The following is an 88,381-nucleotide window of genomic DNA, read 5'->3' as shown; positions in this document are numbered from 1 at the left end:
CGGCGGTGGCCAACTCCAACAACGTCAACGAAGGCGCGCTGCTGACCGTGACGGCGGCGGCGGGCGTGCTGGCCAACGACGTGGCTGGCGCCGACGGCTTTGCCGCCGCTGGCGGCGTGGTCGGCGTGCGCGCCGCGGGCGCCGACACCACGACGGCGGTGATCACCGGCGCCGGCACCAACATTGCCGGCCTGCACGGCACGCTGCATCTCAACGCCGACGGCTCCTACACCTACCAGTCGACGGCCCACAGCATCAACGCGAACACGACGGACGTGTTCGTCTACACCATCAAGGATGGCGACGGCGACTTGTCGACGACGACGCTGACCATCAACCTGGCCGACATCAATGACGCACCGGTCGTTGCAAACACCCAGAACTGGATGTCGAGCGACCCGGCGCAGCAGACGCTCAGCACGCCCAGCTACCCGAATGGATATCCGCTGCTGGTCTCGATCCCGACAGACGCGGATGGGGACAACCTCATTGTCACCGCCACCGGAACGATCCCAACAGGCACGTTCTATTTCAACGGCGTGACCTATGTTGCCCTGACAGCCGGCACGGTGCTCTACAATCCGTCCGGCAGCATCAACCTGCTGGACGACTTGGTTTATCGGCCAACCGCATCGCAAACTGACACGGTCAACAACAACCTGTCGCTGGACGTCTATGACGGCCACACCCACGTCGCGCAGACGGTCGGCATCCACGAAGTGCCGCCGAACAGCCTGCCCAGCGACACGTCACAGATCGGCAACGGCAGCAGCCCGCTTACGTCGGGAAATGATCAGGTGACGACGCTTGGTCTGTCGGCCGCGACAGTGAACGCGATCCTGGCAGATCCACATAGTGCGACGGTGGTGGTTTATACCGACTTCCAACAGCAGCCGAATACGATACCTATTCCCGTCGGCGAACGAGACCCCGGAACCTTCAACGACGGCAGCGCCGGCTCTCATCGCGAACAGGAGGTTCAGGTAGAAATCAGAATCGGCACCAATCACTTCGCCGTCGTCGAAGACGATCTGACCGCCGGAACATTCGAGCAGACCTGGTTCTACGATGCGACAACAGGCCAGATGAAGGCTACGGTCGACTACGACCACATCTTCCTTCTGGACGCCGCCGGCAATGCCACCGCTACGACGCTTGCCAGCTACCTGACCGCGCATCCGCCGACAGCCGGTGACACCTGGACCCTGTCCTACTTCGACAATAACGGCGGCAACTGGCAAGCCCGCAACGTCAACTTCTCGTTCTTCTCGCATGATCCTGGCGATCCCGGGATCACGGTGAACGGCGACGCGACGCTGGCCGACCAGATCTATGGAACGTCCGGCATCGATAATCTCAACGGCAATGGCGGGGATGACGTCATCATTGGCCGGGGCGGCAACGACTTCCTCAGCGGCGGAGCCGGTAACGACCTGATCAGCGGTGGCGACGGCAACGACCTTCTCATCGGCGGTCTCGGCCAGGACACCATGACCGGCGGAGCGGGAGCCGATACGTTCAAGCTCGATGGCCTGGACATCAAGGACCTTATCGTCGACTACAGCGGTGTCGGCGGGCATGGCGACAAGATCGATCTGACCGCCCTGTTCGACACGGCACCTGGCGGGGCCAATGTCGGCGACTTCGTCAACTACGATGCGGCGACCGGAACGCTCAGCGTCGATGCAAACGGCACGACCGGCGGCGCCAATTTCGTCGACGTAGCCACGCTGACCAACCATCCTGTGTCCAACACCATCACGCTGCTCTACGACGACGGCATAGCCCAGCACACGACGACGGCAAACGTGGTTTAACGGCATAGCGCGCGGCCACGCGACTATGTTACATATTAGGAATATTGAGGGGAGCTCATCATGAAACGTTCTGCAAGACTGCTGGTTTCCGCTGCGACGCTGTTGCTGGCAGTCGGGTCGACGGGCTATGCCGCCGACATCATCGAAGGTCCGTCGGTCGACTATTGCCGCACCGTGGGGACGTCCAACCTGGTGCTGAACGACAACATCGTCGATCTGAAGGAGCAGGTGGTGAAGCTGATGGACGAATCGGTTGCCGCCGCCAACAGCTCGGAATGGATCAATTCGTCCCGGCCCGTCTTCGTCTGGGCATCGGAGGCCAAGGTCGCCTGCGGCATGGCTTACGGCTACCTGAAGACGAATTACAAAGACGAAGATACCCTCAACAAATGCGAGTGTTTTCACGATCGCATGGTCGAGTACATGCACTGACCGGAAGGGCAAAGGCGCGCCGGCTGGCTGACAATGATGGCCGACGGACCAATCTTGGGCGCGATCGCTGGTGCGATCGCGTTGGTTGGTTTTAGCCAAATTGCCACACAAGCCCACGCCAACTGGTTGGAACGACCGTTGGCCGGGAGATACCAACCGTCTCATCCGACACTGCCCGTTCGCTGTGATGCCGCCACGCAATGGACACGAGAGACGTTCAAGGCGTTTGCCAGCTGTCAGGCATCGATCTACGGCCTGGAGCCGGTGCTGGCGCATGCCGTGATGGAAATCGAGAGCGGATTCGATCCCGACGTGCAGGGCGCCGACGGCGAAGTCGGCCTGATGCAGGTGATGCCGGCAACGGCGCGAATGCTCGGCTTTCGAGGCTCGCTCGATGAACTCGGCCTGCCCGCAACCAACATCGCGCTCGGCGTAAGATATCTTGCGCAGGCGAACAGGATCGCCGCCGGCGACCTGTGCACGACAGTCATGAAGTATCGCGCCGGGCACAATGAAAGCCGGTTCTCGGCACTTTCGGTCCGCTACTGCCGGCGCGCGCGTGCAATCCTGGTGAGGGAAGGTTTTGAGGTGACGGGGCCTTTGCCGGTGGCGACATTCGGCTTCTCCGCATTTTCGGCCGGAGGCGACGACAGCGCCCCTCCCCAGGGAAAAAGGGTTTGCGTGCGCCGGGTGTTCGTTCCCGGGCCGCGATACATGAAATGCGCTGATTATCGAAGTGCGGGGCTAGCGAGCCGGATCAAGGCGCTCAGAGGCCGGCTCTTCGACGGCTAAACCATGACCCAGGAATTACGAGACGGCGATGCAAGTCCGCCGTAGGATGAGTTGACGATCAGACCGGGAAGAGCACCCGGCGGCATATAGGGTGGAGCATTCATGCAAGCTGGCCGACAGGTCCGTTGTCTGCGGACAGGGGCGATCGCATTTGCACTCGCTGTACTAATGTCGGGTTGCCAGTCGAAAGGCAGCGTTTCCGATGCTCTCGACCCGGCTGCGATTGCCGCGCCCGGAGCGCAGGCCGGCGGCGCCGTTGCCGGTCCGGCCCAGGCGACCCAGTCGCTCGGCACGGGGTCAACGAAAATTACGATGCTGCTGCCTTTGTCCGCTGCCGGAACCGAGGGGGAAAACGGCAGGAAGATGCTCGATGGCGCCAAGCTAGCGATGGCGGATCTTGGCAATGCACTGCTCACGGTCACGGTCGAGGACACCAAAGGTGACAGCGCGCACGCCAGCGATTTGGCCGTGAAGGCGATCACGACGGGGTCGAAAGTCGTTATCGGCCCTGCCGAACTGCCGGCGGCCCAGCACATCGCCAAACTGTCGGGGTCGACGCGGCCACCGGTCCTGGCGCTCGCCGACAATTTCGCCGGTGGTCCGGGCGTCTATGCCGTGTGTCTCAGCGAGGCCGACAGCGCGGCCGCGGGGGCCGCAGGCATCGCGGCGAAAGGCTTGAAGAAGTTTGTGCTGCTCGTCGAAGCCGGCGCAAATGCCAGCGCCGTTGAAAAGCGCGTCGCCAACAGCCTCAGCATCTATGGCGCGACGCTGGCGGTCACACTGCCGTATTCGGCAGGCGACGGCGGCACCAAGGCGGTCGCCGACTTGGGCTCGCTCGTGGACACGCCCGACGCGGTCATCGTTGCCAGCGGCGACGACAGCCCGTCGCAGATCCTTGCCGCGTTGAAATCGAAAGGCATTCCGGGGAAGGCAATCGCAGTCGTCGGAACCAACCGCTGGCTGGAATATCCGATGGAACCGCTGTTCGAGGGTGCCTATATCGCCACGCTCGATCCGAGCGAAACCGGGCCGATCGCAGACCGTTTCAAGACGACCTACAATTACCCTGCCGACACCAATGTCGCCTACGCCTATGATATGGTTGCCTTGACCGCGGGAATTGCCAGCGCAGTCGGGCCTGGTGGCTTCAGCAAGCAGGTTCTCGAAAATCCGAGCGGGTTTCGCGGATCGACAGGCCTGTTTCGGTTTCGGGCGGATGGGTCCAGTGAACGATCGATGCCATTTTATCAGGTTCAAAAGGGTGCGCTCAAACTGGTCGCCAAATCGACGTCCGGTTTCTGACCGGAAAGAAGCCTTTGGGACCATCTCGAGCTGATGGCCAGGCTGGGCCGAAACCACCTGGTAATCGCGCTCGGAAGCCTCCTGCTTATGGGCGGAGCCTTGCTGATCATCCAGGCCAAGGCCTTGTTTTCGGCTGATCAGGCTCTCCCGGCGCTGCCTCGGGCTCTTGACGGCAAGCAGGCAACCCGACCGGTCGCGGCCATTGCCGGTGCTCAACGGCGTGGACCCGCGCGCAAGATTGCTCAAAACTTCATCGCTCCGCCGCAACTCGACCCGTCGGAGATCGAGCGCGTTGAGCCGCGTCCGCCTCTGAGTGACCTTGGCCTGGCTATGCCCCCGGAAACGCCGATGCCGGACGATTGGCGCGAGATCCTGCTTTACCGTCCGATTGCCACGTCGTCCGCGATCTTCCAATCCATGGGTCGGACGGTGGTCATCAGTGGAGTCCAGAGCGTCGATCCGGATAAGACCTGCTCGCTTCACGATGTCGCCTCCTGGCCATGCGGTCAGCGTGCACGCGCAGCTTTCAATTCCTGGCTGCGCGGCCGGGCGCTTAAATGCTTCGTGCCACCGGAAATCGACCGTTTTACCATTGCCGCACCATGCAGGCTGGGCAAGCAGGACGTCGGCGCCTGGCTTGTTTCCAACGGCTGGGCGACGGCCTTGCCGAGCGGCATCTACGGCAAGGCGGAGGCGACGGCCAGGCGCGCGGAGATGGGCATATTCGGCCCGCCTCGATAGTCAGCTCGTCCTTTTGAACCTCCATGCCACCATCACCGGACGGAGCTGGAGCAACACAGCCGGACAAGGGAACCGTGCGACGGTTGTTCAGGTGACACCGATGATCTTGTTAACTGCCAGGGCGCGCAATTTTCCTCTGAGCAGTATCAGCTTGCCTTCTTGCCTTGTGGCCAGTTGGTTAGAGGCAATTCGGGCCAATTCATCAAATTTTATTGTTTCTTCAAGCCAAAATTGTAACTAACCGGCCTTATACCAGCCTATCTGACAGGAGATCGGTTAGTGACAAAAGCGATGGCGAACACCTCCGCCCAGGCATGGAAAGGCGTCGCATGGCTGACCTTTCTCGGAACTGCGGGAATTCTGGGCGTTTCTCTTGTCCTCAACTATCTGCTGTTGTTCGCCGAAGGGCTGACGCCATTTGGCCGCAGCATGATCACGGCAGTTCTGTTGCCTGTCGCCGTTGGCGTCCCGCTTTTTCTATTCATTGGTTTGAAGCAGATTGAGAGCCGTCGTTATCGACAGGAACTCAACAAATCGGCGACCTTTGACAGCCTGACAGGCTGCCTGAACGGGGCGGTCTTCACGTCGATGGTTGAAAGGCGAACAACAAGACCGTCAGCGCCGGGTCCGAGGTCGGGCGCCTTCCTGGTCATCCACCCCGAACATATCAGGTCCATCAATCTGCGCTTTGGTCTCGGCTGGGGAGACGAAGCCTTACGGCTGATAGCCGCGACGATCCAATCATCGGTGCGCAAGGAAGATCTGGTCGGTCGCATCGGAACGTCCATGTTCGGAGTGTTTCTCCCCGGCGCGACGGAAGACGATGCCAAGGAAATCGGCGAGCGTATCCGGACCCGCGTGGCGCAAGTCTATTTCGCGCCAAAAGGAACCGAGGATGCCCTGGCTATCAGCGTCGGCGGCGTGGTGTTTGAAAGCGAGCTGCAGTTCGAAGACATGTTCCGGTCAGCGGAATCGCAGCTATCCGGCGTCGAACACGAAACTGGATTTCAATTGTCGCACCTTCACAACTAACTCCGAGACGATCGCGACGAATCTTCTCAGGTGGCAAAGGGTGCGGCCGGCTCATGTCCGCGCCGCAGCATTCTGTGTAAAAATATTTTGCTGAAAGCCTTGGTTTGCTTGGCTTGCGGCCGAAAATCGAATCCCGCTCTCTCCGCCAGTTCCGCGATCACGCTATATCAACTGGCCCGACCTCTGTTAGCTTGGTCCTGCAGCGGACTTGATTTCCGCTTGGCCGGCGCTTCGGGAAACCCCAATCCCAACCCCGCCCCCTGCGGCGCCGGCTATCTTCCTCCTCCTGCCCGGAGAACGACCTGGCGCGCTCCCTGGCTTGCTGCTCGCCGGCTGCCAAGCGGCCGCCCAGGCTCAGGCACCGTGCGCATCCGTTTGCCTAATCTGACGGCGCTGCGATGATTTTTGCGCCATCCGATGATGCGATTGCCTTCAGATCCGGGAGAAAACGGCCTCAGGCCGGCATTCCCGGACTGGCACGCCCCTTGCTTCGTTGTTGATGTGCAGAGCGTCTAGGGTTCCGGCCGTGTCGACCACGGCGCTGGTCCAAGAGACGCGACCGCCAGGGGTGCATTGAAGCATCCGGCGGAACACGGCGGGCCAAAATCCCGGGAGAACCCTGCACGGGTTTGCTGGCGCGAACCTCTCCCGGATGCGCGCTCCGTGAACCCCCAACAGACGTCCGGGCGCAATCCGGATCGCAAACAGGGGTACGCAATGCTTCGCAAGCTGGCCGCAATCATCCTCGCCGCGACACTCAGCCTTCCCTTCATCTCGGCCGCGCAAGCGGCGCCTAAGAAGGACTTCAAGATCTGCTGGTCGATCTATGTCGGCTGGATGCCCTGGGGTTATCTCTCCGACAGCGGCATCATGAAGAAATGGGCCGACAAATACGGCATCAATGTCGAGATCACCCGCATCAACGACTATGTCGAAAGCATCAATCAGTACACCGCCGGCGGCTTTGACGGCTGCTCGATGACCAATATGGACGCGCTGTCCATTCCGGCCGGTGGTGGTGTCGATACCACCGCACTGATCGTCGGTGACTTCTCCAACGGCAACGACGCCGTCATCCTCAAGGACAAGTCGGCGCTCAAGGACATTGCCGGCCAGAAGGTCAATCTCGTCGAGCTCTCGGTCTCGCACTATCTGCTGGCGCGCGCGCTGGACACGGTCGGGCTGGCCGAGAAGGACATCACCGTGGTCAACACGTCCGACGCCGACATGGTCGCTGCTTATGGCACCGGCGACGTCACCTCCGTCGTCACCTGGAATCCGCTGGTCTCCGAAATTGCCGCCATGCCGGGCGCCCACAAAGTGTTCGATTCGACGCAGATTCCCGGCGAGATCATCGACATGATGGTCGTCAACACCGAAACGCTGAAGGACAATCCGGCTCTCGGCAAGGCGCTGGTCGGCGCCTGGTACGAAGCGATGGCGTTGATGACCTCCGGCACGCCCGAGGGCAAGGCGGCCAAGGAAGAGATGGCCAAGGCATCGGGTACGGATCTTGCCGGCTTCGACGCCCAGCTTGCATCGACGGCGATGTTCTTCGAGCCGGCCAAGGCGGTCGCATTCACCAACGGCACCGAACTGCCGAAGACGATGGATCTGGTCCGCAACTTCCTGTTCAGCCACGGCATTCTCGGCACCAATGCACCGAGCGTCGACGTGATCGGCATGAGCTTCCCCGACGGCTCGACGCTGGGCGACGCCAAGAACCTCAAATTGCGTTTCGATCCGGCCTACATGGCCCTGGCGGCGGCTGGAACGCTGTAGGGCGCGACATGCTGGCCAGAGGCACCGGCACCATGAACACTGTGCCCGAGACGGGGATTGACGTCGCGCCCCCGCCCCGGCGCAGGCCGAGGGTGCGGCTTCGCCTCATCAACGCGACGGTCTCGCGCGGCGGAGCCCTGCTGCTTGGGGCGCTGCCGTTTGCCGCCGTGGCGATCGCCTATCTCCTGGCTTCGGCGCAGAGACTGGCCGTCAATCCCAGCGACAAGCTGTTGCCCTCCCCGGCACAGATGTGGTCGGCCTTTTTCGACCTGGCGACGGTGCCGGACAAGCGTTCCGGCGACCTGATTCTATGGGCCGACACGTTTGCCAGTCTGATCAGGCTGTTCGCAGGCGTCGGTGTCGCCACGCTCGCCGCACTTTGCCTTGGCGTCGCCATCGGCTTTATCCCACGCGTCAGGGCCTTTCTGCTGCCCTTTGTCACCGTCGTCTGCGTCATCCCGCCATTGGCGCTGCTGCCGATCCTGTTCATCGCACTTGGCCTCGGCGAAACCGCCAAGATCACCTTGATCGCCGTCGGCGTCGCACCGGTCATGGTGCGCGACATCGCCAACCGGGTGATGGAATTGCCGCCCGAACTCGTCGCCAAGGCGCAGACGCTCGGCGGCAACAGCTGGACCATGGTGCTCCGGCTGGTGCTGCCGCAAATCATGCCGCGCCTCATCACCTGCGTGCGGCTGGCGCTGGGACCGGCATGGCTGTTCCTGATCGCGGCCGAAGCCATCGCCTCGACCGAGGGACTGGGCTACCGCATCTTCCTCGTTCGCCGCTATCTATCGATGGACGTGATCCTGCCTTACGTCGCCTGGATCACCTTGCTTGCCGTCATCACCGACTGGCTGCTGGTGCGGCTTTCCCACTTCATCTCCCCCTGGGCTCATCCGGTGCAAAACAGATGAGCCGCATCGTCGTCCATGGGCTGGAGAAGAGCTACGGCGATGCCCGCGTGCTGGAGCGCGTCAATGTCACCGCCGAGGCCGGCGAGTTCCTGTCGCTGGTCGGCGCCAGCGGCTGCGGAAAATCGACCTTCCTGCGCATCCTGCTCGGCCAGGAACAACAGAGCGGCGGTGTGGTCGTCGTCGGCGACCGGCCGATCGTGCCGGAACCGACGCCGCAACGCGGCATCGTCTTCCAGCGCTATTCGGTGTTTCCACATCTGACCGCCATGCAGAACCTGCTGCTGGTCGAGGACTTTCGCTCCGGCGGGCCGTTCGGCCGCGTCTTCGGCGCCAGGCGTAGAAGCGCCAGGCAACAGGCCGAAACCATGCTGGAGCGCGTCGGCCTCGCCCATGCGCGCGACCTCTATCCGGCTTCACTCTCTGGCGGCATGCAGCAGCGGCTGGCGATCGCCCAGACCTTGCTTGGCCGACCGCAGATCCTGCTGCTCGACGAGCCGTTCGGCGCGCTCGATCCTGGCATTCGTGTCGAGATGCACGAACTGCTGACCGAGCTGTGGACCGAGCACGGCATGACCGTCGTCATGGTTACCCACGATATCGGCGAGGCCTTCAAGCTCGGCACCCGCGTGCTCGTCTTCGACAAGGTCCGCCACGACCCCCAGTTCCCGTCCGCCTATGGCGCGACGATCACCTACGATCTGAAGCTCGACCGCAAGAACCGGGCTTCCGCACAAGACGTGGCCAAAGTGGCCGCGATGGTCGGGACGACCCGACTGGATAGCGCAATTGCGACGACGGCGTCGTGAAGGAGGTTTTTTGATGCACACAGACATCCCAGAACGCCGGCACCGCCGCGCCGGGCTCACCGATAGCCAGCCACGCCAGCGATTCCACCATCCGAACTTCGAAATCCGCGACATGCAGGGCTGGAAGTCGATCGAGGCGGAAGGCAAGCTGCCCGAGGACGGCTGGCGCAAGGAACAGAAATGGGCGCTGGACATGGGCCTGCCGGGATCGGATTCGATCATCGACAAGTCGATCCCGACATTCGCACGCGGCGAGCTGCCGCATTTCGCCGGCATCAACACCTTCCTCAAGGCGCCCTATGTCGAGAATGTCCGCGATGTCGGCAGATATGACGCCGCCGTCATGGGCATTCCTTTCGACAGCGGCACCACCTACCGGCCCGGAACCCGCTTCGGACCGCAAGGCATGCGCCGCATCTCGGCGCTCTACACGCCGTACAATTACGAGCTCGGTGTCGACCTTCGCGAGCAGATGACCCTGTGCGACGCCGGCGACGTCTTCACCATCCCCGCCAATCTCGAAAAGAGCTTCGACCAGATCACCAAGGGCGTCAGCCATGTCGCCTCGTCCGGCGCGTTGCCGATCATGCTGGGCGGCGACCATTCGATCGGATTTCCGTGCGTGCGCGGCATTGCCGACGTGACCTCCAAACGCATCGGCATCATCCATTTCGACCGCCACATCGACATCCAGGAAAAGGATCTCGACGAGCGCATGCACACCACGCCCTGGTACTGGGCGACCAACCTGCCGAACGTCTCGGCCACCAATCTGGTGCAGCTCGGCATCGGCGGCTGGCAGGTGCCCCGCTACGGCGTGGCCGAGGCGAGGAAGCGCGGCACCAACGTGCTGACGATTTCCGACATCGAACAGATGGGACTAGAGAAGGCGGCGGAGATCGCGCTCGAGCTCGCATGGAAGGACACCGACGCGGTCTACATCTCCTTCGATGTCGACAGCATCGATTGCGGTTTCGTGCCCGGCACGGGCTGGCCGGAGCCAGGCGGCTTCCTGCCGCGCGAAGCGCTGAAGCTGCTCGGGCTCGTTTCGGCGCCCGGCATCTGCGGACTGGAAGTGGTCGAGGTGTCGCCGCCCTACGACACGTCGGACATCACGGCGCTGTTTGGTGTGCGGGTTGTCGTCGAGGCGCTCGGCTCGATGGTCGCTCACGGCAATCTCGGCAAGCACAAATCCATCATCGACAAGCCGACGAGTTTTTGACCATGCACGAGGATCATCATCACCACGGCCACGACCATGGCGACGGCCACCACCATGGGCCGAATGGTCACCACCATCATCCGCACCCTGTCGGCCACAACGGACCGGCCGGCAAGCCGTTGCAATGGCAGACGCCGCATCTGCCGCACGACCACGCGCCCGAACCCGCCGACCCCAGGACGACGGATCTCGACCTCGTCGAGATCGCCTTTCTCGAAGGATTTTCGCGGGCGCCGGATCCGTCCAGTTTCCTGCGCCTCGCCGGAATTCCCTTTGTCGGCGAAACCGCCGACGGCTTGCGGCTGCATCTTCTGCGCGTCGAGACGCAAGACATGGTCGACGTCGGCGCCGTCATGCCACTGATCGGTGGCGCCGGCGTGACCTATCACCCGCTGCCCGCGAAACTGGCGTCACGACGGCGGCGCCTGGCCTTCGTCTATCATGACGGCGCCGGGCAAAGGCCTCTCGATTTTGGCCAGGCCAGGCTTCTTGCCGACCGATCCGGGGCCGCGCAATTCGCCATGCCGGGATCCGGACAATGAGCCCCGGCTTCCAACCGACCAAACCCCTTTCAAACAGGTCCAGAACGATGAAAACAACGCTTTCCAGGCTTGCCCTGACCGTCGCAGCAGTGCTCACGCCATCCCTGGCTTTCGCGCATAGCGGCGGCTTCCATGTCCACGGCTTTGTGAGCGGCTTCGAGCACCCGCTGGCCGGCATCGACCATCTGCTTGCCATGATGGCTGTCGGCATCTTTGCCGCCCGGACCGGCGGCAAGGCCATCATCGTCGTGCCGTCATGTTTTGTCGCGGCGATGATCGCCGGCGCCTTGCTCGGCATCGCCGGGATCGGCTTGCCGTCGCTCGAGTCCGGCATCGCCCTGTCGCTGGTGGTGTTCGGCGCCATGATGGCGCTCGCAAAACCTTTGCCGTTTGTCACTGCAGCGGCGCTGGCCGCCCTCTTCGGGCTTTTCCACGGCAATGCCCACGGCCTCGAAATTCCCGAGACGGCCAGCGGCATCGCCTACGCGATCGGCTTCGTGGTCGCCACTTCGGCCCTGCACGCGACCGGTGCGCTGGCCGCCATGACGCTTCGGCGCTGGCCGGGCGCCATCCGCACGGCGGGCATCGGCACCTCGTTGGTCGGCGTCGCACTGGCGGCACAAATCATCTGAACGGGCAGAGACATCAGCGAGCAAAAGGAGGGGGAAGGCATGATCAAGCGACTGACCGTTTGGCAGCGCATTCGAAACATGCTGTACCAGATCCTGAAGATCCGGGCCGAGCGGCTCTGATCGCATCCGCCAGAGATCAAACCTGCGACCGGGTTCATGCCGGTCGCGGGCATTTCTGTGCACAATGAGGCTCGCCCGACATGAGCATTTTCGACCGATTTTCCTTGGCCGGACGCGTGGCGCTGATCACCGGAGGCGGGCGTGGGCTCGGCTTCGAGATCGCGCGTGCCTTTGCCGAGGCCGGCGCCCATGTGGTTGTCACCGGACGCACCGCTGCAACGCTCGACAGTGCCGTCGCCGCCATTGCCGAGGGCGGCGGCAGTGCACAGGCAGCGACCTTCGACATGGCCGACATACAGGCAGGCCGCGCCGTGATCGCCGATATCCGCAAGACCCACGGCCGGCTCGATATTCTCGTCAACAATGTCGGTGCCCGTGACAGGCGGCCGCTCGCCGCCTTCGGCGACGACGAGATCCTCGACCTGATCCGGACCGATCTCCTGTCAGCGATCTCGCTGTCGCGCGACGCGGCGGAAATCATGAAGGCGCAAGGTCATGGCCGATTGATCGCGGTGACCTCGATCTCCGGCGAGATGGCACGGTCCGGCGATGCCATTTATCCCGCCGCCAAGCAGGGGCTGACCGGCCTGATGCGCAGCATGGCCGTCGAGTATGGCGCGCGCGGGGTGACGAGCAACGCCATCGCGCCGGGAATGTTCGCAACCGAGACCAACGCCGCGCTTGCCGAAAATCCCGACATGCTCGCCTTCGCCCGCCAGCGGGTTCCGCTGCAGCGCTGGGGACAGCCGCAGGAAATCGCCGGCGCCGCCCTCTTCCTTGCCAGCGAAGCGGCTTCCTTCGTCAACGGCCATGTTCTGACCGTGGATGGCGGAATGTCGGTGCAGATGTGACGATCGTCGGGCAGCGAAGACGCCCGATTCCTCCGGCCCTCAGCTCAACCATCCAAACCCGGCCTTCTCCGCGAAATGCTTGCCAAACCCCGCCATGCCGCCCATACAGCGGCTGGGGCAGCTCGGCCGTCCCCAGAGGCTCTCGTTCGCGCTCATTTGCCAAGGATACTGACCGATGTCTGCGACGCCCTGGTCAAAACCGTGACGGATCCCGCCTCAATCTCCCTTGCAAGCCTGGGCTGGACGGATTTTTTCGGCGACCAGCTTGAACCGCATGAGAAAAACCTCGTCCCGACGCGCATCGCCACGGTGCACCGTGACCGGCTGACCGGCCTGTCTCAGACAGGGTCAACGGATCTGACGCTGCCGGCCAATGCCAACACCGGCGACTACGCCGTCGGCGACTGGGTGCTTGTCGAGCCCCAAAACCATCTGCTGCACCGCCGGCTGACCCGCAAGACGGTGCTGGAGCGCCGCACCCAGGGTGGCAGGACCCCGCAGCTGGCGGCGGCCAATGTCGACACGCTGTTCATCGTCACCTCCTGCAATGCCGACTTCAACATCGCCCGGCTCGAGCGCTATCTGGCGCTGGCCAACGAGGCCGGAACGACGCCGGTGATCCTGCTGACCAAGGCCGATACGGCCGAAGACGCCGAGGTGTATCAAAAGCAGGCTACGGCACTTCAGCGCGGACTGGCCGTGGTGATGCTAAACCCTCGTACATCAGATGCCGCAACCGCTCTCGCCGCCTGGTGCGGCGCGGGGCAGACGGTGGCGCTGGTCGGCTCCTCCGGCGTCGGCAAATCGACGCTGGTCAACACGCTGGCCGGATCGGCGCAGCAATTGCCGCAACAGACCGCCGGCATTCGCGAACACGATGCCAAGGGACGCCACACCACCACCGCGCGATCACTGCACGCCATTGCCGGCGGCGGCTGGGTAATCGACGCGCCGGGAATGCGCACGCTGCAGGTCAGCGACGTCGCCTATGGCATCGACACGCTGTTTGCCGAAATCACCGAGCTTGCCCCGCTTTGCAAGTTCCGCGACTGCACCCATGTCCACGAACCGGGCTGCGCGGTGCAGGCTGCGCTGAAGGCTGGAACGCTCGATCCGGAGCGCCTTGCCCGCTGGCGCAAACTGTCCGACGAAAACCAGCACAACACGCCGGTCCAAAGCGGGCCTCGTGGAGCCAAATCTCCCGGCGGTCGTGGAAAGCGGCGCTGACCGGCCGAGGCACGCCCGCTGGCTTCAGAGCTTAGCTGTACCGAATACCCTGTCCCAGAAGGCTGACGTCACGCCGAAATTGACCGTCTCGTCGACATGGTGATGCACGGCATGGCGGCGCTTGAGCGTGTAGAGATAGCTCGGATGGGTGGGGTGCCAGTGATGAATGATGTGGTGGGTGCTGATGTACCAGAGGTACCCCAGCATCAGCCCGCAGCTTACAGCGCTTGCCGTTGCGAAACCTGACACCATCCATACCGGGAAAAACACGATCAGCCCATGCACCCCGAGGCTGAGCCAGGTCGGCGTGCCCACGGAACTGCGCTCCTCGACATGGTGACGATCGTGCAAATCCCTGATGTAGGGAATGTGGTGAAGGACGAACCTGTGCAGGAGATATTCGGTCAGCGTCCACAGACAGAGACAGGCGATGACCGTAGCTATCCAGCCGGGCGCATTGCTTTCGCCGGCCTCACGCAGCCCGGCGACCGCCAGCACGGCGATCACCAGCGGATAGACAACGAAGTCGCTATAGTAGCCGATAAGACCCAGTTGCATTGAGGACGCCCCGGCTAGTCTTTGGCACCGTAGATTCGCGGCTGCATCCAGATTGCCTATTCTCGGGTGGGGAGCAATACAGATACACCTGACATAAGGTCGCAATTGGTCGGCATAAGGAACGCATCCAGGGTTTGGTGACAATCCTCGGGCTGCTGCCCGTTGGAACCAGCTTCGCAAACGAGAGTATCGAAATGGTAAAACGCAGCGCGGGCTTGCTGATCTACCGTCGAGGCGATGGCGACCTTCGGGTGCTGCTGGTTCATCCCGGTGGACCGTTCTGGGCGAAGAAGGACGACGGTGCATGGTCGATACCGAAGGGCCTCGTCGGCGAGAACGAGGACGAGTTGTCGGCCGCGCAACGCGAGACCGCGGAAGAGCTCGGCCTCAAGGTCGATGGCCCCTTCACCCGCCTTGGCGACTACAGGCAACCGGGCGGCAAGATCGTCATCGCCTGGTCGGTCGAGGCGCGTATCGACATCGATGTGGCCACCATCAAGAGCAACAGCTTCACCATGGAATGGCCCCCGCGGTCTGGATCGATGAAGGAATTTCCGGAGGTCGACAGGGCGGGCTGGTTCAGCTTGGCCGAGGCCGCCGTCAAGATTCTTGCGGGGCAGCGCCCGATGCTGACGGATCTCGCGGAGCAGCTGGGCGTCGAGTGACCTTCCCCTTGTGGCCGCCCACCGAGAACCGCGCCGGCGCGATTGACTAGCGTGACCTGTCATTCGATATCTGGAAAAATAGAAACTCCAGGAGGAGGAATGGAGGTTCGGCTCGACAACAAGGTGGTGCTGGTCACCGGCGCCACGCAAGGCATCGGCCGTGCGATAGCGGAAACGCTTGCGCATAGCGGCGCCGGCGGCCTGCTGATTTCTGGCCGCGAACCAACGCGCGGCAACGCGGTGGCGGCTGAGCTTTCACAGATCGGCACGCCAGCTATTTTCGTCGCCGCTGACCTGGCGGACCCTGAGGCACCGGCGCTGCTGGCGGCGGAATGCGTGAGCCGCTTCGGCCGCATCGACGGGCTGGTCAACGCCGCGGGCCTGACCGACCGTGCTTCCTTCGTCGATGCCGGTCTCGACGACTGGGCGTCGCTCTTTGCCGTCAACGCGCGCGCGCCGTTCTTCCTGATGCAGGCGGCCATCGCCGACATGAAGAAGCGCGGTCAGCGCGGCGCCATCGTCAACATCCTGTCGATCAACGCCCATTGCGGCTCGCCCGAGCTTGCCGTCTACTCCGCCACCAAGGGCGCACTGGCGACACTGACCAAGAACGCCGCCAATGCCCATCGCTTCGACCGCATCCGCGTCAACGGCATCAATGTCGGCTGGACCGACACGCCGGCCGAACGCATCATGCAGGCCGAAACGCTGGGCAACGGTCCGGGCTGGATCGACACGGCCAACGCCGCGCAACCTTTCGGCCGGCTGCTGACGCCAAACGACATCGCCAACCTCGCCGTCTTCCTGCTTTCCGACGCAGCCGGGCCGATGACCGGCGCCGTGATCGACCAGGAGCAGTCGGTGATCGGGGCGAATCGGTAAACGCGCCCTCTAGATCGGCCCGGCCCTTACTTCAACGAAATCGCCATGCCGCTGAGATCGGCGTTGACCTGCAGGCCGACCTGCCTGCCCGTGAGTTCGAGCTGGGCGCCCCTGTCATTGGTCATCACGATCACCTGCGCGCCCTTGCCGAGCGCGCCGCCACCGCCCGCCGCCCCGTAAACCCCGGTCGCATCCCGGACCCGGCTGATATGGCGCACGGTGCCCCGGAAATAGGTCTTGGAAACCCCAAAGGCGAAGCCGCCCGAGACGGCGCCGACCGAGATGGGATAGGTACGGCCATGGAAGGTCAGCGTGCCCTCGCCTCCGGAGCCGCCAATGAAGAAGGCCGCCTTGTAGACGGCAAAGCGGATCGTGCCGCTGTCGGCATGCGCAGCACTTGCAGCACTGACAGCACCTGCGGCGATGACGGCAACCGCGAGCGAACGAAAGCTGGACGAAATGGTCATGATGCGAGCTCCACAAGATCGCCGCTTACCCAACAGGCAGGGCTCGTCGGCGTCGAATCAAACTTGAACAATTTAGAGCGGGATTTGGTTCCAGCGGCCTGAAGCTGGTTGAGAGAAGGTCGCCACGAGACCGATGGCAAGCTCTCCCGTCGATTGGCAGCCGGAAGGTGTTGCGGTCCGATCGACGGCCACTGCAGCTACACAGACACGGAAATCCCCAGGCGCTCGAAAAAACCCATCACGGGCTCGGCAAACCTTAGAGCTGTCAAGACGATCAGCGAAATCCAGCAGAAGGTCACCAGTGACGCTGCGGCTATCTGAAGGTGCTGTGTGCCCCTGGGACGAAAGATTGCGCGTCCGGTCCACAGCAACATCCGCCATAAATCGAACAAGCCCGGGATGATCTTGCTCGCGAAGATCATCGAAACCATGAGGCTGAAAATCAGCCCGAAGGGTGTCTTCGTGAAACCAGCAACCTGTCGCCAAAAGATCACGGCCACCATCGTAGCGAGCGTCATCCCCAAAGTCTGGAGGAGGAGAGCCTTGGCAAGGCTCCGAAACCGCTGTGTGCGGTCGTTGTGCCACTTTACTGTTTCAGGAAATCTCTGAAGCACTGCAAAGGCCCCTCAACGCAATGCTCAGACGCCTACCACCTCGCGAGAAGTTGAACCAGCTTGTTTCAGTTTGGCTGGATCCTGCGCCAACCTCGAAGCGTCTATCAGGCGCTTCGGGAGTTCACGGCCCCGTGCAAATCGGCAGCGGCTGCGGCGGCGCTGGCGGATGATCCTTCTTGTATTGGGCGATCATCGGCTCGAGGGTCTTCCGCGGCCAGAATTTCGGTGCGCCGATTTCCTTGAGGCAGGATGCGTTCCAATAGGCGCCTGACTTCGCTGCGGCGATGTCACGCGATTCCGGGTAGATGTAGAGCGTCGTCGGGTTGTTCTTCACCATCGAGATCATCTGCTCGGCATCCGCCGGCGACCAGCTGGTGCAGCCATTGCTGCGACCGCCGGCGTAGTCCACCAGCTTGCCGTAAGGCACGAAACCGTCATGGTCGGCGTAGGAACTGTTGGTTTTCTTGCGCAGGCACATTCCCTTGAGCAGCCGGGCCGCATGGCCGCCGATCACCCGCTGCCTGGCGTTGCCGGCTTCGCCTTCGCCGTCGAACTGGATGAAGGTGCGCAGCAACACCGCGTCCTGTTTCGCGCCGGTGCGGTAATAGCCTTTGAACGAGGTTTTCGCCTCGCTGGTCATATAGGCGCCGCCGGCCGTCAATGACGAGTCCAGCGCATTGCCGAAGTTTTTCGCGCAGCGTTTTCCGTTCGAGAAATCGACGACGCCTTTCAGATTCCGGCCGCCGCCATGGCCCGACGAAATCGCGCGAAACGACTGGCTGGCTTCGCAGATGACGTAATAGCGGCGCCCCAGCACGCTGTTGCCGAGATCGCCTGGGCGCGTCGCGTCCATGGCGAAGTAGCAGGGGTTCCTGACCGCGCCCTGGCTCACCTTTTTCAGGTAAAGCGCGCGTGCCCTGTCCAGCACCACTTGTGCGATCTGGCCTTCGCCTACGCCGACATGCGCCTGCAGCCAGGCGGGAACTGCAGATGGCGCGGCAAAGGATCGGGCCGACAGCGTCAAGGCGATGGCGACAACAGCCAGGCCGAGGATACTGGCGATAGCCAGCGGGACAGATCTCAACCGCACCGGAGCAACCCTCCTGCCCAAACCGTTCTGCGATCCCTTCGGTGTTACCGCGAATCGATCATAAATGCCTTCGCGCCAATCGGCGATGAACATCTTCTTGAGCGCATCACACCGCCAACTGCCCCGCCTCCTCGGCATTGGGGTCGCCAGGTGCCGTTGCCCAGGCGAGTTCGACCAGCGTCACGGTGCGCCGGCCGAGGCCGTCAAGCTGGCAGACGATCAGGCCCTGCTCCTCGATATAGGTCAGCAGGCGCCGGGCGCGGCGCAGCGAGTGGGAGCCATAGGCGCGGGCAATCGCGGCATCGCTCGGGCAGGGCCAGCCCTCCTTCGCCGCACGCGCGATCATCATGAACACGCCTTGCATATCCTCGGGCAGCAGCGAGGCGCGCACCGAGACATCCTGCCAGGCATCGTCGCCGGCCATATCGGAGCCGAGCCCGGCGCGGGCGCGTGTGAGCATGCGGCGGAACTCCGGCAGCGCCGGCACGACCGAGGCGAGGCCTTCGATCCGGCAACGGACCACGAACTCCTGGTAAAGCACGCCGAGCACTCGAAACCCTGCGTCGGGTTCCGCCAGCACGGCGCGCAAAACACGGTCCATCCGCTCACGCCGCTCCGCCAGATCCTCGGCGCTGATCGGCGCCTCCACCACTTCGGGACGGATTTCCCGCGTCGCCGATTTCGCCGCCATCAGCTGATCGAGCAGATCCGGCGACGAACGGCGCTGCGGCCGGACAGTTTCCGGCGGCGGCGCCGCCAGGATGATGGCGCGGGCGTCCTCCAGCGCTGCTTCCGGCATCGCCATCAGCCGCGGGGTGCCATTGCGCGGGTGGGTATCGGTCGGACCGATGCGCAAGCCGAGCGGACGGCGCGACAGCGCCGGGCCGAGCGCCATGAAATGCCCGCGCTCCAAATCGCGAAACGCCTCCGCCTGCCGCCGTTCCATGCCGAGAAGGTCGGCGGCGCGCGCCATGTCGATATCCAGAAAGGTTCGGCCCATGAGGAAGTTGGACGCCTCGGCGGCGACGTTCTTGGCGAGCTTGGCCAAGCGCTGGGTGGCGATGATGCCGGCAAGCCCGCGTTTGCGGCCACGGCACATCAAATTGGTCATGGCGCCGAGCGAGAGTTTGCGCGCCTCGTCCGACACCTCGCCGGCCACCGCCGGCGCAAACAATTGCGCCTCGTCCACCACCACCAGCATCGGGTACCAGTGGTCGCGGGCGACCTCGAAAAGCCCGCCGAGAAAAGCGGCGGCGCGCCGCATCTGGTTCTCGGCGTCGAGCCCTTCAAGGTTGAGCACCGTGGAGACGCGATGCATGCGCGCCCGCTCGCCGGCGCTCTGCAGGCCGCGCTCGGTATGGTCCTCGGCATCGATCACCAAATGGCCGAAACGGTCACCCAGCGAGACGAAGTCGCCCTCGGGGTCGATGATGGTCTGCTGCACCCAGGGCGCGCTCTGCTCCAAGAGCCTGCGCAAAAGATGCGATTTGCCGGAGCCGGAATTGCCCTGCACCAACAGGCGGGTCGCCAGCAGCTCCTCAAGATCCAGGGTCGCCGGGGCGCCTGCGCTCGTCTGTCCCATCTCGATCGCAACGGTCATGGCCGACTCTCCTTGGAGAGAGGGCTTATCAACCTGACCGCGGCCCGTCGAGCGGGCGATCACCGCCCGCCCGGTGTTCCACACCTATGCTGCCAAAGCGCCACACCTCAGCCTGCCTACCCCAAGGGAAGGTGCATCAAGCCGGCTTCACCGGCGGCAAAAGCGGCGCCTTCAGCCCGTCGAAGGGATCGCGCCAGGTGTCGATGTCTTCGAGCCGGCGATACCAGGCGAAGATGGAGGGATAATCACCCAGCGGCAGGCCGGCGACATCGTTGAAGGGCAGAAAGGTCGCCATGCGGAAATCGGCATAGGAGAGCGAAGTGCCGACCAGCCATTGCCGTTGGGAAAGCTCCGCCTCGAGGATTGCTGCCGCCCTGCGGAATTCTTCCATTCCCTCTTCGATCTTGCCCGGATCGATCGGGCCAAGTCCATAGCGCTGCTTGGTGCCGCGCTCGAAATGCACGGTGTCGCAAGCCCTGACGAAGCTCCCCTTGCCCCAGCTCAGCCATCGGATCATGTCGGGTTCGTCGTCGCCGCTGCGCCAGAAATCCGAATGCGCGCCGCGTGAAAGCCGGCAGGCTATGGCGTCGGCCTCCCAGAGGCTGCCCCACGGACCTGCCAGTATGGGCAATGCAAGATTGGGATTGAGCGGCCGAAACCGCTCGGCCTGCCCCGGCGCCATGGGTGCGGCGAACTCAAACTCAACCTTCGCCTTGAGCGTGCGCGCCACCGCGACCGCAAGGCGAGGATTGGGATTGCGGCTGAAGAACAGTTTCATCTCGATGCCGGTGCTGGATGGTATCGGCTCGACCTTATCGTCCCTTCATCGACTGAACAAATTTGGCGGCAGCGTGTCGGCAATCGCTCTGGTCGGACCACCATTCCGCTGGCGCAATCCGCCGTTCGGCGTATCATTCAAATAGGGGAGGGTTCATGGCAGGAGGAGGCCAATGAACGTCGTGCCGAGGGTGGCTGTCGTTGACCTGACAGCCCAACAACTTGTTTCATCTGCGCTTTCAAAATTCCGCGCCGGCGACACCATATCGACCAGGGCAACACTGGACGCCGTCCGCCGCAGTGCTCCGGCTTGCGGCGACAGCGACGACGAATTGGTCGAACTGATCGTCATGACGGCAATTGGTAGGACCATGGGTGTCGTGTTCGACCATCGGTCCCGATAGCTTTATTTGGCCCGACAGCTTTACCTGGAACGAATACCCCGATTGGGCCGTTCGACCTGAGTAGAGTTCAGGAGTTGGCGTAATGCGTGATGAACAGTTCGACATTTCCGTGACGATCGAGGGCGAGCAGGCCGGACTTCCCCTGACAGTGACCGGGACAGTCCAGGCCGCCTCGCTGCTGGTCGACAACTGGCCGGATGACAGCCGCGGGCCAAAATACCGGTCGGCCTTGAAAGCCCAGATGGATGCGATGGAGCAGCGGCGTGCGGTTGGCACGGCGCGACGCGCATTCAGCGCCGCCGCACGCGAGGCCAGCATGTTCGTGCGTGAAGGCCTGCCAAGCGGCTGACCTGCCGGGACCGGTGCGCGTTTAGCTGCCCAGCGGATGCGGCATGTAGCCGACAAAGCCTGCTATCTTCCAGCGATCAGCCACTTTCGTGCAGAAATAGAGCGTCTGCCATTTCAACTTGTCGACTGTGCCGTCGGCTTTGGCGATGGAGCCGTTGAACTTTTTGTGCAGCACCGCACGGTCGCCATCGACATCGATGTCGCGCATGTTGGTGACCCGGAAAATCGCCTCGCGCAGCGGTTCGGCAAACTCTGTCGCCGCCGTCTCCTTGGCCTGGCGCAGCCACTCGTCGCGATAGGCCGTCAGCGTCGGGAACTGCAGCCGCCACGCGTCCGCGTCGCTGAGGAAATGCGCGTGCATGCCAAAGAAGCTGGCGGCAAGGAAATCATCCTCGACCATCGACCAGTCCTGGCTGATGAAAGCATCGATGTCGCGCCGCACCAGCATCTCCCAAAGCGCGTGACGATCGGCATCGCCGGCCGGAAACGGGTTCTTGTCGTAGGTCATTCCTGGTCTCTCCTGTCCGGCAATGCGGCAGCCGCCTCACGGTCCATGCCCCGCGAGTGCGATCGGCCGGCGGCGGGCAAAATGCTGTGCCGCTTGTCGTAAAGCAACACGCATTTCGAAAAATGTTGCTTGCTTGCAAGGGCTCTATGAGGATTGTGTGGAGAGGCGTAGAGGGTCCGGAAGAAACGGGATCGCAGGCGTCCCGACAATTTCTGAACAGGAGGCCACCCCTTTGCCCAAACAGTGTTTTGGAACATCCCATGTCCCGCTCTCCCCGGCCGTCCGTGCCGGCGATTTCGTCTATGTCTCCGGCCAGGTGCCGGTCGGCAGCGATGGCCTGGTGGTCAACGGCGGCATCGTTGAGCAGACCGAACAGGTGCTCTCCAATGTGACGGCCGCACTGGCGCTGGCCGGCTGCACCCTGGACGATGTGGTCAAGACCACGGTCTGGCTTGAGGATGCGCGCGATTTCGGCGCCTTCAACACCGTCTATGCCAGGCATTTTCCCAGGAATCCGCCGGCCCGCACCACCGTCGAATCGCGGCTGATGATCGACATCAAGATCGAGGTCGAGGCCGTCGCCTACAGACCGGTCTGACGGGACGACGCAAGGGAGCTGGCGCCGATGCAATTCGATCTCCTCATAAAAGGCGGCCGGCTCATCGATCCGGCCTCGGGCCTCGACGGACAGCGCGACGTTGCCATCGCCAATGGCCGCATCGCCGCGATCGAAGCCGCCATCGATGCCGAACACGCCACACGAGTCGTCGATGCGAGAGATTGCATCGTCACGCCTGGCCTCATCGACCTGCACAGCCATGTCTATTGGGGCGGCACCTCGCTCGGCGTCGACGCCGACCGCCTCGCCGCCAAGAGCGGCACCACCACCTTCATCGATGCTGGCAGTGCCGGCGCCGGCAATTTCCTCGGCTTTCGTCGCCATGTCATCGAGCGCTCGAAGGTCCGCATCCTCGCCTACGTCAACATCTCCTTTGCCGGCATTTTTGGGTTCTCGCAGACCGTGTCGGTCGGCGAGTGCAGCGACCTCAGGCTCTGCGAGCCGCGCGAGGTGGTCGCGGCGGTGCGCGAGCACGCCGATGTCGTCGTCGGCGTGAAAGTCCGCTCCGGCAAGCATGCCGGCGGCACCAGCGGCATCGCGCCGGTCGACCTCGCGCTGGAGGCCGCCGACAAAGCGGGCATGCCGCTGATGGCGCATATTGACGAGCCGCCGCCCGGCCGCTCGGAAGTGCTGCCGCGCCTGCGCAAGGGCGATATCCTCACCCACTGTTTCCGGCCGTTTCCCAACGCGCCGGTCTTCGCCTCGGGTGCGGTGCGGCCGGACATGCATCTGGCACGCGAACGCGGCGTCATTTTCGACATCGGCCACGGCATGGGCTCGTTCGACTTCGAGGTCGCCAAAGCGATGCTCAAGGAGGGGCTGGCGCCCGACGTGATCTCGAGCGACGTGCACCTCTACTGCGTCGACGGTCCCGCCTTCGACATCCTTGTCTGCATGTCGAAACTGCTGGCGCTCGGCATGCCGCTGGTCGAAGTCCTGCGCGCCGCCACGCAGCGGCCGGCAGAGGCGATCGCAAGACCCGATCTCGGCACGCTGGCGGTTGGTTCGGTCGGCGACGTCGCGGTGTTGCGGCTGGCTTCGGGTCGCTTCACCTTCGTCGATGCGGTGGGTGCCTCACTGGTTGCCGAGCAGCGGCTGATCTCGGAAGGCATCGCCATCGGCGGCACCTGGTGGCCGAACGAGACGCCTGACCATAATGAGACCGAGCGCTTTGAGCCGCATGCGCAGCATACGCATGTCGAGGTTGCGGCCAGGCATTTCGGGCGTGGGTGATCTCCCTCGAGGGGGAGATGTCGCCGAAGGCGACAGAGGGGGTCGCCGCGCGTGCAGCGCCAACCTCCATCTGTTGCAAGAGGCCGAGCCCAGTCGGACCAACCCCCTCTGGCCTACCGGCCATCTCCCCCTCGAGGGGGGAGATCGAGCTTCACCGCCCTGCGTTACTCGGTGCCCCATACACCGGCGTCGCAATGCCCTCCATCCGTGCCTTGATCTGCAGCGCCACATACTTCGAGTAAAACCGCGACAGCGCCAGATTGCCGCCCTGGAACCACAGTGCTTCCTGTGCCGTCGGCTTCCACATGTTGCGCAATTCGCCTTGCCATGGCCCCGGATCGCCCCTCACGCCCGAGCCAATCCCCCAGCACGGACCGACCTTGTCGGCGACCTCGCGCGAGACGATCGCGGCAACCGTCTCGTTCATCGATTGATAGCCGGTGCAGGAGATGATCGCGTCCGCCACCAGCTCGGTGCCATCGTCGAAGAGGATCCCGGTCGGCGTCAGCGACTTGATCGCCACGCCGCTGCGAACACCGATCTCGCCGCCGATGATCAATTCCGAGGCGCCGACATCGATGTAGAAACCCGAGCCGGTGCGGTAGGCCTTCATCAAAAGGCCGGTCTCGTCCTCGCCGAAATCGATGGCGAAGCCCGCGCCGCGGAGCCGGTCATAGAACGTCGCATCGCGCGCCTTGATGATTTCGTACAGCGCCCTCTGGCCTTTCGGCAGCAGCGCAAACGGCGTCGAGGCGACGATCATGTCGGCCTTCTCGGTCGTGATGCCGCGCGCCAGCGCCTTTTCCGAAAATATCTCGAAGCCGACCTCCATCAGCGTGTCCGACTTGACCACCGTCGTCGGCGAGCGCTGGACCATCGTCACCTTGGCGCCGCTCTCCCACAGGTCGACGCTGACATCATGGCCAGAGCTTGCCGCGCCGATGACGGCGACCCGCTTACCACGGAATTTCTCGCCGCTGGAATACTGGCTGGAATGCAGCAACTCGCCCTTGAACTGTTCCGCACCCGGCAGATCGATCTGTCGCGGCGGACCGTAGGCGCCGGTGGCGAAGACGATGTGCTTCGGCTTCAACGTGATGCGCCGGCCGACGCGCTCCACCTCGACGGTCCAGACCTTCTCCGCCTCGTCATATCTGGCGCTGATGCACTTCGTCGCGACCCAGTAGTTGAGCTCCATGACGCGCGTGTACATCTCCAGCCAGTCGCCCATCTTGTCCTTGGGCGTGAACACCGGCCAGTTTTCCGGGAACGGAATGTAGGGCAGATGGTCGTACCAGACCGGATCGTGCAGCACGAGCGAGCGATAGCGGTTGCGCCAGGAATCGCCTGGCCGGGCATTCCTCTCGATGACGATCGTGGGCACGCCCAGTTGCCGCAGCCGCGCCCCCAGCATGATGCCGCCCTGGCCGCCGCCGATGACCAGGCAATAGGGCTGTTCGCTGGCGCCGAGGTCACGCGTCTCGCGCGCCCTCGCCTCCGACCAGGTCTCGCGGTCCGGATCGGCCTTGTGGCGCACACCGAGCGGTCGCGCGGGCCCCTTGCGCTCCTCAAATCCCTTGAGATCGCTCATCGCCGTGAATAGCGTCCGGCAGCGGCCGTCCTGCAAACGCATCAGGCCCTGGCCATGCGCCGATGACGTCTCGAAGGTAAACCAGGCTTCTATCGTGCCTTCGTCCGAAGTGGCCTCGCCGGCGAGTTGCCAGGCGGTCGGTTTGGTCGTCGCCAGCGTCGCCTTGAGCATGTCGCGGATCGCAGCGTGGCCTTCCATGGTCTTTATGTTCCAGGTGAAGGCTAAGAGATCGCGCCAATAGCAGTCCTCGACGAACAGCCCGGTCACCGCCGTGGCGTCGCCCGCTTCGAGCGCCCGCGCAAAGGCGGAGAGCCATGTCGCCGCCTGTTTCGATGGTGCCATGTCGAGCATCTGGTCTTCCCTCATCCTGCACGCCGCACGCGGCAGAAATCCCGACCTCTCGGTCCTTCTCTGCCGTTCGTCGACCCCTACCATAATGGCGATAATCCGCTCGCAACAACCCCGAAGCCTGGCGTGCGGATTGCGATCAAATGTCCGACATATCGCCATCAGGCGGAGCGAGGCCCGGCCCCCCGCGTCGGAAATCTTTATAGGAATTTTATATCTTTCCTCTGCGCCCCGTCTCGAACCTTTATGGAGATCGGGTCCATATTCCATGACGAGCAAAACGCTCCCGGCGCCGTCACTGATCAAGCTACGGCGAGCCTCTTTCATGGAATTTCGGCCCTGCCGATTGCAGAGCCAAGTACAAAGCCGAAGTAAGGAACAGCACAATGGACGTCATTGTCATCGGGATAGGCGTTTTGTTTTTCGCCCTGTCCTTCGCCTACGTCAAAGCCTGCGACAGAATTTGAGCGGGGATCCAAAAATGCTTGTCGATTATATCCTTGGCGGCGGTGTGACCTTGTTCCTCCTCGCCTACCTGACTTACGCCCTCGTTCGTCCAGAACGCTTCTGACAGCACCTGGTACCAGGCACGGAAAGCACCTTCAATGACTCTCAACGGATGGCTCCAGATCCTCGTTTATTGCGGGATCATCATTTTGCTGGTGAAGCCGCTCGGCGGCTACATGCACCGCATCTTCACCGGCGAACGCACATTGCTTTCGCCGCTTTTTGGCCCGCTTGAGCGCGGGCTTTATCGCATTTCGGGAACCAGCGAGCGCGAGGAGCAGCACTGGACCGGCTATGCGGCGGCCCTGCTGTTCTTCAACCTGGCCGGTTTCCTGGTGCTCTATGCCTTGCAGCGGCTGCAGGGCAGCCTGCCCTACAATCCCGCCGGCATGGCCGCCGTCGAGCCTGGGCTCGCCTTCAACACCGCCGCCAGCTTCATGACCAACACCAACTGGCAGAACTACGGCGGCGAAAGCACAATGTCCTATCTCGTGCAGATGGCCGGCTTCACCGTGCAGAACTTCCTGTCGGCGGCAACCGGCATCGCCATCGCCATCGCGCTGATCCGTGGCTTTGCCCGGGCATCGGGCAAATCGATCGGCAATTTCTGGGTCGATATGACCCGCTCCACCCTCTATCTGCTGTTGCCGTTCTGTATCGTCCTGACGCTGGTCTATGTCTGGCTCGGCATGCCGCAGACGCTCGGCGCCTATGTCAACACGACGACGCTCGAGGGCGCCCAGCAGACGATCGCGGTCGGACCGGTCGCCTCGCAAATCGCCATCAAGATGCTCGGCACCAATGGCGGTGGCTTCTTCAACGCCAACGCCGCCCACCCGTTCGAAAATCCCGATGCGATCTCCAACCTGATCCAGATGGTGACGATCTTTGCCATCGGTGCGGCGCTGACCAATGTTTTCGGCCGCATGATCGGCAACCAGCGCCAGGGCTGGGCGATCCTCGCCGCCATGGGCGTCATGTTCATCGCCGGCGTCGCCATCTGCTATTGGGCGGAAGCCGCCGGCAACCCGCTGGTCCATGCGCTTGGCATCGACGGCGGCAACATGGAAGGCAAGGAGAGCCGCTTCGGCATCGCTTTGTCGGCGCTGTTCGCGGTCATCACCACGGCCGCGTCCTGCGGTGCGGTCAACGCCATGCACGGCTCCTTCACCGCGCTGGGCGGCATGATCCCGATCATCAACATGCAGCTCGGCGAAGTCATCGTCGGCGGTGTCGGCGCCGGCCTCTATGGCATCCTGATGTACATCGTCGTCGCCGTCTTCGTCGCCGGACTGATGGTCGGCCGCACGCCCGAATATCTCGGCAAGAAGATCGAGGCCAAGGAGGTCAAGATGGCAATGCTCGCCATCCTCTGCCTGCCGCTGGCGATGCTGATCTTCACGGCCGTCGCCGTGGTGCTGCCGACAGGCGTTGCCTCGATGGGCAATTCCGGCCCGCACGGCTTCTCCGAGGTTCTCTATGCCTACACGTCGGCGGCCGCCAACAATGGCTCGGCCTTTGGCGGCCTGACCGGCAACACGCCCTGGTACAACATGACCATCGGCATCGGCATGCTGATGGGTCGCTTCCTGGTCATCATTCCGGCCCTCGCCATAGCCGGCTCGCTGGTGGCGAAGAAGACGGTTCCGGCCTCCGCCGGCACCTTCCCGACCGACGGTCCGCTGTTCGTCGGGCTGCTGGTCGGCGTCATCCTGATCGTCGGCGGCCTGACCTTCTTCCCGGCTCTGGCCGTCGGACCGATCGTCGAACATCTGGCCGGCATCCATGGGCAGACCTTCTGAGACCGTCATGGGCTGGTTCAACATCATGCGCCGCAAGGCTCGGCCCCGAGCCGACAATGCGGGGGAGGCAACTCCCCCTCCCTTCCCGACCGTGTCCACGTTCCTCGGCCTGGCGGCAGTCATGATCGTGATCTGGCTGCTGGTCTACGGGCCGCCCTTTTCGGCATCCGATCGACCGGTGCCGTCCAACAACAGCGAAGCCGGAGCTTCAAAATGAGTCACTCAAAATCGGCCAGCATCATGGATGCCCGCATCCTGTGGCCCGCCATCGGCGGCGCCTTCAGGAAACTGAACCCGCGCACCTTGAGCAAAAATCCGGTGATGTTCGTCGTCGCCGTCGTCTCGGCGCTCACCACCGTGCTCTTCATCAAGGACCTCGTCACCGGCGGTGGCGATCTCGGCTTCTCGCTGCAGATCATCATCTGGCTGTGGTTCACCGTGCTGTTCGCCAATTTCGCCGAAGCGGTCGCCGAAGGCCGCGGGAAGGCGCAGGCGGATTCTCTGCGCAAGGCGCGCACCGAGACCCAGGCCAAGCTGCTGACCGGCGAGGACCGCACAAAATTCAAGCTGGTGCCCGGCACCAGCCTGAAGGTTGGCGACGCGGTTCTGGTCGAAGCCGGCGACATCATCCCCTCGGACGGTGAAGTGATCGAAGGTGTCGCCTCGGTCAACGAGGCGGCGATAACAGGTGAATCGGCGCCGGTCATCCGCGAATCCGGCGGCGACCGTTCGGCCGTCACCGGCGGCACGCAGGTGCTGTCCGACTGGATTCGCGTGCGCATCACTGCCGCCTCCGGGCATACTTTCCTCGACCGCATGATCTCGCTGGTCGAAGGGGCCTCGCGCCAGAAGACGCCGAACGAAATCGCGCTCAACATCCTGCTCGTCGGCATGACGCTGATCTTCGTGCTGGCCACCGCGACCATCCCGAGCTTCGCCTCCTATTCGGGCGGCTACATCTCGGTGACCGTGCTTGTCGCTTTGTTCGTCACTCTGATCCCGACCACCATCGGCGCGCTGCTGTCGGCCATCGGCATTGCCGGCATGGATCGCCTGGTGCGCTTCAATGTGCTGGCCATGTCCGGCCGCGCCGTCGAGGCCGCCGGCGACGTCGACACGCTGCTGCTCGACAAGACCGGCACCATCACGCTTGGCAATCGCCAGGCGACGGAGTTCCGCCCGGTCAAGGGCGTCACTGAACAGGAACTGGCCGACGCCGCCCAGCTTGCCTCGCTCGCCGACGAGACCCCTGAGGGACGCTCGATCGTCGTGCTGGCCAAGGAAAAATACGCCATCCGCGCCCGCGACATGGCGACATTGCACGCCACCTTCGTGCCCTTCACCGCGCAGACCCGCATGAGCGGCGTCGACGTCGATGGCTCGTCGGTGCGCAAGGGCGCGGTCGACTCGGTGCTCGCTTTTGTCAATCAGTCGACGGTCGCCACCCATGGCACACGTCCCGGCAGCGACACCGTGCGCGACCTGCAGGCCATCGCCGACGAGATCGCCAAGTCCGGTGGCACGCCGCTGGCGGTGGAGCGCGACGGCCGCCTGCTCGGCGTCGTCCACCTCAAGGACATCGTCAAGGGCGGCATTCGCGAACGCTTTGCCGAACTGCGCAAGATGGGCATCCGCACGGTGATGATCACCGGCGACAATCCGATGACGGCGGCGGCGATCGCGGCCGAAGCCGGCGTCGACGATTTCCTCGCCCAGGCGACGCCGGAGGACAAGCTGAAGCTGATCCGCGACGAACAGGCCAAGGGCAAGCTGGTCGCCATGTGCGGTGACGGCACCAACGATGCGCCCGCACTTGCCCAGGCCGATGTCGGCGTCGCCATGAACACCGGCACGGTCGCCGCCCGCGAAGCCGGCAACATGGTCGACCTCGACAGCGACCCGACCAAGCTGATCGAGATCGTCGAGATCGGCAAGGCGCTGCTGATGACGCGTGGTTCGTTGACGACCTTCTCCATCGCCAACGACGTGGCCAAATACTTTGCCATCATCCCCGCCATGTTCGCCGTTTTCTACATCGCGCCGGGGCACACCACCGGCCCGTTGGAAGCTCTCAACATCATGCATCTGGCAACGCCGCAGAGCGCCATTCTCTCGGCCATCATCTTCAACGCGCTGATCATCATCGCGCTGATTCCGCTGTCGCTGAAAGGCGTCAAATACCGCGCCATCGGCGCCGGCGCACTGCTCAGCCGCAACCTGCTCGTCTACGGCCTCGGTGGCATCATCGTTCCGTTCGTCGGCATCAAGGCGATCGACATGGCCATCACCGCGCTTGGCCTCGCATAAGGAATTACATTCATGCTCAAGCAAATTAGACCCGCGATCGTCATGATCGTCTTCTTCACCGTCCTGACCGGCCTGGTCTATCCCCTGGGGATGACCGGCATCGCCCAGGCTCTGTTCCCGCATCAGGCGAATGGCAGCCTGATCGAGAAGGACGGTAAGGTCATCGGCTCCGAACTGATCGGCCAGGGCTTCGCCAGCGACAAGTATTTCCATGGCCGGCCTTCGGCTGCCGGGGACGGCTACAACGCCGCCGCCTCCGGCGGCACCAACCTCGGCCCGACCAACCCCAAACTGATCGACCGCATCAAGGGCGACGCCGAAAAATTGAAGGCGGAAAATCCGAACCAGCCGGTGCCGATGGATCTGGTCACGACCTCTGGCAGCGGGCTGGACCCGCATATCAGTCCGGAAGCGGCCTACTTCCAGGTCGCCCGGGTGGCCAAGGCCAGGGGTGTCGACGAGGCTAAGGTCAAGACGCTGGTCGACAGCAACATCGAGGATCGCGAACTCGGCTTCATGGGCGAGCCGGTGGTGAACGTGTTGGCGCTCAACCTTGCGCTGGACGCCGCGAAAGAGTGAATGGTACCAGCCGGGGATCGACAGCATCCCCGGCGCCATTCATGATCGACAAGAATGCCAATGCCGGAAGATAGACGCAACGAAACCAGACCTTCTCCGGACGCGCTGCTTGATCATGCGGAGCGGGAGGCGCGCGGTCGCCTGAGGATATTTCTGGGCGCGGCACCGGGCGTCGGCAAGACCTACGAAATGTTGATGTCGGGCCGCGCCAGGCTGGCCGACGGCATCGACGTGGTGATCGGCATCGTCGAGACGCACGGCCGCAAGGAAACCCTGGCGCTGGTCGAGGGCTACGAGGTCATCCCGCGCCAGAAAGTCGACTACAAGGGCCGCATCCTCGAAGAGATGGATATCGATGCTATCCTCGCCCGGCGCCCTGCTCTCGTTCTTGTCGACGAGCTCGCCCACACCAATGCGCCGGGCAGCCGCCATCCCAAGCGCTACCTCGACGTCCAGGAAATCCTGACGCACGGCATCGACGTCTACACGACGCTCAACATCCAGCATGTCGAAAGCCTGAACGACGTCGTGGCGCAGATCACCCGCGTCAGGGTCCGCGAGACGGTCCCGGACTCCATCATCGATCAGGCCGACGACGTCGAGATCATCGACCTCACCCCCGACGACCTGATCAAGCGGCTCGAAGAGGGCAAGGTCTATTTCCCCAACACTGCCCAGCGCGCGATCGAGAACTATTTCTCGCCCGGCAATTTGACGGCGCTGAGAGAACTGGCGCTGCGCCGCACCGCCCAGCGCGTCGACGAGCAATTGCTGATCCATATGCAGGCCCATGCTATCCCCGGACCTTGGGCAGCCGGGGAAAGGGTTCTCGTCTGCGTCGACGCGCGTCCAGGCGGGGCCGCCCGCGTCCGCTATGCGCGCAGGCTGGCCGACCGGCTCCGTGCCCCGTGGACGGCGCTCAATGTCGATACGCCTCGCTCGGCCGCCATGTCCGAGGAGGACAAGGACCGATTGGCGACGCATTTGCGCCTTGCCGAGCAGCTCGGCGCCGAGGTGACGACCATTCCGGGTCAGAACGTCGCCCAGGACATCGTTCGCCACGCGACGGCGAACAACTTCACCCATATCGTCATCGGCAGGCCGACGCGATCGCGTTGGCGCGAACTGATCGAGGGCTCGCTCACCTACGATCTCATCCGCAATGCCGGCGACATCAGCGTCCATGTCATTTCGGGAACCGATCGAGGCAACGAGGCCAGCGCCAGGAGCGTCAAGGCGGCGGACGAGCAGTGGCAGTTCGATGTCTGGCCCTATCTCAAAGCGACGGCCTTCGTTGCTGGCTCGCTCGCCTTTGCCGTTCTGCTCGACCAGTTTCTCGACGTTCGCAATCTCGCGATCATCTTCCTCATCGGCGTGCTGGCATCGGCGGTGACCGGCGGTCTGTGGCCGGCCCTGTACGCCTGTCTCGTCAGCGCCCTTGCCTTCAACTACTTTTTCCTGGAGCCGCGCTACACGCTGACGATCCGGGATCCGGAGAGCATCGTCGCGCTCGCCGTCTTCCTCGTTGTTGCCGTCATCGCCAGCAATCTGACCGCGCGCGTACAGCGTCAGGCGGTCGCCGCCCGATCGCGGGCACGGGCGACGGAGGACATCTATCTCTTTTCAAAGAAGCTTGCTGGCGCCGGGACGCTCGACGACGTGCTCTGGGCCACCGCCTTCCAAATCGCCTCGATGCTGAAGCTGCGTGTGGTACTGCTCCTGCCGGAGGACGGAACGATCACCGTCAAGGCCGGCTATCCGCCCGACGACACGCTGGCCGAGGCCGACATCGCGGCCGCGCGCTGGGCCTGGGAGCACAACCGCGCCGCCGGGCGCGGCGCCGACACGCTGCCTGGTGCAAAACGCCTCTATCTGCCGTTGCGGACCGGGCGCACGGCGGTCGGTGTCATCGGCCTCGACAACGACAAGCAAGGCCCGTTGCTGACGCCCGAGCAGCAGCGGCTGCTCGATGCGCTCGCCGACCAGGCGGCTGTCGCCATCGAGCGTATTCAGCTCGTCGGCGACGTCGACCGGGCCAAGCTTGCGGCCGAGGCGGACCGCCTGCGCTCGGCGCTGCTGACCTCCATTTCCCATGATCTGAAAACGCCGCTTGCCGCCATCATGGGCGCGGCCGGCACGCTCCGCGAATTTGCGCCGGCTCTTCCTGAAGAAGACCGGGCAGAACTACTGTCGACCGTCCTCGACGAATCGGAACGGTTGAACCGCTTCATCGCCAATCTGCTCGACATGACCAAGATCGAATCCGGTGCCATGGAGCCCAACTATGCCTTCCATTACGTCGGCGACATTGTCGGTTCCGCGCTGCATCGGGCAAAGAAGATCATCTGCGAGCACAAGACCGAGATAGACATTCCCGCGGATCTGCCGATGTTGCGGCTCGACCCGGTGCTGTTCGAGCAGGTGCTGTTCAATCTTCTCGACAATGCCGCAAAATACGCGCCATCGGGCTCGACTATCCGGCTGCAGGGCTGGGTCGACAACGGGTCCGTCACCCTGCAGATCATGGATGAGGGACCGGGCATTCCCCCTGGCGATCTCGAACGCATCTTCGATACGTTCTACCGGGTGCGCAAAGGCGACCAGGTCCGCGCCGGCACCGGGCTTGGTTTGTCGATCTGCCGCGGCTTCATCGAGGCCATGGGCGGGACGATTGCGGCGGCAAACCGGACCGACCGCTCGGGTGCCGTTTTCACCATCCGAATGCCGGTGGCGGCGGAACTGCCCGATGTCGTCGACGCCAATGTTGATGACCAGGATGTGAGCGATTTGGCATGACCAATTCGAACGTCAGGATATTGGTCGTCGACGACGAGCCGCCAATCAGAAAACTGCTTCGCGTCGGCCTCGGCAGCCAAGGCTATGCGATCAGCGAGGCACCCAACGCCAAGGCCGCGATCGAGATCGTTGAGACGGACAGGCCGGACCTGATCCTGCTCGATCTCGGCCTGCCCGGCATGAGTGGCCACGACCTTTTGCGCAAATGGCGCGACGATGGCCTCGATATTCCGGTGGTCATCCTGTCCAGCCGCACCGACGAGGCCGGCATCGTCCAGGCTCTGGAGCTTGGCGCCGACGATTATGTCACCAAGCCGTTCGGGATGAACGAACTGGTCGCGCGCATTCGCGTGGCGCTCCGCCACAAATTCCAGCAGCAGGGCGAGAAGCCGGTGTTCCACACCGGTGACCTCACCGTCGATCTGGTCAAGCGCATCGTCAAGGTCGAGGGCAAGGAGATAAAACTGTCGCCGAAGGAATACGACATCCTGCGCATCCTGGTGCAGCATGCCGGCAAGGTGCTTACCCACCATTTTCTGCTGAAACAGGTGTGGGGCGATTCGACCGACGTGCAGTATCTCAGGGTCTATGTCCGCCAGCTCAGGCAGAAGATCGAAAAGACCCCCGACCAGCCGCGCTACATCACCACCGAAACCGGCGTCGGCTATCGCCTGCGCGAAGTCGAGTGAAGGCGAAGCACGTTGCTTTGTCGACGCTCAGTCGGCCGACAGTTCCGCGGTTCTGGCAAGCGCACCGGCAAAGCCGTTCAGGGGGATCGAAAAACTGACCGGCTGCAGCGTGTCCGCCGCGACCGCATCGATCTTCAAGGTCGTGCCGGCCGCGAGCAGGGGCGTGACGTTCGCATCGAACGTCACCGGCACCAGACAGCCGACCGCCTGGCAGGTGTTGAACTGCAGGCTGCCCTCAAGCTTCTGGTCATCGATCGAAAGCGCAATCCCCTTGGCCAGGGCCAGGCCGAACGGCAGGGCCAGGGTTCCGGCGGCATCGTCGCCGGTCTTGCTCGACAGTTCTATCGCCAGCAGGCGCTGGTTGGTCTGCTTGTTGAACTGTTGATGCGACAGGCTGCAAACCTTGGTTGTGCCAGTGATCTGGCAATTGACGATCCAGTCGCCATGGGTCTCGGACAGGGCCGACGCACCGCCGGGCAGTTGCGGTGGCTTGGTTGCGTCGGCGGCAGCTGCCACCACCTTGTCACCCTTGGTTTGCGCCGCAAACGCCACCGATCCGGCGATGCAGGCCGCGCCAAGCATTGCCAAGAAATATGCTCGCTTGCTTCTCATCGAGATCCCCTATTGCCCTGGTTCGGAGCAAGCCATTGAGCCCAGGCAGGCATCGACGCGATAGAGCGGCGAAACGACCGCTTCCGTCAAGAGCCACGCCGGATCGCCAGGCAGATTCTTGGGCGACGCCCCCCCAATTTGGCTGTGGTCGACCCTTGACCATGGCACATCGGGACAAACGCCCTATATCTAGGAAGGTTCTGTTTTGCACGGGAATGAGTGCATGTCGCCGCTTCGTCTATCGACGGTCTTGATGACGGCAATTCTGGCTACAGCGATGCTGTCGGTTCCAAGCCCGTACGCTTCGGCGCAGGTCGTCATCCCGACAAATCGCAACGCGCTGGTCGAGCAAAACGAACTGCAAATGCTGGAGAACAGGCTGCAGCGGCAGCTATTTCAGCAGCAGCAACAGCAGTTCCGTGCCCAGGATCGCGAGATCGTACCGCCGCAACGGCCGATTGTGCCGGTGATCAAGCCAAGCTGCCAGCTGCAGCCGTCGGGTGGCGGTTTTGTCACCGTATGTCGCTGACAAGCCGGCGCTTTTCATTTATTTAGCCGACTTATGTGATTGTGATGCTGCCTGGAGCGAAGGCGGTTTTGGCTTTTGCAGCGGTGCCTGATCGCGTTATGGGGCATTGCTTCGACTGGATTCTCACCAATGGCAGCCACCAAGAAGAAAGCGGTCCGCAAGGCAAAGAAAGGCGAACGGATCCGCCAGGTTGCAGCCATTCCCTTTCGGCTGGGCCAAGATGGCGATATCGAAATCATGCTGGTGACGTCGCGCACGACAAAGCGCTTCATCGTGCCCAAGGGCTGGCCGATGAAGGGCAAGAGCGGGCGCAAGGCGGCGATGATCGAAGCCCAGGAAGAAGCCGGTGTTCTCGGCAAGATCCTGAAGGAGCCGGCCGGCACCTATTCCTACTGGAAACGGCTGGCGAACCGCTTCGTCCACGTCGACGTCATTGTCTATTTGCTTGAAGTAACCGAGGAGCTCGCCGACTGGCAGGAGGCCAAGAGGCGGCAGCGGGCCTGGCTCGCTCCAGCCGAGGCGGCGATGCTCATCGACGAGCCGGACCTCGCAACCCTCGTCAGCGCTTTGAAGGCACCCGAAACCGCAGCGGCCAACCCGGCTTGAATTTCGCGAAGCTCGTAAAGCAATGTGACGCAGCCGGGTCAACTGCTCTATAACCTTGCAGAATCCGGACAATGACTGCACCTTGAAGAAAATCGAATATGATAAAACTTTACCTAAACATCTATTACCTGACGCGACGTAACATGTGAATTGCCAAGACAAGCGATTCTAGAAGCAAAAAACCCGAAGAATTTATTGGCCGTTAAGACCGGCATGCTACTCGGATTGCTGTTGCTGTTTGCAGGCGACATGAGGCAAGGGCATCGCCCTCATCGACATCTGCATCACTCGGCAGGCAAGTTAACGGGGGTCATGGCAATCTCCATGGAAGCTCGATGAAGCTTTCGCAGACAGACACCAGCCCCCGTCTTCTCGGGCTCGTCTGGCCATTCATCATTGTCGTCCTTGTTCAGGCCATGGTCGCCAGCGGCAGCCTCTACACTCTGTCGGCAGTCCGCGCCTATGTCGGCGGTGAAAGCCAGTGGTCGAAGGGCCAGAAACACGCGATCTATTTTCTCAGCCTCTATGCCGGCACCGGCAGGGAAGAATTCTTCGGCGAGTATCGCGCAGCCATCGCAATTCCGCTGGCCGATCATGCGGCGCGGCTTGCTCTCGAGCAATCCGAACCGGACACGAACGCCGCTCGCATCGGATTCCTGCAAGGCGGAAATCACGCGGATGACGTGACGGGGATGATCTGGCTGTTCCAGAATTTTCGCGGCTTCAGCTATCTCGACACGGCCATCCGGCACTGGACGGCTGCCGACAGCATGATCCTTGACCTCGACCGACTGAGCGACTCGATACATCGCACTTTCAGGCAGGAACCGGTCACCGCGGCGCAAATCCGTGCCTGGAAGACAGAAATTCATCAGCTCGACCACCAGATCGGCCCGCTCTCCAAGGCTTTTTCCGACAGTCTCGGCGAGGGATCCCGCTTCATCATGATGGCGCTCATGATGGCCAATCTCGCCACCGCCGCATTGCTTATCGTGCTTGCGGTTTGGCGCACCCGCAAACTCCTGGCGCAGCGCCGGGCTTTCCAGAACGCCCTCAACACCGAACGTGAGCGTGCCCAGATCACGCTGGCTTCCATCGGACAGGCCGTCATCAGCACCGGAGCAGACGGGTGCCTGGATTATATGAACTCCGTGGCGGAATGTCTGCTGGCATGCCCGCTTAGTGAGGCCAAGGGCAAGCCAGTCGCGTCGCTGTTTCGGCTGGTGGACAAGGACACTGGCGTCGAAGAGCCTCAGTTGATGGAGCGCCTGCTGGCCGGTGAGCCGCACGGCGCCAACGTCCGCCCGCAACTGCTGCAGCGCGCTGACGGCTCACTTGTTCCCGTTGCGTTGACCGGTGCGCCACTCCTCGTTTCCGGGCGCGTCGTCGGCGCGGTCCTCGCCTTCCACGACATGAGGCGTGAACAGGAGTACATCGAGCGGCTTTCATGGCAGGCGTCGCACGACGCGCTGACCGGGCTTGTCAACCGCCGCGACTTCGAGGCCCGCCTGGAAAGGGCAATCGCGGAACTGCGGTCCCGCGAGCACGCGCTGATGTATCTCGATCTCGACCAGTTCAAGCTTGTCAACGATACCTGTGGTCATGCCGCCGGTGATCAGTTGCTGCGGCAGATTTCCGTGCTGCTCGGCAATGAACTGCGGCCAGGCGACGTCCTGGCCCGGTTGGGTGGTGATGAGTTCGGCGTGCTGCTGCTCGATTGCCAACCGGATCTCGCTGCCAGCATCGCCGAACGGCTGCGCGCGACCGTGCAGGATCTGCATTTCGCCTGGGGCGCCAGGCAGTTCAACATCAGCGTCAGCATTGGCATGGTTCAGATCACCAATCGCGAGATCACGCTCGAGGAGGCCCTGCAAGCCGCCGATGTCGCCTGCTACATGGCCAAGGAAAAGGGCCGCAACCGGGTTCAGTTGCATAGCGACAGCGACATGGCCTTGCGGGAGCGCTTCAGCGAGATGGCCTGGGTTCAGCGCCTGCACGCAGCGCTGGAGGAGAACCGGTTCAAGCTTCATGCCCAGGAAATCTGGCCGCTCAACGGGGCAGCGGCGGAAGCCGGCGCTCATATCGAGATCCTGTTGCGGCTGACGGACGAGGACGGCCTCATCGTTTCGCCAGCCAGCTTCATTCCGGCGGCCGAGCGCTACGGCCTGATGCCGTCGATCGACCGTTGGGTGGTGCGCAACACCTTGAGCATTCTGGCCGCCCGCCTTGCCGATCTGCAAGCCGCCCCCATCGCCACCTGCGCCATCAATCTTTCCGGAGCGAGTTTCGGCGACGAGACGTTCCTCGGCTTCCTGCGCGAACAGTTTCTCGTGCACGGCATTCCCCCGAAAATGATCTGCCTTGAGATCACCGAGACCAGTGCCATCGCCGACCTCGCCAACGCCATCCGCTTCATTGCAGACTTGCGCCAATTGGGGTGCCGCTTCGCCCTCGACGACTTCGGCTCCGGCATGTCTTCCTTCGCCTATCTGAAGCACCTGCCTGTCGACTACCTCAAGATCGACGGCAGCTTCGTCAAGGACATGCTGGAGGATCGGATCGACCGTGCCATGGTCGAGATGATCCATCATATCGGCAAGGTGATGGGCAAGCGCACCATCGCCGAATTCGTCGAAAGCGAAGGCATTGTCGCGGCATTGAAGGAAATCGGCGTCGACTACGCCCAGGGCTTCGCCATCGCCCGGCCGCAACCTTTCGATGCCTCGACGCGGTTGCTGAGCCCGGGAGCAGCACCGCCCGCTCTTGACGACGATCTGTGGAGCGCCCTTGCGCGCAAGCTGCGCAAGGCCGGATGACCACAGAAGCAGCCGGCTTCCTCAGTTCAGCTTGACCAGCACCACCCGGCGGTTCTTGGCACGGCCCGCCTCATCGTCATTGCTGGCGACAGGCGCCATCATGCCGGCGCCGGCGGCCGTCAACCGCGCAGCGTCGATGCCGTATTTCGACACAAGCGCCGCCTTGACCGCTTGCGCCCGCCGCGACGACAGGTCGAGATTGTAGTCGAAGGCGCCCTGATTGTCGGTGTGGCCGACAACGATCACCGCCATCTTGGGCTCATTGGCGAGAAGCGTCGAAATCTCCTTCAGCGTCGGCTCCGATTCCGGCTTGATGTCCGCCTTGTCGGTGTCGAAGAAGATGCCATAGAGCGAGATGCTGCCGGTCGTGGTCAGCGAATCCGCCATCTTGGCCGCTTCGACCACCACCATCTTCTTGTCGCGCGCCTTGGGCTCCAGCACATGGACGACGGCGACGGTGCGGCCGTTGAGTTCCTTGCAGTAGAGATCGTCGGTCAGCGAATAGGTCTGCACGGTGACATAGGCGTCGCCCCCGTCCTGCGGCACCTTGGCCGCGAAAAAGCGCTGATCGTTGATGCCCGAGGCCAACGCACAAGCGCCGTTGGAAAAAGCCGCATCCTTGAGATCGCTCTCATGGAAGAAATACATCGTCAGGCTCATGTCGCCGCCGCCGCCGCTCGACGAACGGTCGGCGGCACCACCGCATTCCTCCTTCTTGCATTCGAACAGCACTTCGCCGCCGGCCGCCTCGACCACATCCTGATAGTTGCGCAGCACTTCGAGCGGCGAGCGCTCGGCCGGCAGCACATAGGCTATGCGCGTCAAGGCGCCCTCGACCTCGGCCTTCTTGTCCGGCGCGAAAACGCGGTTGTTCATCGCATCACGCGCGTCCGCATCGGCGATTGGCTTCAGCGCCGACAGCGGCACGTTGAAGTCGGTGAAGGCTGACTTCTGATAGGAGACGATGAACGAACCTTCGTAGCGCTTGGCCAGATGATTGTCGGCAGCGCCTTCAATATCGGCGGTTGGCACTGTCGCGTCGGCTGCCGCCAGCCGCACCGTCACCAGGAGCACAAGTCCCGCCCAGAAAAACTTTACAATTGTCGCCCTCATTGCACCCATCGGTCGCCCCTCTTCGGATGAAAATTGACGCCTAGCAGAGCATGCATGTCCGGTCGATGACGCGCTTCACACTCGCCGTTCGAGCAGGATCGTCGCCGCATCGTGATAGGTGGTCCGCAGCAATTCCTTGCACTTTGCCGCGACATTCAGCGAGCCGGTGTTTTCCGGATCGATGATGCAGACGGTTCTTGCGAATGTCTCGTCGCCCCAGGCGAGAGTCCGCCCGACGACTTCGCTGGCAAGCCCCTGCCCGTGTGCGTGCGAAGCCAGCGCCCAGCCGGCTTCTGGAATGCCTTCGATCGACGGCTCCATATCACGCTTCAAATCGTGAAAGCCGGCCTCCCCAATGAAATGGCCGGTCGCCTTGTCCTCGATTGCCCAGAAGCCGTAGCCCAGCAGTGACCACAGGCCGGCATGCCGCAGGAAGCGCATCCAGCTTTCTTCTCGCGTGCGCGGCTTGCCGCCGATGAAACGGGTGACGACAGGATCAGCCCACATCGTCACATAGGCGTCGAAATCGCCCAACCGGTGCGCCCGCAGGATGGTTCGTTGCGTCTCGATGACCGGAGCCGATCGTGTTTGAAGAGCGCTCATGACATGCCTCGCTTGGGATAGCTGGCGACTAGCAAACAGCCTGAGGGATACCAAGGGCCAGCAACTGGCCCGGCCCTATGTCAGCCGCGAACATAGGCTGCGGGTATGGGAATCTTGCCGAACGATGCTACCTTTCGCCAGCAGTCGATTTGAGAATGGCCGACGTGCCGGTTCGGCGCCGGCCGTCCAAAGTGAGGGAACACATGGACACCACCGATCTTGTGCTTGCCATCGTCCATCATTTGCTGGTGTTCTCGCTGGCGGGCATCATCGGCGCCGAGTTTGTCCTGATCCGCGGCGACCTGCCTGCCGCGGCACTGAAGCGCCTTGCCGGCATCGCTCGCCACTATGGCATCATCGCCACGCTGATCGTCATCGTCGGCATCGGCCGCGTCCTTTACGGCCTGAAGGGCTGGGAGTTCTATGTCTACAACTGGGTGTTCTGGGCAAAAATGGCGGCCTTCGCCATTGTCGGCCTGTTGTCGATCATCCCGACAATCCGCTTCATTTCCTGGAACCGGCAGGCCAGCGCCAATCCCGCTTTCCTGGTGCCGGCAGCTGAGCTCGCTTCCGTGAAAACCTATTTCCGCGCCGAAGCCTTCATCTTCCTGCTGATCCCGGTCTTCGCGGCGGCGATGGCGCGCGGCTACGGCTACTGAATTTCATCCGGCGGGCCGAGCGGCGCGAGTTCGACCAGCGGCGCCGGCACGTCGGTCGTTTTCTCCTGCGCCTTGCAGATATCGGCGATAACGCAGGCCGGGCAGTCCGGTTTGCGCGCCTTGCAGACATAGCGGCCGTGCAGGATCAGCCAGTGATGCGCGTGGCGCATATATTCGTCCGGAATGATCCGCAACAGGCCCTGCTCGACCTGTTCCGGCGTCTTGCCGGGGGCCAGGCCAAGCCGGTTGCCGATGCGCAAAATATGCGTGTCGACCGCCATCGTGTGCTGGCCGAAGGCCATGTTGAGCACGACATTGGCGGTCTTGCGCCCGACACCTGGAAGTTCGACCAGCTGTTCGCGGTTGTCAGGTACTTCGCCGCCATGATCGCGGATCAGCGCTTGCGACAGCGCAATGACGTTCTTGGCCTTGTTGCGCCACAGCCCGATGGTGCGGATGTGGTCGCCAACCCTGGCTTCGCCCAGCGCCAGCATCTTTTGCGGCGTATCAGCAACCTTGAACAGCGCCCGCGTCGCCTTGTTGACGCCGACATCGGTGGCTTGCGCCGACAGCACCACGGCCACCAGCAGCGTGAAGGCGTTGACATGTTCGAGTTCGCCCTTCGGCTCGGGTCGCTGGACGGAGAAGCGCCTAAAAATCTCGTGCACTTCTGCCGCGTTGTAGAGCGAACCGGGTCGCGCCGGGCTGGGGCGCGGCTTGGCGTTCGAGCCGTCGCGGCGGCCAGGCGGCAATTCATTTTTGGGTGCGGACAATTTTTTCGACTTGGGGCTCGCCATTCCCTTCCTATAGTATTCCCGCATGAGCGACACAAACGCCTCATTCCAGGCTGACGAACCCTTCTTCCGGGCGCTGCTGACGCCACACCGCTCGCTTGGCAAAACCGGCTTTGCCGTGCTGATGGGGGCGCTGCTGTTCGGTTGGCTGGTGACCGGCGCGTTTTTCCTGTCGCGCGGCGCCTGGCCGGTGTTTGGTTTTTTCGGCCTCGACGTGATCGCCGTCTACATCGCCTTCCGCGCCAACTATCGTGCCGCTCGCGCCCGCGAAGAGGTCTCGGTTTCGCGCACCGCGCTCGACATCCGCAAGACGGCGCCGTCGGGCAAATCGGAAGCGCATCGCTTCAATCCGTTCTGGGCGCACTTTTCGATCGCCCGCCACGCCGAGATCGGCATCACCAGGATGGCAGTGGTGGCGCAAGGACAGAATGTGCCGATCGGGTCTTTCCTGGACCCCGACTCCCGCGAAAGTTTCGCCACCGCTTTTTCGCGCGCGCTGGCGACCGCGAAGACCCGCTGAACCGGCGTTTTAGAATCGAAAGCGCAAGATCCTGCCGACCTTGCGCAATGCGGGGATATGTCTCCAAAGCTGGATAAACAGTCTCGCGGACCAACCCAAGCCAGCAGTGCGTTCAGGGCTGTAGGCCGAGATGTCGTCGATGAAGCGCAGCTTCGGAACGGCTCGCTCCAGCTCGTGCGGATCGTCGATGGCCCAGTGGACCTCGGCGCCCGTTGCCCTGATGGTTGGATTGAGCCGAAGCAGCTTCAGGCCGAAGCGGCTGTAGGCGTCGAACATCAGCTCGCCGCTGGCAAGATGCGAGACAAGGCGCGAAAACAGGCGCGGTCCCTCTTCGGCGGGAAGATAGGGCGTCAGCCCCTCCATCACTACGACGGCCGGGCGATTGCGGGGCACTTTGGTCAGCCAATCCGGCTCGGTCACCGACGAGGCGACGAGATGGTAGTGACCTCGGGACGGGTAGAGCCTGCGCCTGAGTTCGATGACTTCCGGGTAGTCGACATCGAACCATTCCACGCCGGCTGGCGGATCGATGCGGAATATCCGCGTGTCGAGCCCGCACCCCAGATGCAGCACGATGGCGTCGGGATTTCTGGCGAGAAAGTCCTGAACGCGGACGTCCAGTGTCTTCGCCCTGATCGCCAGGCCAACGCCGAGATTGTCGTCGACCTTGAGCCTGGAGAAATCATAGTCGATCTTGCGCACCGCCTCGTCGGCGAAATGATCCCTGAGCAGCGAATTCGGCAACCTGCTTTCCCTCGCCTTGCCGTAGAGCGTCATCAGCAAAGTCTCCTTTGCCCCGGTCAGATTTACTTTCTCGCCGGCCATGATCGCCTCCTCAGCTCAAAGCCAGCTCTATCTGGGTATGCGCGCCAGGAAGGCAAGTTTCGGGTGGTGGCAAAGGCCGGGAAGACCGATATTCGCGGTCAAGGAGATATTGCCATGAACGCCCAGATGACCATGAATGCGCAGATGAAACCGACAGCCATCCTGCAAAACGACATCACGCCCGAAGGCAGCGACTACGAAGTCGTGCGCCGCGCCATCGAGAAGATCAGCCTCGATTACCGCGACCAACCCTCGCTCGAGACATTGGCCGAAGAAGTCGGCGAGACGCCGACCGGCCTGCAGAAACTGTTCACCCGTTGGGCCGGCCTGTCGCCGAAGGCCTTTTTGCAGGCCGTTACGCTGGACCATGCGCGCAAGCTGCTCGATTCCGGCATGCCGCTGCTCGAAGCTTCGTTCGAGGTTGGCATGTCCGGCCCCGGTCGGTTGCACGATCTCTTCGTCACCCACGAGGCGATGTCGCCGGGCGACTACAAGACGCGCGGCGCCGGGCTGACCATCCGCTACGGCTATCACATCTCGCCTTTTGGCATCGCCCTGATCATGGTCACCGACCGCGGACTGGCCGGCCTTGCCTTCAACGATGCCGGCGGCGAGCGCGCGGCCTTCGCCGATATGTCGGGCCGCTGGCCCAACGCCACCTATGTCGAGGATATGAGCGCCACGGCACCCTATGCCGCCCGTATCTTCGATCCGACGCTGTGGCGCGCCGACCAGCCGCTGCGCGTCGTCATGATCGGCACCGACTTCCAGGTTCGTGTCTGGGAAGCCCTGCTGCGGATCCCGATGGGCAAGGCCTGCACCTATTCCTCGATCGCCGCCCGCATCGGCGCCCCGAGTGCCAGCCGTGCGGTGGGTGCCGCGGTTGGCGCCAACCCGATGTCCTTCGTCGTGCCGTGCCATCGGGCGCTCGGCAAATCCGGCGCGCTCACCGGCTACCACTGGGGCCTGACGCGCAAGCGCGCCATCCTCGGCTGGGAAGCGGGACAGACGGCATCCTGACACGACCCGCATAAAGCAACACCGGCGAAGACTTTTCGCCGGTGTTCTTCATTTCATGGCAAAAACGACATCGCCTTGCCAGTGAATGGCGCAACGACAGAGCGTTGGCACATCAGCAGGCTCTGGAAAGCAGCGATCTTACAGGATAGCTTCCCGCGCATTCATGAGGAGGCATTCCTTGATCATCGTCATCGGCTCGATCAATCTCGATCTTATCGCCAAGGTCGACCGCTTGCCCGCACCCGGCGAGACGGTTCGCGGCTCCGGTTTCACCACCGCTCCTGGCGGCAAGGGCGCCAACCAGGCGCTGGCCGCCGCGCGAGCCGGCGCCAAGGTGCGCATGGTTGGTGCGGTCGGCAAGGATAATTTCGCCACCGAGGCGCTGGCGCTGCTGCGCATCGGCAAGGTCGATCTGTCCGGCGTCGGTGAAACCTTCGCCTCGACCGGCACGGCGCTGATCATGGTCGGCGACGACGGCGAGAACATCATTGCCGTCGCGCCCGGCGCCAATGATTCGGTTGTGCCTGGCGATCTTGCCAAGGCTTTCCTCGGAAAGGGCGATGTCGCGCTGCTGCAGCACGAAATCCCGCTGCAGACCGTCGATGCAGCACTTGACGCCGCTCGAGCGGCAGGCGCGATCACCGTGCTCAACACAGCCCCCTTCCGCGGCGAGGCGGCCGCTCTCCTCGCCAAGGCCGACTATGTCGTCGCCAATGAAACCGAATTCGACCTCTACGGCGAAGCACTGTCGTTGAAAGGCCGCGACCGCCCGGCGCGGATGCGCGACTTTGCCGGCAAGACCGGCCGCACCATCGTCGTCACGCTCGGCGGCGATGGCGTGCTTGCCGCAACGCCGGAGGATTTCCTGACCGTTCCGGCATTGAAAATCACCCCGGTCGATACGGTCGGCGCCGGCGATACGTTTTGCGGCCATTTCGCCGCCGGCCTGTCATCCGGCCTGCCGCTCGAACAGGCGCTCGCCCGCGCCGCGGCCGCCGGTTCGCTTGCCTGCCTGAAACCCGGCGCCCAGCCGGCGATCCCGCTGGCGGCGGACGTCGATGCCGCCTTGCAGGCTGCCAAAGCGTGATCGCCATGCGTCCGGCCACCAAACACGCCGTGCCGCCCGCCGGCGATATCTGTCGCCTGTCGGCGGTGGCGCTCGCCGACGCGATCAGGCACCGCCGCCTGTCGGTGCGCGAGGTGGTCGCGGCGTTCCTCGACCGGATCGAAGCCGTGAACCCGCTGGTCAACGCCATCGTCTCGCTGCGCGACCGCGGCGACATTTTGCGCGAGGCCGACAAGGCCGACGCCCATCTGGCGAATGGAGGGGATGCCGGCCCCCTGTTCGGCCTGCCGATCGCGATAAAAGACCTCGCCATGACCAAGGGGCTGAGGACCAGTTTCGGCTCGCCGATCTTCGCCGATTTCGTGCCGCAGGAGGATGATTTCTTCGTCGAGCGCATCCGCAAGGCCGGCGCCATCATCATCGGCAAGACCAACGTTCCCGAATTCGGCCTTGGCTCCAACACCTACAACAAAGTGTTCGGCCCGACGCTCAACGCCTTCGATCCGGCATTGACCGCCGGCGGCTCGAGCGGCGGTGCGGCTGTCGCGCTGGCGCTCGACATGGTCCCTGTCGCCGACGGCAGCGACTTTGGCGGCTCGCTGCGCAATCCGGCTGCCTGGAACAATGTCTACGGTTTTCGCCCCTCGCAGGGACTTGTTCCCGGCGGACCGGATCTTGAGGTCTTTCATGCCCAGATGGGCATCGACGGGCCGATGGGCCGCAACATCGGTGACATGGCGCTGCTGCTCGATGTGCAGGCGGGTTATCATCCGCAAGCGCCCTTGTCCTGGGAAAAGCCGGGCTCCTTCCTCGACGGAGTCGCCACGCCGGCAAGCGGCGGCCGCGTCGCCTGGCTTGGCGACCTCGGCGGTCATCTTCCGGTCGAGCCAGGCATCCTCGATCTGTGCGAGGCATCACTCGGCCGCTTCGCGGAAGCGTCCTTCCTGACCGAACCGCTGCTGCCGGATTTTGATTTCGAAGCGCTGTGGCAGGCCTTCGTGACGCTACGCCAGGCGACCAGCGGCTCGGCGCTGAAGATCCACCATGACGACCCGCACAAGCGCACCCTGCTCAAGCCGGAAGCCGTTTGGGAGGTCGAGAACGCCATGCGGCTGACAGCGCCGCAGATCCGCGCAGCCTCGGTTGTGCGCACCTCTTGGCATAAAATGCTGCTGTCGCTGTTCGAGCGCTTCGACCTCATCGCGCTGCCGACCGCGCAGGTGTTTCCTTTCGACGTCGCCACGCACTGGCCAAGGGAAGTGGCAGGACGCGCCATGGACAGCTACCACCGCTGGATGCAGGTCTCGGCCTTTGCCACGCTGGGCGGCTGTCCGGCGGTCAACGTGCCGGTCGGTTTCGACGACCAGGGCCGGCCGATGGGCATGCAACTGATCGGGCGGCCGCGTGGCGATCTTGCCGTGCTGAGAGCAGCTGCGGCCTACGAAGCGACGCTGCCATGGCAGGCCGGCGCCTGAACAGGCCAGTATTGTCGGCGACATGTCCCGCCGGCTTGCACCGGCATCGCCGTCATGTTTTGATCGTGGCTCGCCGCATCGAAGAGCGGCACTCTGTCGAGGAATCCCCCATGTCGCTGGAACTCTACGCTGCCTACCTTCTCGCTTGCCTTGTGATCATCCTGGTGCCGGGACCGACGGTCACTTTGATCATCGCCAACAGCATCCGCCATGGCGCACGCGCCGGCCTCGCCAACGTCGCCGGCACGCAGGCCGGGCTTGCCATCATGATCGCTATTGTCGGCATCGGCCTCAACACGCTGATCACGGGCATGGGCCACTGGTTCGAATGGGTGCGCCTGATCGGCGCCGCCTACCTGATCTGGATGGGCGTGCAGATGTTCCGCTCCAAGGGCACGCTGAATGCCGACGGATCGGCCAGGAAGCCGCGCGGCGGCTTCTTCCTGCAAGGCCTGCTGGTGGCGCTCAGCAACCCCAAGACGCTGGTCTTCTTCGGCGCCTTCTTCCCGCAGTTCATCGCCCCTCAGGGCAATTACACGCTGCAGATCGTGGTCATGGGCCTCACCGCCATGATCTTCGCCGCCGTCTCGGATTCGACCTATGCGCTCGCCTCCGCCCGCGCCGGCCGCTTGCTGTCGGCCAGCCGCATCAAGCTGATGTCCAGGATCAGCGGCAGCTTCCTGGTCGGCGGCGGCCTCTGGCTGGCCTTTTCAAAGGCGAAGTAAGCACCTCTTCCCTCACCCCGTTTACGTGGAGAGGGTGGTCGCGCAGCGACCGGGTGAGAGGCAGCGCCGGGGTTGCAGGCAAAAATATCAGCGTTTGCGCCGCCCCTCATCCCCCTGCGGGACCTTCTCCCCGTAAATGGGGAGAAGGAAAAGCGTCCCTAAAGCCGCCCCAACCTTTCCACCAGCAGGGCGAAAAAGGCGTCATGGTCGATGTCGCGCATCACCATGGCGTTCTTCGGCCGCTTGGTGACGCCCCACCAGTCGATCACGGTCATGCCCATGGTAAGCTCCGAGGCTGTTTCCACCGTGACATTGCAGTTGCGGCCCTGGAACAGCTCCGGCTTCAGCAGATAGGCGATGACGCACGGGTCGTGCAGCGGCCCGCCATCGGTGCCGTATTTCTCCTCGTCGAAGCGTTCGAAGAATTCGAGCATGTCGGCGGTGGCATTGCCGACCCTGGTGCCGAGCGTGCGAAAGGCCTGCGTGCGCTTGGCCGTGGTCAGCGCCTTGTGGGTGACGTCGAGCGGCATCATGACGATCGGAATGCCGGATTTGAACACGATATCGGCGGCATGCGGGTCGACATAAATGTTGAATTCGGCGGTCGGGGTGACGTTGCCGCCCTCGAAGAAACCACCGCCCATCAGCACGATTTCCTTGATGCGCGGCGCGATCTTGGGCTCGCGGATCAGCGCCAGCGCAATGTTGGTGAGTGGCCCGAGGGCACATAGTGTGATCGTGCCGCTCGGTTCTTTCATCAGCGTCTCGACGATGAAATCGACCGCGTACTGGTCCTGCAGCGGCATTGTTGGTTCGGCCAGCTGCGGTCCGTTGAGGCCGGTCTTGCCATGCACTTCCTCGGCGGTGACGAGCTGACGTGCCAGCGGCCGGATGGCGCCGGCATAGACCTTGATGTCAGGCCGGCCTGCCAGTTCGCAGATCTTGCGCGCGTTCTTCTCGGTGAGCTTCAGCGGCACGTTGCCGGCAACAGCAGTGATGCCGACGATCTCCAGCTCAGTGCTGCCGAGTGCCAGCAATATGGCGACGGCATCGTCCTGGCCGGGATCCGTGTCGATGATGATCCTGTGGGTATGGGGCATTTCATTTCCTTGTCTAGGGAGTCTTTTTGGGCGGGGTTTTTTGACGGCTTGAACTTGGCCGCGGCGCGGACCATATCAAGACCATCGGGAAAAATGCCATCCGGGTTTTTCCACTTTATGTCGCTCCAAAGAGGACAGTGTAACATGAGCCGAATGACGCCCTTTTCCAGCCCGCTTCTCTTGGGCTTCGACGCCATGGAAAAGACCCTTGAGCGTCTGGCAAAATCGGGTGACAGCTATCCTCCTTACAACATCGAGCGCCTCAGCGGTGCCGACGGCAAGGCCGAAAGGCTGCGTATCACACTCGCTGTCGCCGGTTTCGCGGAAAGCGATCTCGATGTCACCACGGAGGAGAACCAGTTGGTCGTGCGCGGCCGTCAGAACGACGACACCGAGCGCGAATTCCTTCACCGCGGCATCGCCGCGCGCCAGTTCCAGCGCTGTTTCGTGCTGGCCGACGGCATGCGGGTGATCGCGGCGGAGCTGAAGAACGGTCTTTTGTCGATCGACCTCGATCGGCCGGAGTCCGAACGGCTGGTACGGAAAATAAATATATCGGTGAAAGACTGATCTTTACCGATGGCTCTCATGCGGGATGGCCTGTTGCCCCGGAAAAGGGCGGCGTCTCGCGCCAAGGAGGCTTGAAATGCCCAGAACTCACGAAAATATCGCCATGACCAGCGGCGAATTCGCCCATCTCGGCGAAGGCTCGGTCGCCTATCTCCGGAAAGTGTCGAGCGACGATTTGCTCGGTCGCTTCCCAGGCCTTGGTGAAATCGAACCCGGCATGGAGCTGTGGGCGCTGTTTGCCGCCAACGGCCAGCCGATCCTGCTTTCCGACGCGCGCGACCGCGCTTTGGCCGGCGCCATGGAAAACGATCTGACCACCGTCGCGATCCACTAAACCATGATCCCGAAAAGTGGGACCCGGTTTTCGGGAAAGATCATGGTCGAACAGGGCGAATAGGTTGGCTGAAACGGATAGGGCCGCTCAAGGCGGCCCCCGACAAACTTAATCCAAAAGCAGACTTAATCCGAAAAAACCTCAGGCTGCGTGCGAGGCCTGTGTATCTGAAAGCAGCGCGTGGATTGCCACGGCGTCGCGCGTGCCCCTGACCTTGGCCACCGTGTCGGCATCGCGCAACACCCGCGCGATGCGTGACAAGGCCTTGAGGTGGTCGGCACCCGCCCCTTCCGGGGCCAGCAGCAGGAACACAAGGTCGACCGGCTGGTCGTCCAGCGCCTCGAAATCGACCGGCGTCTCCAGCCGGGCAAACACCCCGGCAATTCGCTTCACCCCGGCCAGCTTGCCGTGCGGAATGGCGATGCCGTTGCCGACGCCGGTGGAGCCCAGCCGTTCGCGCTGCAGGATCGTGTCGAACACCTCCCGCTCCGGAATACCCGAAATTGCCGCCGCCCTTTCGGAGAGCAATTGCAGCAGCTGCTTCTTCGAGTTCGCCTTCAACGCCGGCATGATCGCCGGAACGTTGATAAGATCGCTCAGATCCATGCTTGAAATTCCCTTGTTCGCCTGCCGTCGCCAGTCCTCGCCCCTCGCGCGGCTGGCTTCTATCTCTGTGCGACTATTGTCGTCACCTGCGCGACCATTGTCGTCACGCCTGTGCGACTTTGGTCGTGGACGGGTCGATCCAGCCGATATTTCCGTCTGGCCGGCGATAGACGATGTTGAGATGATCGTTTCCGGCGTTGCGGAAGACGAAGACCGGGGTGTCCTTGGTGTCGAGCTCGATCACGGCTGACGCCACCGACATGGTCTGCAGCGTCATGGTCGATTCGGCAACGATGGCCGGCGCGAAATTCTCCGGAATGTCCTCGTCGTCATCGGCGAGCGGCGCCATCACCGTGTAGGCGATGTCGGTCGGCTCGCCATTGGAGGCCCCCGAATTGTGTGATTTCAGCCGGCGCTTGTAGCGTCGAAGGCGGGTTTCGAGTCGGTCGGCGGCGGCCTCGAAGGCAAGCGTCGGATCCTGGGCATCGCCGGTTGCCTGCAGCGAAGCACCGGAATCCAGCCTGATCATGCAATCGGCCGAATAACGCGACCCCGATTTGATGACGGTGACATGCCCCGAGAAACCCCGATCGAAATATTTTCCGATCGCCTCGCCGACACGGTCGGTGATGCGCGTACGAAACGCATCGCCGATATCCATATGTTTTCCCGATATGCGCAGCTTCATCTGAAAACTGACCTTCCTTGCTCAGGCTTCAAACTGGCCAGAGTTTATACTCGTGGTCCGTGCGCACAAGCTTTGCGGCGTCACTCGCGCCGATTTTAAATCCGAACTTTCCGATTGATCACAAGCCGCCTCTTGGCCGTCCCGTGGCCTACGTCGTGACGGACCATCCGCATGCGGGCAATCCAGCCCGTCTCATGCGGGCGGGCTTCTAGCCACTTCATCGCGGCTTGTCAATGAAGCGCGAAAACTGTGGAAATTCAGCCCGCGTTCAGCGGCCGGCGCTGGCCAGCGCGCGCTTTTCGCGCCGCCGCTGCACCGAGGACGGAATGTTCATGCCTTCCCGGTACTTGGCGACCGTGCGCCGGGCGATATCGACGCCATTTTCGCGCAACATATCCACAATCGCGTCGTCGGAAAGCACGTCGACGGGTTTTTCCTCGTCGATCAGCTGTTTGATGCGATCGCGCACCGCTTCCGACGAATGCGCATCGCCGCCGCCCGACGCTGCGATAGAGGCGGTGAAGAAATAGCGCAGTTCGAACACACCGCGCGGCGTCAGCATGTATTTGTTGGCCGTGACCCGGCTGACCGTCGACTCGTGCATGCCGATGGCGTCGGCCACCGTGCGCAGGTTGAGCGGCCTGAGGTGACGCACGCCATGCATGAGAAACGCATCCTGCTGGCGCACGATTTCCGAGGCGACCTTGAGGATGGTCTTGGCCCGCTGGTCGAGGCTGCGCGTCAGCCAGTTGGCATTTTGCAGGCACTCGGCCAGAAAATCCCGTTCCGTCTGGTTTTTTGCCTGCGGCGAAACCTGGGCGAAATAAATGTGGTCGACCAGCACGCGCGGCAGCGTTTCGGCGTTAAGTTCCACCGTCCAGCTGCCATCGTTTGCCGCCCGCACTTCGACATCGGCGACGATGGCGTCGCTGGTGCCGCCCGAAAACGCCGTGCCGGGTCGCGGATCGAGCGCCCGGATTTCGGCCAGCATGTCGAGAAGATCCTCCTCGTCGACGCCGCAAATCCGTTTCAGCGTCTGGAAATCGCGCCGCGCCAGCAGTTCCAGATTGGCGATCAGCGCCTTCATCGCCGGATCGAACCGGTCGCGCACGACCAGCTGCAGCGACAGGCATTCGGCGAGGTCGCGGGCAAACAGGCCGACAGGCTCGAATGTCTGGCAGACCGCCAGTACCTTGGCCACCGTGGCAGCGTCGGTGCCGAGACGGGCCGCGATCTCCTCCATATCGGCGCGCATGTAGCCGGCCTCGTCGAGGCCATCGGCCAACTCGCCGGCAATCAGCCGCTCCGCCGGATCGGCAAAGGCAAGGGCAATCTGCTCGCCGACATGCTCGCGCATGGTGATGGCGGCGGCGGCCATGTCGCCGACATCGAAGCCTTCGCCCGAGGACGCGGAACTGTTGCCGGCGGCCGATTTCCATTGCGCCGTCAGGTCAGGCCCAAGCCGTTCGCTCGTGCCAGGATCGTCCTGAAACAGGTTTTCCAGCGAGGTATCGAGCTTGTCCGAGATCGCCTCGGCGCTCCATTGCGTCTCGTTTTCGAACCAGTCGCCCTCGGCCGCGGGTTCGGGCGCGGCGTCGGCCTTCTGCGCCTGGTCGCTGGCGGCGTCGTCCTGGGGTTCGGCGCGCTCCAGAAGCGGATTGCGCTCGATCTCATCGTCGATGAAGTGTTCAAGCTCGATATGGGTGAGCTGCAGCAGCCGAATCGACTGCATCAGCTGCGGCGTCATCACCAGCGACTGGGATTGTCGGAGCTGTAGTTTGGCAGCCAGCGCCATGGTTCGGTTTCAAACGCCTCGTTTACGCATCCGGAACTGTCGGGACCAATTTTCCCAGCCGGTCATAGAAACTGGCCCGGCTTTTGCTTGTCAAGGCAATTGCTAGCAAAAGCCGGTTACCCCGGCGTTAGCGTCGAGAAAAATCGCGAAAAACGATCGAAATTTTCTTGAAAAATCGAATTGGGCGGGGATTTCACGCTTAGAGCGTAAATCCCTCACCGAGATACAGGCGCCGCACATCCGCATTGGCGACCACTTCATCCGCCCGGCCATGCGTCAGCACCTGGCCGGCATGGATGATGTAGGCGCGGTCGATCAGGCCGAGCGTCTCGCGGACATTGTGATCGGTGATGAGCACGCCGATGCCGCGCGCCGTCAGGTGGCGCACGAGCTGCTGGATATCGGCGACGGCGATCGGATCGATGCCGGCGAAAGGCTCGTCGAGCAGCATGTAGGCCGGCCGCGTCGCCAGCGCCCGCGCGATTTCAAGCCGCCGCCGCTCGCCGCCGGACAGCGACATCGACGGCGCCTTGCGCAAATGGCTGATGTGAAATTCCTCGAGCAGTTCGTCCAGCGCCCGCTCGCGCGCCTTGCGGTCCTTTTCGACCACTTCCAGCACGGCGCGGATGTTCTGCTCGACATTGAGGCCGCGGAAGATCGACGCTTCCTGGGGAAGGTAGCCGATGCCGAGGCGGGCGCGGCGATACATCGGCATCGAGGTGACGTCGAAGCCGTCGATCTCGATCGTGCCTTCGTCGACCGGCACCAGTCCGGTGACCATGTAGAAACAGGTCGTCTTGCCGGCGCCGTTGGGCCCGAGCAGACCGACCGCCTCGCCGGCGCGCACGCCGATGGTCACGCCGCTGACCACCTTGCGGCCCTTGTAGCTCTTGGTCAGGCCTTTCGCGATCAAGGTTCCCTTGAACTTTGCCGGATCGACGGTGACCGTGGCCGGTGCCGCAAGCTTGCTGGCGGCCCGCCCTGGAAGACGCGCCATCAGCGATGATACGTCGACCATTAGGGCTTCGCCGCTCCCGACTTCGGCGGCGGCGTGATCGACATGATGACGCGCCCGCCGCAAGCGTCGACCTGGGCCAGGCCGCTCTTCATCTGCACGGTAAGCTTGCAGCCTTTGAGCACGTTGTCGCCCTGAGACAGAACCACTTCCTTGCCGGACAGGACGAGCACTTCGGTTTTCATGTCGAAGGTGCCGCGGTCGCCGGTGGCGATCTGGTCGTTCGATTTGATATAGACCCGGTTGTCGACGTCCAAATGGTCGATGTTGGCCGAGCCGGTCATCGCCGAGGCATTGGCGGCGGCGCCCTTGGCGGCGTTCGGATCCTTGACATAGTAGACCGTCATCTTGCCGGCCTTGAGCATGGTCGGCCCCTGAATGACCGTGACATTGCCCGTGAACACCGCGAGGCTGTCCGCTTGGCGGACCTCCAGCTTGTCGCTTTCGATCTGGATCGGCTTGTCGCCGGACAATTGCAGCCCGGACACCTGGCTGGTGCTGGACTGGGCCAGCGATGGCGTCAGCCCAAGCAGCAGCAGCGCCGAAGTTGCGGCCACAAGCCGTGTCGAACTACTGGGCCGCATTCGATTCTCCGCTCTTTGCCTCTGCCGCCTTCAGACTGGCGGGATCGATGTTGACGCGCACTCTGTTTTCGAAGACCAGGACCTTGCCATTGTCCTGGACCGACATCGAATCCGCCGTGATACGCGACCCGCCACGGCTGACGTCGACGGGATCATTCGTCTTCATAGAGCCTTTGCCCATGTCGAGAAAGACCGATTTGAATTTCGCCTCGACGCCATCGGTCGTGGTCACGGTGACATCGCTGGTCAGGTCCATCGTGTTGCCGGCGCGATTGTAGATGCCGCGTGTCGCATTGACCGTTGCCACATTGTCGGCCGTGAGCGGCACTTTGGCATTGATGCCTTCCAGATCGATGATGTCCTGCTTGCCGACGTCCTGGGTGGCGCGCAAGGCTGTCAGCGAATAGGGCAGCTTCTGCTTGGTGAATCCGTTGAGCTTGGGGTTGGCCATCACCAGCTTGCCGTCGGCATAGGCGCTGCCATCGGCCTGCACCGAGACGGAAATGGGGGCCGCAAAATAAGAGTACACCGGAAAGGCAATGGCGATCAGAGCGGCAACCAGCGGTACGACGAACTTCAAGACGCGGACACGGCGCGAATGGCGCTGCGCAAGGCCAAAGGCGTCGACCCGCGCAGTGCCAGGCACCGCAGGAGCCAATACCGTCTCGGCATTGGTCGGTTCATTCGGTCGCGCTAACATAACTGCTTTCTATTAACCCTTGCCCGCCAGACACCGCCCATAGGTGGGATGTCGACCTCCGCAAGCAAGCACAAGCGGAGGAAAATCGCAAAAATGTGACGGCTGCTGTTGTACAAACGAAAATGAAGTCAACACAACTGTCCGCACTTCATACCAGATACGGGCGCGCAGCGTTAATTTTTCATCAAATACCGCTTCGCCGGCGTTGACGATCCCGTGTTTGGCGCGCGCCCATCAGGAAACGGTAGCCGGGCGCGGACGCTTGCTCTAAAAGCATCTCTTCCCACCCACCATGAGGCTGACCATGGCACTGAGAGCCGACGACCTGATCGACCGCCGCCGTTTGCGACGCAAGCTGACGTTCTGGCGTGTTGCGGCGTTTGCTGTGGTAGCGGCCGGGCTGATCGCCCTTTCAGCCTGGGTTTATGATGACGACTTCGCCGGCACAGGCGTTAGCCATATCGCCAAGATCAGGATCGAAGGCACCATCACCGAGGACGAGGAACTCATCAAACGGCTGGAAACCATCCGCCAGTCCTCGACGGTGAAGGGCGTGATCCTGTCGATCGATTCGCCAGGCGGCACCACGGTCGGTGGCGAATCCATTTACGAGGAAGTGCGCAAGCTCGCCGCCGACAAGCCGGTGGTGGCCGAGGTCGGCACGCTCGCCGCGTCCGCCGGCTACATGATCGCAACCGCCACGGACCATATCGTTGCCCGCAAAACCTCGATCGTCGGCTCGATCGGCGTGCTGATCCAGTATCCCGATGTCAGCGGCCTCATGGACAAGCTCGGCATCAAGCTCGAAGAGGTGAAATCTTCACCGCTGAAAGCCTCGCCCTCGCCCTTCAAGCCGACCAATGACGACGAGCGCGCCATGGTCCGCAAACTCATCCTCGACAGCTACGATTGGTTCGTCGGCATCGTCGCCGAACGCCGCAAGATGACCCGCGAGCAGGCGCTGGCACTTGCCGACGGTTCGATCTTCACCGGCCGGCAGGGCGTCGCCAACCGGCTGATCGACGCCGTCGGCGGTGAACAAGAGGCGGTCGACTGGCTGGCGACCAAGGGTGTCGATGCCAAGCTCAAGGTGGTGGAATGGAAGAGCACTGAAAAGCGCGGTGGCTTCCTGTTCTCGAAAGCGATGGCGCAGAGCATCGGCAGCGCGCTCGGCCTGCCGGGCGCCAGCGGCGACGTCATTGAGGAACTTGGCGCCGACCGCTTGTTTCTTGACGGTCTCGTTTCCGTCTGGCACCCTTGATAAGCCTTCTGGGACGAGTGAAAAAAGCAAATAAAATCATCCTCATAATTTCGACCGCAGTGCTTTCACGGGGACCCCTCTCATGATCAAATCCGAACTTGTGCAAATTATTGCCACGCGCAACCCGCATCTTTTCCTGCGCGACGTTGAAAACATCGTCGGCGCTATTTTCGACGAGATCACCGACGCCCTTGCCGAAGGCAACCGGGTCGAACTGCGCGGCTTCGGCGCTTTTTCGGTGAAAAATCGCCCCGCCCGCACCGGGCGCAACCCACGCACCGGCGAATCCGTCGAGGTCGAGGAGAAATGGGTGCCGTTCTTCAAGACCGGCAAGGAGTTGCGCGAAAGGCTGAACGGCGGCAAATAGGCGCCGCGGGTTCATGGGCCATGCCGGCCGTCGGCATGGCCCGCCTTTCGACAGGAAATACTATGTTCAATCGCTTTGTTCTCATCGTGGTCTTCGTGCCTCTGGCCATCATCCTGATCGCGCTGGCCGTGGCCAATCGCGAATTGGTTGCCTTCACGCTCGACCCATTCCATCCCGGCAATCCGGCGCTGACGCTGACCTTGCCGCTCTTCATCTACCTGTTCCTCGCGCTCGCCGTCGGCATGATCGTCGGCAGCCTGGCGACCTGGGTCAGGCAGGGCCACTATCGCAAGCTGGCGCGCCAGCGCGGCGTCGAGGCCGAAAACCTGCGCCAGGCGGTCAGCCGTGCGCCGGCCGCGCCACAAGGCTCGGCCCAAGGGTCGGCCCAAGGGTCAGCCTTGCCGAAACCGACGAATTGAAGCGCCAGATCGCGCTTTCTCCACGGAGTTTTTCATGCTGACCATTTCGGCCGCCGAGGTCGACCATGCGCTGACCTTTCCAGGACTGGTCGAGACATTGCGCGTGGCCTTCCGTGACGGTGCGGTGCAGCCGGTCCGTCATCACCACACGGTCGAGCGGCCCGACGGCGCGGCCTCGACCCTGCTTTTGATGCCGGCCTGGACCGACTTCAACGCCGCCGGCACCTCTGCCGGCGGCCATATCGGCGTCAAGATCGTCACGGTCTCGCCAGACAACAATGCCATCGGCAAACCCGCCGTGATGGGGCTTTATCTCCTGCTCGACGGCGCCACCGGCGAGCCAGAGGCCTTGATCGACGGCCAGCGGCTGACGCAGTGGCGCACGGCTTGCGCCTCGGCGCTGGCTGCTTCCTATCTGGCCCGCACGGACGCTTCGCGGCTGCTGGTGGTTGGCGCCGGCGCGCTATCGCCGTTTCTGGCAAAGGCGCATTCGGCGGTGCGGCCGATCAAATCCATCCGCATCTGGAACCGCACGCCGGCCAACGCCGAAAAAGTTGCGGCGGATCTGCGTGCCGAAGGCTTTGCCGCCGAAGCCGCGGGCGATCTCGACGCCGAACTCGGCCAGGCCGACATCATCTCCTCGGCAACCATCACCACGACGCCGCTGATCCGGGGCGCCCTGTTGCGGCCGGGAACCCATGTCGATCTCGTCGGCGGCTTCACGCCAACCATGCGCGAAAGCGACGACGATGCGATCGCGCAGGCCCGCGTCTATGTCGACACCCGCGCCGGCGCCACCAAGGAAGCCGGCGACATCGTCCAGCCGCTGGCCTCCGGCGTGCTGAAAGCGGAAGCCATCGTCGCCGACCTGCATGAATTGGCGCGTGGTGAGAAAGAAGGCCGGCAAAGCCCCGACGAGATCACCCTGTTCAAGTCGGTTGGTGCCGCCCTCGAAGACCTCGCCGCCGGCATTGCCGTCTACAAGGCGCTCAAGCGGTAGCATCCTGCTTGATTTCGACCCCCATCGCCTCGGTGATCAGCGAAAAATCACCCTCGCTGAGCGCAAACAGGCCAAAGCGCAGCTGATAGCCCCAGTTCGACTTGCCGGCGGTGAATTCGAGCCTGTCGAGCAGCGGCTTGATCGGCGCCTCTTGCGCCTTTGCCCATTCGACGTCGCGCCGGTAGGGCGTGAAGCCGCCGCCCATATCGCCCTGATAGGGTTCTCCTTCACGCACCGTGCCGATGGCGGTGAACGACTGTAGGCCGTCCTTCTCGCCCAAAATGGTGGTCGGCGAATAGTAGACAATGCCATCGCCGGGTTTGATGCGGCGAAGCGGCGCTGCCTTGCCGTGGTTGACCTGCATAAAGCCGTCGCGTCGGCCGCGCCGCACATGCTCGGCCGAAGCGACCGCGATCCAATGCCCGCTCATGCTTGTTCTCCGTCGTTCAGCCAATAGACGCGCAGCCGATGATTGTCAGGATCGAGCGCGACGAAAGTGCGACCGAAATCCATGTCGGTTGGCGTCTGCAGGATGTTCAGCCCACGCCCGGCCCAATCGGCATGGGTGGCATCGACCGCGTCCGGCGTTTCCAGCGCAAAGACGATCTCCGCACCGCCGCCCGCGGCCGCGGCGGCCGGCTCCACCGTATGGCGCGACCAGAGGCCGAGCTTGAAGCCGTTGTCGAGCACGAACAGCACGAAGGTCGGCGACGTCTCGACCGGCTGGCGGCCGAACAGCGCGCTGTAGAAGACGCCGCTCTGCTCGGGCTTGTCGACATAGAGGATGATGAAATTGGGAGTTGTCATTTTCTGCTCTCCAAGGGTTTCGATACGAAGACCATAGGAGATGCTGCTGTCAGATTCTGGCAGCAGTGATCACGGGCAGCTAACGCCGTGGCGCGTCGAGCGTCGCCCGCCATTCCTTCAACAACATTTGGCGGCGGCGCGGATAGCGCGTCTCGGTGACGTTGAACCCGGAGATGCGATCGGCGCGAAAATGCCTGAAATCCTGCCGCGTCTCGCACCAGGCCACCACCACCCGCACCTTGTCGAAGAAGCCGAGCGCAAACGGCCAGACCATGCGCTGCGAAGCAGCACCACCGGCATCGCGATAGAGAAAGCCGAGCTTGCGCTCGTTGCGGATGGCTTGCCGCACCAGCCCGAGGTCGATGCCCTCGACGGCCTCGATGCGCGGCCCGACGAGCAGCGTCGTCGCATCCAGATCCTCGCGCAGATCGTCCGGCAGCACCGCGGCGATCTTGGCCAGCGCGTCGGTGGCAGCCGCCGAAAGCCGTGAATCCGGCTGCTTGGCGACCCAGCGCGAACCGAGCACGATGGCCTCGATCTCCTCGTCGGTGAACATCAGCGGCGGCAGCATGAAGCCGGGCTTGAGCACATAACCCAGCCCCGCCTCGCCCTCGATCGGCGCGCCCTGTCCCTGCAGCGTGGCAATGTCGCGGTAGAGCGTGCGGATCGAGATCCCCATCTCGCCGGCGAGCGTGCGGCCGCTGACCGGCCGGCGATGCCGGCGCAGGATCTGGATCAGGTCGAGCAGGCGTTCGGAGCGGGACATGTTTTTCAGATTTGCCCGTTTCTTCCGGCGAGGTCCATTACCCCACGACAGAAACCGGCGCCGAACGCGTGCAGGACCATTTTGTTGCGAAGCAGGTGCCCCTATGTCAAAAGCGGCCACCCGCTCCGGAGATTTTCCTTCTTGAAATCCTTTCGCGACAGAAACCGCGACAACCGCCCGCGTCAGCCCGCAAAGGCTGAACAGTCGCGTCTACGCGAGACTGGCGCAGCGGCAAGGCCACAGACAAAACCGGACGACCGGTCCGACCCCAAATCCGCGCCGCGCGTCCTGTCGCGCCGCCCGGGCGCCCTGCCCTCCGAGCGGCTGCCGCTGATACTCGAAGTGGCGCCCAATCAGGATTATGCGCTGCTCGACAGTGGCGCCGGCCAAAAGCTCGAGCAATACGGTCCCTATCGCATCGTGCGGCCCGAGGGCCAGGCGATCTGGCAAAAGGCGCTGCCGGCAAGGGACTGGGACCGTGCCGACGCGATTTTCACCGGCGACACCGACGAAGAAGGCATCGGCCGCTGGCGCTTCCCCGGGACGCCACTCGGCGAGACCTGGCCGATGAAGCATGACGGCATCGACTATCTCGGCCGCTTCACCTCGTTTCGCCATGTCGGCGTCTTCCCCGAGCAGGCCTCGCATTGGGATCACATGGCCGCATTGATCGCGGCGGCAAAGCGGCCGGTCAAGGTGCTGAACCTGTTCGGCTACACTGGCCTTGCCTCGCTGGTGACGGCTCGCGCCGGCGCCGAGGTCACCCATGTCGATGCCTCCAAGAAGGCGATCGGCTGGGCCCGCGAGAACCAGGAGATGGCCGGCCTCGGCAGCAAGCCGATCCGCTGGATCGTCGACGACGCCATGAAATTCGTCGAGCGCGAGGAGCGCCGCGGCAGCCGCTACGACATCATCCTGTTCGACCCGCCTGCCTATGGACGCGGCCCCAAGGGCGAGGTCTGGCAATTGTTCGAGGATCTGCCAGCGCTCACCGACCTCTGCCGCGCAATCCTGACGCCCAAGCCGCTGGCCGTGGTGCTGACCGCCTATTCGATCCGCGCCTCCTTCTTCGCCATACATGCCTTGCTGCGCGACACCTTTGCCGGCATGGGCGGTACGGTCGAATCCGGCGAACTGATCATCCGCGAGAAGTCGGCCGGCCGCGCGCTGTCGACCTCGCTGTTCTCGCGCTGGGTGGCCTGATGAACGAGCGGCACGCAGGCGCACCGGGGCAGGTCAAGGAAGTCACCAGCCTCGCCAATCCGCTGATCAAGGACATCAAGGCGCTGGCGCAGAAGAAATTCCGCGACCAGCAGAACGCCTTCATGGCCGAAGGGCTGAAACTGGTCATCGACGCGCTCGACCTCGGCTGGTCGATCAAGACGCTGGTCTTCGCCAAGGCCGGGCGCGGCAATGCGGCCATCGAAAAGGTGGCGGCGCGCACGGTTGCCGCCGGCGGCACCGTGCTCGAAGTGTCGGAAAAGGTGCTGGTCGCCATCACCCGCCGCGACAATCCGCAAATGGTGGTTGGCGTCTTCTCGCAAAAATTCTTGGCGCTGAGGGACATCCGCGCCCACGACGGCGACGTCTGGGTGGCGCTCGACCGGGTGCGCGACCCCGGTAATCTCGGCACCGTCATCCGCACCGTCGATGCCGTCGGCGCCAAGGGCGTCATCCTGGTCGGTGAAACCACCGATCCTTTTTCCGTCGAAACCGTGCGCGCCACCATGGGTTCGATCTTCGCCGTGCCGGTGACCAAAGCCACGCCGGAAGCCTTTCTCGCCTGGCGCAACAGCTTTTCAGGCCTCGTCGCCGGCACGCATCTAAAAGGGGCGGTCGACTATCGTTCGGTCGATTTCTCCAGGGGCCCGGTGCTCTTGATGATGGGCAACGAGCAGCAGGGCCTGCCCGACAATCTGGCCGAAAGCTGCGACAGGCTGCTGCGCATTCCGCAGGCGGGCCGCGCCGATTCGCTCAACCTTGCGGTCGCCACCGGCATCATGCTGTTCGAGATCCGGCGCGGCGCGCTGAAGCTTGCCCCTGAGGATACCAAACCGTGAAATCATGGTCCCCCTACGTCCTGCTGACTGTGGCGGCAATCGGCCTCGATCAATGGGTGAAACATCTGGTCGAAACCGGTCTCGCCTTCCAGGAAAAAATCGATCTGGTGCCGTTCCTGGCGCTGTACCGCACCTATAACACCGGCATTGCCTTCTCGATGTTTTCATCCTTCGGCGATACCGGCCTGGTGGTGATTGCGGCTCTCGTCGTCGCTTTCGTGCTCTATCTCGCGACGCGTACGCCGCCCGCCCACGTGCTTGCCCGCATCGGCTTTGCATTGATCGTCGGCGGCGCGCTCGGCAATCTCATTGACCGTGCCGTCTACGGCCACGTCATCGATTACATCCTGTTCCACACGCCGGTCTGGTCCTTCGCCATCTTCAACCTCGCCGACGCCTTCATTTCGATCGGCGCCGCGCTGGTCGTCTTCGACGAACTCATCGGCTGGCGGCGCGAAGTGAAGCCGCAAGGTCCGGACGCTTGAACGCCCGGCTCTCTTGAACGATTGACCGCGCCGGGCTGTCGCCGCACAGTCCACGCACCGCCAGACCGAGGAGACAAAAGTGACCGAGACCTTCAAAGCCATCCTCGTTTCACGCGACGCCGAGAAGAAGCAGTCGGTGGCCGTGACCGACCTCACCGAAGCCGATCTGATGGAAGGCGATGTCACCGTCGCGGTAGAAGCGACGACGGTCAACTACAAGGACGGGCTGGCCATCACCGGCAAGGCGCCGGTGATCCGCCGCTGGCCGTTGGTGCCGGGCATCGATTTCGCCGGCACCGTCATCTCGTCTTCCCATGACGACTGGCGCAAGGGCGACAAGGTAATCTTGAACGGCTGGGGCGTCGGCGAGACGCATTTCGGCGCCTATGCCGGACGCGCCCGCGTCAAGGGCGATTGGCTGGTGCCGCTGCCGGACGGCATGAGCGCGCATGACGCCATGGCAGTCGGCACGGCCGGCTACACGGCCATGCTTTGCGTCATCGCACTGGAGCGGCACGGCATCGTGCCTGATCGCGGCCCGGTGGTGGTGACGGGCGCTGCCGGCGGCGTCGGCTCGGTCGCCGTCTCGATCCTGTCCAGCCTCGGCTATCATGTCATCGCCTCGACCGGCCGCAACGCCGAAAGCCCCTATCTGATCGACCTTGGCGCGGCGGAAGTAATCTCGCGCGACGAGCTCGCCCAACCGGCAAAGCCGCTGGCCAAGGAGCGCTGGGCCGGCGGCATCGATGCGGTCGGCAGCCATACGCTGGCCAATGTGCTGTCGATGACCTCCTATGGCGGCGCGGTCGCCGCCTGCGGCCTGGCCGGCGGCATGGATCTGCCGTCGAGCGTCGCCCCGTTCATCCTGCGCGGTGTTTCGCTGCTCGGCATCGATTCGGTGATGGCGCCGAAGGCGGTCCGCATCGAGGCGTGGCGCCGCATCGGCACCGATCTCGACCTTGAGAAACTCGCCAGCCTGTCCACAACCATTGGCTTCGACGGCATCATCGATGCCGCGCATGACATCGTCGACGGCAAGATCCGCGGTCGCGTCGTGGTGGATATGTAAGGCCCTCAGGGGCATTCCAGGAAAAATGTGAAGCGGTTTTCCGTCCTGAATCGCTCGACCGCTAAAATTCGAACGATCCGCCGCAGTCTTCCATAATCTCTGTTTGATAGGGATTTCGCATGATCGCGGAATCCGGCATCAGGGAGGCGGACAGTGCCGAAGGCATCGACGGGCTGAGCCCCGAGCTGCCGAAGCGGCGGATTCTCGTCGCGCCGCCGCTGGCGCCCGAACTGCCGCCCGCCACCCGCGAGGGCCTGCCCTTCCTGACGGTCGTCGCCATCGCCGTTCTGGCGGGACTGTCGCATCTGACCGGAGCGCCGATCTTCATCACCATCGGCTTGCTGGCGACCGGCATGGGCGGCCTCGTCATGCATCTGCGCGCCAGGCGCGCCGAGCGCCGGACAGTGGCCCTGCTCGACGAAGCCACGGCCCGCAGCCGCGCCGAGATCGAGACGCTGGCCGATCGCATGTGGGAGATGCAGGAGAGCGAGGAGCGTTTTCGCGGGCTCATCGATGCGCTGGGCGACCTCGTCGTCCATCGCGACCGCGACGGCCACATCGTCTATGCCAACAAGGTTTTCGCCGGCCTTGTCGAAATCGATCAGCGCGACCTTGCCGGCAAGACCCTGACCGAACTCGGCATCGACGTCGGCATTGTCCCCGATGCCGCCTTTTCGGATCACGAATGTTTGAGCTCCACCGACGTCGCCATCCGCACGCCGGCCGGGCCGCGCTGGTTCTCGTGGATCGAACTGTCGGTGCGCGAGAAGGACTCGGGCGCCGTCTCGCACCGGGCGATCGCCCGCGACATCACCGCCCGCAAGCGCGCGGAATCGTCACTGATCACCGCCCGCGAACGCGCCGAATATGCAAGCCAGGCCAAATCGCGCTTCCTCGCAACCGTCAGCCATGAAATCCGCACGCCGATGAACGGCATCATGGGCATGGCCAAGCTTCTGGCCGACACCCATCTTTCGCCTGAGCAGCGGACCTATGTCAGTGCCGTCTCGACCTCGGCCAGCGCACTGCTCGCCCTGATCGAGGACCTGCTCGACTATTCCAAGATCGAGGCAGGCCGCTTCGACCCGGAACCGCAGCCGACATCGCTGCGCGAAATCGCCGACAACATCATCGAACTGATGGCGGCGAAAGCCTTCGCCAAGAACATCGGCCTCGGCTGTCACGTCGAACCCGACGTGCCGCTGATGATCACAGCCGACCCCGGCAGGGTGAGGCAGGTGCTGCTCAACCTCATCGGCAATGCCGTCAAATTCACCGACAGCGGCGGCGTGCTGGTCAGCGTCGCACGGGCACGCACCGAGACGACCGACCGCATTTGCTTCATCGTTGCCGACACCGGCCCCGGACTGCGCGAGGACGACATGGAGCGCATCTTCGAGGAATTCGAACAATCCGACGGCACCTCGACCCGTGTGCATGGCGGCGCCGGCCTCGGTCTTGCCATCTCCAGGCGCCTGGTGACAGCCATGGGCGGCACCATCTCGGTGTCGAGCCGGCTCGGCGAAGGATCTGAATTCGTCTTCGAAATCCCGGCCATTGCGGCCACCGAGGCACCGCAAAACCGCCAGAGCATTCTATCGGGCCGGCACGCGGTGATCGTCTCGAAGAACGCCATCGAGGCCGATGCCATCGCCCGCACCATCCGTGCCCATGGCGGCGTCGTCAATCTGGCTGCTACCTCGGCCCAGGCGGCGCCTTTTGCCGCGGACTGCGACGTGCTTCTGATCGATGCAGCCATGGAAGACAGCGATGGACGGCTGCTCAAGCGCTTGCGCCAAAGCGGCTTTGCCGATTGCGAGGCCATCACGCTGATCGCGCCGACCGACCGCGGCATGCTTGGCGAATTCCGCGCCAGTGGCTACGCCACCTTCCTGGCAAGGCCGGTGCGCGGCGAGACGCTGTTGCGCGTACTTTTGACCAGCCATGCCCCGACGCTGCCCAAGCCGCAGCCGGAAAAACGCGGAGCCCCCTCCATTCGTACCCTCGGTGGTCGCCGGCAAGGCCTGTCGGTGCTGATCGCCGAGGACAACGACATCAACGCCATGCTCGCCCGCGCCACGCTTGTGAAGGCCGGGCATCGCGTGAAAGTGGTCGGCAACGGCAAGGCCGCGGTCGAGGCCGTCACCGAGGCCGGGCTCAAACATCGTTTTGACGTGGTGCTGATGGACCTGCACATGCCCGTCATGGACGGGCTGGATGCGATCGCCGCCATCCGCCGTCACGAGGAGGAAATGGCGGTGCCGCCGGTGCCGATCATGGTGCTTTCCGCCGACAGCCAGGAAAAGACCCGCCACGCCGTGCTCGCCCATGGCGCCAGCGGCTTCGTCACCAAGCCGCTCGACCCCGACGCTTTGGTTCACGCCGTCGAGGGCCAGGTAGCCGCCTGAATTGTTATCCGCCCTTTCGCTGCCCATATAATGTAGCCGCCTGACAGCCTTGGAGCGCCGCGTGTCTTGTGGGACGCGCCCAGACGTTGCAGCGCTTTTGGCTCGGCACATCATCCCTTGCGGAACCGAAGGCGAGCACGGCAAAAACTGATTCCGCTTGCCGAAGTCGCGCGCTGGCCAGCCGGCGAAGTATTGCCCAGAGCGCTGTATCACGGTACTGTCACAATCCTGTTGCACCTACACCGTATCCCCGTGCCAAGAGGGATGGCTCGAAGGAGAATCACTCGTGCATACAGTTATGCCGGAATGTGACACTCGGCCGAACGCCAGCAGCGCACTGCTCGCCGGGCGTAGCGCCGATTCCGTCATAAAAGGCGCTTCGCTCGGCCGGATCGGCAACCTCGAAGTGCGGCTCGCCCGCAACGAGGCCGAGATCGCCGCTGCCCAGGAAGTGCGCTACCGGGTATTTTATGACGAGCTTGGCGCCAGGAAGGACCTGTTCCAGGATCACCGCGACGCCGATCGGTTCGATCCGCTCTGCGACCATCTGCTCGTCTTCGACACCACGCTCTCCGGCCCCGAGCACCGCCGCATCGTCGGCACCTACCGCCTTCTGCGGCAGGAAATCGCGGCCACCGCAGGCGGGTTTTATTCCGAGGGTGAATTCGAGCTGACCAAGCTCATCGCCCGCCATCCCGGCCAGCGTTTCCTCGAACTCGGCCGCTCCTGCGTTTTGCCGGAATACCGCTCGAAGCGCACCATCGAGGCGCTGTGGCAAGGCATATGGGCCTATATCAAGCACTATGAGATCGGCGTGATGACCGGCTGCGCCTCGTTCCACGGCACCGTGCCGGCGGCGCATGCCGAGGCGCTCACCTATCTTGCCCATCACTGCCGGACCAACTCGGCCTGGGATGTACGCGCGGTCACCGGGCGCTATTGCTCCATGGATTTGATGCCGATCGAGGCCGTCAACACCAAGGCGGCCATCGCGGCGATGCCGCCGCTGGTCAAGGGCTATCTGCGCGTCGGCGCCCGCATCGGTGACGGCTGCGTCATCGACCGCGAATTCTCGACGGTCGACGTGTTCGTCGTGATGCCGGTCAAGGAAATCGGTGCGCGCTACGTCAACTACTATGGTGGGGAAGCCCAGCGCTTCGCCGCCTGACGCCAGCGAATAGCGAATAGCGAATAGCGAATAGCGAATAGCGAGAGCTACGCCGCAATCTTGCGGACTGCTATCCCCTATTCGCTACTCCCTATTCGCTACTCACTCTCAAGGAATATCCTCCGGCCGCCGTCCCGGCCGGCTCTTGTAGGACGGAAACGACCAGCCGAACTTGAGTGCCCCGCCGCGCACCAGGAAAGCCGCTGCGAAGCCGGCGAGGCCTGAGGCGAGTGGCGGCAGCCCAGCGAGATCGCCAAGCGTAAACAGCGTAGCTCCGGCAAGAGCGGCGGTGACATAGATTTCGGGTCTCAGCAGCACTGACGGCTCGCCGGCCAGAAGGTCGCGCAGAATGCCGCCAAAGGTGGCGGTGAGCACGCCGGTGATGACTGACACGACCGGAGAGCCGGTGATGGCCAGACCCTTGGCGGCGCCCATCACCGAGAACGCCGCGAGGCCGACAGCGTCGAGCCAGAGCAGCAATTTGTAGCGGGATTCGACACGGTGCGCGCTGAAGAAGACCAGCACCGCTACCACTGCGCAGATCAGCACATAATCGCGGTTGGCGACCCAGAACACCGGCAAATTGAGGATGACGTCGCGAAACGTGCCGCCGCCGATGCCGGTGACGCTGGCCAGGAACAGAAAGCCGATAATGTCGAGTTGCTTGCGCGAGGCGGCAAGCGCACCCGTCGCCGCGAAGACGGCGACACCGGCATAGTCGAGGAGGTCGATGGGGTTCATGGGCGAACAATGAAAGAGTGAATAGCGAATAGCGAATAGGCAATAGCGAATAGCACAAAGCCACGTGGCGGCTATTGGCTATTTCCCTATTCGCTACTCGCTATTCCCTACTCGCTTATCCGTTCAAGCGTCCCTCTCGGCCTCATCATTGACCGGCCCAGGTTCGACAGGCGTTTCGCTCGCCACATATTTGGGGCCGCCCTTGGCGACGCCGACCATGGCCGGCCGCAGCACGCGCTCGCCGATCGAATAGCCCGGCTGTACGATCTGGACGACGGTGTTGGCCGGCACGTCCGGATTGGGCACCTCGAACATCGCCTGATGGAAATTCGGATCGAACTTCTCGCCTTGCGGCTCGAGCTTCTTCACCCCGTGCCGCTCCAGCGCCGACAACATGGCGCGTTCGGTGATCTCGACGCCGTCGATCAGCGCCTTGAACCCGGCATCGCCCGAAGCCTTGGCCTCGGCCGGAATGGCGTCAAGCGCGCGGCGCAGATTGTCCGACACCGACAGCATGTCGCGGGCAAAATTGGCCACCGCATAGGTCCGTGCGTCATGCACGTCGCGCGCGGTGCGGCGGCGCAGGTTTTCCATCTCGGCCGCGACGCGCAGCGCGCGGTCCTTCAGCTCTTCGTTTTCCTTCAGAAGCCGCACCAGCGCTTCATAGTCGCCGTCGATGCTGCCTTCGGCGCGCTCGCCAATGGCCTCGGCCGTTTCGATGTCCTCGGGCGCGCGTTCGTCTTTCGTCTGGTCGCTCATCGCCGTTTCCCGTCATTTCGAATGGTTCGGATTTGTGCCCGATATCGAGGTTTGGCAGCCAAAAATCAAGGGGTAAGCAGTATTGACGGCCACCTGTCGCGCCTTGCCGGTGCGTTGCGAAGGCGTTTCATTTTAATTCAAATTTTACTGTAATCACCGGCTTTGCTTGCCTGAATGTTGCGATGGGGGAACCATTCCCTTGCTGGAGGAGTTTCGGTCTCGACAAAGGATTTTGAGATGATGACCCGCAACAATGGCGACAGGCGCGAAAGTCTCGCTGCCGATATCAGGCGCCAGTTCACCACCGAGGCAACGACCCGCTTCCTGCGCACACTGCCGGCCTTCCGCACCGAGGCCGACATTCCCGACCATTTCAGGGACCTGCTCGACCGGCTGGACGGTGTGGAAGGCAGCCTGGCCGGCGGTGACCGCCGGCAATAGCGCCACGGACGGCTTGCATCGCGCGACATTTACGCACAGTAATTTGGCGTGATCTGCGCCTTGCGGCAGCGGCGGGCTGCGTCTATGCTTCCTGATGAACATGATTTCCCCCGAGGCTGCTGCCAACAGCAGGCGTGCCTGGTTGAAGATTCTAGCGCGCTACAAGAAGCCTGACAGGCGACGCAGCACCCTCGAACTTGCAATCACCCTCATCCCTTTCGTCACCTTATGGGCGCTGTCTTCGGCCGCCTATTCCTATGGCCATTGGTGGGGTTTGATCCTCATCGTCCCGGCGGCGGCCTTTCTGGTGCGGATTTTCATGATCCAGCACGATTGCGGCCACGGCTCCTTCTTCGCCAATCGCTATGCCGACGACTGGATCGGCCGCAGCCTGGGCGTGCTGACGCTGACGCCCTATGATTGCTGGCGCCGCGCCCACGCCACCCATCACGCCAGCGCCGGCAATCTCGACGAGCGCGGCATGGGCGACATCAGGACGCTGACCGTCGCCGAATACCGGCAGATGTCGTGGCGAGGCCGTCTTGGGTATCGTCTCTATCGCCATCCGCTGGTGATGTTCGGCCTTGGGCCGATATGGCTTTTCATTTTTGAGCAGCGGCTGCCGGTCGGCATGATGCGGGGTGGCCTGACGCCCTGGGTGTCATCGATGGCCACCAACCTCGCCATCGCGCTCGCCGCGGCAATCCTCATCTGGTTTGTCGGTCCCGGCGCGTTCCTGGTCGTCCATCTGCCCATCGTCATCCTCGCCGGTTCGGCCGGCGTCTGGCTGTTCTACGTCCAGCACCAATTCGAGGAGACAGAGTGGGCGAAGGATTCCGAATGGGAATTCCAGCATGCGGCGCTGCATGGATCGTCCTACTATGACCTGCCGCCGGTGCTGAACTGGTTCACCGGCAACATCGGCGTTCACCACGTCCATCACCTCTCCGCCAAGGTGCCGTGCTACCGGCTTCCGGAAGTGCTGCGCGACTATCCGGAACTGCGCAACATCGGCCGCGTCACGCTTCTCGACAGCCTGCGCTGCGTCAAGCTGGCGCTGTGGGACGAGAACCGCCGCAAGCTGGTGTCATTCCGCGAAGCGCGGATGGCGATTTAGCACCAATCGGATCGGGCGCAGCGCGAGCCGGATCTGTAACCCCACCGACAGACGATATCCTTCATGAGCGATCTCCGCGTTCTCACAGATGCCTTCATTCCCGAACTGCCGAACCGCTACAACGGCAAGGTACGGGACAATTACGACCTGCCGGACGGGCGACGCATCATTATCGCCACTGACCGCATCAGTGCCTTCGACACCATCCTGACCTCGATCCCGTTCAAGGGAGAGATCCTGACGCAGATTGCCCGGCACTGGTTCGAAGAGACCGCCGATATCTGCCCGAACCATGTGCTTGAATATCCCGACCCCAACGTTGTCGTTGGCACGCGGCTCGAAATCCTGCCGGTCGAAATTGTCGTGCGTGGCTATCTCGCAGGAACCACCAGCACGTCAATTCTGACCAAATACAAGAACGGCGAGCGGCATATGTATGGCACCGTCCTGCCGGACGGATTGCGCGCCCACGAAAAGCTTCGCCAAGCGATCATCACCCCGACCAGCAAGGCTTTTGACGGCGGTCATGATGAACCCCTGTCCGAAGCCGAAATCATCGAGCAAGGGCTTCTCACACCGGCGCAATGGCAGACCGTTTCAAGCTACGCCTTGCAGCTGTTCGCGCGAGGCCAGACGCGCGCTACCGAGCGTGGCCTGATCCTCGCTGACACGAAATACGAGTTCGGCGTCGACAAGGACGGGACGATCGTTCTTGCCGATGAAATCCATACGCCCGACAGCAGCCGCTACTGGATCGCGACGACCTACCAACAGGCGCTCCAGAACGGCACGCGGCCGGACAGTTTTGACAAGGATTTCATTCGGTCGTGGGTCTCGGCCCGCTGCGATCCTTACAAGGAACCGATCCCGAGGATTCCCGACGAGATCATCAACCAGACTTCACGGGTTTACGCGCAGGCCTATGAAGCGATCACCGGCAAGGAATTCGTGCCTGACCTCACTGGCGACACCGTGCTGGATCGCATCCGCGGCAATCTCAAGCGTTACTTCTGACGGATTCGATTTCCCGGCCGATGCGATAGAGCCTCGAAAGCAAAGGGCCGCCGCCGCACCCCATGCGGCGCGGCGGCATTGGCAAAAATCCCGGATCAGGCCGCCTTGCGCTCGTCGCGCAGGATCTCGCCATGGCGGATTTCGGTGCCGAGCACTTTCAGGCATTCGCGCATGAAGGCGGCCAGCCCGGGCCAGCCCTTGGCCGACACCAGATTGCCGTCGACATGGGCGCCGGTTGGCGCGACATCGATGTAGATGCCGCCGGCCAGCGTGACCTCCGGCTCGCAATACTGCAGTGCTGCCACTTGGCGGCCGCGCACGACGCCGTCGACCGCAATCAGGATCTGCACGCCGTGGCAGATGGTGAAGATCGGCTTGCCGGTTTCGTGGAAATGCCGCACCAGCGCCTGGACCCGCTTGTCGATGCGAATGTATTCCGGCCCGCGCCCGCCCGCCGCATAGACGGCATCGTATTCGGCCGGTTTCACCTCGGAAAAGGTCTTGTTGAGGATGTAATCGTGGCCGAGCTTTTCCGTATAGGTCTGGTGACCCTCGAAATCGTGCAGCGACGTCTTGAGGATGTCGCCCGCCTTCTTGTCGGGGCAGACGACATGCACGGTGTGGCCAACCGCATGCATGGCCTGTTCAAAGACGAAAATCTCGTATTCCTCGCTGAACTCACCAACGAGCATCAATATCCTCTTGCCTGCCATTCCGGTTCCTCCCTTGGTGGTCATTTATTTCGGATTACGAAATAATGGACCTATCCTAAGGGCAAGACGGCAAAAGGAAAAGCGTGATTCGCACAATTGGTCTGACCAGATTTTGCGCAATGCAGCCGATGCCGCACCAGAATTCTTCGCGATGGACAAAAGGGGCATGACTGGTTCGACCAGAGACAGGTGACGATCAGGCGGCCTTGATCATGTCGGCCGCCTTTTCGGCAATCATGATCGTCGGCGCATTGGTGTTGCCGCCGATTAAGGTCGGCATCACCGAGGCGTCGACAACACGCAGCCCTTGCAGCCCGCGCACCCTGAGCAGCGGGTCGACCACCGCCATCTCGTCGACGCCCATCTTGCAGGTGCCGACCGGGTGATAGATCGTGTCGGCGCGCGCGCGGATATGCGCCATCAGTTCGGCATCGCTGGCAGCGCCGGCGGTGTAGATTTCCTTGTGGCGATACTTCGCCAGCGCCGGCGCCTCCAGGATGCCGCGCATCATCCTGACCCCCTTGAGCAAAAGCTCGCCATCGCGTTCGTCGGAGAGAAAGCGCGGGTCGAGGCGCGGCGGCGCCAGCGGATCTGGCGTCGACAGCCCGACCGTGCCGCGCGAATGCGGCCTGAGCACGCAGACATGGCAGGAAAAGCCATAGCCCATATGCAGCTTGCGGCCGTGATCGTCGACGATAGCAATGCAGAAATGCAGTTGCAGGTCGGGCCGGTCGATCGCCGGATCGGATTTGAGGAAGGCGCCACCTTCCGCATAGGGCGTGGCGATCATGCCGCTGCCGTCCTTGCGCCAGCGCAGCATGTGCCGCAGCAGGCCAGGTGTGCCGCGCAGGCCGATGCCCATCAGGTCGGTCTCCCTGGACGTCCAGGCCAGGATGAAATCGAGATGGTCCTGCAGGTTCTGTCCGACACCGGGCAGTTCGTGGACGACCGGAACCCCGTGCATGGCAAGTTCGGCCGCCGGGCCGATGCCGGACAACAGCAAAAGCTGTGGCGATCCGAAAGCGCCGCCGCACAGGATCACCTCGCGCCCGGCTTCGGCCACGGCCTCGCTTTTGCCCGCGCGGTAGCGCACGCCGGTGGCGCGCTTGCCGTCAAGGACGACGCCGGTGGCATGTGCGCCGGTGATGACGGTCAGGTTCGGCCGGCTCATCGCCGGATGCAAGTAAGCGGCAGCCGCCGAGCAACGTTCGCCGGCGCGAGCCTCGCCCCAGAACTGCGTCACCTGATAAAGCCCTGCCCCCTCCTGCTCCGGCCCGTTGAAATCATCGTTGCGGCGGATCTGGTTTTCGCCGCAGGCCTCGACAAAGGCCTTGGCGATCGGGCGCGGCTCCCGCTGCTCGCCGACCCGCAACGGCCCGTCGCCGCCATGCAAGGCGTCGGCGCCGCGCTGATTGCCTTCGGCGCGCCGGAAATAGGGCAGCACCTCGTCCCACGACCAGCCGTCGCAGCCGAGACCGGCCCATTCGTCATAGTCGCCGCGATGCCCGCGCGTGTAGAGCATGGCATTGATGGCGCTGGAGCCGCCGAGCGCCTTGCCGCGCGGCTGGTAGCCCTTGCGCCCGCCCAAGCCCTCCTGCGGCACCGTCTGGAAGGCCCAGTTGTTGATCTTCGGCCGGCCCGGCAGCAACGCGATGATGCCTGCCGGCGCGCGGATGAGCAGATCCTTGCCCTCGCCGCCAGCCTCGATGAGGCAGACCGTTTTCGAGGCATCTTCGGAGAGCCTTGCGGCAAGCGTGCAGCCGGCCGAACCGCCACCGGCGATGACGTAATCGTAGCGCATGGTCTCCTCCCTGGCGCCCGGCGGATGTTTCCGTCCGGACGGTCAGAGAAGGCCTGATCGCAGCCGATGTAAAGTCGTGTGGGATTACCGCAACGTCAGCCGGCGCGTTCGCGCCGCCAGGAGTACTTCGGTCCCTTGGGCTCCGGCTCGGCGGTTGGCTGATAGTACAGCGACAGGCCGCCGGTGCGGCCTTCCTCGAGCCGCTTCAAAAGCACCGGATGCGAGACCTCGAACTCGTCGAAGCCGAGCCGCAGCATGTGCGGCAGCTGATCGACGAGAACCTGGCCGAAGGCGCGCACCGCGCCCTCGAAATGGTAGCGGCTGCGCAGCAACTCGCCCTTGGAGAAGGAGCGGCCGTCGCTGAACGCCGGGAAGGCCAGCGCCACCAGCGACAGCTGGTCAAGCAGGTCGGCAATCTTTTCCAGCGGGTCGCCGGGCTGAAGCAGCACCCCGATGCGCTCCTTCGCCGACCGGCGCACCTCCGGATCAAGGCTGAGAAACGCCTGCAGCGGCAGGATGAAGCGACCGTTGCCGGACAGCGCCTCAGCGCTTTCGGCATGCGCCCACTCGTCCTCGCGAAAACCCGTCGGGGTCCAGAGGCGGGTCTCCGGTGTCGTCTGTTCGGTCATCAAATTCCTAAAGCCCCAAAGAATCGAAAGTTTGCTGAAAGTCAGTCCAGACCAAGCCGGCGGCTTCAGGGTGGGGACCGCCGTTTGCAGGCCGGCTGAATACCAACATACCCTAAAGGGAGGCGTCGGTCAGCGACTTCTCCAGCCCCGACAAATGGATGCCGCACTCGGTCTTGGCATGCCCGGCCCAACGGCCGCTGCGCGCATCATCGCCCGGCTGCACCGGCTGCGTACATGGGAAGCAACCGATCGACAGATAGCCATAGGCGACCAGCGGATTTTCACGCAGCGCATGCGCGCGCATATAGTCGGCCTGGTCGGACGTCGTCCAGCGCGCCAGCGGATTGATGCGAATGCGCGAACCGACCGCCTCGAAGATCGGAAGCGATGCCCGTGTCGCCGCCTGGAAGCGCTTGCGGCCGGTGAACCAGGCACGGAACGGCTCAACGCCGCGCGCCAGCGGCTCGACCTTGCGCACATCGCAGCAGGCGTCGGTGTCGGTTTGGTTCAGATTGCCGGTCGGATCGATACGCGAAAGCGCCGCCTCGTCGGGGGTGATCACGCGGATGTCGGTCAGGCCGAAATCGGCGACGAGCGCGTCGCGATAGCCGAGCGTCTCCTCGAAATGCTTGCCGGTGTCGAGAAAGATCACCGGCAGCGTACGGTCGATCTTGGCGATCATGTGCAGCAGCACGGCCGAATCGGCGCCGAACGATGAAACGGCGGCGATCTCACCGTGAAAAAGTTCTCTGGCCGACCGCTCGATGATCTCGAGCGGGGTCAGATGACCATAGAGCGCGTCGAGCCCCGCTGCCTGCGCAGCGATGCCTTGCTCGACGTCGACTATCCGGTCAAGCGGCCTTGGTTTCGCCAGCATAGAGCGCCTCCTTGAACGGCGCGGGACCGACACGGCGGTAGGCGTCGATGAATTTTTCTGTGCGATCGAGCCGAAGGCCGAGATAGGTTTCGACGATCTGCTCGATGGCGTCGGTGATTTCTTCCGAACTGAAGCCGCGGCCGATGATCTCGCCGACCGAAGTGTTTTCGTCAGCCGAGCCGCCAAGCGTCACCTGATAGAGCTCGGCGCCCTTCTTTTCGACGCCCAGAATGCCGATATGGCCGACATGGTGATGGCCGCACGCATTGATGCAGCCGGAAATCTTCAGCTTCAGTTCGCCGATGTCGCGCTGCCGTTCGAGCGAGGCGAAGCGCAGCGAGATTTCCTGCGCGATCGGGATCGAGCGCGCCGTCGCCAGCGCGCAATAATCGAGGCCCGGGCACGAGATGATGTCGGTGATCAGGTTGGAGTTGGCCGTCGCCAGTCCGATATCGACCAGCGCGTCATAGACCGCCTTGAGGTCGGCGCGCGCCACATGCGGCAGGATCAGGTTCTGCTCATGGCTGACGCGAAGCTCGTCGAAGGAATATTTTTCGGCGATATCTGCGACCGCTTCCATCTGGCTGTCGGAGGCGTCGCCCGGCGCTTCGCCGATGCCCTTGAGCGAGATGGTCACCGCGGCATAGTCGGGATGGCGATGGGTCACCACGTTCTGGTCGAGCCATTCCGAAAAACTCTTGGAGTCGAGCCGGGCCAGCCTTACCGAAGCGTCGCCCTCCGGCCGGTCGCTCAGCGCCGGTGGCGCGAAATAGGCATCGATGGCGCGGATATCGGCTTCCGGCAGCTTCAGCTCGGCGTCCTTCAGCTCCAGCCACTCGGCCTCGACCTGGCGGGTGATTTCCTCGACGCCGGTCTCGTGGACGAGGATCTTGATGCGCGCCTTGTACTTGTTGTCGCGGCGGCCATAGAGGTTGTACACGCGCAGGATCGCCGTGCAGTAGGACAGAAGATCGGCCTCCGGCAGAAAATCGCGGATCTTCTTGGCCACCATTGGCGTGCGGCCCTGGCCGCCACCGATATAGACGGCAAAGCCGAGTTCGCCGGCCTCGTTCTTCTTCAGATGCAGGCCGATATCATGCGTCTGGATGGCGGCGCGGTCGCGCTCGGCACCGGTCACCGCGATCTTGAACTTTCTTGGCAGGAACGAAAACTCCGGATGCACCGACGACCATTGGCGCAGAATTTCCGCGTAGGGGCGCGGATCGGCGACCTCGTCGGCGGCAGCACCGGCGAAATGGTCGGCGGTGACGTTGCGGATGCAGTTGCCGCTGGTCTGGATGGCGTGCATCTCGACGCTTGCCAGATCGGCCAGGATCGCCGGAATGTCGGACAGCGCCGGCCAGTTGAACTGGATGTTCTGCCGCGTGGTGAAATGGCCGTAACCCTTGTCGTATTTACGGGCGATGTGGCCAAGCATGCGCAGCTGCTTGCCACTCAGCGTGCCGTACGGCACCGCGATGCGCAGCATGTAAGCGTGCAGCTGCAGGTAGACGCCGTTCATCAGCCGCAGCGGCCGGAACTGGTCCTCGGTGATCTCACCGGCAAGCCGGCGCTCGACCTGGTCGCTGAACTCGGCGACGCGGGCCTGGACAAAATCGTGGTCGAACTCATCGTAACGGTACATGCTTCGTCTTTCCGGGCGCGTCCGCCCGCTTAAATCAATGTCGTCGTCTATGCCGCCCGGACGGCTTCCGGACGGGCCTGCTTGCCCAGATCGTTGCGATTGGTCGGGCCGGCGGCACGGATCTTTTCGCGCAGCCGCACCGCCTCGACGATACCGTCCACGACGGTCACGTCGATCAGATTGACGTCGACCACTTCGTTGTTGGCATAGGCCGCAGCACCGATTGCTTCCAGCCGGTCCTCGACCGCCTTGTCATGGGCGAGATCTGCACTGTCGATCCTCTCCGCCCAGCCGCCATTGGCGTACCAGACGGCAATGCCATCGGTGAGGCGGTTTGCGGTCAGAACCTTCATTGTTCAACTCCTTGGGCGGCAGCAATGCTCGCACCTTCGTGCCTGTGTGTCGCCAGCGGCTCGGAACGTTCAAAATTGGCGCCGGCAACGGCATCGCCGATGATGGTCATCACCGGGCCGGTCAGGTCGACGCGCGCCTCCAGCGACGGCAGGTCGGCAAGCGTGCCGTGGAAGCGGCGGCGATTTTGCAGGCTGGCATTCTCGACCACTGCGACCGCCGTATCCGGAGAGAGACCAGCTTCGATCAGCCGTCCCGCAACCTCGGCCGCGACCGAGCGACCCATATAGACGGCGACCGTGGCGCCGGAAATGGCGAGCTTGGCCCAGTCGGGCAGCGAATTGCCTTTCAAGTCGTGGCCGGTGGTGAACACCATCGACGACGACACGCCGCGCAACGTCAGCGGCAGTTCGAAATCGGCGGCGGCAGCGAAGGCCGCGGTGACGCCCGGGACCACATCATAGGCAATGCCGGCATCGCGCAATGCCGCCATCTCCTCGCCGGCACGGCCGAACACCAGCGGATCGCCCGACTTCAGCCGCACGACACGCTTGCCGTCGCGGCCGAGCTCGACCAGCAGCGCATTGATTTCTTCCTGGCTCTTGGAGTGGCAGCCCTTGCGCTTTCCCACCGGCAGGCGTTCGGCGTCGCGGCGGCCCATGGCGACGATCGCCTCCGGCACCAGCGCGTCATAGACGATGACGTCGGCTTCCATCAGCAGACGATGGGCGCGCAGGGTCAGCAGGTCCTCCGCACCGGGACCGGCGCCAACCAGAGCGATATGGCCCGAGGCGGGTGCGTTCGAAAGCAGCAGGCCGACCGCGGCATCATGCGCCTGTGAAAATTCTCCGGCCTCCACAGCACGCGCCGGCGCGCCAGCGAAGAAATCGCCCCAGAAGCGGCGGCGGGAATTGCCTCTCGGCAGCAACTTTTCAGCGGCACCGCGGAACGAAGCGGCCAGCGTTGCCAGTGGCCCGAGCGAGGGCGACAGCATCTGGTCGATGCGGCTGCGCAGCATCTGCGCCAGCACCGGACCCGCCCCTTCCGTGCCGATGGCAATGGCAACCGGTGCCCGGTTGACCAGCGCCGGGGTGAAGAAATCGCACAGCTCCGGCCGGTCGACGGCATTGACCGGAATGCTTAAGCGGCGCGCGTCCTCGGCGACGTGGCGGTCGAGCCCCTCATCGCCGCTGGCGGCAAACACCATGACGGCGCCGTCGAGATGCGCGGCATCGTAGGCGGCGGCAATGTGGATCGCGCCGCTTTGTGCGATGAAGGTCAGAAGCTCCGGTTTGGCGTTTTCCGCGATGATCCGTAGCACCGCGCTCGACTGGCCGAGCAGCCGCGCCTTGGCCAGCGCCTCATCGCCACCGCCGACGATGGCCACAGCTTCGCCCTCGACCCGCATGAAGACGGGGAATGCGTTGAGCTTGGGCGTTGTTGCCTGCGGCATGGCGAGCAGATTCCTGAACAGTTTGGCAGTTTTACGCGCGGGCGTGAAAAACCAGAAGGAACGCACTCCCGCATAGCTTCGCGGGAAGCAATCGCTTTTCTGCAAGCGTAACAGCCAAGAGAAAAATATTCCACATCCGCGCGGGGAGCGGATTCAAGCCGCTGTTGCAGGCCTTGTTCTGCGGCGCTTTTAGCGGCAAACGCGCCGTGTCACAAAACAGATTTTTCTAAATTCTACCAATTTAGTAGATTAATGCCGCCCGTTCTTCCGCTGCCGGCGAAAGCAGTCGAGGGGGCTGCTGCCGTTTCAGCCCGGCAGGTGGAACATTCCTGCTTCGCCACGCGTTGGGCCTTACCGCAACAATCAGTCTTCGGCGGGATTTGAACCTTCGACAAGGAGCACGCGATGAGCAAAATCAACCTGAAACCGGGCCTCTGGGTCATGGTGGCCGATGGCGAAAAAGCGCTGTTCCTCAAAAACGAGGGCGATGGCCTCTATCCGAACCTTCGGCTCGTGCAGGAGATGAAGCAAGACAATCCGGCGACACGCGATCAAGGCAGCGACAGCCCCGGTCGCCACAATGATGGCCCATTGGCTCAGCGCAGTGCGGGCGAGGACACAGACTGGCACCGGCTGGGCAAGGAACGTTTCGCCGACGAGATAGCCGACCGGCTCTACAAGCTCGCCCACCACGGCATCTTTGACGAGATCGTATTGATCGCGCCGCCCTTGATGCTGGGCACCATGCGCAAGAAGCTGCACAAGGAAGTCAGCGACAAGGTGCAGGCCGAAATTTCCAAGACATTGACCAACCATGCCGTGATCGACATCGAGACCATGCTGCAGGCAGCCTGAATTCCAGTCTAGCTCCGACATTCACCGTTCGGCGCGTGCAGCGATTGTGCTGCGCGCGCCTTTCGCTTTCAGCGCCACGCGCCACCAAACTCCGCCCTGCGGGCTGCGTCGCCGACACGCTCTCCCCAGATCGAGTTGATCATGCCACGAATGCAGAGCCGCCATTTTGCGCCACACTGCTGAGATACTTTGCCGGCGGCTTGCCGAGCGCCTTCTTGAACATGGTGATGAAGGCCGTGACGGAGTCATAGCCGAGATCGCCTGAAACCTGCTGCACGCTCGCACCGGAGGCCAACTCCCGTATGGCGACGATCAGGTGCAGTTGCTGGCGCCAGCGCCCGAAGCTCAAGCCGGTCTCCTTCACCACGAGACGGGCGAGACTGCTCTCGCTAAGCGCGACGCGACTGGCCCATTCGGCCAGAGTGCTGCGGTCGGCAGGATCTTGCGCCAACGCTTCGGCGATCCGCCGCAAGCGCGGCTCGGGCGAGATCGGCAGATGTAGCTGTTGGACAGGCATGCGCGGCAGTTCGGTGAGCAGGACCTTGGTCAACAGCTCTCCCCTCGCCTCATCATCCTCCACGCGATCGGACAGTTCGATGATCAGTTCGCGCAGCAGCGGCGAGATCGAAAGCGTGCAGCACCGGTCCGGCAGATCGGCGGCTCCCGGTTCGATGTAGACGAAGAAAATCCGGGCATTGGCGGTCGCGATATTGCTGTGCTCCATGCCGCCGGGAATCCACACCCCACAATGCGGCGGCACCATCCACCAGCCACTGGGAACGCGACAGGTTACCCCGCCGCCCAGCGCAAAGACCAGTTGGCCTTTGCGGTGCCAATGGTCGGGCACCTCCGCTCTGGTCTCGGGAACATCAACGCGCACGGCAATCGCAGGGGCGGAATGGTCATCGACATCGAAGTCGAGCCAAGGGTAGCGGAGCGGTTGTTTCATGACTGACTGTTTTTAGCGACTATTCGCCATGATAGCTAAATTTTTTAATCGGGGAAGTCGATAGGATCCGGTGCGTCCACAAACCGGCAGGAAGGAACGACAACCATGCTCGCCCTCGTCATGTCTTCGGACAGCACCACCGGACTGAGGCTCGTCGAAGTCGAGGAGCCTCAACCCCTCGCGAGCGAAGCGCTTGTTTCGGTCCACGCAACCTCGTTGAATCGCGGTGAACTGCGCCTCCTCGCCATCCGCCCGGACGGCTGGATACCCGGCCAGGACATCGCTGGGATTGTCGAACGGGCAGCAGCCGATGGCTCCGGGCCAGCGGTCGGTGCCCGGGTTGTGGCTTTGGTCGACGAGGCCGGTTGGGCCGAACGGGTCGCCGTTCCAACCGACCGTCTCGCCGTCCTGCCGGATGAGGTTAGCTATGCCTCCGCAGCCACGCTCCCCGTGGCGGGCACGACCGCACTGAGGACTTTGCGCTATGGCGGCGATCTCGCGGGACAGCAGGTGCTGGTCACGGGCGCCAGCGGTGCGGTCGGCCGCTTCCAGATCCAGATCGCCCGCGAGCAAGGCGCCTCGGTGACGGCAATAGCCGCCGCCCGGCATGCCGAGGATTTGCGCAACCTTGGGGCCGGCCAGGTTGTCGGGTCGATCGAGCTGGCCAGTGGGCCATTCTCGCTGATCACCGAGTCGGTTGGCGGCCAAAGCCTCGCACACGCGATCGAGCGCGTCGCACCTGGCGGGACCATCGTCATGTTCGGTTCAAGCAGCGGCGAACTCACGCCCGTCGGCTTCCGCCAGTTCGTTCCCGGTCACGAGGGGGCGAGGCTGCAGACCTTTGCCTACTACACGTCCGGTTCAGGCATTGGCGCAGACATCGCCTCGCTGCTCGCTCTGGTCGCGGCGGGTCGGCTGGACACCCGCGTGTCCCTGACCGTACCGTGGACAGACATCGCCCAAGCCCTGGAGGCACTGCGACAGCGCAGCTTCAGCGGCAAGGCTGTTCTGACGATAGCGTGAAGTCAGCCGCTCACACGTGCTGGCCGCCATTGATGTGGATTTCCGAGCCCGTCACATAGGACGCCTGCTGCGAGCACAGGAAGAAGATGATGTCTGCGACTTCCGCCGTGGTGCCCAGCCGCCGCAGCGGAATGGTCTCGACGATCTTGTCCGTGCCCGGCGACAGGATCGCCGTGTCGATCTCGCCGGGTGCAATGGCGTTGACGCGGATGCCGTGCGGGCCGAAATCATGCGCCATCTCGCGCGTCAGCGAACCGAGTGCGGCCTTCGAGGTGGCATAGGCCGTACCGGCGAAGGGATGCACGCGGGTGCCGGCGATCGAGGTGACGTTGACGATCGAGCCTTTCGCTGCGGCAAGCTCCTTGAAGAGACCACGCGCGAGCATGATCGGCGCGAAGAAGTTGACCTGGAACACATCGCGCCAGACATGCATCGGCGTGTCGATCGAGTTCATGCGGCTGTTGCCGTCCTTGAGCTTCGGCGAAATGCCGGCATTGTTGACCAGCGCATGCAGTTGGCCGCCATGCGCTTCCAGCCGGCGGCGGATTTCCGAGACGGCGATGCCGACATCCTCCTGATCGGCGAGATCGACCTTGATATGGTCTTCCGGACCGGCCGGCCACGGACAATCCTCGGCAAAGGCCTGGCGCGAACAGGTGATGACCCGCCAGCCCTCGCGCGAAAAGCGCTTGACCGTGGCATGGCCGATGCCGCGGCTGGCGCCGGTCAGCACGATGGTTTTTCTGGTGTCGGTCTCGGCCATGTCGCTGTCTCCAGCCGGACATGTAGCGGAAGGCGATTGCGGTGGCGAGGGGTCGCTTAGCCGCCGCCGAGAATGTCGAGGATCGAGGTCTTCCGCTTCTTGGTCGGGCCGCCGACGCTGCCGGGCGGTACGGGATGCTTGATCGAGGCGGTGGTGCCGCCGTCGCCGGGCATGTCGAAGCCGTCGGCATCGACCGTTTCGGCAGGCCGCGGCGCACGCGTCGGTGCAGGCGCCTGGGCGACCGGCACAGCCGCCCTTGGCGCCGGTGCGGACTGGCCGACGGACGCCGGCGGCACCGGTGCCGGCTGTGCCGTACCCGATGACGGTATTTCGTCCTGCACGATCGTGTCGGCCGGCGTCGACTTCCAGGTTCCGGGCAACGGCCGCACCGGCACGCCCTCGTGGGCTGCGACCATGAACTCGTGCCAGGCCTGCGCCGGCAGCGCGCCGCCGGTGACCTTCTTCATCGGACTGCCGTCATCATTGCCGAACCACACACCGGTGGTGAGATTGGCGGTGTAGCCGACGAACCAGGCGTCGCGCGAATTCTGGCTGGTGCCGGTCTTGCCGGCAGCCGGCCAGGCAAAAGCCGCCTTCTTGGCCGTGCCGGTCTCGACCGTGCCGGTCATCATCGAGTTCATCATGCCGACGATCTCGGTCTTGACGACGCGAGGTGCGCTGCCGCCATTGTCGTCGAACAGCACCTTGCCGTCTGTGGTCGCCACCCGCCGGATGAAATGGATGTCCGGTCTGTAGCCGCCATTGGCGAAGGGAACATAGGCCGAGGTCAATTCCAGCGGCGTCACTTCGGAGGTGCCGAGCGCGATCGAGGTGTTGGCAATCAGGTCGGACTGGATGCCCATGCGGTGCGCCGCCTCGACCACCGCGTCGGGCCCGACTTCCATGGTAAGCTGTGCCGCAACCGAGTTCAGCGATTTCGCCAAAGCAGTCGCCAGCGTCACCTTGCCGAAATACTTGCCGCCGTAATTGTCGGGCGTCCACTTGCCGATCTTGATCGGCGCGTCGTTGCGCATGCTGTCTGGCGTGCGGCCGGCTTCCAGGGCCGCCATGTAGACGAACGGCTTGAACGCCGAGCCTGGCTGGCGACGGGCTTCCGAGGCGCGGTCGAACTGGCTGGTCGAATAATCGTAGCCGCCGACCATGGCGCGCACCGCGCCGGAATTGTCGATCGACACCAGCGCGCCCTGGCTGACATTGAGTTTCTTGCCGCTCTCGTCGATCAGCCGGCGGATCGATTGTTCGGCGAGCTTCTGCAGGTTCAGGTCGACGGTGGTGTTGACGACGATATCGCCCCGCACGTCGCCGATCAGGTCGGGCAATTCTTCCATGATGGTGTCGGCGACATAGTTTTCCGAACCGGTCCAGTAGGACGGCGAACGCGTCGCCGGCGCGCTCATCGCAAAGGCCAGTTCCTTGGCGCTGATCTTGCCCTCGTCGCGCATGGCGGCCAGCACCAGCTGCGAGCGCTCCTCGGCCGCCTTCGGGTCACGCGCCGGCGACAGCCGCGACGGCGCCTTCAACAGGCCGGCCAGAAGCGCTGCTTCCGACAGCGTGACATCGCGCGCGCTCTTGCCGAAATAGCGGCGCGAAGCCGCCTCGACGCCATAGGCGCCGGAGCCGAAATAGACCCGGTTGAGGTACATTTCGAGAATCTGGTCCTTGGTGTGCTTGTGCTCCAGCCACAGCGCCAAAAGCACTTCCTGCACCTTGCGTTCCAGCGTGCGATCCGGCTTCAGGAACAGGTTCTTGGCCAGCTGCTGGGTCAGCGTCGAGCCGCCCTGCGAAAAATGCCGGCCGAGAACATTGGTCACCATGGCGCGCGAAAGACCGATCGGGTCGATGCCGAAATGCGAATAGAAGCGGCGGTCCTCGATGGCGATGACGGCCTCGGGGATGTAGGGCGACATTTCGTGCAGGCCGACGGCCTCGCCGCCGCTCATGCCGCGATTGGCGAGCAACTGGCCATCAACGGAAACGATCTTGATGTTGGGGGCACGGTCGGGGATCGACCAGGTGGTGGCCGCGGGCATTTTGGCGCCGTAATAGACGACGATGCCGGCCACCGCGATGCCACCCCAGATGGCCATCACGAAGCACCAGTAGAACAATCGGGCAAGCACCCCGAACAGGCCGCGCCGGCTTCTGCCGCGACCCCGGCGCGACGATTTCGCCCTGGCCGACTTGCGTCCTGAGGAGGACTTGCGATTGCTCGGCACGACGCGATCCTCCTCGCTCACCGAAAAACCGGCCGGAGATTTCGCCCGTGGCGTTCCCTCGAAGCTGGGTTCGATGCGGCTGTCTTTGCGGTTCGCCATGCCCTGCGCTGTCTGTCCCGATGCCTATGGCGTTCGGGTTGAAGAGTAGATGCGGCAGTTTAAAGGCGCGTTAAGTCGGAAAATTCAAAGCGTTTGATAATCAAATGCTTGGCAGACTACCCGTTGCCGCTCTGTTCGAGGCACCTGATTTTGGCGCCAGCGAACGGTCGTAGGCTCAAGACAGAACAAATCAGAAGCCGTAGCATTTTGTCCGGGCGCAAAGCCCTCGACCACTGCCAGCCGCCGTGCGGACTTTGGCAGGCAGTCGCAAGTATGGCCCTCGTTAGAGCGCGATCAGCAGACTGTTGCCTGCCGTGCATTCGACCGCGCTCTAACCATCTCGTCACCAAGCAATCACTTGGTGGAACATGCATCAGCCAATCGCCGCACGAACGGAAAGCGCTGCCCTGGAGGATTGCATTACCTCGCCGACATGGCAGTAGCAGACAATCTCGTGCAGTTGGTGGTCGGTCAGCTCGAAGAAGCGCTTGGCTTCGCCATAATTGTCGTCTTTCAGACCCTCATCGTGCAAAATGGGGTCCGTGAAGGCAACCGATATCGGCGAGCCGTCGCCTCGCATGACATCGCGCTCGGGCGGCGCACGGTATTCGGTCCCGGCGAGCGCGGTCAGGAGCCGGCTGGGCTCACGTTCAAGAAGCTCGGCCCAACGCACAAGACGCTGGGTTCGGCTCATTACCGGCTGTGTGTTGACCTCGGCCACTGCATGCAGTTGGTCCAGTGTTTGGTACTTCATGGCAACCTCCTGATAGTTAGGTTGGTTGGCCCCAAACGCCCTATGCCGGTATCATAACGCCGAAGCGTCGATCCGTCATTCTGATTCCATGCCGGGTTGGCCTTTCTTCCGGCGCTACGACGATGCAATGGCCCTGCCTTGCCGGCAATTTTCAACTTCACCGAGTGCCGCGCTGCCAGCATTGTGAGTGGCCGCGCGAGCGGGAGCAATGGCGTCAGACGGTCGGCCGGGCACAAGCCGGCTAGTCGCACTGGCTGATGGTTTTACAATCGAACCGTAGCCCATTGAAATCAAACAAGCGCGTTTTGCGGGCCTGGCCGAACAGCATCAGATCGGCTCGAACGCCACATCCGGCGCATCGGCGCCACTCGCCTGCCGCAACAGGGCGCCGAGCGGTTCGCGCCTGTCGACCTGCGGCTGCTTCCAACGCGAAGCGTTGCCCACATGCAGCCAACCGTCGATCTCCTTGAAGAAGCCATCATAGAGGCTGCGGCCGGCTCCGAAGCGGTGCCATTTCCTTTTCGCAAAGCGGACCTGGCCCGGATCGGCCGGGCGATAGAGCAGCGGCCAGTTGCCGCCGCCGGCATCCATGTGGAATTCGCCGCTTGGCGCGAAATCCAGGCGCTGCCGCAGCACGCTCCCGTCAAAGAAACAGAAGCCCGGCCACAGGAACCAGCCGCCCGGCGTCGGTGTATCGCGGCGCGGATAGCCGTAGAGGATTTTGCCCTGCATCCGCTCGCGAATGGAAAACGCCTCGGTGGGAAAGATATCGTGGTCGATGAAGCCGAACCGCAGCGGCCTGACCTTTCTCACGAAATTGCGCATGATCCAGTTCAGCGCCAGGCCATGCGAGGCGCTGACATACAGTTTGTTTCTGGGCAGGCCGACATAGGGGACACGCTGTCGCTGGCATAGATCGGCGATCGCCAGTCTGGCATCGTCATTGCTGCTATTGTCGAAGACGATGTAGCCGTCGCGCTCAGCCAGGTGCCGGCGCACCAGATAGATCTGCCATTCGATCACGTCTGGCCGGTTGAACGCCACCGTGGCGGAGATGGTATCGGAGAACGCCGCCTGCCGGTCATGCAATGCGCTCACAGCCGGCGGTTTTCTCAAAAAGCGAAACACCCGCAGCCGGTCGCGAATAGCGTTGGTGAACTTGGGCTGGGGGTTGAACCGCAGCCATTCCTCGACGGACATCTTGATCTCGTCGTCGTCCGGCCCTGTCTCGTCGTCGAGGATCAGATCACGCTCCGCAGCTTGCACCGATGCGCTCAGTTCTGCTGGATCGAAATGCCCTTGTCGTCGATCTTGAGTTCCACGCCTTTTGGCTTGGTTTCTTCGCGATAGACGTAAATGCCGAGTGCTATGACCACGACAACGAGCGCGCCAATGAGGAGATAGAGTGTGTTCTGTTTCATGGCGCGCTCCTTCTGATATCGAGCCTCACGCTCGCTTCAAGACCTTGACAAGCACCAGCAGGATGACGGCGCCGATCGTGGCGTTGATGATGGAGCCGAGAATTCCGCCGCCGATGGCGAAGCCGAGCCTTGGGAAAAGCCAGCCGGCGATGAACGCACCGACGATGCCGACGATGATGTTGCCGATCAGGCCGAAACCAAAGCCCGAGACGATGAGGCCAGCGAGCCAGCCGGCAATGGCGCCGATGATGATGAAGACGAGAAGGCTTTCGATACCCATAAAGAGTTCCTCCGAGCAAGAGGGCGATAGCGGAGCCGCAAACCCCGAATCGGCCTCGATTTCAACGGTTTCAGGCTATTCGAAAGCGGCTGGTCCCGCCAGCGGCGGCGTCAGTCGTCGTCATCGTCGCCAGCGGCAGGCCGCCAGCTGGTCGGCTCGACCTTCTTCTGCGTATGGCTGTCGACATAGACCCACCAGCCATCGTCGCGATATTGCGCGGGAGATTCGTTGATCACACCGTCGCTGTCTTTCCATTGGACAGTGATCTTGGAGCCGTCCATTGGCGCGGTGGAGATCGGTTTGCGGTCTGCCATGTCATCCCTCTTTGAGCCGACAAACGCAGCGGAGTGCATCCTGGTTCCGGCTAAAGCCATCAGCTGTGAGCGAAAATATCTTCTTCGCCCCAGCCCATCAGGTCGAGCTTGGCACGCGTTGGCAGGAAGCGGAAGCAGGCGTCGGCTTCCTTGGTTCGGTTCTCGCGCGCCAGCCGACCGGACAGCACGTCGCGCAGCCGGTGCAGATAGAGCACGTCAGACGCTGCGTATTCGAGCTGTTCGGGTGATAGTGTCTCGGCCGCCCAATCCGACGATTGCTGCACCTTCGACAGGCCGACGCCCAAAAGTTCGTTGCAGATGTCCTTCAGCCCGTGCCGATCGGTGTAGGTGCGGGTCAGCCGCGAGGCGATCTTGGTGCAGAACACCGGTTCGGCCATGACGCCGAAGGCGTTGTAGAGCACGGCGATGTCGAAACGGCCGAAATGGAACAGCTTGGTGATGCCGCGGTTTCTGAGCAGGCTGACGAGGTTCGGCGCCTTCTTCTGGCCGGGTGCGATCTGGATGACGTCGGCCGTGCCGTCACCCGGTGAGATCTGCACCACGCAGAGCCGGTCGCGATGCGGGTTCAGCCCCAGCGTCTCGGTGTCGATGGCCACCGCCCCGACATTGTAGTGCGAGAGGTCGGGCAGGTCGTTTTTATGAAAGCGGATATCGCTCATCGTCTTCTCCGGTCACGGCGCTACCCGTCCTCGCCGCGATGCAATGAAAAATCAACAGAAACTTGTCCGTTGGCCCGTTCAGCGCGTCAACGCATCGAGAATGCGCGCCCAGGAACGCTGCCCCTTGTGGAAGGAGGTCAGCTCATATTTCTCGTTGGGCGAATGGATACGGTCGTCATCGAGACCGAAGCCGACCAGCAGGGATTCGATGCCGAGATAGGTCTGGAAATCGCCGACCACCGGGATCGAACCGCCGCTGCCCGTCGTCACCGCCGGCTTTGGCCATTCATCCGACAGCGCA

General features: G+C 63.2%; 95 protein-coding genes and 1 riboswitch (1 of these 96 running past the window's edge). Of the genes, 53 read left to right on the top strand and 42 right to left on the bottom strand.

What is annotated here, in order from left to right; translation table 11 throughout:
* The 14 genes from AC1DVW_RS22480 to rsgA form a co-directional block, all read left to right on the top strand.
* Positions 1 to 1,817, top strand: a 1,817-nt coding sequence (locus AC1DVW_RS22480; RefSeq protein WP_477325974.1) for a VCBS domain-containing protein, incomplete at its 5' end; no start/stop codon positions are given.
* A 60-nt stretch (positions 1,818 to 1,877) separates the two neighbouring features.
* Positions 1,878 to 2,249, top strand: a complete 372-nt coding sequence (locus AC1DVW_RS22475; protein WP_477271446.1) for a hypothetical protein — start codon at positions 1,878 to 1,880, stop codon at positions 2,247 to 2,249.
* 54 nt (positions 2,250 to 2,303) lie between these two features.
* The gene (locus tag AC1DVW_RS22470) at positions 2,304 to 3,041 is read left to right on the top strand and encodes a lytic transglycosylase domain-containing protein (protein WP_477325972.1); all 738 of its coding nucleotides are present in this window, start codon (positions 2,304 to 2,306) and stop codon (positions 3,039 to 3,041) included.
* Positions 3,042 to 3,143: 102 nt separating this feature from the next.
* Entirely contained in the window at positions 3,144 to 4,343 is a 1,200-nt protein-coding gene (locus AC1DVW_RS22465; protein WP_477325970.1) for a type 1 periplasmic-binding domain-containing protein, read from the top strand.
* 33 nt (positions 4,344 to 4,376) lie between these two features.
* On the top strand, positions 4,377 to 5,084 hold the full coding sequence (locus AC1DVW_RS22460) for a thermonuclease family protein (protein ID WP_477325968.1): 708 nt from the start codon (positions 4,377 to 4,379) through the stop codon (positions 5,082 to 5,084).
* Between the two features lie 279 nt (positions 5,085 to 5,363).
* Entirely contained in the window at positions 5,364 to 6,116 is a 753-nt protein-coding gene (locus AC1DVW_RS22455) for a GGDEF domain-containing protein (RefSeq protein WP_477325966.1), read from the top strand.
* Between the two features lie 501 nt (positions 6,117 to 6,617).
* A riboswitch (guanidine-I (ykkC/yxkD leader) is annotated at positions 6,618 to 6,733 on the top strand.
* A 100-nt stretch (positions 6,734 to 6,833) separates the two neighbouring features.
* On the top strand, positions 6,834 to 7,898 hold the full coding sequence (locus tag AC1DVW_RS22450) for a putative urea ABC transporter substrate-binding protein (RefSeq protein WP_477325964.1): 1,065 nt from the start codon (positions 6,834 to 6,836) through the stop codon (positions 7,896 to 7,898).
* Between the two features lie 92 nt (positions 7,899 to 7,990).
* Positions 7,991 to 8,815 (top strand): ABC transporter permease, encoded by an 825-nt coding sequence (locus tag AC1DVW_RS22445; protein WP_477325962.1) that lies wholly within the window; start codon positions 7,991 to 7,993, stop codon positions 8,813 to 8,815.
* Complete coding sequence (locus tag AC1DVW_RS22440; protein WP_477249126.1) at positions 8,812 to 9,621, top strand: ATP-binding cassette domain-containing protein; 810 nt, start codon at positions 8,812 to 8,814, stop codon at positions 9,619 to 9,621. Before AC1DVW_RS22445 ends, AC1DVW_RS22440 begins: the two co-directional genes overlap by 4 nt.
* Positions 9,622 to 9,634: 13 nt before the next feature.
* Positions 9,635 to 10,843 (top strand): agmatinase family protein, encoded by a 1,209-nt coding sequence (locus AC1DVW_RS22435; RefSeq protein WP_477325960.1) that lies wholly within the window; start codon positions 9,635 to 9,637, stop codon positions 10,841 to 10,843.
* Positions 10,844 to 10,845: 2 nt separating this feature from the next.
* The gene (locus AC1DVW_RS22430) at positions 10,846 to 11,385 is read left to right on the top strand and encodes a hypothetical protein (protein WP_477325958.1); all 540 of its coding nucleotides are present in this window, start codon (positions 10,846 to 10,848) and stop codon (positions 11,383 to 11,385) included.
* 47 nt (positions 11,386 to 11,432) lie between these two features.
* Positions 11,433 to 12,017, top strand: coding sequence for a HupE/UreJ family protein (locus tag AC1DVW_RS22425; protein WP_477325956.1), 585 nt, complete (start codon positions 11,433 to 11,435; stop codon positions 12,015 to 12,017).
* Between the two features lie 200 nt (positions 12,018 to 12,217).
* A complete protein-coding gene (locus tag AC1DVW_RS22420; RefSeq protein WP_477325954.1) occupies positions 12,218 to 12,988 on the top strand; it encodes an SDR family oxidoreductase in 771 nt (256 codons plus the stop codon).
* A 189-nt stretch (positions 12,989 to 13,177) separates the two neighbouring features.
* Positions 13,178 to 14,215: a ribosome small subunit-dependent GTPase A gene (rsgA, locus tag AC1DVW_RS22415; protein WP_477325988.1), complete on the top strand. Its 1,038-nt coding sequence runs from the start codon at positions 13,178 to 13,180 to the stop codon at positions 14,213 to 14,215.
* A 24-nt stretch (positions 14,216 to 14,239) separates the two neighbouring features.
* Here the strand turns inward: rsgA and AC1DVW_RS22410 are convergent, their stop codons facing one another.
* On the bottom strand, positions 14,240 to 14,773 hold the full coding sequence (locus AC1DVW_RS22410) for a sterol desaturase family protein (RefSeq protein WP_477325952.1): 534 nt from the start codon (positions 14,771 to 14,773) through the stop codon (positions 14,240 to 14,242).
* A gap of 194 nt (positions 14,774 to 14,967) precedes the next feature.
* Here AC1DVW_RS22410 and AC1DVW_RS22405 point away from each other — a divergent pair, with 194 nt between their 5' ends.
* Both AC1DVW_RS22405 and AC1DVW_RS22400 read left to right on the top strand, forming a co-directional pair.
* Entirely contained in the window at positions 14,968 to 15,438 is a 471-nt protein-coding gene (locus AC1DVW_RS22405; protein ID WP_477325951.1) for an NUDIX hydrolase, read from the top strand.
* Between the two features lie 99 nt (positions 15,439 to 15,537).
* On the top strand, positions 15,538 to 16,320 hold the full coding sequence (locus tag AC1DVW_RS22400) for an SDR family oxidoreductase (protein ID WP_477325949.1): 783 nt from the start codon (positions 15,538 to 15,540) through the stop codon (positions 16,318 to 16,320).
* A 26-nt stretch (positions 16,321 to 16,346) separates the two neighbouring features.
* Here AC1DVW_RS22400 and AC1DVW_RS22395 read toward each other — a convergent pair whose 3' ends face one another.
* The 5 genes from AC1DVW_RS22395 to AC1DVW_RS22375 form a co-directional block, all read right to left on the bottom strand.
* Positions 16,347 to 16,787, bottom strand: coding sequence for a hypothetical protein (locus AC1DVW_RS22395; RefSeq protein WP_477325947.1), 441 nt, complete (start codon positions 16,785 to 16,787; stop codon positions 16,347 to 16,349).
* A 197-nt stretch (positions 16,788 to 16,984) separates the two neighbouring features.
* Positions 16,985 to 17,401, bottom strand: a complete 417-nt coding sequence (locus AC1DVW_RS22390) for a hypothetical protein (protein WP_477325945.1) — start codon at positions 17,399 to 17,401, stop codon at positions 16,985 to 16,987.
* A gap of 121 nt (positions 17,402 to 17,522) precedes the next feature.
* Positions 17,523 to 18,491: a hypothetical protein gene (locus tag AC1DVW_RS22385; RefSeq protein ID WP_477325943.1), complete on the bottom strand. Its 969-nt coding sequence runs from the start codon at positions 18,489 to 18,491 to the stop codon at positions 17,523 to 17,525.
* Positions 18,492 to 18,597: 106 nt separating this feature from the next.
* On the bottom strand, positions 18,598 to 20,091 hold the full coding sequence (locus tag AC1DVW_RS22380) for a helicase HerA domain-containing protein (protein WP_477249143.1): 1,494 nt from the start codon (positions 20,089 to 20,091) through the stop codon (positions 18,598 to 18,600).
* Between the two features lie 136 nt (positions 20,092 to 20,227).
* Entirely contained in the window at positions 20,228 to 20,869 is a 642-nt protein-coding gene (locus AC1DVW_RS22375; RefSeq protein ID WP_477249145.1) for a glutathione S-transferase family protein, read from the bottom strand.
* Between the two features lie 172 nt (positions 20,870 to 21,041).
* Between AC1DVW_RS22375 and AC1DVW_RS22370 the strand changes: the two genes are divergently transcribed.
* Together AC1DVW_RS22370 and AC1DVW_RS22365 are read left to right on the top strand one after the other, a co-directional pair.
* Complete coding sequence (locus tag AC1DVW_RS22370) at positions 21,042 to 21,272, top strand: hypothetical protein (protein WP_477249146.1); 231 nt, start codon at positions 21,042 to 21,044, stop codon at positions 21,270 to 21,272.
* 82 nt (positions 21,273 to 21,354) lie between these two features.
* Positions 21,355 to 21,621, top strand: coding sequence for a DUF982 domain-containing protein (locus AC1DVW_RS22365; protein WP_477325941.1), 267 nt, complete (start codon positions 21,355 to 21,357; stop codon positions 21,619 to 21,621).
* 21 nt (positions 21,622 to 21,642) lie between these two features.
* On the opposite strand, the gene AC1DVW_RS22360 is transcribed toward AC1DVW_RS22365, so the two are convergent.
* Positions 21,643 to 22,128: a hypothetical protein gene (locus AC1DVW_RS22360; protein ID WP_477325939.1), complete on the bottom strand. Its 486-nt coding sequence runs from the start codon at positions 22,126 to 22,128 to the stop codon at positions 21,643 to 21,645.
* A 232-nt stretch (positions 22,129 to 22,360) separates the two neighbouring features.
* Here AC1DVW_RS22360 and AC1DVW_RS22355 point away from each other — a divergent pair, with 232 nt between their 5' ends.
* Together AC1DVW_RS22355 and AC1DVW_RS22350 are read left to right on the top strand one after the other, a co-directional pair.
* Entirely contained in the window at positions 22,361 to 22,726 is a 366-nt protein-coding gene (locus AC1DVW_RS22355) for a RidA family protein (RefSeq protein ID WP_477325937.1), read from the top strand.
* Positions 22,727 to 22,753: 27 nt separating this feature from the next.
* On the top strand, positions 22,754 to 23,980 hold the full coding sequence (locus AC1DVW_RS22350; RefSeq protein ID WP_477325935.1) for an amidohydrolase/deacetylase family metallohydrolase: 1,227 nt from the start codon (positions 22,754 to 22,756) through the stop codon (positions 23,978 to 23,980).
* Between the two features lie 151 nt (positions 23,981 to 24,131).
* Here AC1DVW_RS22350 and AC1DVW_RS22345 read toward each other — a convergent pair whose 3' ends face one another.
* The gene (locus tag AC1DVW_RS22345; protein WP_477325933.1) at positions 24,132 to 25,922 is read right to left on the bottom strand and encodes an NAD(P)-binding domain-containing protein; all 1,791 of its coding nucleotides are present in this window, start codon (positions 25,920 to 25,922) and stop codon (positions 24,132 to 24,134) included.
* Between AC1DVW_RS22345 and AC1DVW_RS22340 the strand changes: the two genes are divergently transcribed.
* From AC1DVW_RS22340 to AC1DVW_RS22310, 7 genes are read left to right on the top strand one after another with little or no spacing between them, the layout of a single operon-like run.
* On the top strand, positions 25,912 to 26,490 hold the full coding sequence (locus AC1DVW_RS22340; RefSeq protein WP_477325931.1) for a potassium-transporting ATPase subunit F: 579 nt from the start codon (positions 25,912 to 25,914) through the stop codon (positions 26,488 to 26,490). The genes AC1DVW_RS22345 and AC1DVW_RS22340 overlap by 11 nt on opposite strands.
* A gap of 34 nt (positions 26,491 to 26,524) precedes the next feature.
* Positions 26,525 to 28,228 (top strand): potassium-transporting ATPase subunit KdpA, encoded by a 1,704-nt coding sequence (gene kdpA / locus AC1DVW_RS22335; protein ID WP_477325929.1) that lies wholly within the window; start codon positions 26,525 to 26,527, stop codon positions 28,226 to 28,228.
* 7 nt (positions 28,229 to 28,235) lie between these two features.
* Complete coding sequence (locus tag AC1DVW_RS22330) at positions 28,236 to 28,445, top strand: hypothetical protein (RefSeq protein WP_477249159.1); 210 nt, start codon at positions 28,236 to 28,238, stop codon at positions 28,443 to 28,445.
* On the top strand, positions 28,442 to 30,535 hold the full coding sequence (kdpB, locus tag AC1DVW_RS22325; RefSeq protein WP_477325927.1) for a potassium-transporting ATPase subunit KdpB: 2,094 nt from the start codon (positions 28,442 to 28,444) through the stop codon (positions 30,533 to 30,535). Before AC1DVW_RS22330 ends, kdpB begins: the two co-directional genes overlap by 4 nt.
* 12 nt (positions 30,536 to 30,547) lie before the next feature.
* Complete coding sequence (gene kdpC / locus AC1DVW_RS22320) at positions 30,548 to 31,114, top strand: potassium-transporting ATPase subunit KdpC (protein WP_477271377.1); 567 nt, start codon at positions 30,548 to 30,550, stop codon at positions 31,112 to 31,114.
* 60 nt (positions 31,115 to 31,174) lie between these two features.
* Positions 31,175 to 33,910, top strand: a complete 2,736-nt coding sequence (locus AC1DVW_RS22315; protein WP_477325926.1) for a DUF4118 domain-containing protein — start codon at positions 31,175 to 31,177, stop codon at positions 33,908 to 33,910.
* Entirely contained in the window at positions 33,907 to 34,599 is a 693-nt protein-coding gene (locus tag AC1DVW_RS22310; protein ID WP_477325924.1) for a response regulator transcription factor, read from the top strand. Before AC1DVW_RS22315 ends, AC1DVW_RS22310 begins: the two co-directional genes overlap by 4 nt.
* Before the next feature lie 27 nt (positions 34,600 to 34,626).
* On the opposite strand, the gene AC1DVW_RS22305 is transcribed toward AC1DVW_RS22310, so the two are convergent.
* Positions 34,627 to 35,211 carry an invasion associated locus B family protein gene (locus tag AC1DVW_RS22305; protein WP_477271371.1) on the bottom strand — a complete coding sequence of 195 codons (585 nt, stop codon included), beginning with the start codon at positions 35,209 to 35,211 and terminating at the stop codon, positions 34,627 to 34,629.
* Between the two features lie 223 nt (positions 35,212 to 35,434).
* On the opposite strand from AC1DVW_RS22305, the gene AC1DVW_RS22300 reads away from it, so the two are divergent.
* The 3 genes from AC1DVW_RS22300 to AC1DVW_RS22290 all read left to right on the top strand — a co-directional run bounded on the left by AC1DVW_RS22300 (position 35,435) and on the right by AC1DVW_RS22290 (position 39,162).
* On the top strand, positions 35,435 to 35,740 hold the full coding sequence (locus tag AC1DVW_RS22300; protein ID WP_477325922.1) for a hypothetical protein: 306 nt from the start codon (positions 35,435 to 35,437) through the stop codon (positions 35,738 to 35,740).
* A 129-nt stretch (positions 35,741 to 35,869) separates the two neighbouring features.
* Entirely contained in the window at positions 35,870 to 36,346 is a 477-nt protein-coding gene (locus tag AC1DVW_RS22295) for an NUDIX hydrolase (RefSeq protein WP_477325920.1), read from the top strand.
* Between the two features lie 335 nt (positions 36,347 to 36,681).
* The gene (locus tag AC1DVW_RS22290) at positions 36,682 to 39,162 is read left to right on the top strand and encodes an EAL domain-containing protein (protein WP_477325918.1); all 2,481 of its coding nucleotides are present in this window, start codon (positions 36,682 to 36,684) and stop codon (positions 39,160 to 39,162) included.
* Between the two features lie 21 nt (positions 39,163 to 39,183).
* On the opposite strand, the gene AC1DVW_RS22285 is transcribed toward AC1DVW_RS22290, so the two are convergent.
* Both AC1DVW_RS22285 and AC1DVW_RS22280 read right to left on the bottom strand, forming a co-directional pair.
* Entirely contained in the window at positions 39,184 to 40,275 is a 1,092-nt protein-coding gene (locus AC1DVW_RS22285; RefSeq protein WP_477325916.1) for an OmpA family protein, read from the bottom strand.
* Between the two features lie 75 nt (positions 40,276 to 40,350).
* Positions 40,351 to 40,878: a GNAT family N-acetyltransferase gene (locus AC1DVW_RS22280; protein ID WP_477325914.1), complete on the bottom strand. Its 528-nt coding sequence runs from the start codon at positions 40,876 to 40,878 to the stop codon at positions 40,351 to 40,353.
* Between the two features lie 203 nt (positions 40,879 to 41,081).
* On the opposite strand from AC1DVW_RS22280, the gene AC1DVW_RS22275 reads away from it, so the two are divergent.
* Positions 41,082 to 41,537, top strand: coding sequence for a DUF2214 family protein (locus AC1DVW_RS22275; RefSeq protein ID WP_477325912.1), 456 nt, complete (start codon positions 41,082 to 41,084; stop codon positions 41,535 to 41,537).
* Here AC1DVW_RS22275 and nth read toward each other — a convergent pair.
* Positions 41,531 to 42,334, bottom strand: a complete 804-nt coding sequence (nth, locus tag AC1DVW_RS22270) for an endonuclease III (protein ID WP_477325910.1) — start codon at positions 42,332 to 42,334, stop codon at positions 41,531 to 41,533. The genes AC1DVW_RS22275 and nth overlap by 7 nt on opposite strands.
* 22 nt (positions 42,335 to 42,356) lie before the next feature.
* On the opposite strand from nth, the gene AC1DVW_RS22265 reads away from it, so the two are divergent.
* Positions 42,357 to 42,851 (top strand): DUF2244 domain-containing protein, encoded by a 495-nt coding sequence (locus AC1DVW_RS22265; RefSeq protein ID WP_477325908.1) that lies wholly within the window; start codon positions 42,357 to 42,359, stop codon positions 42,849 to 42,851.
* A 9-nt stretch (positions 42,852 to 42,860) separates the two neighbouring features.
* Here AC1DVW_RS22265 and AC1DVW_RS22260 read toward each other — a convergent pair whose 3' ends face one another.
* A complete protein-coding gene (locus tag AC1DVW_RS22260; protein WP_477325906.1) occupies positions 42,861 to 43,676 on the bottom strand; it encodes a class I SAM-dependent methyltransferase in 816 nt (271 codons plus the stop codon).
* Between the two features lie 132 nt (positions 43,677 to 43,808).
* On the opposite strand from AC1DVW_RS22260, the gene AC1DVW_RS22255 reads away from it, so the two are divergent.
* The 4 genes from AC1DVW_RS22255 (at position 43,809) to AC1DVW_RS22240 (ending at position 47,962) form a co-directional block, all read left to right on the top strand.
* Entirely contained in the window at positions 43,809 to 44,696 is an 888-nt protein-coding gene (locus AC1DVW_RS22255; protein ID WP_477325986.1) for a methylated-DNA--[protein]-cysteine S-methyltransferase, read from the top strand.
* 178 nt (positions 44,697 to 44,874) lie between these two features.
* A complete protein-coding gene (locus AC1DVW_RS22250) occupies positions 44,875 to 45,783 on the top strand; it encodes a ribokinase (RefSeq protein ID WP_477325904.1) in 909 nt (302 codons plus the stop codon).
* A gap of 5 nt (positions 45,784 to 45,788) precedes the next feature.
* Positions 45,789 to 47,237: an amidase gene (locus AC1DVW_RS22245; RefSeq protein ID WP_477325984.1), complete on the top strand. Its 1,449-nt coding sequence runs from the start codon at positions 45,789 to 45,791 to the stop codon at positions 47,235 to 47,237.
* A gap of 110 nt (positions 47,238 to 47,347) precedes the next feature.
* A complete protein-coding gene (locus AC1DVW_RS22240; RefSeq protein WP_477325902.1) occupies positions 47,348 to 47,962 on the top strand; it encodes a LysE family translocator in 615 nt (204 codons plus the stop codon).
* Positions 47,963 to 48,120: 158 nt separating this feature from the next.
* Here AC1DVW_RS22240 and AC1DVW_RS22235 read toward each other — a convergent pair whose 3' ends face one another.
* Positions 48,121 to 49,062, bottom strand: a complete 942-nt coding sequence (locus tag AC1DVW_RS22235; RefSeq protein ID WP_477325900.1) for a nucleoside hydrolase — start codon at positions 49,060 to 49,062, stop codon at positions 48,121 to 48,123.
* Positions 49,063 to 49,206: 144 nt separating this feature from the next.
* Between AC1DVW_RS22235 and AC1DVW_RS22230 the strand changes: the two genes are divergently transcribed.
* Together AC1DVW_RS22230 and AC1DVW_RS22225 are read left to right on the top strand one after the other, a co-directional pair.
* Positions 49,207 to 49,632, top strand: coding sequence for an Hsp20 family protein (locus AC1DVW_RS22230; protein ID WP_352935401.1), 426 nt, complete (start codon positions 49,207 to 49,209; stop codon positions 49,630 to 49,632).
* 76 nt (positions 49,633 to 49,708) lie between these two features.
* Positions 49,709 to 49,966, top strand: coding sequence for a BQ00720 family protein (locus AC1DVW_RS22225; protein WP_477249194.1), 258 nt, complete (start codon positions 49,709 to 49,711; stop codon positions 49,964 to 49,966).
* A 141-nt stretch (positions 49,967 to 50,107) separates the two neighbouring features.
* Here the strand turns inward: AC1DVW_RS22225 and ptsN are convergent, their stop codons facing one another.
* The 6 genes from ptsN to lptC form a co-directional block, all read right to left on the bottom strand.
* Positions 50,108 to 50,572 (bottom strand): PTS IIA-like nitrogen regulatory protein PtsN, encoded by a 465-nt coding sequence (gene ptsN, locus AC1DVW_RS22220; protein ID WP_477249196.1) that lies wholly within the window; start codon positions 50,570 to 50,572, stop codon positions 50,108 to 50,110.
* Between the two features lie 103 nt (positions 50,573 to 50,675).
* A complete protein-coding gene (gene hpf, locus AC1DVW_RS22215; protein ID WP_477249198.1) occupies positions 50,676 to 51,260 on the bottom strand; it encodes a ribosome hibernation-promoting factor, HPF/YfiA family in 585 nt (194 codons plus the stop codon).
* Positions 51,261 to 51,528: 268 nt separating this feature from the next.
* Positions 51,529 to 53,055: an RNA polymerase factor sigma-54 gene (rpoN, locus tag AC1DVW_RS22210; protein WP_477325898.1), complete on the bottom strand. Its 1,527-nt coding sequence runs from the start codon at positions 53,053 to 53,055 to the stop codon at positions 51,529 to 51,531.
* A 199-nt stretch (positions 53,056 to 53,254) separates the two neighbouring features.
* Positions 53,255 to 54,073, bottom strand: a complete 819-nt coding sequence (gene lptB / locus AC1DVW_RS22205; RefSeq protein WP_477249201.1) for an LPS export ABC transporter ATP-binding protein — start codon at positions 54,071 to 54,073, stop codon at positions 53,255 to 53,257.
* The gene (locus AC1DVW_RS22200; RefSeq protein WP_477249202.1) at positions 54,073 to 54,654 is read right to left on the bottom strand and encodes an LptA/OstA family protein; all 582 of its coding nucleotides are present in this window, start codon (positions 54,652 to 54,654) and stop codon (positions 54,073 to 54,075) included. Before AC1DVW_RS22200 ends, lptB begins: the two co-directional genes overlap by 1 nt.
* A complete protein-coding gene (gene lptC / locus AC1DVW_RS22195) occupies positions 54,641 to 55,354 on the bottom strand; it encodes an LPS export ABC transporter periplasmic protein LptC (protein WP_477271346.1) in 714 nt (237 codons plus the stop codon). The genes AC1DVW_RS22200 and lptC overlap by 14 nt, the downstream gene beginning before the upstream one ends.
* 304 nt (positions 55,355 to 55,658) lie before the next feature.
* Here lptC and sppA point away from each other — a divergent pair, with 304 nt between their 5' ends.
* The 4 genes from sppA to lhpI all read left to right on the top strand — a co-directional run bounded on the left by sppA (position 55,659) and on the right by lhpI (position 58,401).
* Positions 55,659 to 56,615, top strand: coding sequence for a signal peptide peptidase SppA (gene sppA / locus AC1DVW_RS22190; protein WP_477325896.1), 957 nt, complete (start codon positions 55,659 to 55,661; stop codon positions 56,613 to 56,615).
* 82 nt (positions 56,616 to 56,697) lie between these two features.
* A complete protein-coding gene (locus tag AC1DVW_RS22185) occupies positions 56,698 to 56,982 on the top strand; it encodes an integration host factor subunit beta (protein WP_006200394.1) in 285 nt (94 codons plus the stop codon).
* Between the two features lie 62 nt (positions 56,983 to 57,044).
* The gene (locus AC1DVW_RS22180) at positions 57,045 to 57,401 is read left to right on the top strand and encodes a DUF1049 domain-containing protein (protein WP_477271342.1); all 357 of its coding nucleotides are present in this window, start codon (positions 57,045 to 57,047) and stop codon (positions 57,399 to 57,401) included.
* A 34-nt stretch (positions 57,402 to 57,435) separates the two neighbouring features.
* Positions 57,436 to 58,401 (top strand): bifunctional Delta(1)-pyrroline-2-carboxylate/Delta(1)-piperideine-2-carboxylate reductase, encoded by a 966-nt coding sequence (gene lhpI / locus AC1DVW_RS22175; RefSeq protein ID WP_477325894.1) that lies wholly within the window; start codon positions 57,436 to 57,438, stop codon positions 58,399 to 58,401.
* Here lhpI and AC1DVW_RS22170 read toward each other — a convergent pair.
* The 3 genes from AC1DVW_RS22170 to AC1DVW_RS22160 all read right to left on the bottom strand — a co-directional run bounded on the left by AC1DVW_RS22170 (position 58,391) and on the right by AC1DVW_RS22160 (position 59,974).
* The gene (locus AC1DVW_RS22170; protein WP_477325892.1) at positions 58,391 to 58,831 is read right to left on the bottom strand and encodes an EVE domain-containing protein; all 441 of its coding nucleotides are present in this window, start codon (positions 58,829 to 58,831) and stop codon (positions 58,391 to 58,393) included. The genes lhpI and AC1DVW_RS22170 overlap by 11 nt on opposite strands.
* Positions 58,828 to 59,208 carry a VOC family protein gene (locus AC1DVW_RS22165; protein WP_477325890.1) on the bottom strand — a complete coding sequence of 127 codons (381 nt, stop codon included), beginning with the start codon at positions 59,206 to 59,208 and terminating at the stop codon, positions 58,828 to 58,830. Before AC1DVW_RS22165 ends, AC1DVW_RS22170 begins: the two co-directional genes overlap by 4 nt.
* 79 nt (positions 59,209 to 59,287) lie before the next feature.
* A complete protein-coding gene (locus AC1DVW_RS22160) occupies positions 59,288 to 59,974 on the bottom strand; it encodes a helix-turn-helix transcriptional regulator (RefSeq protein WP_477325888.1) in 687 nt (228 codons plus the stop codon).
* Positions 59,975 to 60,115: 141 nt separating this feature from the next.
* Here AC1DVW_RS22160 and AC1DVW_RS22155 point away from each other — a divergent pair, with 141 nt between their 5' ends.
* The 6 genes from AC1DVW_RS22155 (at position 60,116) to olsB (ending at position 67,164) form a co-directional block, all read left to right on the top strand.
* Complete coding sequence (locus tag AC1DVW_RS22155; protein WP_477325886.1) at positions 60,116 to 61,177, top strand: RsmD family RNA methyltransferase; 1,062 nt, start codon at positions 60,116 to 60,118, stop codon at positions 61,175 to 61,177.
* A complete protein-coding gene (locus AC1DVW_RS22150) occupies positions 61,177 to 62,034 on the top strand; it encodes a TrmH family RNA methyltransferase (RefSeq protein ID WP_477249216.1) in 858 nt (285 codons plus the stop codon). Before AC1DVW_RS22155 ends, AC1DVW_RS22150 begins: the two co-directional genes overlap by 1 nt.
* The gene (lspA, locus tag AC1DVW_RS22145) at positions 62,031 to 62,519 is read left to right on the top strand and encodes a signal peptidase II (RefSeq protein ID WP_477325884.1); all 489 of its coding nucleotides are present in this window, start codon (positions 62,031 to 62,033) and stop codon (positions 62,517 to 62,519) included. The genes AC1DVW_RS22150 and lspA overlap by 4 nt, the downstream gene beginning before the upstream one ends.
* A 79-nt stretch (positions 62,520 to 62,598) precedes the next feature.
* The gene (gene acuI / locus AC1DVW_RS22140; protein ID WP_477249219.1) at positions 62,599 to 63,588 is read left to right on the top strand and encodes an acrylyl-CoA reductase (NADPH); all 990 of its coding nucleotides are present in this window, start codon (positions 62,599 to 62,601) and stop codon (positions 63,586 to 63,588) included.
* A 119-nt stretch (positions 63,589 to 63,707) separates the two neighbouring features.
* Positions 63,708 to 65,996 (top strand): hybrid sensor histidine kinase/response regulator, encoded by a 2,289-nt coding sequence (locus tag AC1DVW_RS22135; RefSeq protein ID WP_477249221.1) that lies wholly within the window; start codon positions 63,708 to 63,710, stop codon positions 65,994 to 65,996.
* 298 nt (positions 65,997 to 66,294) lie between these two features.
* Complete coding sequence (olsB, locus tag AC1DVW_RS22130) at positions 66,295 to 67,164, top strand: l-ornithine N(alpha)-acyltransferase (RefSeq protein ID WP_477249254.1); 870 nt, start codon at positions 66,295 to 66,297, stop codon at positions 67,162 to 67,164.
* 108 nt (positions 67,165 to 67,272) lie between these two features.
* Here olsB and AC1DVW_RS22125 read toward each other — a convergent pair whose 3' ends face one another.
* The gene (locus AC1DVW_RS22125) at positions 67,273 to 67,905 is read right to left on the bottom strand and encodes a trimeric intracellular cation channel family protein (protein WP_477271324.1); all 633 of its coding nucleotides are present in this window, start codon (positions 67,903 to 67,905) and stop codon (positions 67,273 to 67,275) included.
* Positions 67,906 to 68,028: 123 nt separating this feature from the next.
* Entirely contained in the window at positions 68,029 to 68,664 is a 636-nt protein-coding gene (gene grpE / locus AC1DVW_RS22120; RefSeq protein ID WP_477249225.1) for a nucleotide exchange factor GrpE, read from the bottom strand.
* Positions 68,665 to 68,901: 237 nt separating this feature from the next.
* Between grpE and AC1DVW_RS22115 the strand changes: the two genes are divergently transcribed.
* The 3 genes from AC1DVW_RS22115 to AC1DVW_RS22105 all read left to right on the top strand — a co-directional run bounded on the left by AC1DVW_RS22115 (position 68,902) and on the right by AC1DVW_RS22105 (position 71,236).
* Positions 68,902 to 69,105 carry a hypothetical protein gene (locus AC1DVW_RS22115; RefSeq protein WP_477249227.1) on the top strand — a complete coding sequence of 68 codons (204 nt, stop codon included), beginning with the start codon at positions 68,902 to 68,904 and terminating at the stop codon, positions 69,103 to 69,105.
* 94 nt (positions 69,106 to 69,199) lie between these two features.
* The gene (locus tag AC1DVW_RS22110; RefSeq protein WP_477249229.1) at positions 69,200 to 70,222 is read left to right on the top strand and encodes a fatty acid desaturase; all 1,023 of its coding nucleotides are present in this window, start codon (positions 69,200 to 69,202) and stop codon (positions 70,220 to 70,222) included.
* A gap of 63 nt (positions 70,223 to 70,285) precedes the next feature.
* Entirely contained in the window at positions 70,286 to 71,236 is a 951-nt protein-coding gene (locus tag AC1DVW_RS22105; protein ID WP_477271322.1) for a phosphoribosylaminoimidazolesuccinocarboxamide synthase, read from the top strand.
* A gap of 95 nt (positions 71,237 to 71,331) precedes the next feature.
* On the opposite strand, the gene AC1DVW_RS22100 is transcribed toward AC1DVW_RS22105, so the two are convergent.
* The 7 genes from AC1DVW_RS22100 to cysG form a co-directional block, all read right to left on the bottom strand.
* Positions 71,332 to 71,949, bottom strand: coding sequence for a DJ-1/PfpI family protein (locus AC1DVW_RS22100; protein WP_477249232.1), 618 nt, complete (start codon positions 71,947 to 71,949; stop codon positions 71,332 to 71,334).
* Between the two features lie 196 nt (positions 71,950 to 72,145).
* Positions 72,146 to 73,750 carry a GMC family oxidoreductase gene (locus AC1DVW_RS22095; RefSeq protein WP_477325882.1) on the bottom strand — a complete coding sequence of 535 codons (1,605 nt, stop codon included), beginning with the start codon at positions 73,748 to 73,750 and terminating at the stop codon, positions 72,146 to 72,148.
* Between the two features lie 95 nt (positions 73,751 to 73,845).
* Positions 73,846 to 74,379 (bottom strand): DUF934 domain-containing protein, encoded by a 534-nt coding sequence (locus AC1DVW_RS22090; protein ID WP_477271320.1) that lies wholly within the window; start codon positions 74,377 to 74,379, stop codon positions 73,846 to 73,848.
* Positions 74,380 to 74,491: 112 nt separating this feature from the next.
* On the bottom strand, positions 74,492 to 75,256 hold the full coding sequence (locus AC1DVW_RS22085) for a phosphoadenylyl-sulfate reductase (RefSeq protein WP_477249238.1): 765 nt from the start codon (positions 75,254 to 75,256) through the stop codon (positions 74,492 to 74,494).
* Positions 75,231 to 76,901 (bottom strand): nitrite/sulfite reductase, encoded by a 1,671-nt coding sequence (locus AC1DVW_RS22080; protein ID WP_477325880.1) that lies wholly within the window; start codon positions 76,899 to 76,901, stop codon positions 75,231 to 75,233. The genes AC1DVW_RS22085 and AC1DVW_RS22080 overlap by 26 nt, the downstream gene beginning before the upstream one ends.
* 47 nt (positions 76,902 to 76,948) lie before the next feature.
* A complete protein-coding gene (locus tag AC1DVW_RS22075; RefSeq protein WP_477325878.1) occupies positions 76,949 to 77,254 on the bottom strand; it encodes a DUF2849 domain-containing protein in 306 nt (101 codons plus the stop codon).
* Complete coding sequence (gene cysG / locus AC1DVW_RS22070; RefSeq protein ID WP_477325876.1) at positions 77,251 to 78,705, bottom strand: siroheme synthase CysG; 1,455 nt, start codon at positions 78,703 to 78,705, stop codon at positions 77,251 to 77,253. The genes AC1DVW_RS22075 and cysG overlap by 4 nt, the downstream gene beginning before the upstream one ends.
* A 405-nt stretch (positions 78,706 to 79,110) precedes the next feature.
* Here cysG and AC1DVW_RS22065 point away from each other — a divergent pair, with 405 nt between their 5' ends.
* A complete protein-coding gene (locus AC1DVW_RS22065) occupies positions 79,111 to 79,560 on the top strand; it encodes a baeRF12 domain-containing protein (protein ID WP_477325874.1) in 450 nt (149 codons plus the stop codon).
* 139 nt (positions 79,561 to 79,699) lie between these two features.
* Here AC1DVW_RS22065 and AC1DVW_RS22060 read toward each other — a convergent pair whose 3' ends face one another.
* Entirely contained in the window at positions 79,700 to 80,509 is an 810-nt protein-coding gene (locus tag AC1DVW_RS22060) for an AraC family transcriptional regulator (RefSeq protein ID WP_477325873.1), read from the bottom strand.
* Between the two features lie 105 nt (positions 80,510 to 80,614).
* Between AC1DVW_RS22060 and AC1DVW_RS22055 the strand changes: the two genes are divergently transcribed.
* Positions 80,615 to 81,532 carry a zinc-binding dehydrogenase gene (locus tag AC1DVW_RS22055; protein WP_477325871.1) on the top strand — a complete coding sequence of 306 codons (918 nt, stop codon included), beginning with the start codon at positions 80,615 to 80,617 and terminating at the stop codon, positions 81,530 to 81,532.
* A 10-nt stretch (positions 81,533 to 81,542) separates the two neighbouring features.
* Here AC1DVW_RS22055 and AC1DVW_RS22050 read toward each other — a convergent pair whose 3' ends face one another.
* The 9 genes from AC1DVW_RS22050 to AC1DVW_RS22010 form a co-directional block, all read right to left on the bottom strand.
* Complete coding sequence (locus AC1DVW_RS22050; protein WP_477271307.1) at positions 81,543 to 82,295, bottom strand: SDR family NAD(P)-dependent oxidoreductase; 753 nt, start codon at positions 82,293 to 82,295, stop codon at positions 81,543 to 81,545.
* A 56-nt stretch (positions 82,296 to 82,351) separates the two neighbouring features.
* On the bottom strand, positions 82,352 to 84,631 hold the full coding sequence (locus AC1DVW_RS22045; RefSeq protein ID WP_477325869.1) for a transglycosylase domain-containing protein: 2,280 nt from the start codon (positions 84,629 to 84,631) through the stop codon (positions 82,352 to 82,354).
* A 373-nt stretch (positions 84,632 to 85,004) separates the two neighbouring features.
* Positions 85,005 to 85,385, bottom strand: coding sequence for a hypothetical protein (locus tag AC1DVW_RS22040; protein ID WP_477271303.1), 381 nt, complete (start codon positions 85,383 to 85,385; stop codon positions 85,005 to 85,007).
* Between the two features lie 327 nt (positions 85,386 to 85,712).
* The gene (locus AC1DVW_RS22035) at positions 85,713 to 86,651 is read right to left on the bottom strand and encodes a hypothetical protein (protein WP_477325867.1); all 939 of its coding nucleotides are present in this window, start codon (positions 86,649 to 86,651) and stop codon (positions 85,713 to 85,715) included.
* Between the two features lie 8 nt (positions 86,652 to 86,659).
* A complete protein-coding gene (locus tag AC1DVW_RS22030) occupies positions 86,660 to 86,806 on the bottom strand; it encodes a hypothetical protein (protein ID WP_477271299.1) in 147 nt (48 codons plus the stop codon).
* 25 nt (positions 86,807 to 86,831) lie between these two features.
* On the bottom strand, positions 86,832 to 87,086 hold the full coding sequence (locus AC1DVW_RS22025) for a GlsB/YeaQ/YmgE family stress response membrane protein (RefSeq protein ID WP_477248709.1): 255 nt from the start codon (positions 87,084 to 87,086) through the stop codon (positions 86,832 to 86,834).
* 110 nt (positions 87,087 to 87,196) lie between these two features.
* Positions 87,197 to 87,400, bottom strand: a complete 204-nt coding sequence (locus AC1DVW_RS22020; protein WP_477325865.1) for a hypothetical protein — start codon at positions 87,398 to 87,400, stop codon at positions 87,197 to 87,199.
* 59 nt (positions 87,401 to 87,459) lie between these two features.
* Complete coding sequence (locus AC1DVW_RS22015; RefSeq protein ID WP_477325863.1) at positions 87,460 to 88,080, bottom strand: ribonuclease D; 621 nt, start codon at positions 88,078 to 88,080, stop codon at positions 87,460 to 87,462.
* Positions 88,081 to 88,158: 78 nt separating this feature from the next.
* On the bottom strand, positions 88,159 to 88,381 hold the end of the coding sequence (locus AC1DVW_RS22010) for a M20/M25/M40 family metallo-hydrolase (protein WP_477325861.1). Its footprint extends 1,163 nt past the window's final position; the window shows 223 of its 1,386 coding nt (coding positions 1,164–1,386); its start codon lies off the right edge, out of view; it ends in the stop codon at positions 88,159 to 88,161.

The sequence above is a fragment of the Mesorhizobium sp. P3_B5 genome, assembly GCF_056402815.1.
The sequence above is the reverse complement of the archived record's forward strand: the minus strand, read 5'-3'. Positions and strand labels throughout refer to the sequence as shown.

Excerpts from the sequence above, each read along its gene's own strand:
- AC1DVW_RS22185 (WP_006200394.1), top strand. The coding sequence starts at position 56,698 with ATGATCAAATCCGAACTTGTGCAAATTATTGCCACGCGCAACCCGCAT.
- AC1DVW_RS22420 (WP_477325954.1), top strand. The coding sequence starts at position 12,218 with ATGAGCATTTTCGACCGATTTTCCTTGGCCGGACGCGTGGCGCTGATC.
- AC1DVW_RS22475 (WP_477271446.1), top strand. The coding sequence starts at position 1,878 with ATGAAACGTTCTGCAAGACTGCTGGTTTCCGCTGCGACGCTGTTGCTG.
- AC1DVW_RS22235 (WP_477325900.1), bottom strand. The coding sequence starts at position 49,062 with ATGCCCCATACCCACAGGATCATCATCGACACGGATCCCGGCCAGGAC.
- rpoN (WP_477325898.1), bottom strand. The coding sequence starts at position 53,055 with ATGGCGCTGGCTGCCAAACTACAGCTCCGACAATCCCAGTCGCTGGTG.
- hpf (WP_477249198.1), bottom strand. The coding sequence starts at position 51,260 with ATGAAGCTGCGCATATCGGGAAAACATATGGATATCGGCGATGCGTTT.
- AC1DVW_RS22465 (WP_477325970.1), top strand. The coding sequence starts at position 3,144 with ATGCAAGCTGGCCGACAGGTCCGTTGTCTGCGGACAGGGGCGATCGCA.
- AC1DVW_RS22280 (WP_477325914.1), bottom strand. The coding sequence starts at position 40,878 with ATGAGCGCTCTTCAAACACGATCGGCTCCGGTCATCGAGACGCAACGA.
- AC1DVW_RS22075 (WP_477325878.1), bottom strand. The coding sequence starts at position 77,254 with ATGAAGGTTCTGACCGCAAACCGCCTCACCGATGGCATTGCCGTCTGG.
- AC1DVW_RS22170 (WP_477325892.1), bottom strand. The coding sequence starts at position 58,831 with ATGAGCGGGCATTGGATCGCGGTCGCTTCGGCCGAGCATGTGCGGCGC.
- AC1DVW_RS22115 (WP_477249227.1), top strand. The coding sequence starts at position 68,902 with ATGATGACCCGCAACAATGGCGACAGGCGCGAAAGTCTCGCTGCCGAT.
- AC1DVW_RS22245 (WP_477325984.1), top strand. The coding sequence starts at position 45,789 with ATGCGTCCGGCCACCAAACACGCCGTGCCGCCCGCCGGCGATATCTGT.
- AC1DVW_RS22135 (WP_477249221.1), top strand. The coding sequence starts at position 63,708 with ATGATCGCGGAATCCGGCATCAGGGAGGCGGACAGTGCCGAAGGCATC.
- AC1DVW_RS22380 (WP_477249143.1), bottom strand. The coding sequence starts at position 20,091 with ATGACCGTTGCGATCGAGATGGGACAGACGAGCGCAGGCGCCCCGGCG.
- AC1DVW_RS22080 (WP_477325880.1), bottom strand. The coding sequence starts at position 76,901 with ATGTACCGTTACGATGAGTTCGACCACGATTTTGTCCAGGCCCGCGTC.
- kdpB (WP_477325927.1), top strand. The coding sequence starts at position 28,442 with ATGAGTCACTCAAAATCGGCCAGCATCATGGATGCCCGCATCCTGTGG.
- AC1DVW_RS22020 (WP_477325865.1), bottom strand. The coding sequence starts at position 87,400 with ATGGCAGACCGCAAACCGATCTCCACCGCGCCAATGGACGGCTCCAAG.
- AC1DVW_RS22060 (WP_477325873.1), bottom strand. The coding sequence starts at position 80,509 with ATGAAACAACCGCTCCGCTACCCTTGGCTCGACTTCGATGTCGATGAC.
- AC1DVW_RS22090 (WP_477271320.1), bottom strand. The coding sequence starts at position 74,379 with ATGACCGAACAGACGACACCGGAGACCCGCCTCTGGACCCCGACGGGT.
- AC1DVW_RS22295 (WP_477325920.1), top strand. The coding sequence starts at position 35,870 with ATGGCAGCCACCAAGAAGAAAGCGGTCCGCAAGGCAAAGAAAGGCGAA.
- AC1DVW_RS22260 (WP_477325906.1), bottom strand. The coding sequence starts at position 43,676 with ATGGCCGGCGAGAAAGTAAATCTGACCGGGGCAAAGGAGACTTTGCTG.
- AC1DVW_RS22450 (WP_477325964.1), top strand. The coding sequence starts at position 6,834 with ATGCTTCGCAAGCTGGCCGCAATCATCCTCGCCGCGACACTCAGCCTT.
- AC1DVW_RS22315 (WP_477325926.1), top strand. The coding sequence starts at position 31,175 with ATGCCGGAAGATAGACGCAACGAAACCAGACCTTCTCCGGACGCGCTG.
- AC1DVW_RS22265 (WP_477325908.1), top strand. The coding sequence starts at position 42,357 with ATGAGCGACACAAACGCCTCATTCCAGGCTGACGAACCCTTCTTCCGG.
- AC1DVW_RS22025 (WP_477248709.1), bottom strand. The coding sequence starts at position 87,086 with ATGGGTATCGAAAGCCTTCTCGTCTTCATCATCATCGGCGCCATTGCC.
- AC1DVW_RS22105 (WP_477271322.1), top strand. The coding sequence starts at position 70,286 with ATGAGCGATCTCCGCGTTCTCACAGATGCCTTCATTCCCGAACTGCCG.
- AC1DVW_RS22345 (WP_477325933.1), bottom strand. The coding sequence starts at position 25,922 with ATGCTCGACATGGCACCATCGAAACAGGCGGCGACATGGCTCTCCGCC.
- olsB (WP_477249254.1), top strand. The coding sequence starts at position 66,295 with ATGCCGGAATGTGACACTCGGCCGAACGCCAGCAGCGCACTGCTCGCC.
- AC1DVW_RS22425 (WP_477325956.1), top strand. The coding sequence starts at position 11,433 with ATGAAAACAACGCTTTCCAGGCTTGCCCTGACCGTCGCAGCAGTGCTC.
- AC1DVW_RS22310 (WP_477325924.1), top strand. The coding sequence starts at position 33,907 with ATGACCAATTCGAACGTCAGGATATTGGTCGTCGACGACGAGCCGCCA.
- nth (WP_477325910.1), bottom strand. The coding sequence starts at position 42,334 with ATGGCGAGCCCCAAGTCGAAAAAATTGTCCGCACCCAAAAATGAATTG.
- AC1DVW_RS22180 (WP_477271342.1), top strand. The coding sequence starts at position 57,045 with ATGTTCAATCGCTTTGTTCTCATCGTGGTCTTCGTGCCTCTGGCCATC.
- AC1DVW_RS22430 (WP_477325958.1), top strand. The coding sequence starts at position 10,846 with ATGCACGAGGATCATCATCACCACGGCCACGACCATGGCGACGGCCAC.
- AC1DVW_RS22330 (WP_477249159.1), top strand. The coding sequence starts at position 28,236 with ATGGGCTGGTTCAACATCATGCGCCGCAAGGCTCGGCCCCGAGCCGAC.
- AC1DVW_RS22095 (WP_477325882.1), bottom strand. The coding sequence starts at position 73,750 with ATGCGCTACGATTACGTCATCGCCGGTGGCGGTTCGGCCGGCTGCACG.
- AC1DVW_RS22375 (WP_477249145.1), bottom strand. The coding sequence starts at position 20,869 with ATGAAACTGTTCTTCAGCCGCAATCCCAATCCTCGCCTTGCGGTCGCG.
- AC1DVW_RS22165 (WP_477325890.1), bottom strand. The coding sequence starts at position 59,208 with ATGACAACTCCCAATTTCATCATCCTCTATGTCGACAAGCCCGAGCAG.
- AC1DVW_RS22230 (WP_352935401.1), top strand. The coding sequence starts at position 49,207 with ATGAGCCGAATGACGCCCTTTTCCAGCCCGCTTCTCTTGGGCTTCGAC.
- AC1DVW_RS22085 (WP_477249238.1), bottom strand. The coding sequence starts at position 75,256 with ATGCTGGCGAAACCAAGGCCGCTTGACCGGATAGTCGACGTCGAGCAA.
- AC1DVW_RS22225 (WP_477249194.1), top strand. The coding sequence starts at position 49,709 with ATGCCCAGAACTCACGAAAATATCGCCATGACCAGCGGCGAATTCGCC.
- AC1DVW_RS22290 (WP_477325918.1), top strand. The coding sequence starts at position 36,682 with ATGAAGCTTTCGCAGACAGACACCAGCCCCCGTCTTCTCGGGCTCGTC.
- AC1DVW_RS22030 (WP_477271299.1), bottom strand. The coding sequence starts at position 86,806 with ATGAAACAGAACACACTCTATCTCCTCATTGGCGCGCTCGTTGTCGTG.
- AC1DVW_RS22100 (WP_477249232.1), bottom strand. The coding sequence starts at position 71,949 with ATGGCAGGCAAGAGGATATTGATGCTCGTTGGTGAGTTCAGCGAGGAA.
- AC1DVW_RS22305 (WP_477271371.1), bottom strand. The coding sequence starts at position 35,211 with ATGAGAAGCAAGCGAGCATATTTCTTGGCAATGCTTGGCGCGGCCTGC.
- grpE (WP_477249225.1), bottom strand. The coding sequence starts at position 68,664 with ATGAGCGACCAGACGAAAGACGAACGCGCGCCCGAGGACATCGAAACG.
- kdpC (WP_477271377.1), top strand. The coding sequence starts at position 30,548 with ATGCTCAAGCAAATTAGACCCGCGATCGTCATGATCGTCTTCTTCACC.
- ptsN (WP_477249196.1), bottom strand. The coding sequence starts at position 50,572 with ATGGATCTGAGCGATCTTATCAACGTTCCGGCGATCATGCCGGCGTTG.
- kdpA (WP_477325929.1), top strand. The coding sequence starts at position 26,525 with ATGACTCTCAACGGATGGCTCCAGATCCTCGTTTATTGCGGGATCATC.
- AC1DVW_RS22050 (WP_477271307.1), bottom strand. The coding sequence starts at position 82,295 with ATGGCCGAGACCGACACCAGAAAAACCATCGTGCTGACCGGCGCCAGC.
- lptB (WP_477249201.1), bottom strand. The coding sequence starts at position 54,073 with ATGGTCGACGTATCATCGCTGATGGCGCGTCTTCCAGGGCGGGCCGCC.
- AC1DVW_RS22065 (WP_477325874.1), top strand. The coding sequence starts at position 79,111 with ATGAGCAAAATCAACCTGAAACCGGGCCTCTGGGTCATGGTGGCCGAT.
- AC1DVW_RS22360 (WP_477325939.1), bottom strand. The coding sequence starts at position 22,128 with ATGACCTACGACAAGAACCCGTTTCCGGCCGGCGATGCCGATCGTCAC.
- AC1DVW_RS22340 (WP_477325931.1), top strand. The coding sequence starts at position 25,912 with ATGTCGAGCATCTGGTCTTCCCTCATCCTGCACGCCGCACGCGGCAGA.
- lptC (WP_477271346.1), bottom strand. The coding sequence starts at position 55,354 with ATGTTAGCGCGACCGAATGAACCGACCAATGCCGAGACGGTATTGGCT.
- AC1DVW_RS22460 (WP_477325968.1), top strand. The coding sequence starts at position 4,377 with ATGGCCAGGCTGGGCCGAAACCACCTGGTAATCGCGCTCGGAAGCCTC.
- sppA (WP_477325896.1), top strand. The coding sequence starts at position 55,659 with ATGGCACTGAGAGCCGACGACCTGATCGACCGCCGCCGTTTGCGACGC.
- AC1DVW_RS22055 (WP_477325871.1), top strand. The coding sequence starts at position 80,615 with ATGCTCGCCCTCGTCATGTCTTCGGACAGCACCACCGGACTGAGGCTC.
- cysG (WP_477325876.1), bottom strand. The coding sequence starts at position 78,705 with ATGCCGCAGGCAACAACGCCCAAGCTCAACGCATTCCCCGTCTTCATG.
- AC1DVW_RS22440 (WP_477249126.1), top strand. The coding sequence starts at position 8,812 with ATGAGCCGCATCGTCGTCCATGGGCTGGAGAAGAGCTACGGCGATGCC.
- AC1DVW_RS22150 (WP_477249216.1), top strand. The coding sequence starts at position 61,177 with ATGAACGAGCGGCACGCAGGCGCACCGGGGCAGGTCAAGGAAGTCACC.
- AC1DVW_RS22300 (WP_477325922.1), top strand. The coding sequence starts at position 35,435 with ATGTCGCCGCTTCGTCTATCGACGGTCTTGATGACGGCAATTCTGGCT.
- AC1DVW_RS22410 (WP_477325952.1), bottom strand. The coding sequence starts at position 14,773 with ATGCAACTGGGTCTTATCGGCTACTATAGCGACTTCGTTGTCTATCCG.
- AC1DVW_RS22255 (WP_477325986.1), top strand. The coding sequence starts at position 43,809 with ATGAATGCGCAGATGAAACCGACAGCCATCCTGCAAAACGACATCACG.
- AC1DVW_RS22110 (WP_477249229.1), top strand. The coding sequence starts at position 69,200 with ATGAACATGATTTCCCCCGAGGCTGCTGCCAACAGCAGGCGTGCCTGG.
- AC1DVW_RS22015 (WP_477325863.1), bottom strand. The coding sequence starts at position 88,080 with ATGAGCGATATCCGCTTTCATAAAAACGACCTGCCCGACCTCTCGCAC.
- AC1DVW_RS22160 (WP_477325888.1), bottom strand. The coding sequence starts at position 59,974 with ATGTCCCGCTCCGAACGCCTGCTCGACCTGATCCAGATCCTGCGCCGG.
- AC1DVW_RS22405 (WP_477325951.1), top strand. The coding sequence starts at position 14,968 with ATGGTAAAACGCAGCGCGGGCTTGCTGATCTACCGTCGAGGCGATGGC.
- AC1DVW_RS22365 (WP_477325941.1), top strand. The coding sequence starts at position 21,355 with ATGCGTGATGAACAGTTCGACATTTCCGTGACGATCGAGGGCGAGCAG.
- AC1DVW_RS22275 (WP_477325912.1), top strand. The coding sequence starts at position 41,082 with ATGGACACCACCGATCTTGTGCTTGCCATCGTCCATCATTTGCTGGTG.
- AC1DVW_RS22125 (WP_477271324.1), bottom strand. The coding sequence starts at position 67,905 with ATGAACCCCATCGACCTCCTCGACTATGCCGGTGTCGCCGTCTTCGCG.
- AC1DVW_RS22285 (WP_477325916.1), bottom strand. The coding sequence starts at position 40,275 with ATGAGGGCGACAATTGTAAAGTTTTTCTGGGCGGGACTTGTGCTCCTG.
- AC1DVW_RS22435 (WP_477325960.1), top strand. The coding sequence starts at position 9,635 with ATGCACACAGACATCCCAGAACGCCGGCACCGCCGCGCCGGGCTCACC.
- AC1DVW_RS22045 (WP_477325869.1), bottom strand. The coding sequence starts at position 84,631 with ATGGCGAACCGCAAAGACAGCCGCATCGAACCCAGCTTCGAGGGAACG.
- AC1DVW_RS22200 (WP_477249202.1), bottom strand. The coding sequence starts at position 54,654 with ATGCGGCCCAGTAGTTCGACACGGCTTGTGGCCGCAACTTCGGCGCTG.
- AC1DVW_RS22395 (WP_477325947.1), bottom strand. The coding sequence starts at position 16,787 with ATGACCATTTCGTCCAGCTTTCGTTCGCTCGCGGTTGCCGTCATCGCC.
- AC1DVW_RS22400 (WP_477325949.1), top strand. The coding sequence starts at position 15,538 with ATGGAGGTTCGGCTCGACAACAAGGTGGTGCTGGTCACCGGCGCCACG.
- AC1DVW_RS22240 (WP_477325902.1), top strand. The coding sequence starts at position 47,348 with ATGTCGCTGGAACTCTACGCTGCCTACCTTCTCGCTTGCCTTGTGATC.
- AC1DVW_RS22350 (WP_477325935.1), top strand. The coding sequence starts at position 22,754 with ATGCAATTCGATCTCCTCATAAAAGGCGGCCGGCTCATCGATCCGGCC.
- AC1DVW_RS22370 (WP_477249146.1), top strand. The coding sequence starts at position 21,042 with ATGAACGTCGTGCCGAGGGTGGCTGTCGTTGACCTGACAGCCCAACAA.
- AC1DVW_RS22040 (WP_477271303.1), bottom strand. The coding sequence starts at position 85,385 with ATGAAGTACCAAACACTGGACCAACTGCATGCAGTGGCCGAGGTCAAC.
- lhpI (WP_477325894.1), top strand. The coding sequence starts at position 57,436 with ATGCTGACCATTTCGGCCGCCGAGGTCGACCATGCGCTGACCTTTCCA.